Below are 115,343 nucleotides of genomic sequence, written 5' to 3'. Positions count from 1 at the left end.
CTTAAATTAAGACAAGTCTGTTGTGATCCGCGTTTGTTGTCTCTACCTGAGGCGGCAATTGCTCATGGAACATCCAGTAAACTCGAAGCCTTAATGGAATTATTGGATAATCTGGTAGAAGAGGGCAGACGGGTACTGGTGTTTTCTCAATTTACCTCCATGCTTCAATTGATTGAAGAGCAATTAATCGAGAAAAAATACAACTATCTGAAATTAACCGGCCAAACCCAAAACAGACAAGATTTGGTTGATACCTTCCAAAAAGGTGAGACTCCTATTTTTCTGATCAGTCTGAAGGCTGGGGGGACAGGACTGAATTTAACCAGGGCTGATACCGTAATTCATTATGATCCCTGGTGGAATCCAGCCGTGGAAGATCAGGCAACTGACAGAACCCACAGAATAGGCCAGGAAAATCCAGTCTTTGTTTATAAGTTAATTACTGCAGGTACTGTTGAAGAGGCAATTCTTGGCATGCAGGAAAGGAAAAGGCAATTGGTTGATGGAATTTTGTCTTCTGATGGGGGGCGGAGTGTGGCGCTGAGTGAAGAGGATCTGGCCCAATTCTTCCTCCCCCTGGAGGCAACCTCCCAATCTACGTCGTCCTGAGCGCGTCTTTTTGCGCGAAGGATCTCCAAATATTGGCACGCTCAGGACGACGTGGTTCCGGGAATGGCACAGTTTTGTAGCCCGTATTAGGCGTAGCCGTAATACGGGAGTGAGTGCCTGTTCGATCCCGTATTACGGCTACGCCTAATACGGGCTACACACTATTCCTGGCCAATGGCTTTACACCGCCCTTCATAAAAAACTGGCAAAGTATCAATTCATAGCTTATGCTTTTAGTGATTGAAATTATGGAGAAAAGTCATGAGATTATGGAAAGCAGTAATTGGTTTTGCATTTGCTGTTTGTTACTTACCTGTAGCAATGGCGGCATCTGGGTCTCCTGCCGGTACATGGACGACTATTGATGACAAAACTGGTGCTAAAAGAGCAGTAGTCAGCTTAAGCGTATCTGGAGGCACTTTAAACGGAACCATAGTTAAAGTATACCCACAAGCTGGTGACACTGGCATATGCACTAACTGCCCCGGCGCATTCAAAGGCAAAAAAATTCAAGGCCTTGGATTTGTATGGGGACTGAAAGATGAAGGTAATGGCGTATGGAGTGGTGGCCAAATCCTTGATCCTAAAACAGGCAAAATTTACAAAGCTAAAATGACTCTTAAAGGCAACAAGCTTTATGTAAGAGGTTATATTGGCGTATCTGCTCTGGGCCGTACACAAACCTGGGTTAGATAATCCACCTTTGAATTCTGTTCCGCATAAAAAGACACACTAAGGTGTGTCTTTTTTTTTAAAGAAGATTACAATAGACTAATACCTTGGCCTTTTCATTTAAAACCGCGTCATTATGCTTGATATGCAAACACCTAAGAAAACCGTTGATCCCTTAAAACGTCCGCCGCACTCAGCTGAGGCTGAGCAATCCATCATCGGTGGTTTAATGCTGGACAATCAGGTTTGGGATAAAATCAGTACCAAATTGTGTGAGGCAGATTTTTATCGAACCGAACATCGCATTCTATTTCGTACTATTGCTAATCTGGCTAAAAAAGAACAGCCCTTTGATGTGGTGACTTTGCTTGACGCCTTAAAATCACACAATGAACTTGATGATGCTGGCGGCGAGGCCTATTTATTTGAACTGGCGAATAATACCCCCAGCGTGGCTAACGTTACTGCCTATGCCGATATAGTCAGGGAAAAATCCGTACAAAGGCAGCTGATTGCTGTCGCTACTGAAATCGCTGACTCCGCATACAATCCTGTGGGAAGAGAAGTGCCAGAGCTTCTGGATCTTGCCGAATCCAAGGTTTTTGCTATTGGCGAACAAACTGGTGGTGATGGTGGTCCTGAAAACATTAAATCCATTTTAGTCAGGGCGGTCGAAAAAATTGATGCCCTTTATCATAGTGGTGATGCTATCACAGGTCTTGCAACAGGCTTAAGTGATTTGGATGAAATGACCTCCGGCCTGCAACCAGCGGATCTGGTCATTGTTGCCGGTCGTCCTTCCATGGGTAAAACAACCCTTGTAATGAACATGGCAGAACATGCCGCTATCAAAGCAGGCAAACCTGTTTTAGTGTTCTCCATGGAAATGCCTTCAGATTCTCTGGCCATGAGGATGATGTCTTCCCTGGGACGTATTGACCAGCATCGTATCAGAACAGGAAAACTGGATGATGACGATTGGCCGCGAGTTACTTCAGCTGTCCATATGCTTTCTGAAGCGCCTTTGTTCATAGACGATACACCCGCATTAAGCCCCGCGGAAATGAGAGCCCGTGCCAGACGTCTGGCAAAAGAGTATGGCTCCATAGGTCTAATCGTGGTGGACTATTTACAGTTAATGAAAGTTCCAGGTTTTGGAGCAGATAACAGAACCGCAGAAATCTCGGAAATTTCACGCAGCTTAAAGTCTTTGGCAAAAGAAGTGCAAGCGCCAGTAATTGCCTTATCACAGCTCAACCGAAGTCTGGAGCAACGTGCGGATAAACGTCCTGTCATGTCAGACTTGCGTGAATCAGGCGCGATTGAGCAGGACGCGGACTTAATCTGCTTTATTTATCGCGATGAAGTCTATAACGAAGACAGCCCCGACAAAGGGGTTGCAGAAATTATTATTGCCAAGCAAAGGAATGGCCCAATTGGACGCGTGCGTGTGGCATTCATTGGAAAATACACCCGTTTTGAAGATTTGGCCTTTAATGGTTATCAAGGGGTAGATTAGGGTGTCGAGACCTACCAGACTGCAAATAGAGCCAAGCGCTCTATTGCATAATGTTGCCCAGATAAGACGCTTTGCGCCCAATAAAAAAATCATCGCCATGGTCAAAGCCAATGCCTATGGCTGTGGCGTACGTGCTGTGGTTCCTGTATTGGAAGGCCAGGTGGATGCCTTTGGTGTCGCCTGTCTTGAAGAGGCTATGGCTATAAAGGCAATGGGCAGCCAGACCCAATGTATTCTTTTTCAGGGGGTGTTTAGCCCTGATGAGCTTTTAGTTGTGGCGGAACAGCAGTTTGCCTGCGTGCTTCATCATCCCAGACAATTACAATGGCTTTTGAATACCCCTTTGCCCAGAACCATCAAAGTGTGGGTTAAAGTAAATACTGGCATGCATCGTCTGGGCTTTAATGTTGCCGAACTTCAGGATGTAATGAGCGCTCTGCAAAGCTGTTCCTGGATTGATAAAGATATTGGGCTAATGAGTCATATGGCCTGTGCAGACGAGCCAGAGCGAGCTGAGAACCAACAGCAGATTTCTTTATTTGAAGCCATTTCAATCCCGGGCTTTTCCAAGCGTACTATGGCTAATTCTGCCGCAATCATTTCTTTCCCACAAATTCATTTTGATGTAGTCAGACCAGGGATCATGCTTTATGGTGTTTCTCCCTTTGCTCAAAAGACTGCTTTGGATTTGGGTTTAATTCCTGTAATGCGTTTCATGTCAGCGATTAGCGCCATCCGTCGCTACCCTGCAGGAGCACAAGTTGGTTACAGTGGAACATGGAACAGTGAGAAACCTTCAGTCATTGGAATTGTAGCTGCTGGATATGGCGATGGTTATCCAAGGCACATCAGTGCCAATACTCCGGTATGGGTTGGCGGTAAGGAAGTGACTATAGTCGGTCGTATTTCTATGGACATGATGGCGGTAGACTTAACCAATCATCCTGATGTCGAAGCAGGGGATCCTGTTGAACTTTGGGGCGCCCACATTTTGGTTGAGCGAATAGCACAATCTGCAGGTACTTTGGGCTATGAATTATTATGCCAAATTTCTGAAAGGGTACGTCACGATTAAAGTATGGATAATAACTGTCCGTGATGGTAGAATCTGCTCCTGTTTGTAACCCATTAATCAGGTGAACTGAGATGAAAAAATTAACTGTTGCATCATTATCTTTGTCGTTTTTGTTAGTTGGCTGTGCGCCGATCAATAACGAGGGTGTTGGTACCATAGGCGGTGGTGTCGTCGGGGGATTGCTGGGCAGTCAGTTTGGCGGTGGCTCTGGTAAAGTAATGGCAGCAGCTGGCGGCGCATTGTTAGGCGCGTACCTGGGCGGACAAATTGGTAAAACCATGGATAAGGTAGACAGGATGGAAATGCAGCGTGCGTTGGAAACTGCACCTACTGGCAGAGCAGTTGTCTGGTCTAACCCTGATAACGGAAACCGTTATACTGTTCAACCAACCAGAACGTATTATCATGCACAACAACCCTGTCGTGAATACATCACCAAGGCACTCATTGGCGGCAAGAGCCAGCAAATCTACGGTAAAGCATGCCGTCAGGCCGATGGTTCATGGCGAGTAGTTAACTAAGGATTGGGCGCTCCCCGATCTACTTCGTCCTCAGGACGACGTAGATCGGGATCGTCATTCAGGTTTGTTACTATTCAGCGTTCACATGCTGTAATATCAAATCAATAATCGACCCTATATTTTGTAAATCCTGTATTTCAATCAAACTGAATTTAATCTGAAATTCATTTTGAATAGCTACCAGCAGGCTAATATGATGCAATGAGTCCCAAGTGGCCAGATTACTCGAGCTCATTGATTCGTGAATAACCAGAGATTGATCATCAAATACATCTCTGAAAAGTTCCTGTATTCTTTCAGTAACCTGTTCTCTTTTCATTAATTTACCTTAATATGATAATTTTTCTTTTTGTAATTCTTTAGTTGCAACTGCCAGATAGAAACGTGGTTCTTATTTTCTACACATGTAAAGCCCAGATTTTTGTATAAGTCTATTACTAATCCGTTTTTAGAAGTAGGGTTATAGTAGCCTTTAATTGTTTCTATTCCTGATTCTTTGCATTTCTTTGTCAGAGCATCAAACAGGGCATATTCCATGGTACGTTTAAACACGCGACAACTCATTAACCAGGATTCAATATGACATTCCTTGTCGTGAATGTGTCCTATAATGACGCTGATAAGACCATGATCTCCATAAACATCAGCTAAGCGCCCATACAGACCAATATAGTCTGGATCATTGGAAATAGACTCAATTTCATTTGCAGTGTACGTTTTATTAGTCAGATTAAATTGATGTGTCTTATTAATTAATTGCGTGATGCGTGGCACATTCGGGGCAGAAAAGGGTTTGATTTCAGCTGACATGGCCAAACTGTCCAGATAAGCGCCGTAATCCAATCTGTGCTCTGGTTTATCATACATTGCTTTTCTGCTATAAAACTCATGCCGATTCACATCCTCAGCCGTAATGCCACTGGTTTCAAAATAATAATTTTTATCAATAATATTTATAAAATGAGCCGGGTCACTTCCTATATCAGGGACATTGACCTGCGGTAGGGCATCATGGATTAATTGCCGCTCAGCAGGATTATCATCAATAAATACAAAACTATCCAAACCCAGATTAAGTTGATCTGCTATTTTTAACAGATTTTTATCTTTGTCCTCCCAATTGGCTTCAAAAGCCGAAAAATCCTGCTCTGTTAAGACAGTATCCGGATGGGTAAAACCGTTTTTAGCCACTGCCAAATCATTTTTGGAGCAAATGGCCAGGATTATTCCTCGCGATTTAAGCAGTTTCAGGTAATGTTGAAAGTCAGCAAATACTTCGGCAAGAGCTGAGTCTCGGCCTATAGCTATACCTTCAAGACCGTCATCCCCAATTTGGCCACCCCAACAGGTATTATCCAAATCCAGTACCAGGCACTTTTTAGCCATTCCTGATAAAGCCGCTATAACTGCAGACAGGCTTTGTGCCAAATGCGGAATGGCTTCATAACTTACAGCGTATTTGGCTGTATACCACAATGGATAGTCGAACCAACGCTCTAACCCTATACGTGCAGCCAGATAATTTATGTCATGAATATGTAAGTGACTTTGCTTTTGTGCTGATTCGGCCAAAAAGCTATTGAGTTTGTTAATGTAGTTTAAGGCACCATGTGGGTCAGAACTGTCAAGGTTACCAAGAATTCTATATTGAGGCGGATCAAAATTATTTTGAATAATGGGACATTGATATTGGGCCAGAGAAGCCCAGATACGGCTTAGTTTTTCTTGCTCTTGCTGTAACAGATGCTCAATTTGTGCTAATGAGTTGTTTATTTCGGGGAAGGTATTGATGTTTTTATGAGTGAGATGTAAATAAATAATATCCGGTTTGAATGTCTGCAATGCTTTATTCTCAAAGACAGATTCCTCAAAATATCGGTTAAATTCCGACTCATAAAATTCAGGCTTGATGCCCTGATTAAGAAGGAAAAGCTCTAAAATATCTTTAATTTCACTGGTCGTTGATCCGCCTAGTATGGCAATTTTTTTAACGAGTAAAGAATCCTTCAGAAGCAGTTCTCTTTTGATGGCCTGTTTCTTTCTTAAAATCAACCCGCAATCGTAAGGATAGCTCAGCAAGCTATGTTGCCTGGAGGATTTGTTTTTATTATCTTTTTTCAAGGACGTATCCTACATTAATCGTTAAAAGCTGTTTCAGGCACTCTTCAAGTGTTTTATCAACATAAGGCAGTATGCAGCTTTCTTTAATTTTTAATCCGCACTCTAAAAAAAGCGTTTCGATTTCGCCTAAATCGTGAAACTCATAAATATGATCTATTATGGGGGCAAAAAGGCAAGTAGTAACAAAGATATAAGCATCTTTTTTCGCGAGAAGGGCTATTTTCTTTAAAAAATCCTGAGGATTTTCTACATGCTCCAATACTTCTCCCATGACAATGGCATCAAAACTCTGCTCTTGAAAAGGATAGGCGAAAAAGTCACTGCAATATAAATGAATGTTGGATTGTTCAGGATGAGTGATATCAAGCAGGTTTTTTGTTTGCTGAATGCTTGTTTCGCTCAGATCGATACCAAAAAAACGCTGGTAATTGCTTTGCTCTACAGCTGCCTTGAAAAAATACCCATGCCCCGGGCCAATTTCCAGATAATCTCCGGTTTTATTTTTCGGTAGCGTGGTGCAAAAAAAACGATAAAGCTTTAAATGATTTGGCCAGAAAAATAAACTGATCAGCACACCATGCATATATTGAGACATATATTCTTCATTGTAATACACGCTATCAGCTACCTCTGCAAAGCGAGAATACCTGTATTTCTTATGTTCCTGAAAGTACATCGTTTCCATAATAACGCTGGACATAATCGTTTTATAACTTTCTGCCATAAACTCAATGCTTCGCCCTTGCTCCTTGCTGTATACAAGATAATTATCCAATTCTGCGAGTTCTTCTTTCTGCAGCAAGGTCAGTGTTTTTAACAATTCCTTTTTATGAAAAGGAACAATCTGAAGAATAGCCTGCACAAGGGCATCTACATGAGGGGGGAGTAGAAAAGCGGTTAAATCTTCAGGATGATCCATGGTGCACTCATAAGATGACTATACTAATTATATAGACTCTGATAGATATCAACACAAGAGTCAATTGGATATGATAAATATGGGGATGGAGTGATGTCTGTTAATAGTGATACCGTGCAACAATCTGCTTCAATAAACCAGAAAATAGTGGAATACCTGCAACTGCATTGTAAGAATCAGGAAATCCATCTGGGAATGCAACTAAAAGAATTGGGTTTTGAATCAATAGACTATATTCAATTCGCAACTTATCTCTTCAATGAAACTAAGCAATGGCTGGATATTTCAAAACTTGATGAAGAGAAGCCCCTTTCTGCTCTTGGCTCCTGTTTATCCGATACAAATCCATGCGCTGTAAATTTAAAAGAATCGATAAAGCTGGACAGACTGAAGGCACGTGGTTATGCAGCTCAAATTAATGGTGAAGAGAGCAACAGAGTGTCTTATGTCGTCCATTTTTTAGCTCTGCAGGAACATGTAGATCTCAATAGATTGAAGTCAGCAATTATCGACACCTTAAATAATCATTTTATTCTTAACAGTAAACTGACCTGTGTTAATGATGAGTATTATTTAATTGCTGCAGAACGGCAAAGTGACATCTGGTTTAAAGGGTCATTCTTCTTTCCTAAAAAAGATATTAATTCCCTGGCTATTACAGTTCATTCGCCGCGATTGGCCAATATCTATCTACAAAAGAAAAAAGGGCACTCTTTTTTAATTATCAGTTTTCACCACATCATTATGGATGGCTGGAGTCATAAACTGGTGCAGGAAGAAATCTTTAGACGATATGCAGGCTTGCCCGTTGAACAGAATAATATCAGTAAAGATTTTATTTCCCTGAATAACATTTATCCGGTTTCAATGAATGAGCCATCCAATACCAAGGAATTAAAGGCGGTTTTTAATGCCATCAAGCCTGGCCATTATCGCAATTTTGATTGCCTTTTTGAAAAAAAAACGGAAACGAAATACTGCAATCTGGTTATATCCAAAGAAGAAATGGATGATTATGCTGAGAAAAACAATATCCAGGGCTATCCATACAGTACGATTTTTTCTTTTATGATGTATCATATGGTCAGACAGCTATCTGGCCACGATAAACTCTTGCTCTATATTTCCCTATCCAATCGTTTTTTACCTATACCAGGAGTGGTTGAACTGGTAGGTAATATGGTAACAGGCTTACCTCTTTTTCTGGATGAAAATCAAATGAGTTCGCAGGATTTTGCAGCCCATATTGATAAATTATTACAACTGTATTTTAAACACATGAGTTATGGTGCGGTTGTACGTTTGTTGATGGAAGGGGATGCCTTACTCAACAAATACATCTCACCCTTTACTACGCCTTATTATATTTTGCTTACCTTTACTAATAATGTAACAAAAATGGTCTATAAAGAGGACCCCATCACAGGAAACTATGTTTATTGGAATAAATCCAAATGCTACCTTCATGATAAAAATAAACGATTATTTTGTGATGTTCATGATATGGGATCTGAGTTTTATGTCCACTTTCACACTCGCATGAAAAAGGGAATGTATCATTCCATGCTCAGTAATTTTCTGGCAATTCATTTTCCCAAGGCATATGCCTTAATGAAAGAATAAGCCTTTCCCTGGAAGTTAAGCGCAACTCCACCGTACCGCGGAGCTTCTTAACTTACCCTGGATTGTCCTCAACATAAACCCTATCATTTGTGCTATATTTATACAATCAACTACTAATAAAACCAATCGTTATCATGGAGAGTAAAAATGGCACATTTAATTCACAGCGTATTACCTATGCCCCCGCGAAAAATCATTTTTATCCATCCCGAAGACAGTGTGAAAAAAAGTATTGATTTGATGACCGAATTAGATATAGGTGCTTTAGTGGTGGTTGATGAGAATGATGAATTGATTGGTATAGTAAGTGAGCGCGATATAGTCCGATCTTGCCTTCATCAATGTGTGGATTTGAATACAGCCAAAGTTGAGGATGTAGTATTTACCAAAGTCACTATTCTTAGTCCTCATGATTCTGTAGACAAGGCAATGCAGGCAATGACCGATACTAAACGACGACATGTTTTAATTTGTGAAGACGATGAGTTTCTCGCCATCTTGTCCATAGGTGACTTGCTTTATCATTTGCTCGAAGATAAAGCTCGGGAAATTGAACATTTGGAAAATTATATTCATACCTGAAACTCGATGCTATAGTATTCTTTTGACTTCAGGTATAAATACCTATGCATACGGCATTCAGATTCCTGTTATTGTTTTTTATGCTCAGTTCCAATGTATGGGCGAATGATTCCTTATCCTCATGGTATGTCCAGCAAGCAGATAAAAAGATAGTATTAAATGTTGAATTATACCTCTCCACCCAATGCCCTTATTGCCATAAGGCTGATGAGTTTTTCCGCGGAATAGAGGCTAATTCTCCCTGGCTACATATACAACGCTACAACATTAATGAAGATAAAAATGCATTAATCCGTTTTAATCAATTACTCACCGAACAAAAAATGAATGATTTTGCCGTTCCTTCGGTCTTTTTTTGCGGATCCAGATGGGTTGGCTTTGCATCAGCTCAGACAACGGGCAAAGACTTATTGTACGGTTTAAATTATTGCAAACAGCAAATTGAACAGAAGGGGACATTAACACCTGTCACTGTCGAAGTATTAAAGCGTTGGGCGAATGCCAACATGTTTGATTCCAACATCACCGGTAATCCTTCAGCCCTGAAATATATAACTACTGTGGCCTTAATGGATGCGTTTAACCCTTGCGCCCTGTTTTGTCTGGCCGGTTTCTTCGCTCTGCTCTTTGTGCAGAAAAGCCGGAAAAAGCAAATCATCACCGGATTAATCTTTATATTGGTTATAGGTGTAGTCCATTACGTTCAGCAAGTATATGCCAGTACCTTTTTTGAACTGCTTCCCTGGTTGCGAATACCGGCAGCCGCTGTGGGATTATTTGCCTTTTACCTTGCAGGCCAACACTACAGAAACAGGACTATTCATCACTTATTTTTCCTGTTGTCTTTCCTGTTCGCTTTTATGATTCAATTGCACCAACAAACTTGCGTGATGAACTGGTCCTTTATCTTCGGGCAATGGTTGTATAACCAGCATTCAGCTGGGGCACCAACCGGACTTTATCAGTTAATTTATCAGGGCGTGTATCTGATCCCCATACTATTAACCTTGATTCTCTATGTTTTAGTGAGCAGAACTCAATTCTTCATGCGCCTGAACCCCACATTAAACAATATAGGCCTGTTGTTTATTATGGCTATAGCCTTATGTTTGATTATTTATCCTCTGGCTTTATCTAATCTGGCCTTGTCACTGTTTGTAGTGATTAGCCTGATTCTCTGCGGATGGCTATTGACCAAATTCAATAATCGAGAGGTTTAAAATAAAGCGTATTATAAAAAAATAGTTCTTTTTTAACTATTTTTGGATTTATAGAATACAATTAATAGTAATTGAGGGAAAAATGGGGCAATGGATTAATGGACGATGAGTCGGATTATACACATCTGTTTCCAATCAGGCTTGAAGTTGTTCAGGGCAAAGAGTATTTCTGGTGTAGTTGTGGGGAAAGTAATACGCCACCTTTATGCGATAAAACCGAATGTGGCAGTAAAGCCGTCAGATATGTGGCTGATTTGAGTGAAGAGGTCTGTTTTTGTAATTGTAAACAAACAAAGAGCCCACCCTGGTGTGATGGATCGCACGCTAAGGTATTGCTTGAAGCAGTAAGGAAAAGACAGCAAAAAAATGAATTGTGAGAGGGATTTCGCAAATGATAGACCAGGAATTGAAGAAAAAAATTGTTAATACCATCAGCCGCTATGAATTAAAATGCGACAAAATGCAATTACAAATCAATGCATTAAAAAATGTTATTAACCAACTGATCATCACTCCCATAGGCATCAACTATGAAATGGATGAACATTTTTCTCAATTGCGAGCCCAACTGGATAATGAGATTGACCCTGTCACTATAGAAAAAAAAGTAGAACATTTAGTCCTCATCCTTTCACAGCTGCAAAAGAAGAAAGCTGAAGCGTCACGAATGATACCAAACCTGCTGAAACAAAGTACTGATTCCATAGGTCGATTGGCAAATAAGCCGCAAGATAAAAGGGCTGTAACCAAATTGCAGAAAATGATCAATACGGACGATGTGGAGAGCCAGGCAATTTTGGTGCGCTTTAATGAAGTACTGACCCAATGCGTTTCTTCGGTTATAAAAGAACTGGAAGAACACAGTCATCTGTTAAAACTCAGTACCTCTGTTGACGTAGCAGCAAATATCAGCCTAAAAGTGAATGACAGTTTACAGCAATTGTTGAATCATTTATCCATTCCTCAGGATCTTGATGCCAAACGGGAACAAATCAAAACCGTTTTAGAACATAAAATAAACAGTGATGATTTAAGTAAAATTATCGATGGCTTAACGGAATTAGTCGTTGATGCCTTTAATGTAGAGCAAAATCGATTTAAAGGATTTCTACAGCAACTGACCAACCAGTTACATGATTTTGATGTCTATTTAAAATCTGCGTCAGATACGCGCAGAAAAGCTGCAGATGACAGCCGGGAATTGGAAGATGGAATCCAGGATAATATTAATCAAATCAAAGATCATCTGGATAACTCTACAAGCATTGAAGAGTTATCCAGTAAAATCAGTGAAAACCTGAAAATGATAGGTGAGCGCCTTCAGGAATACCGTGCTAATGAAAAGCAAAGAGAACTTGAATATGAAAAACAAGTACTAAATTTACAGGGAAAACTTTCTGAATCAGAACAAAATGCTGAAGAGATTAAAAACCTCTTATCCTTCCAAAAATACAGAATCAATCACGACAGCCTGACTGGTTTACCCAATCGTGAATCCTATGACGAACACATACTCGATGCCATGCAACGTTGGAAAAGAAGCTCAAAAGTCCTATCCCTCGCTGTTTGTGATATAGACAGGTTTAAGCGTATTAACGACAGTTTTGGCCATTTAGCCGGCGACAAAGTACTCAAAAAAGTAGCCACCATCTTCAAGTCATCCATAAGAACTACTGATTTTATCGCCCGTGTGGGCGGTGAAGAATTCGTTTTTATTTTTGAGCTGACATCCAGCAAGGAAGCCAAAGTTATATTAGAAAAGTTGCGTAAACTGGTAGAAGAATGCCAGTTTTATTATCGTGAAAACAAGGTTGATGTCACTGTTTCCTTTGGATTAACCACCGTTGAGAATGGTGATGATATTGAAACATTGTTCATGCGTGCTGACAACGCCATGTATAAAGCAAAAAATGCCGGCCGTAATCGCATTGAAATTTTGTAAACCATCCCACTTTGTTATCATAATATTTTTACCATTCCCCGATCCACGTCGTCCTGAGCGCGTTTTTTTGCGCGAAGCATCTCCTTGATTTGGCATGGTGCTACTCTGATTTTGTAGCCGTAATACGGGATCAGCTCATTACCACTTCGATCCCGGCTGCAAGCAGACCGGGCTACGCACTGAGTAGTTTCAGGGTTCGAAACTCCCACCACCATCGAATCTCCGTCGTCCTGAGCGCGTCTTTTTGCGCGAAGGATCTCCTTGATTTGGCATAGTGTTACTCTGATTTTGTAGTCCTAATACGGGATTAGCTCCTTGCCACTTCGATCCCGGCTGCAAGCAGACTGGGCTACGCACTGAGTAATTTCAGGGTTCGAAACTCCTGCCACTATCGAATCTCCGTCGTCCTGAGCGCGTCTTTTTGCGCGAAGGATCTCCTTGATTTGGCATGGTGCTACTTTGATTTTGTAGCCGTAATACGGGATCAGCTCATTACCACTTCGATCCCGGCTGCAAGCAGACCGGGCTACGTACTGTGCCGGTCTGGCTGTGTATTAAATGATGACGTTTTTGATTAATTCATCTATAATGATTATATCGAACGAAATGATTGAGATAATTATGGAATCCTTGTCAGCCAATGAAGCCAAGACGCATTTTGGCGATCTTTTACTCAAAGTACAACGTGAGCCAGTCCAGATAAACCGCAACGGTAAAGCTGTAGCTGTGGTGTTATCTGTTGAAGATTACTTAAATCTGGAATCTCTCAAAATGCAATATTTAAAAACTCGTGTAGAACAGGCAAGAGAAGAAATGGCTATGGGGCGAACAATTGACGGTAATGCGTTTTTTGATGAATTATTAAATGGCACATTTGATTAATGATCCAATACCAACTTACCTCCAATGCAAAAGAAGACCTGATTCACATTCGACGCTTTACTTTAAATCACTGGGGCGCACAACACTCTGCAAAATATTTGGAAGAGATAAAAAGCCGCATCCAATTGCTAGCTGAAATGCCGCTAATCGAACAAAACTGTTTTGAAGATGTGAGAAAAGACGTTTATCGATTTTTATATGGTGCTCATACTATCTATTATATAGTGACACCTGAGACCATAACTATCATCGCCATCCTTCACCAAAGCATGATACCCGCGTCGCATTTGGGAAATCGGTTATAAAATTAGACTTGATCTTGAACCCTTGATTTGGGATTATCATGGTTCTTGTTTTTTCAGGTGGTACTATGAGTAAACTTATTAATATTCCCGTTGTTGTCGAGAGCGGACAAAAATATAAAACCTCACACGGCGTTACCGCGATTAAAGACGGGGTAAAATCAACAGGACAGGCTCATGAGCGTTTACCCAAGCCTAAATGGTTGCGCATAGTCAATCATACAACACCTGCATACAGCCAAGTGAAAGAACAAGTCCAGAAACACCGCTTAGCCACCGTTTGTGAAGAAGCCAAGTGTCCCAACATTGCAGAATGCTGGTCACACGGCACCGCCACCATTATGCTCATGGGAGCTGTCTGTACCCGAGCTTGCCGATTTTGCTCCGTAGACACAGGCAATCCCCATGGCTGGCTCGATGCCCAGGAACCTGAAAACACCGCCAACACCGTTGCACTAATGAATCTTGATTACGTTGTTTTAACATCAGTCAACAGGGATGACTTACCCGATGGCGGCGCAAACCATTACGCACAGGCAATCAGAGCAATCAAACAACGCTCTCCACGTACAAAAGTCGAAGCGCTGACCCCTGATTTTCAGGGAGTGGAAAAAGACGTAGCCACACTACTGGATAGCGGAGTTGATGTATTTGCCCAAAATGTAGAGACAGTCGAACGCCTGACTCATCCAGTACGCGACAACAGGGCAGGCTACCATCAAACTCTAAACGTTCTGGCCTTTGCAAAACGCTACAGACCCGATGTACTCACCAAAACCAGCCTGATGCTAGGCCTTGGCGAAACAGATGAAGAAATCATCCAAACCATGGACGACTTACGAGCTCACAACGTAGATATCCTGACCCTCGGACAATATCTGCAACCCACCAAAAACCATCTGCCCATAGAACGATACGTTACGCCCGAAACTTTTGCAGAATTAAGAAAAATAGGCTTACAAAAAGGCTTCTTCGAAGTAGCCTCCGGCCCCTTGGTACGATCCAGTTACAGAGCAGACAGAGTATTTAAACGCGATAATTTGGGATTGGATGAAGTAAACCAATAGTTTACCGCGAGGAGCATTTCCTCTTGAAGCCTATGTTGCGATCGCCAATACAGGGTACCAAAAATGATAATGCTAAGAAAACCGAGCCGCGACCGTAAGGAAGCGGAACAGTTCGATGTATTCCACTGTTGATTATTTACGAGGTGCACATCCAAAATTTCCGCTCCCTTACGGTCGCGGCTCGGTTTTCTTTAGGTAATGATTAAGAAGAGCAGCCAGCGCTACTGCTGCATTAAGACAAACTAAATCAAAGCACAAGACCAGGATCCAACCTGAAGGGTGGCATGGTGGAGCTTTTTAGGCGCGGAGCTTGCGAGCACCTAAAAAGATCTACCATGACAGGCCCCTGAAACACAGGGCAAAAAAGTCACGCCAAAGAGCAGTTCTTTATTTAGAACTGTGAATATGAAAACCTTGATTTCGCTGTCGCTGCATCAAGGCTACAGTATTTAATAACTCTCAAGCCAGCTCAACACCGCGAGCCCGCATAACCCTATGTAAAACCCAGGCCAGAAGATACATCAAAACCCCCAAGCCCAAAGCACAAACCCCCATAATCAGATAATAACCCTTATAATAAGGCAAACTCTCAACAGCAGAAGTAATGTTTTCAGGAATCGCTACCCAACCCGCAACACGACCCGAAATCGCATTCGACATCGAACTGGCTAAATACCAGACCCCCATAGCAAAGGCAATCGCACGACCATCACAATACAAACCTATCATACTTAAACCTATAGCACTGACCCAGAGTTCCGCGATGGTAATTAAAATATAAGTCAAAGCAATATAATTCCCATTAACTATCCCAGAAGTAGCCTGACTCGCAGCAAATGCCATCACCATTAAAGCGACACCAGACAATACGGTTCCAGCAGCAAACTGATAAGGGATAGTAAAACGAGAAAAGAAACGATAAAAACGAGGCAACTGACTGCCTATAATTAAAATAAGCATGGGATTTAACATCTGATATTGAGCAGCAGAAATACTTAATCCCAATAAATTGTGATCTGAATTATTCTCTGCAAATAACACCAGAGTACTGTTCATCTGATTGTAAATAATAAAAAATACTATAGCTTCAATAATCAATAACAAAGCAATCATTTGCTTGCTACGGGTTTCTCCCTGCAACTTAATCGTTTTTGTTAAAAACCAAAGTATCCCCAAAGTACAACCAACGCTGATAATCGTGCTGGCAATATACACATGGGTATAGGCATACAAAGTCAGGACGTAAATGACGCCAATATAAGCAACCAGACGAAGAATGCCTTGCCTGGAAAATCGTGAAGCATCCATACCCCAGACAACACTGTCATAAATAGAATATCTTCTGGCAAAATTTAACGCCGCAATCGATTTACCGACAAAAGTAAGCGTTAAAACAGAAAGAGGGCCATAACGGCTGTCTAATAAAGCCGGAGCAATTAATGTCGCCAAAAGAGCCCCAACATTAATTGCCATATAGTAATAAGTCATGGCTGATTTTGCTCTAATCGCATCATCAGAATAAATATGCGATACCATGCTCGATGCCGTACCCATCAATAAAGAATTCGTGGCTGGAATAAAAGCAAAAGCCGCAATAAACATCAAATCCCCATGAGTGCTGATGGTATAACCACTCAGCATCACCAGCAAATACGCGAAGGCCAGCATAATACTCCCAAGGAGAATCGAGCGCCTGACCCCAACAACAGTATCCGCCATATGCCCGCCCAACATCGGCATCAAATACCCCATAGCCTGCGTCACCCCCATAAAAGCATACGCTTTGCCCTGACTGTAACCCAAACCTTGCATCAATAAAGGACGAGTCAAAAACAAAACCAGGACGGTATTCAGAGCATAGACAGAAAACTGACTCCAAAAGGTGATGAATATAATATTGTTGGTTTGCTTCTGGCGGAGATTTAATTCAGGAAGATAGTTTTTTACTGCTTCAGAAATCACGTGTACACCTCATCCGTAAAGTTTTTTTAAATGCTCAATTGCGTCTGACATATGCCACCCGAAGCACCACTACAGCTCCGCCGTCCCGCGGCTTGACCGCGGGATCCAGGGATCTAAGCTCAAAGTGAGATTTCTGGATCCCGAAGACAAGCCGCGGGACGGCGGAGTAGTGGCACTCGGCATGAAGCATAATCGTGAACCCAGATTATCATTTCTTGGCAAGGACTACATCAATTATATGAGTATCATGATAAGGAAAAGTGAAGATTTTGCTAAATAAACGCTTCAGCCGCTGGATTAAAAAATATTTAGGCAACATACGTATGGATAAAGTATTGAGAAACCAGGTGCCCTCAATCCCAAAAAGCGCCAACTCATCAATATTATTCAGGGTAATAGGTATTTCCAGACGCTGATGAGCAACAATCTCAAACTGATGTTGTTTAAAGGCTAATATCAATTCATCCTGATTTGCAGCAACAGTAGTGTTTTTGACTATGGACTTATAATAATGGCCAACCATGCTACTTAAGATAGTGTCCTGAGCAATAAATTCAGCCAATTGCTGCTGTGCCACAGGAAAGGAATCATAGGTAGTTGTAATCATTGAAAAATGGCCATTGGCTCTGGTAAGCAATTTCGCTTCATCAAATAAAGAGCTGATGGGGATATACGCGTTAATAAAATGAGCAAGAACCAAATCCTGGCTGTGCGGAGGCAAAAAGCGACTGGCATCAGCAGCACTGCACTCTATAGTCTTTAACGGGAGCGTCTCACTGGCTTTTTTCAACATTTCAGATGAAACATCAATACCAGTAAATTCCGCCCGCGGCATCACGTGTTGCAGCTTTTGTAAAAATGCCCCATCACCTACACCGAGATCAAGAACCTTATAATGAGGTTTTAAGCCCAGATAAGCTTTCTTCATCTGTTCAATAGCGACATGATGACTCTCACTAATCGCACCAAAACGATTAGCAGTGGCGTAGTTCTCAGCGATTTGGTTATACATGGCCTTCAAGGACATGCAAAATTCCTGTTTAATACGGTTTTGTCAGTATATCGCTAAATAAAAGTGTTTGCGACAGCTGTTTGAGGAAAATTGTCATTTTCAACAAACAGGGAAGTATTTAAAATTATCAGGTCTTGTTTGACGCTAATTCGCAAGATTGATACCATTGCTTCTAATATTATCTCGTCCATAGATAAAGGATCATTTGTGCAATTCATTGACTTAAAGACTCAGACCCAAAGAATAGAAGCATCATTGTATGCGCGAATTAAAAAAATAATTGATCAGAGTGACTTTATTATGGGTTCTGATCTGCATGAGTTAGAGTCAGTATTGGCAGAATATGTTGGTGTATCTCATGCCCTGGCCGTTTCTAGCGGAACGGATGCGCTTCTGATTGCTTTAATGGCACTTGGTGTTAGCGCTGGTGATGAAGTAATTACCTCACCATTTAGTTTCTTTGCAACGGCCGAAGTGATTGCATTACTCGGTGCAAAACCAGTTTTTGTTGATATAGATAAAGATACTTATAACCTTGATCCATTAAAACTTGAAGTGGCTATTACTTCCAAAACGAAAGCAATTATCCCCGTCAGTTTATACGGTCAATGTGCTGATTACGATTCGATTAATGAAATAGCGGAGCGTTACAAGCTTCCAGTGATTGAAGATGCTGCCCAAAGCTTTGGTTCTACCTATAAGAAAAGAAAATCTTGCGCTTTGACAACTATTGCCTGTACGAGTTTCTTTCCATCCAAACCACTAGGGTGCTTTGGTGATGGAGGCGCTTGTTTTACGAATGATGCAGATTTAGCTGCTCGCATGAAAGAAATCAGAATTCATGGTCAAAGTAAGCGATACTACCATACCCGTATAGGAATTAATGGTCGTCTTGATACTCTTCAGGCCGCTATTTTGCTCGAAAAAATGACTATTTTTCCAGATGAAATTTTATTACGTAACGAGGTTGCAGCGAGATATAATCGCTTATTACCTGGAAATGTGAAGAAACCGGTAGTGTCGCCACACAACATGAGTGTTTATGCTCAGTATACTATACAAGTAGAAAGCAGAGAGGAACTGCGCGCCGCACTTCAGGAAAAAAATATTCCTACAGCTGTACATTATCCAATAGGTATTCATGAGCAACCTGCTTTCAAAGAGCTCTACCCTGGAGAGCAGAAACGATTTCCAATTACAGAAAAAGCAGCTAGCCAGGTATTAAGTTTACCCATGCATCCGTATTTGACGTTGGTAGAACAGGAAGAAATATGTGACGCAATCACCAGTTTTTTAAATCACAGTATTGCTGTCTGATGCTTGTCAACTTTATTTCGAAAATGAAATATAGAGTGAATCGAGGATAGTGGATAACTCAATGTGTATTTGAGTATTTAGTTTTAGAAATGTGATCCGTTATGATAAGATGCCTTGGTTTATACGATAATTTAAAGTGATGGTTATTCAATGACAATACTTGTTACTGGTTGCGCCGGTTTTATTGGCTTTCATCTTGCTTTGCAACGTCTGGCTTCCGGAGACACCGTATATGGTGTTGACAATTTAAATGATTATTACGATGTTGGGTTAAAGCAAGCACGCCTGGATATTCTGAAAAAACATAAGAATTTTAATTTTTCTCCTATAGATATCTCTGATAGAGAAGCTACTACTGCGCTTTTTAATGAGAATCCTTTTGATAAAGTGGTTAATCTGGCAGCACAGGCAGGGGTGAGATACTCCCTGGTTAATCCTCATGCTTATATTGACTCTAATGTTATTGGTTTTATGAATATTCTGGAAGGATGCAGACATAGTCAGGTAAAGCATCTGGTGTATGCATCATCAAGCTCAGTATATGGTGCCAATACCAAACAGCCATTCGCTGAGGATGAATCTGTAGATCACCCCATTGCATTGTATGCGGCTACTAAAAAAGCAAACGAATTAATGGCTCATTCTTATTCACATCTTTATAATCTCCCCACTACCGGACTACGCTTTTTTACAGCCTATGGTCCTTGGGGAAGACCTGATATGGCCTTGTTTTTGTTTACAAAAAACATATTAGAAGGTAAACCCATTAAAGTGTTTAATTACGGGCAAATGGTTCGTGATTTTACTTATATTGATGACATAGTAGCTGGCATTTCTCTTGCTATCGATAAAATTGCGGAACCGGATCCTTCCTGGGATGGTAATTTACCCAATCCAGCAACAAGCAAAGCCCCTTATCGTATTTATAATATAGGAAACAATAATCCCAGAACGGTGATGCAATATATAGCAGCCATTGAAGAGTCGTTAGGGAAAAAGGCTATTATTGAATTCGAACCGATACAACCAGGTGATGTTCCTAAAACTGAAGCGAACATAAATAGAATCAAGCATGATTTAGGTTATCAACCCACCGTTGATGTGACTACTGGTGTTGACTTATTCGTTAATTGGTATTTAAGTTATTATTGCTAAAAGAGGTGGAGATGACGCATCAAAGGACAGTTTCAATTATTGGCTTGGGTTATGTTGGCCTGCCAGTAGCAGTTGCATTCGGTAAACAAAAGGAAGTGATTGCATTTGATATTTCTGAAGAACGTATTTGGCAATTAAAAGATGGAATTGATACAACAGAGGAAGTCAGTTCTGATGAATTGAGAGAGTCTGATTTATTTTTGACTTCTAATGTCGAGGATTTAAAGAAAGCGGACTTTCATATTGTAGCAGTTCCAACTCCTATTGATGATTCAAACCAACCGGATTTAAGCCCTCTTGTTAGTGTGTCCACTATGATTGGCGGCATTATTAAAAGGGGAGACATTGTTGTATATGAATCAACAGTGTATCCAGGCGTAACTGAAGAAGTGTGTTTGCCAATTATAGAGCAACATTCAGGTCTTAAGGGTGGTGTGGATTTTTTTGTAGGTTATTCTCCTGAAAGAATTAATCCCGGTGATAAACTGCATTCTTTTACGAAAATTAAAAAAGTAGTGTCAGGACAAACGCCAGAAATCAGGAAGATAGTGTCTGCTGTATACTCTAGTGTGGTAGAGGCTGGTGTTTATGAGGCGAGTTCAATCAAAGTCGCTGAAGCTGCAAAAGTAATTGAAAATACTCAACGTGATATTAACATTGCATTTGTTAATGAACTGTCCATTATATTCCATAAAATGGGTATCCAGATACATGAAGTTTTAGAAGCAGCAAAAACAAAGTGGAATTTTTTACCTTTCGAACCCGGTTTGGTTGGCGGGCATTGTATAGGCGTAGATCCCTACTATTTAACCCATAAAGCCCAGCAATTAGGTTTTCATCCTGAAGTCATTCTGTCTGGACGCCGTACTAACGATAACATGGGAAAATATATTGCTGAGCGTGTTATCAAAACCATGATTCAAAAAGATTTACCTATCAGGGGCAGTAAAGTCGGAATTTTAGGGTTTACATTTAAAGAAAATTGTCCTGATGTTCGTAATACTAAAGTTTTTGATATTATCAATGAACTTAAAACGTATCATATTGAATCTGTTGTTTATGATCCAGTTGCCGATCATAAGCTTGCCTTGCACGAGTATGGTGTAGAATTGGCAAGTTGTGATGCGGTAAAAAATCTGGACATTGTTATTATGGCTGTTGCTCATGCTCAGTTCAAACAAATAGAGTTTCAATCACAATTTGTCCAGGCGAAAATTATTTTGGATGTTAAGAACATATTTCCTGCGCAGGATAATGTGGTAAAACTTTAATGATATTGACGTATTGATTGTGATTTAATCCAAAATCTTAAGGAAACAGACGTCAATGCTAAAAATTTTATATGTTATAGGGAGTATGCAGGTTGGCGGGGCAGAGAGACATTTGTATCGAATTGCCTCTGAATTAGCCAAATCTGATTATCAAATTCAAATTTTTGCTTTGGATCCTGAGGGACCTTTAAAGCAATTATTTGAAGAAAATGGCATTCGCGTGCGAGGGGTTCGTTTTCCTGCGTGGATAAAAAAATTCATGAAAACGAATCGCATTTTAGCATGGATTTCTCTTGTTATTTCATCCCTTTATTTATTTTTAACCCTGCTGACTTATCGTCCTAAAGTCGCTCATTTCTTTCTTCCCGCAGCTTATATCATTGGTGGGTCCATTTCTTTATTGTTTCCCAATATCAAACGAGTGATGAGTCGACGCAGTATGAACTACTATCAAGACAAGCATACTCGTTTCGCTAAAATCGAGCGATGGCTGCATCCTAAAATGGATGTCATTACTGGAAATTCGCAGGCAGTAATCGAGCAGTTGCAGGAAGAAGGAGTAGCCAAGTCTAATTTACGTCTGATTTACAATGGCATTAATACAAACGAATTCAAAGCAGTTAAAACACGCAGCCATATGAGGCAAGAATTAGGTTGCGATGAAAATACTTTAATATTCACCATGGTTGCTAATCTTATAGCATATAAGGGACATTCAGACTTGATAGATGCCTTCCATTGCATAAAAGATAAAATGCCCAAGGATTGGCTTGTTTTATTAGCAGGGCGTGATGATGGAATACAAGCTGATTTATACAATCAGGCCTTAGCCTTGGGTATAGAAAAGCATTTTCACTTTTTGGGCTCAAGAAAAGACATTCCTGACTTATTGCATGCCAGTGATGTTGGCATATTATGTTCTCATGAAGAAGGGTTCTCCAATGCAGTACTGGAAGGAATGGTATCTGGTTTACCCATGGTAGTTACTGATGTGGGTGGAAATGCCGAAGCCGTAATCGATGGTGAGGTAGGTTTGGTAGTACCGGCAAAGCAACCTGAACAATTAGCTACAGCTTTATTGGTCATGATTGATAATAATGCTAGAACTGAAATAGGGCAAAAAGCAAAAAACAGAGTTGAAACAACCTTCAGCATGCAAGCGTGTTTAGATGAGTATGAAAACATGTACAGCCAGCTTCTGGAACATAGTGGTAAAAGGTCAGTACCCATCAGGGATCGGTTGTAGTTCTGCTTTGTAGCCCGGTCTGCTTGCAGCCGGGGAGGCGACTTGTTTTATCCCGGCTGCAAGCAGACCGGGCTACGGCCGTTCCCTAATAGAGGGGCATTATCCTTGATTTGTTAATGGTGTTATTAGTTGGCTTAGTTTTTTCCTAAAATGCTCTATCAATAATAGTGAACCTACCTTTGATAAATGCGACCCATCACTATAGATAGGCTCACGATTGTCAGTGAGATTGCGACAATTTTTCTCATCACAAAAGGCCTCATAAGGGTCGAGATAATAAGTATTCTTGTGATTATTCGCATAGTCTTTTAATACTTGGTTTAAATGAATTGCATTCTGATTAGCTTGTGCAGACACGTCCTGTTTGCAAGATGCTGATTCATGAAACGGCTGTGTTAAACAGGAAAAAATATCTTGTCCTCCACTAGTAGGTACATCACCAAAAAGAATTAATTTATGCTGACCTATTAAACTCCTCAATTCATCCAGTTTATTTATTAAATCAGGATAATCCTCAGGACGTGTACTGCTTAGATTGTATGTCAATTTTTTCTTGTCGGGTAACAACCCTGCAATAGTCAATTGGCTTACCCAACTTTCAGATAATACTAATACGGAATCCTCATTTTTTTTCAACTCAACCAATGCATGTTTTAATACATCTGGACATACTGTATCCCAATCCATTTCATTGGTTAGCCTCGTAACACCAGGCAAAATCAAACAACTGCTTCCTGCCATATATATGGAAAAATTAAGTGATTTTGCAATAAGTTCGTGGAGTCCATGCTGTAGCATTTGTGCGTGGCTATCGCCCATAAGAATGATTTTAGCTGGTTGTTCATCAGAGTTTTGATACGTATAACCAAATGGGTAAGGATAGCCACTTCCTCCAAAAAATTTAATATGATACTCTTTCGGGTTGCCGGCACTGGAAGCAATCATGCGATTTTCTTCAGGCAAACGCCACAACCAACCATCTTGAAAATAAATATTGAGACTCAATACACTAATAACAGCAGCGCTGATGGTTGAACCAGCAAGATAGATTATTTTTCGCTTATTTTCATGATTTATTTTTCTGAAAGGTTGTTCAACAAAATAATATACCATAGTCGCCAGAACAAAACTGATTGAAATCAAAAGATAAGCTTTTGCAGTAGATAAGGGAGTTCCTGCAAGATAATTCCAAAATACGATTAATGGCCAATGAACAAGATAAAGAGAGTAACTAATCAGTCCAATAAATCGCGAATAGGGATTAGCCAAGATAATACTCATTCGAGAAAAGTTGCCTGCATATATTAAAAAAGCCGCTCCTAAAGCTGGCGCAACTGCATTGTATGAAGGAAACAATGTAGTGCTTGTGTAAAAGAATGCGGGTATAAAAATTAATCCGAATCCAGAAATAAACATAAGATCAAAGAAAACAGGCTGTAGAATTTTTTTGAAAGTAACATGTGAAAGTATTACGCCAAATCCAAATTCAAAAGCTCTGAATGGCATCCCGTAAAATAATAAAGAGATATTGTGTTTTTGTAATACTATATTTGCAATAAGACTGAGAGCAGACAAGCTGAGCACCAGCTTTTGAAAAGAAATCCGTCGCTTAAGGCAAAAAATTAAAAGTACAGGCCAGAACAGATAAAATTGCTCCTCAACCCCTAATGACCAAGTGTGAAGAAGCGGTTTAACGAGGGATGATAAATCAAAGTAACCACTATTGAACCAGAAATATATATTGGAGAAAGAAAGAGTTGCGGCAAAAGAAGAACCTGCTACATCTTGAAAAAGGGCAGGAGGAAAAAAGCAAAACGCGGCTAACAAAGTACAAATTAAAACAAAAAACAAGGCTGGCAATATTCTTTTTACTCTGCGAAAATAAAAATTGGAATACGAAAAGTTCCCTGTGGTATTAAATTCAGTGAGAATAATGCGCGTAATAAGAAAACCACTTATAACGAAAAATACATCAACTCCGACATATCCGCCTGGAAAAAAACCAAACCCCACATGATTAAAAAGAACTAACAGTACAGCAATAGCTCTCAAACCATCAATATGATTTAAATATTTTAAATTTGTCAAAATAGCACCATCATTTATATCACGAGCCAGATCATTTAGAAAAGTATAAAATAGCTAATCAAAATTTGAACCACTTGTTTTGGATTACAATCTTTCTTATGATTGAAAAAACCATATCAGAATCAAAGGATTGATTTGAGATGGATAGCCCTCATAATACTTTTATGTGGTTTTTTTTCTTTTATATTGAATACCTGCGCATTGTTTTATCATCCATCTCTCGATATGCATGCAACTCAAACCATGCCGGCCGGAGTCATCATATCTCAGTTGAATACTCTTTCAAAGCAACATATTAAGGATTATTATGGTTTTTCAAAAAAAGTCACGCATCTCTTTTCTATTGGTATTACCCATGATTGGCGAATATCGGAGAATCATCATTTAGAGCATCCGTTTCTTTTTAATTGGTCTTTATGGAGCTTTTCCCATTTAATACAATATGCTCCTGATTTTAATGCTCGCATCAATGGATTAAAAACATTAAGTCGCATATTAATCCATGGATATGAATATAATAATTATCGTTATGCACTTTACCGTGGAGTTGGTCTTTGTTCTCAGTACTCAATTGCATTGGCTGACTTTTTTAAAAATACCATGCACTTTGAATCAGTAGCTATAGGTTTAAATGGTCATGTTGTCAACCAGACGCGATTTCCTGATGGCTCAGTCTTTATCCTTGATGCAGACTATAATACGATATTGCCTTTTGATCTTGATTTCGCTCATGAGCATCCTGAAATCATCAAATACCATTATGGAAAACAATGGAATGAGGAACTTAAGCTAATTTATAGCCGTGAACCGTTTAATTATGAGATTTATGACACTGGTGAAATTGTAATTAGTGACTTTATAAATAAATTTACAATTTTTAATTGGCTTTTTACCTTTGTTTTGATTTTTACAGGCACTGTAGTCTACTGTTTTAGAACAGCTGACAATATAAAAAATCTATAATTATTAACCTTAAAATACTTCTTTCTGTATCGTGAGTAATCACAAAATCTCTTGATTAAAAACACGCTTTGTTGTATTTTCTGTTCATGAATAATATAGCTTCAAAAGCTATTCTATTAAGGCGGATTGATATTTTATTACATATACTTCTTAACTTTAGTGAGAAAGTTACAGGAGTGTGTTTAGATGTTTTTCTATGACGAGTTACTATATCGAAAGTCAATAGCCTTCAGTAATGATTTGGTGCGGACTTATATTATGCTCATCCGGACTGTAGATGTTATGGAATATTAGGATATTATGTCAACTCCCTCAATCTTATCTGCAATACAAAAACTGAGTTTGTTACTTACTAAAGAAGAAAAACTTAAGTGGTTTGGTATTGTCGCTTTTTCTCTATGCAGTTGCTTCTTGGAGATCGTGACAGCATCAGTAATAGTTGTGTTCGCACAAGTGTTAAATCAGCCTCATGTAGGCCAAAAATATTTAAGTATGATTGGTTTTGGTAATGACTTAGCTCCTGGACGTATTATATTTTTCATAGCTATTTCTGTGGGGATAATATATCTTATTAAAAATCTGGTTGCTGCCGCAGAAGTTCTTTATCAAACCTTTTCTATTCAAAAAATGAGTTATCATTTTAAAAACAAACTTCTTCACCGTTACGCCGAAGTGGATTATGGATCTTATTTAACTCGTAACTCTTCTTTAGGTATACAAGTGGTGGGTGGGGATGCAGAACAGATATTTACAAATGGTATGATTTCCATTGCCAGTATTTTATCGGAAAGCTTAATTTTCTTCTGTCTAATAGGCATGGTTATCTGCTTGAATCCATCTTTAGCGCTGTATATTTTTGGAGTTGGAGCTATTTTGGGAGCAATTGTAACAAAAGGAGTTCTTCCAAAATTTTATCGATTTGGTCAAAAACTGCAAGAGTCGGCTCTTTATAGTAGTCAAAATCTGATTCAGTTCTTTCATGCATTTAAAGAGATTGTTTTACTTGGAAAAAAAGATGCTTTTATTGATGCATATCGCCATCATTCCCTCAAAAGATCGCAAGTACAGGCAATGCAAACAAGCATTAATGCACTACCAAGAATCATTATTGAAATTATATTTGTAGGTTTATTTGTCACTGTAGTTGCCTTACTTAGTTTTAATCTGGAAAGCACTGACCAGATGATAGGAATCCTGGGAGGGTATTTATATGTTGGCTTCCGTTTGATGCCTGGTTTGAATCGCATTATTAACCAGCTCAATATATTTAAATCAACTATTCCATCAATTGAGCGTGTTTATAATGAATATGTTCAAGCTGGAATTAAAGTGCATTATTTAAATTTACCTGAATTGGATTTTAATGAAGATATTAAACTTGAAAATGTTAGTTTTAGTTATTTAAATACTGACAAATATGCTTTGAACTCTATTACACTACAAATAAAAAAAGGCGAATGTATTGGTATTGTAGGTGAAACAGGATCAGGAAAGTCAACTCTTGTCGATCTTATTCTTGGCCTTTTAAAGCCTTCTTCAGGTAACATCATTATCGATACTAAATATCCTGTAAATTCGTTGCAATGGCATAAAAAGATAGGTTATGTGCCGCAAACTATTTATCTGACAGATGATACTATAAAAGCGAATATAGCTTTTGGTGAATCTGATGTTGATGAACCCCGTTTATTGGCTGCAATTGAATCTGCTCAGCTTGGAAGGTTTATCAAACAACTTCCAGATGGCATTAACACAAGAGTTGGTGATAGAGGTGTTCGCCTATCAGGAGGAGAGCGACAGCGCATCGCAATCGCTCGAGCCTTATACAGAGAACCAGAGGTACTCATTTTTGATGAGGCAACTTCGGCTTTAGATAATGAGACCGAAGCAAGACTTATGGACACCATATATGAAGTAATTAAAAGCAGAACAGTTATTATGATTGCCCATAGGCTAACGACTTTAAAAGAATGCGAGCGTATTATTGTGATGGAAAAAGGACATATATCCGAGATTATTCAACAAAAAAATAATAAGCTCGAGAATAAACAAGTAGATTATATTGTATAATGCTGAATTACTAAGAGGCAGAACCCATGTTCCATTCATTTTTTCGCAAATTTTTTAGACTGCTTGACTTTTTTGCAGCGTTAGTTATTGCTTTTATAGGACTTTTAATTTTATTAATCAGAAGATGTTTTGGAAAATTTAAATTAAAACCACAAAAGAATTGCCTTCTTTCTATTTCAAAGGATGGAATTAACCGGATCATAGAATGTAATCCTCCTGGATATCTGGAGTGGTATTTTAAAAGACCACATGCTGAAAAAACTTATGTACTCTATTTAGGTAATGAAAAAAGCAAGGTATTTCGTTTTGGAAAAAAAGTTGTAGGAATCAATATTCTGATGCCTTTAGATAGGTTAAAAAGATTTTTGCCTTTTACTGCAAGGACAATGCAACAATTGTGGGGGTTAGCAATCACGCTTAATGTAGTGAGAAAGATATCACCAAAGGTAGTTGAAGTGATGTTCCCAACCAAATTAGCATTACGTGCTATGCTACTAAAATGGTTAATGCCTATAAAATTAGTGACTCAGGTAAGGGGAAACTTTAATTTAATTTATTACTTTAATCCTTTTCCAACCTTTTTCCCGTTCAAAATTAAGACTCCATTTTTTGAGGTTTTGCTGATTACTTGGGATAATTTAATCAGTTTTCTTTTTTATCGATCCTGCGATCGAGTAATAGGTTATAATTTAAACAATATGTTAAGCGCTATTTCTAGCGGGGCATCTCCTCAAAAAGCGAAATTATCCAGAATAAAAATTGATTTATCTATGTTGAATATCCAAAAGCAAGAACGAAACCAGCTTCAGGAGTTGCCGCAAACAGGAAAAATTATCTCTCTATGGTCCAGATTAGCTCCAGAAAAGCTGGTATTGGAAACTGTACAGGCCTTTGAAAAATTATGCAGTATGACTAAAGAGGAACTTTATTATGTCATTATTGGAGATGGTCCCGAGAAATCAAAAATTCAGTCATATATTTCAAACTCTCCTTTCCAAGAAAGATTTATATTATTGGGCTATAGAAACAGAGCATTTATCGCTCAAACAGCACTTCATTCTTCTCTTGCAATAATTTCATATGGAGGTAGTTCTTTGGTTGAAGCAGTTCTGCTAGAGGTTCCTGTTGTCGCTTTTGATATAGAATGGCACAATGAGCTAATTCGTGATGGGGAAACAGGGTACTTAGCTGATTTTCCAGATACTGCTCATATGGCAGAAAAGATGTTCAAGTCCATTAATGATCCTGCTCGATCAAAAGAAATGGTGTGTTCAGCCAAGAATTTGGCTCAAAGAATGTTTGATGTTAAAGTAATTGATTTGAATGAGTCCCGATATTACCTGCCTCTTTTTGAGTAAAGCATTTATTTAGAGAGTGCCATTTTTACTGTGTAAATGGTCATAATCCGGTATCCTAATCAGCCTTGAGTAAGGATGCCATTTTTAGTGAATAAGGATTTATGACTAGGAATATCAGTGACGAAATGTTGGGGCTTGGTAGGTAATGTGAAGACTCAAGATGATTTATTTTGGCTCTGGCGGGGATAATCAAAGAGTTATCTCGGCGTCTCATGGAACGGATGTTTGAGGCAGAAATGACTCGTCAGCTTGGCTACAAGAAGCACTCGCCTGAGGGACATGGCAGTTGCACTGCACGGAATGGAAAAAAACAGAAGACAGCAAGGACAGGCAATGGTTAGATTACAATTTATGTTCCCCGAGATCGTAATGCTGAGTTTCAACCCATTTTAATTGGCAAACGTCAGACCCGTTTAAATAGCCTCAATGCGCAGGGATTGACTCTGTATGCAAGGGGAATGATCAGGTTCCCGCATTAAAGGTTTGGCAATATAGATAAAAATTGATTATCTTTCGTACGCTGGAAGCAGCGTAAGATTTGTACCAATATTCAGTACCTGGCTAAAGTGATTGGTCAAATTTAGATGCGTTTACCGTGTGTCTCATCAGCATTTACTTGAGCAAGGGTATGAAGTATATTTGCCTTGTTTTAAGAAAATCTGTCGCCATGCACGCAAAACAAAAGAAAATTAGAGCCTTTCTCGTTATCTTTTTTGTGGAAATAGATTTGGATTCAGATTCATGACGTGTAAGGACGGTCGTTATAATTGCTCAATGTTGGCTATTTAGGTGTGGAGGTTGGGGAAAACTTGGCCGGTATTTGGTTTTCTATTTCCGATATATTGAATAATTTGATTGAGATGAAACGTTACGTTGATAAAAACGATACTTTTAATGAGGTGATAATGCACTTAAAAGGAAAAAAGCTGGTTATTATTGGGGGGCAGGTAGCATGATGGAGTTAGCAAAAAGCAATTTTCCTATTGCCCTTACCTTCGATATTGATTGGGCTCCTGACTTTGCTATTCGGAAGATTGTTTCTATTTTAGAAGAACACAATGTCCCTGGGACATTATTTTTAACACACCCTTCAATTTTTGTTGAAAGCTTAAAAGATCATCCTCTTATTGAATTTGGAATCCACCCTAATTTTCTTCCAAGATCTTCACATGGTCAATCTTTAGATGAAGTTTTCGATTATGTATTAAATTTATGTCCGAATACAAAAGCGATACGTACTCATGGACTCTTTCAAAATTCGCATTTGTATTTTCATATTCTAAAGAATTATCCACAAATTCAATATGATTTTTCTTTATATATACCAGACAATCCATATCTTACACCTTTTACGTTTGAAAACGAGGCGAATAATTCTCTTATACGGATCCCTTATCAGTGGGAAGATGATTTATTCCTTTTATCCCAAGCTAATTCCAACAAAAATAAACCTATCTTATTCGATCACGGCTCATATCAAATATTTGATTTCCATCCCATTCATGTTTATTTGAATTCACACAGTCTTTCACAATACGAGAATCTGAAGGTAAAGATCCAGTCATCTTTATCATGTATTGAAGAATTCGAGGCTCAATCATATGTGAGTGAGAGATATGGTGTGTGCTCTCAGTTACAAACTCTAATGACCAACACAACAATGGATCGATTTGTCTTTGCGACACAAATCCCCTATCTTTTGTCCCATAGTATGGATTTGTAGGGGAAAATATGAACATAGGAATTATTGGCAGAACAAGAACACTTTTAAATACAGTAAAAATTCTTGTAGACGAAGGCTATCCAATTAGATTTTTATATACGTGCAGATCTGAGCCTTTTTACGATTGTGAATCTGTTGAATTTGAAAATTTGGCAAATGAAATTGGCGCTGATTTTTATAATGATTTAAATATTAATACAGAAGAAAGAGTTAATACGCTTTCGTCATATCAGTGCGATTTGGCTATTAGTATGAATTGGCTGAATGTACTTCAAGCTCCTATTTGCAAAGCGTTTAAAAATGGTATTTGGAATGCGCATATGGGTGATTTGCCTCGTTATCGTGGAAATGCATGCCCCAATTGGGCTATTTTAAACGGTGAAGAAAAGATTGGCCTTTCAATTCATGAAATGGTTCCAGGAGAACTGGATAGTGGAGATATCATTTTAAAAGAATTTTTTCCTTTAACCGAAAAAACATATATTGGTGATATATATCAGTGGATGAATGTAAAAATTCCTGAACTTTTTCTTGCAGGGATCAAACAACTTCAACAAGGTGTATTGAACAAAACACAACAAAGTTTGATACCAGGAGATGCTTTGCGTTGTTACCCTAGAAAACCCAATGATGGGAAAATCAATTGGTCTGAATCAGTAAAGAATATCTATGCTCTCGTCCGTGCATCTTCTGCCCCATTTTCTGGTGCGTTTTGTTTTCAAGAAGATGGACAATGTATTTTTATATGGGAAGTAGAACCTTTTATCCATAACTCTCCGTTTTGTGCTATTCCAGGTCAAGTAATGATGAGAGATAAAACAGATCCTATTATCGCATGTGGAGATGGAGCTTTGAAAATTACAAAGGCTTCTACACCCAATGGTGAAGATGCAAAACCAACAATATTAAAATCGTTAAGGAATAGATTAATATGATTAGTGATTTAGTAAAAAACCGTGGTAGCGGAACTGAGCACAGAGATGAAGCGCTTGTTCCTGGTGCTACAGCTAATATTTTGTGATGTGAATACGGTGTAACTGCTGAAGCCAAAATTGATACCACCAGCCTCTTTTTGAGTAAAGTATTTATTTAAATTTTCAATAGATTATAATTGATCATCTCGAAATATTAGCGGAAAATTTTGTAAATGATCTTCTTCCTTTGCCCCCTTGTACTGATCTGTTGCATATTTCTTAGACTTATACCCAGAATTATATGGAAAGATTTCAATGGAACAGATATTTATTTTCATCTTTATTACATAGATCTTCTTAAGAAGAATAACAACAGACTCCCAAAACATGAAAAGCGTGTTTATGGAAGTAATGAGTGCACTTATCCTTTCTTTTACCATTGGTTATTGTCTTTTTTTCCAAATTCCTTTATCAGTTTTTGGGATAGGTTTTCTGGCTTTGTATTTGATTTGCTAAATGGTCTTCTTGTAGTTACTGTTTTATATCATATGCATTTGATTTCTTTCAATGATGCCCTTCTTGTACTATCAGCATATATTCTTGCTCCTGGTTTAACATTCTCTTTCATTGGGCCACGCCCATTCTCATTAACACCTCGCAATTTTTCTCAGTTTGTTTTTTTGTTAAGCTGCTTTTTTTTAATTATCAGTCTCTCGAATTCTTTAGAGATTTCTGATTTCAATTATGTAGCATTTTCAGTTGCTTCTATTTTATTTAGCATATTATTACTGTCATCCAAGTTTGGAACTCAAGTTCTGGTTTCTTTATTATTAGCAGGAATTTTTGATTTCAAGATTGCATTATGTATTGTATTGTCAGCCTTTTTTGCTCTATTTTTCCATAGATCATTTTTTATTCATCAAATTAAGGCGCATGTCTTACATTTGGATTGGTATTTAAAATATAACTATCCTTTTGTTAGTCATAGAAGTAACTTCTCTATCTTAATTAATTTTATAAAGAGTAGGAATTTGAGAGGTGTTTTTTATGAAGTGGTTTTTTTTAATCAGCTATTTACTTCTATTTTAAGACATCCCACTTACTTTCTGGCTCTAGTGCTGGGCATTGCTGGATACATGCATGAGACTTTAGAGGGCTATCAGTACTATCTACTAATTATCCTTACAGTGCTATTTGTCCCATTTATTGTTACTAATTTTGGTAAGGCAAGAGTTTTAGGAGAGGCAGAGAGGTATATAGAGTTTGCCTATCCTTTGCAAATAATTTTGTTCTTTTCTGTGATACCTCAAGCTTATACTTCAACCTTGATCTCATTTATTTTAATTTATAATGTCATTTGGTTTTTATATAATTTATATCAGCTCAAACACCAATATGCTGCTCGCTATTCATTTAGTAATTTATTTTCACATTTGGATCGCAAGGATATAAACCTATTTTGTTTAAATAATAATGAGTCCTGGATTTTCCTCAAAAATACTAAGGCCAATATTATTGGCTTTTTGGTCAATGTTTCAATGCAAGGTCAATATCGGATTTTTTTTGAAAAACTATTTGATAAATATCCTATGGTTAATCCTAAATATCTGCCTGAACTTTGTTTGCAGTATAATGTGACTCATATTTTACAAAATAAGCAGTCAAAATCAGGGGATGTATATGAAGGTGCTATTTCAGCATTAGGAAAATATGTAAAAATTTTCGAGGATACACAATATATACTTTATGCGCATAAACCTGAGCTGTAAAATCCGTAATAGGTCAAGGGGAGATCTTGCCCCTTGCTCCGCTGTGTAGCCCGGTCTGCTTGCAGCCAGGATAGAGCAGGCACAGTCCCCGGCTGCAAGCAGACCGGGCTACACAGCCGAGCTACGGCCGTTCTTTGATAGGGGCTGACCTTTTACTAAAAAGCTAAGTAACCGGTCTGCCGGGTACCTAACTTTTTCGTGCAATAATTGTAATCCCAGCAGGTTCAATCACTTGCCTTTCTATGGACAGGGATGCATTTTGGCACCATTGTTCCACTTCACTGATACTATGGCGATGGGCATTTTTAGGTGCATACCAATCATAATTAATGTGATTCATTTCATCCAGGGTCAAATCTTCATGATAAAAAGCTTTAAAGACATGCCAATAGAATAAGCGTTGCAGATTAATTTTTCCCGCAGGGATGTCCAGCAAATCAATAGATTCTTCTATTTCTATATCCAGATTTAATTCGCCTAAGGTTTTTCCTAAACGGGTTAATGGCATTAAAGCATCCCATCCCTGTATGGGTGTCATTGCTTGTAATTTGTCACGTAGATAATCATCAACGAACTCTCTTATTGGTCCCTTTTGATTATATACATAATACATAAAATACCCTTTTGGCTTTAACAGCTTTGCCAAAGACATAAAGGTTTGTTCTGTATTATCAGTATGATGCATGACACCTTCAGAAAAGATGATATCAACGGATGCTGCATTGACAGGTAAATTTGCGATGTCAGCCTGTAAAAATACTGCATTGTTAAGGCCTCTTTCCATAAATCGTTGTTGGCAGACATCTACTGCTGAGGAAATATCTACACCGAGATAGTTTAGTTTGTCACAATGTGAGCCCCAATATTCCAGAGCAGACAAACCAGCCCCGCATCCTGCATCAAGTAAGACGGGTTTATTTTCAAATGAATTTAATATCTTATTTGCATCATCATATCGCTCTACTAACCATTGGCGCATGCGATTCAGGCTTTGAGGGGATTCAAAAGTATCTCTTTTATTCCACTTAAAACCAAAGGTTTCCTTAGTCTGTTGCTGTTGCATCGATACTGAGCGCTCACATCTGATAAGACGTTCATTCTCTTTTATAAATGATTCATCTTTGGCTAAAAGAGGGGATAACCAAGAGGGAAATTCACTACTTTGTGCAGGATTCAATTCAGTAACTGATTCAACAAACATATGTCATCCTTTATTTTTATACTTTCATTTAGCGCTCGAAAAAACATATATTTTGTCTCAAACTAAGGAAATGTCAATAGATTCTTTTTGCTCTTCACTATATTTAATCTTTAGACTTCTTTCAACACTAATGTTAAAAGGAAGTTACTCTCTCTAGTTTCTATAAAAACTTATAGTGAGGCTGAGCTATTACAAATATAATTTATTTCAGAATAAAATTTTGGTCATATTGGATCTAAAATACTTTGATCGTAATCCAGACTTTGCTTCACTTGTAGGGGCGGCTATTCCTATCCAAACAAAACTATCAGGCTAATCGGATTTTTGTCGATGATAAAACTTGTTGAGCTGCGACTAGTTGATTATCTTGGGCTAATATTTTTTCAATTACAATTGCTTTTCCATTACCACAAGATATAACGGGATAACCAGTATGTTCCTCAAATGCTACAAGCTGACCTGGAAGTCCATAAATTATAGTATCATATGGTTTTGCGCGCGTTACCCTAATCTTTTCTTCTTTGTAAAAGAAGTATGCGCACGGATAAGGAAGTGATCTAGCTCTTATCCCCGACAGTATATTTTCTGGTTTATCAGACCAATTAATTTCTCCATCTTCTTCCAATAACTGTGCACAGTAAGTTGCATTCTCATGACATTGATGTGATTTTTCATGTGTGTCGCTTATTATTTCAGGCCAAATTATCCTAAGTTCATTTAAGACTTTTTTCTCCAATTGTTGCCTAGCTTCATCAATGTACAACCCTTTGTTACGAATACTGGTTTGCAATATAATATCACCTGAGTCCATACCCTTATCCAAATAAAATATCGATGTCCCAAGTTCTTCTTCATTGTTTATTATTTGCCATACCAAAGGTGAACCACCACGATATTTGGGCAACAGAGAATGATGTATTCCAATAACACCGAATTTTGGAATCACTAATGTTTCCTCAAGAAGGAGCTGATACCATCCATTTACAAAACATAAGTCTGGTTGGTAATCTTTGACTATTTCATGGGTCACAGATTTAGATTTTGAAACAAATAAATCCAAGTCATATTTTTTTGCATGTGCTATAAATTCATCCATTCGATTTCTTGGATCTTTACTGTCATCACATGTAATAACTCGCGTAATTAAACCTGGAGATAGCTCACTTATAAGTTTTAATGTATCTAAGCCAAATTGCTTACTGCCAATAAATAAAGCTTTCTTAATCAATGATATCTCCGGGTTTTTAAATGCTATTGATACTGTTTTAGATCTTTCTGCTAAGCTATTATTTTTGTTTCAAACACCTCTGATTTTTCTTCTGCTCAGTCGATTAGTGAGCAAAATATTTTCCTATTATAATGTATTTCGATGCATTCAAACATATGATTTTTTCTAAACTGTAGGATTTTTACCATACCTCAGCTTTCCATTGACGTATTGGATATTAAGCGCTATTAATTTGGCGATGACTATCGTTGAGAATTGCAAGATTTAGAATCTAATAGGTTTTTAATTCTTCAATGAAGGGCGCCAAGGCCTTTATCATTTTCAGTGGTATCAACATAAACAAGGACATATCTCCAGAAGGCAACCATACGAGAAACGAAGTCTATTTGTAATTACCTCCTACAAGCTATAGTAAAAATGCCTTCGATTCATTAGCTCAATTTACAGAAGGTTTTTTTATGGAGAAAACTCAGACCACGGATTAACCACAATTAGTTACCAAAAATTTCGATCCAGTAGCTAAAGTTTAATAAAGACCATATTAGCAGGCGTTGATTTTCAATACCACTAAAATGCCTCTCGATTTTAGATGAAACAAAGTCATGATCCAAATAATTATATAAAGCTGCGTTCCGGGGCAATAATCTGTGTTTAACCAAATCGATGCTTTGCCCTTTAAACCAGCTGTTATCCGGTGAAGAAAAGCCTTGCTTTGCTGCGTTCAGATACTCAGACGGCATGTATTTGCTCAATGCTTTTCTCAAAATCAGTTTACCATCTCCACCAGGTTTGATGCTGACTTGGTGTTTTGTACCAACACGGTTCTCATCAACCTGCATTTCTGCAGATGTCTTTTTCACTTTTAGATGAACTGGTATTTTTTGCGCAAAGTCTACCAAATCATTATCTAAAAAGGGGACTCTGGTTTCTAATGAGTGCGCCATTGATAATTTATCTTCTACTAACAAAAGTCCATGCAAGAAGGTTTTGGCTTCGAAGTATAACGCATTATTAATAAAATTATTTTTGCCGGAATCGATATGCTTGTTATAGACGTTATAAAAAGTATTTTTTATCAGGTCGGTATTGACATGTGCAGCCAGAGGGCCAAATGCACTATTTAAATCTGAGATTTTAATGAGGCGTTGCCAAAAATGAAAATACTCATTCACTCGTTTACTTTCATTGCCATGGCGATCACCGAGTTGATAACGCCATGGGTAGCCGGCAAATAATTCATCGCCGCCAGTTCCCGATAGAACCACTTTCACAAATTTGCTGGCGAGTTTTGCGGCATAAAAATTAGGGTAACTTTGTCCTACCCTTGGTTCTTCCATATGCCAGGCAAATTCATTGAGGCATCGCTCCATATCGCCGGATTTTAATACCATTTCATAATGTTCTGTATGATAGAGATAGGATAAGAGCTCCGATTTGGCGCGTTCGTCAAAACTGAGTTCCAACCCAGATACATTATTTAAATCAAAGCCCACGGTAAAGGTTTTCATGTAGGGCAAATGATTGGCAGCTACGGCTGTAATTGACCCGCTATCCATACCACCACTAAGATAACTGCCGATTTCCACATCACTGACAAGCTGTCTTTTTACCGCCTGTTCAAAAAGATAAGCTAGCTCACCGGAGTAATCTTCTTCGGAGCGTATTTCTGTAGATTCGGTGAAGTTAAAATCCCAATGTTGCTTGATGATGTTTTTGGGATCATTGCCAAGATAAACTTCCATATAGTGCCCTGGGGGGAGCAAATAAACATCCTGGGTTAAAGTCTGCTCTGAAATTAAATTTTGAAAAACAAAATATTCTATGATGCCGTTGGGATTTACTTTCGGTTTATCTTCAAGATACGCCAGAATTGATTTGGTTTCACTGGCAAAAACAAGTTCATTTTTTCTTGTTTTATGGTAATACAAAGGCTTTATGCCATAGCGATCGCGAGCTAAAAAAACTTTATTTCGTCTTTTATCCCATAAAGCAAAAGCAAACATGCCATTAAATCGGGTAACACATTCTATTCCCCATTCAATATAGGCATTAACTAAAACCTCAGAATCCGTTGTAGAAAAGAATTCGTAACCAATGCCCTCAAGTTCTTTACGGATTTCCTTGAAATTGTATATTTCTCCATTATAAGTAACCCATACATTTTGAGATATGTCACTTATAGGTTGAAAACCAGAGGGGCTTAAGTCCAGAATAGCTAAACGACGGTGGCCAAAATAGAGATCCCAATGATGTGCATTAAGATAGTTTCTGGCTTGGGGATCATCGATGCTGGGCAACATGCTCATTGTCGATGAATATTTTTTTTCAGTCAGCGCTTGATGGTATTGCTGTTCTCTGGGGTGATGAACCCCCGTTTGCGCAAGAAAATATCCTGCGCCATCAGGGCCGCGATGTTCTATGACATCGCACATGCTTTTAATTCGATCAGTATTTATCTTGCTACCTGATAAAGAAATAACTCCGGTTATACCACACATTCATAAGCCTTATTCATCTCTTGAATAACGTAATCAAATTCAACGGGGGTCATTTCTGCATACAAGGGTAGGGTGATACTCAAGCGATCTGAAATGTAAGAGTTGAGGAATTGTTCATCATGTAAATTGTAGCGGTTTTTGTAATAGGTCAGGGTATGAACTGCATGAGTTCCCTGACGTGTTGCTATACCGCGCTTTTCTAATTCCTGCATAAACAGGTTTCTTTTCACATTGATGGCATCAATTTTATCTTTAGTCAGTTCTGCCAGGTTGTTTCCCAAGGTAAACAGGCAAACGTAGGATTGGTAACCATGTATATAACCTTCAGAAACTGATGGTCTTTTTAGCCAACTGAATTTGCTGAGTGCTTCATCATATTGACTTGCTACTCCACGTCTTTTATTCATGATCCAATTAGCTTTTGACATTTGGCTAACACCTAAAGCACCTTGGAAATCAGTCATGCGATAGTTATAGCCGCGTATCTTGAATTCTGGTAGAAGAGAACCCCCATGCTCCTGATGACGTTGTAGATCTGATTTGGATGCCCCATGATCGCATAATTGAGTCAGTTTTGTATAAAGTTGTTCATCATCAGTCGTTAACATTCCGCCTTCACCAGTAGTGATTGATTTGCGCGGATGGAATGAAAAACAGCCAATATCACCAAAAGTCCCAGAGTGTTTGCCATCGAGCCAGGAATCAAAACCACAGGCAGAATCTTCAACAACGAAAAAATTGTACTTTTGTTTCAGCTCATTAATCTTATTGAGGTCGGCGCATAAGCCAAACAAATTAACTGGCATTACTGCTTTGATTCCCGACTCATTTTGAAGGATCTGTTCCAGTTTAACAGGGTCTATATTGAAGGTATCCAATTCTACATCACAAAATACAACTTCAGCACCTGTATATTCAACGGCATTAGCTGAGGCGACATAAGTAAATGAAGGAACCACAACTTTATCACCAGCGCCAACTCCAAGAGCTTCGAGGGCAAGGTGCAGGGCAGTGGTACAGTTACTTACTGCTTTTGCATACGATGTTTTCGTAAAGTGAACAAAATCTTGTTCGAACTGTTTTACATAGGGGCCTTGGACTACCCAGCCTGTTTTCAGAGGCTGAATAATAGCTTCCATTTCTGTTTCGTCAAATACTGCTTTAGTAATTGGAATATGCATTCTTATCGTCCAAATGTTAAACTAATTCTGCTTCTTCGCGTTTGCTAAAATCAAATTTACCGGTATCACGCCAATAAATGAGCTTTTCTAATCCCTGCGTCAAATCGTAACTATGTTCAAAGCTGATTTCTTTTTGCGCTTTGACTGGTGAGCCAATGCGATTTTTTACCAGTTGTCTGGCATCATCAGCACTGTAAGGCTTGTATATAACATTTAATTTTGAGTGCTTCAACTGTAATATAAGATCACATAAGGTCTTGATATTAGTCTGTATTCCGGTACCCACATTATAGAAGCCGAATTTTACATTTGATTCCAAGGCACAGATATTACTTCTGGCTGTATCTTCGACATAAATAAAATCATAAGCCTGTGAACCATCACCGTTGATAGTTGGCGCTTCATTTTCGTCTATTTTATTTAACATCACGGGGACAACACCGGAATAAGCCGCATGTTGATCCTGACCAGGACCATAAACATTCATGTATCTTAAGCCGACTATTTCCAGACCATAGCGGTCGTTAAAGGCGGTACACATTGCTTCACCTGAAATTTTAGTGGCACCATAAAAATTTTTATTGTTGAAGGGATGTTCTTCTGTCATAGGCACTTGCACTGCATCACCATATACAGATGCACTGGATGAATAGATTAATTTTTTAACTTTATGTTTAACGCAGGCTTCCAGCACATTAAATGTGCCGCCAATGTTTACTTCAAAAGCTGTTCTTGGAAAATCTTTACAGTGCAGAAGCCACATAGCGGCTAAATGAAAAACGTAATCTATTCCTTCAAAAGCTTTGTCAAGAACATCCAAATCACGTATATCCCCACCATATGGAAAAACAGAGCATCTGGGATCGGCAAGGCTGTCTTTAATATTATCCAATTTGCCGCGGGTAAAATTATCATAAATGATTACTTCGCCGACTTTAGATTTTAAAAGTTCTCTGACGACAAACGAACCTATAAATCCTGCGCCGCCAATGACTAATACTCTTGCGCCATTTAATTTACTCATGAATGAATTTCCTTAAATATATGCTCTTTTTATTTGGTACGCATGATATCAGATGTAACAATTAAAGTATAATGAAGGTGCTTTACTATCCATTTTTACCAATTACCAGGTCATTATCCAAAATGTAAGTCCATTCGTTAACTTGTACTGTATCACTTTTGGAAAAATCAAGTTTTTGACCCTCAATAGACACCCAGCCTACTTTGCGCGCTGGATTGCCTACTACCAAGGCAAAATCAGGAACATCTTTAGTTACTACTGCACCAGCTCCCACAAAAGCATATTGACCGATAGTAACACCACAGACAACAGTAGCGTTTGCACCTATAGATGCTCCTTTCCGGATTAAGGTCTTTTTAAATTCATTTTTGCGATTGATAAAACTTCTGGGGTTTATAACATTAGTAAACACCATAGATGGGCCAAGAAATACATCATCTTCGCATATCACGCCTTCATAAATGGAGACATTATTTTGTACTTTTACATTGGAGCCCAAAGTAACTTTGGGGCCGACGACACAGTTTTGTCCCAAAGAGGAATTAGCACCAATTTTTGTTTGTCCCAGAACATGACAAAAATGCCAGACTTTGACTCCTTCGCAGAGTTCAACATGGTCATCAATGTAACTGCTTTCATGAACAAAATACGCTTTATCCATCATAGCTCCAATGGTAAATAAATTGATTTCTTGCTCTGCGCTGAACGGTAACAGGCAATCAATAATTCCAGAGAGAGCAGACCTTCTCTACCATCAGCAATAGCCGTATCAAGATTATCCAATGCGTCTAGAACATTTTTATAATAAGGACTATGGCCATTGCCATAAACGCTGTTTGTTTGGTATCCCGCTTCATTTGCCGCTGCAAGTGAAGGGGCCAGGTTTGTTTCAAAATCCCAGACTTCAAAAGAATTTAATGCTACACCACCTAAGCGTACCGTTCCTTTTTCACCCAGAATGGTGATGGAACCTTCCATATTTTGAGGGTAAGTCAGCATGGATACACACATGGAGCCGATTGCTCCACGCCGCCATTTCATATTGACGACAACAGAATCCTCAACTTCAATATCTCTTGCCTGAGTAGCCATCATAGCCTGAACGCATTCTACAGGGCCACCTAGCCATTCAAGCAGGTCTACATAATGACTGGCCTGATTCATCAGTGCCCCACCATCAAATTCCCAGGTGCCTCTCCATTTGTCCTGATCGTAGTAGCTTTGGGGACGAGTCCAGAAAACATTGGAGTGAATGGTGTATATTTTGCCAAACCAATGCTCATCAATAGCCTTTTTTAAGAGTTGTACTGTTGGATTCAAACGGTTTTGTTTCACTACAAATAGATGTTTTCCTGCGGCATCAAATGATTTAATCATGGCTAAGCCATCTTGCCAGCGCGTTGCCATGGGTTTTTCCGTGATAACGTGTTTTCCATGTTCTGCAAAAAATATGGCTTGGGGTGGGTGAAGACCGCTCGGTGTGCACAGTGAAACCAAATCGAAATCCTGTTCTTTTACTAAAGATTCCAGTGATGTATAAAAAGGTACGTCTATGTTTACACTATCCTTCCTGGTCTGATCGATATCACATAATGCCACCAGTTCCAGTCTGTCTCTGTTTTGATAAATTGCTTCAAGATGTTTGTGTGAAATGCGCCCGCAACCAATAAGAGCAATTCTATGCTTTCTCATTAAAAAGCCTCCTAAAATCTTATAACTGAAGAATCACTTAAAAAAATATTCTCGAGTATAATGATTTCTTGGTGTAGTATTCAACATTTTAATCAATTTAAAAATTTCTTATTACCAGCATGAATAAATGCTTAAATCATTAATAGCCTGCGTTCCATGCCTAATCTGCGGAATTCCTGGTGCTGATACAGAAGGAGTTTCTTGAGTCCGTGGGGCAAGAAGCAGGGAATAGTAGAGGAAAAATTTAAGTAAGTGCCATGTAGGTAAGACGCTAGGCAGTTCCTTAAAGCCTTATACGTATGCAGTTATAACAATGAGATAAATCGTATGTGTGGAATTACAGGATATTTTACCCCATGGTGGGGACTGAATGAAGAAGATATGAGGACTATCCTGACCAGGATGACGCATTCTATCAAATCGCGTGGTCCAGATGATCATGGGCTGTGGGTTGATGCTTCTGCTGGTGTTGCCTTGGGACACAGGCGTCTTGCTATTTTAGATCTTTCTGATGCTGGACATCAGCCTATGGTTTCGTCAACGGGACGTTATGTAACTGTATTTAACGGGGAGATTTACAATCATTTATCACTCCGAAATGAGATAGAAGCATTAAATGCGGGGATTGAGTGGAGAGGACATTCAGATACTGAAACCTTATTAGCCGCAATAGAGCTTTGGGGTTTTGAAGAAACACTGAAGCGTTGTATAGGAATGTTCGCTATTGCTGTATGGGATCGCAAAGAACGTGAATTGTTTTTAGCCCGTGATCGTATGGGAGAGAAGCCCTTATATTTTGGATGGCAAGGAGAGGGTAGCAAGGCAGTATTTTTCTTTGCTTCTGAATTGAAGGCATTAAAACAATTTCCAACTTTTAAAGATACCGTTAATCGAGATGCTTTAACTTTGTTTCTTCGTCATAATTATGTTCCTGCTCCCTATACCATTTATCATGGAATCCATAAACTCATTCCGGGTACTATGCTTTGCCTTTCTGAACGTAAACGTGAGCCGCAGATCAAAGCTTTTTGGTCCATGTCACAAGTAGCCCTCAATGGTGCTGCAAATCGCATGGAGCGTTCAAAAGATACAGTACTTGATGAGCTTGAACATTTATTGAGGTCTGCGGTAAAACAACAAATGGTAGCCGATGTGCCTTTGGGAGCATTTTTGTCTGGAGGGATTGATTCTTCTACTATTGTTGCTTTAATGCAGCAGCAGTCTTCGAGGCCGGTCCGAACTTTTTCTATTGGCTTTCATGAAGAGGCTTTTAATGAAGCCGAACACGCGAAGGCGGTGGCTAATTGTTTAGGAACAGAACATACGGAACTTTATGTGACCCCTAAAGAAGCGATAGACATCATTCCCTATCTTCCTAAATATTATGACGAGCCTTTTGCTGACTCCTCTCAAATACCGACTTTTTTAATATCTCAGATGGCTCGTCAACATGTGACGGTTGCTTTGTCTGGTGATGCAGGGGATGAGCTGTTTTGTGGTTATAATAGATATCTTTTTTCATCTTATGTATGGAAAAAGATATCTCCTGTACCCATGATGATTCGTACAATGGCTGCACGAGGAATTAAATTATTTTCACCAGACTGGTGGAATGCGCTATCAAAATATTTGCCTGTCAATCGACAGCGTGGACGTTTGGGTGATATGCTGCATAAAGGTGCTGATATTTTACCCAGCTCTGATATGAATCAATTATATATGGGATTAATTTCTTATTGTATGGATCCATCCGCATTAGTTCTTAATGGAAAAGAGCCACCAACATTTTTAACGGGTTTTTCTCCGCCATTGGATGCACTTAATCCTATAGAGCGAATGATGGCCTTGGATACTATGGGTTATTTGGCAGATGATATTTTAGTTAAAGTTGATAGGGCTGCTATGGCAGTAAGTCTGGAAGTCAGAGTGCCATTACTTGACCATAGGGTAGTTGAATTTGCATGGGGCATGCCCATGGATTTTAAACTGAGAAATGGTGTTACCAAATGGGCTCTTCGCCAAGTGCTTTATAAATATGTTCCAGAATCTCTGATTAACAGGCCGAAAATGGGCTTTGGTATCCCTTTGGAACAATGGCTTAGAGGTTCTTTGCGCGAGTGGGCTGAAGATTTATTAGATGCTGATAGATTACACCGAGAAGGCTATTTAAAACCCGAACCCATTCGTACTTTGTGGAATGAACATTTGAGCGGGCGTAGAAATTGGGCTCAACATCTTTGGGGTGTGTTAATGTTTCAATCTTGGTTAGAAGAGCAAAAAAATTGAAAAAAAAATTAATATTTGTCGTCAATGTTGACTGGTTTTTTATCTCTCACCGGTTACCTATTGCAGAAGCTGCTCTTCAAATGGGATATGAAGTACACATTGCTGCCAGTCTTACATCACACGCGGAAGCATTGAAAGCAAAAGGTTTTATCGTCCATCCATTAAAAATAGATAGAAGCAGTAAAAATCTTTTTCTTAATTTAAAATTATTGTTTGATCTTGCTGTCCTTTTTCGTAGAGTCAAACCAGATATAGTCCATTTAGTTACAATCAAACCGGTTTTATTAGGGGGAATTGTTGCCAGAATACAACGTGTTCCTGCTGTAGTTGCAGCTATTTCAGGTATGGGATATGTCTTTATCGCCCAGGATAGATTTGCCTGGTTCAGGCGTTTTATTGTAACCGGGCTGTATGGAATGTCCTTGAAACATCCTAATTTTCGAATTATTGTCCAAAATCAAAACGATTGGAGTTTAATTAAAGGAGTGTGTAAGGTTCAGGATAAATTCGTGACCTTAATTCGCGGTTCAGGGGTTGATTTGAATCTGTTTGTCAGCACCCCAATTGCCCATGATGTCCCTCCCGTGGTGATGATGGCCGCGCGTTTGCTGGTAGATAAAGGTGTCCGTGAATTTGCTGCCGCAGCACGAGCCCTGGCTGGATATCATGGTGCACGTTTCATTCTTGTTGGAGATGTTGATCCGGATAATCCAAGCAGCCTTTGCCGTGATGAGATCACAGCTTGGGTTAATAAAGGTATCGTTGAATGGTGGGGGCATAAAAGTGACATGTTTAATGTGTTAACTTCAGCACATATTGTTGTATTACCGTCTTATTCTGAAGGATTGCCTAAAGTATTAGCGGAAGCAGCGGCAACAGGTCGCGCTGTGGTAACTACAGATGTTCCAGGTTGCCGTGATGCAATCATTCCCAATGAGACCGGACTTTTAGTTGCCCCTAAAGATGAATTATCCCTTACAAATGCCATTAAGCTTTTGATTGACGATAAAGATCTTTGTGAAAAGTTTGGTGCAGCCGGGCGTAATCTTGCTGAAACAACTTTTGATATTAAACAGGTAGTAAACCAGCATTTAACAGTGTATGAAGAATTGATGCCCTAAGAGCAACTAGTTTGGGAGTATGGCTTTTTGGATAAGGTGGAATGTGTTGTTGTAGGTGCTGGCGTTATTGGCTTGGCAATAGCGAGATCACTGTCGCAAAGTGGTATGGATTTGATTATTATGGAATCTAATAACGCTATTGGAACTGAAACCAGTTCCCGAAATTCTGAAGTGATCCATGCTGGAATTTACTACTCGCACAATTCGTTGAAGGCCAGAGCTTGTGTGCAAGGGCGTCAAATGTTGTATGAGTTTTGTCAATCCCATAGCGTGCCGTTTAAACAGTGCGGTAAATTGATTGTTGCAAATACCGAGTTGCAAAAGCAAGAGTTAAGTATATTAAGGCAAAAAGCTTTGCGAAATGGAGTATCTGATATTGTAGAGATGACTGCATTAGAAGTAAGTCATCTGGAACCTGACATACACTGTCTTGGTGCTTTGTTTTCACCTTCGACCGGGATTATCGATAGCCATAGCCTGATGTTGGCATACCTTGGCGATGCAGAAGCGGCTGGGGCTATGCTGGCTTTAAATTGTTCCTTAAAAAAGGTGATTTATACGGGGCAAGATTTTGAGTTGTATACGGATCAGATAAAGATTAAGACCAATATTTTAATTAACAGCACAGGATTACATGCCTCGCATGTAGCAGCGATGATTGAAGGCTTTCCCGAAGATAAAATACCCAAGACTTATTTTGCAAAAGGAAACTACTACTCGCTTAGTGGTGCTTCTCCTTTTAAACATCTGATTTATCCTGTTCCTGAGCCAGGAGGGTTAGGAGTGCATCTTACTCTTGATCTTGCCGGACAAGTCCGATTTGGACCTGATGTAGAATGGGTAGACCAGATAAATTATAACGTGGATCCTAAACGTGCTGATTCTTTTTATTCTTCAGTAAGGCATTATTGGCCCAGTTTACCAGATCATGCTCTGCAGCCTTCTTATTCAGGAATCAGGCCTAAATTGTCAGGTCCAAATGGTGCTGCTACTGATTTTATTATTCAGGGAGCCAATGACCATGGCATCCCTGGATTGGTAAATTTATTTGGTATCGAGTCTCCTGGTTTGACGTCTTCATTATACCTCGCAGAAAAGGTTGCTAAATTGGTGTAAAGATCAGCCCATATCAGGGAACGGCAGTAGCACGTCTCGTCTGTGTAGCCCGGTCTGCTTGCAGCCGGGGATTGTGCCTGCTTTATCCTGGCTGCAAGTAGACCGGGCTACGACCGTTCGATCAACCCCTCTGACCTATTACAAGTTGGCTACCTGTCGATAATTAAAGAATTTTTTCTTTTAATAGCCGCAATGAATAGTAAAGGATAAAAATAAAATAATGGTGTTAATACTTGTTTATATCTTACCGCAGAACCTGGGTTAAAAATACCAGCGGGATAATTCACTAATAAGCCTAATAATACAGCCAGACTATACCCCCAAATAATAATTGATGCATATTTGGGTTCTGTTTTTATAAGTCTTATCAATAAACAAAAAGTAACAATTAGCGTAAACAGATTAATGCATCCTTCAATAAATACAGGAAACATAACAAAACGGGCAAGTGCCTCACTCCAGGTAAAACCAACAATGCTGGCTGGTATTCCCCAACCCATGTTATAAAAAAAATGTGCTGCACTATTCCAATAAATATCCCAGCGATTTCCCAGACTATCAGTAATTTTTAAGAATGACTGCTGTTGCGTCCGCATAAAAAGAACTAAATCGCTGTCATATAAAGGCTCTAAACAAAACAGGCATAATGCTATGAGGCTTAAAAACATTAGAACTAAAAACAGGCTAACCTTCACATCAATAAACATCTTTTGCTTTCGTATTAAAATATTTATCAAATAAGAGATACCAAACAAATAGGCATAAGCTAAGGCATAATGAGGCCTAATAAGGGCTGCTATGGAAAAACCAATAATCACGGGGATTATTTTAGTCTTATTCCAAACAGATAAATCAACACATCCTTTGATCACCAAAAGAAAACCAGTAATAGCTAAAACTTCTTTTCCAACCACGCTGGTCCATATCAGGAAATGCGGTGATAACAAGATCAGGGCGAGGTAGAACTTGTCCAAATAAGCGTATTCTTCACGAAGAACATACCAAAAAATGCAACCTGTAAAAAATGAAACAAAAAGATGAACTAAAATGTTATAAATTAAGAGATGTTTCAATAAGTAATAAATTATAATGGTAAACATCGTTCTATTAAAAATCAGTGCGGTAGACCATACATTAATCTCGCTGCTCAAATAATAATTTGCATCGCGGAATGGGGCGAACTTTGCATAAAGATATACAGAGCAAACAGTGACAAGTAGTTTAACAACAAGGATAAACACAAGAAATAAAGCTGAATTTTTAAATAGTTCATTTTCAAAAAGACACGATCTGTTTGTGACATTGAAACGTCTGCTTTTTAATACTAAAGAATCCATGTAAATAAAACCTTATTAATTAATAGAGTTATATTATCTTTTTAAATTTTAATGCACAGAATCCAAATAAAAAGTAAAAAACATAATTAATTGCTTGTGCTATAGGCACCGCCTGCATTCCAAACGTGCTCTCCAACTTGACAACCAGGAGATAGAAGCTAATCGAAAAAAAGACTTCAGAAAATAAGTAAATACGAAACAAGTTCTTGGCCATATATAAGTACATCAATATCCAACTGCATACTTTGACTGTGTCAGCAATCATTTGCCACTTAAACAGCACGGCCATGCCTTTAAATTCGTTAGTAAATAGCCATGTAATAATATGCTCTTTCATAAGATAGATGAAAAATGCACATCCAATCGTAAATGGAAGAATTAATGAATAGGTTTTTATGATTTCCAGTTTAATTTTATTAGCGTCATTTAATTCAGAGAGCTTTGGAATAAAATAAACGGATAAAGTGGCGGTAACTATCATTAAATAAGCAGCGCTAATTCTCCATATAGCTTCTATATATCCGGCTGATGTCCAGTCAATGTGTACCCCAATATGGTTCCGTACTAATATTTGCGTTCCAGGTGCACATACCGCCCCAGCGATAGCCATTAGGGCATATTTAAATAAATTTTTAGCTGTGCTTTTATCTAGTCTTCCCCATAAATGACCAAATTCAAACCACTTTGTTTTTTTGCAAATAATGAGCGTAGCAAAAAACGCAAAAGACTGATAGACAGCAAGAGCAATCAATGCACCAAACAAGTTAAAATAAATGACTAAAATCGAGGTAATTAGCAGTGATAGTATACTGCCAATAATATTGGCTAACACGTATGAAGTAATTTCTTTCTTTCCATTCAAGATAGAAAGTAATATGGAGTTCATGGCTAAAAAGACTAATGCAAAAGCAAACCAGGTGAAGACATTTGCAAGATGAACATCATGCAAAAAAAACAAGGCCAGCGGTTTACGAAAAAAAAGCATGGCAAGTGCTGTGATACAAGAACCAATTAAGGTGATTTTAAAAGCAGTTTGCCATAATTGGTGTTGTTTTTCTTCCGAATAATAATATTCAGCTGTGTATTTGGTGACGCCAGTAGCTATAGCACCATTTGCAAAGGTACTTATTACAGTGATCAAATTTTGATACTGTCCCAAAAAAGCATAACCAATGGGTCCTACATAAACAGAGATTAATTTATTAATACCAAGAAAGGTTAACAACCTTACTGAAACAGCAATAAGGTTGAGAAAACTTGTTTTTATCAGGGTCATAATCCGAAGCTCCTCAATCGTCTCAAGCTATAGCCCTTGCGCGAGAAACTGGTGTCATAATGCAAACTAGAAAAAATCCTGTGACCAATCCAGAAAGAACACCCAGGAGTAATGCTTTCTTGATTTTATCGTCTATTGCAGTGTTGGTTACACTAATATCAAAAGCGAGCTGATATAATTTAAGCGATGAGGCGCTGATTTTCCTTGTGTATGAATTATAGTTTTTCTCATAAATCTGTATTAGATTAGTAAGCTGGTTTTGCTTATCTATAGCTATATTGTTAATATGATTCGTGCTCTCATCAATAATCCGCATTTTATTTAATGCGTTAATCTGCTCTTCCAGGCTCTGCATAATTTTTTTATTTCTTGTAAGCAGTAATTGTTTTAAAGAATCTGTTGCTCTTTTATTGGCTAAAGCTAAATAAGCCTCTAAAAGCATTCTTGCTGTTTCAGGATTATCCGCGTTAAAGCTAATCATAAATTTATATGGTTTTATACGTTGATATGTAGAAAAAATCATTATATCCAAATAGCTTTTATACATTTTTTCCTGTTGGCTCTGATCAAGTTGCTTTAATTTTTTATCAGGTATAACCAACTTATGATAATCTTGAGTATAAAAAATTTGTTTGGTAATAGGCGACAAAAGGTTTCTTACAAAAAGATCGTATACCGTTTCCTGATTTAATTTTTTTTGCTTTGGGGTCGTCAAATAAAAAAATGGATTTAAATTTAATCCTAAGACCTCTAGCTCTAAAGGTGGCCCAATAAGCGCCTGGGCGGTGTATATTGGTTTTTTAAATCCCAGAGCCAGAACCCATACAAGCGTAGTGAATATCATAACGAAGAAAATAACCCATTTTCGAAGCCAGAAAACTCGCATTACTCCCAAAAAGGATAGCTCATCATTTTTCTCATAATGATTCATTCTACTATAAGCTCAACAGAAACATGCGGGCAAGTTTAGCATGTTCCCTAAAAGACGTCTCTATAAAGTTACAAAGCTCGTCCGAAAGATTCATTTTGCCGGGACGGCGGTTAATGGTAGTGAATCGGGGGACTTAAGCACTACTCCACCGTCCCGCGGCTTGTCCGCGGTATCCAGAGATCTAGGTTCGGAGTGAGATTCCTGGATCCCGCGGACAAGCCGCGGGACGGCGGAACTCCTTAACTTAATGACAGTGAATCCGGGGGAATGGGTTTCTATTGTTTTTTAGAGTGTTTTAATATATCTTCGGAGCAAAATAATGTATTGCATAGTAGTGATATACAAGAGCTTGCAATTACTACTGTTGATACAGAATGTACTTTTTATGCAATGATTATTTATTTTATCTTATCGCAAAAGCATTTGCTTTCTTCAAATTACTTCTTGCTGAAAATGCAAGGAATTATTGGATAATATTATGAGTAAATTGTTGCAGAATGTACGTATAGCTCGGGTATCGACAATTCCCTTTTTTGTATTTACTCAGTTACGCACACAGCTCGAAGCATTAAATGAAGCTGGTGCAAAGGTTTCTATTATATCCAGTGATGAGTCAAGTGAAGATCTTCAAAAAATAAAAGGGTGTAAATTTCAACCTTTGTCTATCGCTCGTGAAATACAATTGTTTGCAGACTTTGTTACTTTAATTAAGTTATGGAAATTATTCCGTAAAGAACAATTTCATATCGTTCACTCCACAACGCCTAAAGCTGGTTTGTTGTGTTCTATTGCTGCAAAATTAGCCGGAGTGCCCGTTTGTATTCATACTTATACAGGACAACCCTGGGTGACTATGACCGGGATAAAAAAGCTTATTGTGAAATATAGTGATAAGCTCATTTCGTGGCTAAATCCATATTCTTATACTGATAGTTTCAGTCAGAGAGATTTTTTGATAAAAAGCAATATTGTTTCTTTAAAAAAACTCAAAGTCATTGGTAGTGGTTCCTTAGCTGGAGTGAATATCGAGCGTTTTGATGCACAAAAGTTTTCTGAATTTAATAGAAAAGAATTAAAGAGCACATTGAATATCAGTGAGTCCAGCAAAGTGTTACTTTTTGTGGGAAGAGTTACCAGAGAAAAGGGCATTTTTGAGCTCATTGATTCCATACGTGATCTATTAAAGATGGAGCATGATGTTGTTTTGTTAGTCGTTGGCCCATTTGAAAAAAATAATGAAGAGGAAATTCGGTCTTACAGTAATCACTTGTGTGGCGATAAAATAATTTTTATTGGTTATGATGCAATGCCAGAGCGTTTTATGGCTATCAGCGATTTATTATGCTTGCCAAGCTATAGAGAAGGATTCGGAACTGTTGTAATTGAAGCGGCAGCTATGGGGCTTCCTGCTGTAGGAACAGAAATTTACGGTTTGACAGATTCTATAATCAATAACTCCACTGGGATGTTAGTAGAGCCGAAGAATACCAGGCACCTTACAGAAACTTTAGATAATCTCCTGAAAGATAATGAAAAAATCAAGCACTTGGGATTGCAGGCGAGAAATAGGGCTATTGCTGAGTTTGATAGCAAAAAATGTCATAAATTGTTAATAGATGAATATATCAGTTTATTAGAACATCGAGAGATTAAGCTGTCTTCCCAATAGAGCCATATGCATGCCTCCTTGTTTTTATATTAACATATACTATAATATCCATTATATGCTTTTTTGCAATTTAATGGATATTATGATGTCTTTTTTTATGCAAACACCTCAGGAAATGTTAAAAAAGATAGCTGAAAAAGCCCGAACAAAACGGCTTTCTTTAGATTTAAGCCAGCAGACTTTATCTAAAAAATCCGGGGTGAGCTATAGCGTTATAAAGAAATTTGAACAAACAGGCAAAATATCGTTGGAGTCTTTATTAAAACTGGCCTTGACTCTTGACTCCCTGATTGATTTTGATGCCGTATTTTTGCCTCGTATGCCTGAGCAAGCCATGTCATTAGATGAACTAATGCAAGAAAGTAAAAGAAAAAGAGGAAGGAAATGACCTTTGTTCCTCAGAATCTTGTTTATGTTTATTACCAGGCATCGAATGGTAAGCAGTTGATGGAGCGTCTGCTTCTTAAAACAGATAATGGCAGTGGACTTAATGTACCTGAGGTCAGGTTTTTCCCATCAAGAAGAGGCTCTGGCTTTTTTGGGCTTAAGCGGTTGCTATGGCTTGGTCGCGAAAAAGAAGAATGTTCTGGTGAACGCGCTAAATTCAGAATGGGCTGATTTATATTCTTCGTTGTGTTGATGATGCTACCACACAAGGGAGATCCCTCGCTGCGCTCTGTCTCTTGATTACCTCTTAGTCTATGCCCTACACTAATGCTAAATCAGGCTCTGAGCCTCAACAAAAATTCCGCTTCCTCACGGTCGCGGCTCGGTTTCCGGTGTACGATGAAGCATATACGAACGCACGGAAACCGAGCCGCGACCGTGAGGAAGCGGAACAGTTATACTGGCAGGGGCAGTGTTTCTGCCCTGAACCCATGGATTCCTTGGATAAGCAGAGGGATGTCGGAGTCAATGCCAGATGGTGTTTTCGGAGATGTGTATAAGATTCAGCGCTGCGTTCGGGACGACGTGGGAGTTACGAAAATTATTAAGAGGTTAAACTTATGCCCAAAATATTAGTCACAGGAGCTACAGGTTTTGTCGGGAAAAGTCTTGTACCTGCACTGATTCAGGCTGGGCATGATGTGTTGTGCGCTGTTTCCAGCAACGCAGACTGGCTTTTGGCGAAGCAGGTAGTGATTAACAGGATAGAGCTGCAATCTGACTGGAGTGAGTTACTCCAAGGGGTGGATGTAGTCATCCATTTGGCTGCCAGAGTACATGTTATGAAGGATACTGTAGCTTCACCTTGGGATGAATTTTATAAAATTAATAGCCTGGCGACTAAAAATCTGGCGCAACAGGCAGCTCAACATGGGGTAAAACGTTTTGTCTTTTTAAGCTCTATAAAGGTTAACGGAGAATTTACTCTTGATAAGCAGCCTTTTACTGAGGACAGCATAGCGCAAACAGAAGATCCTTACGGTAAAAGCAAATTACAGGCTGAGCAATATCTAAAGACCATAAGCCAGGAAACAGGAATGGAAGTTGTTATTTTAAGGCCTCCATTAATCTTTGGTCCTGGGGTTAAAGCTAATTTTTTAAAAATGATGGACCTGGTACAAAAAGGTTGGCCTTTGCCTTTCGGTAAGATTAACAATAAAAGAACCTTTATTTATATTGATAACCTGGTATCTGCCATTTGTACCGTTGTTGTCGAACCTGAAGCAGCCAACCAGACGTATTTGTTAGCTGATGATGACTCCTGGTCTTTGTCGGAATTATTAAGCTTTTTAGCAGAACAAATGAATGTCAGGTTAACTTTGTTTAAAGTACCGGGATTAATGTTTCTTTTTAATTTACCCGGCTTAAAAAATATGAAATTAAGATTGCTTGGTTCTTTAGAAGTAAGCAATAACAAGATAAAATCGCAGCTGGGCTGGGTTCCTCCCGTAACTTCGGCGGAGGGATTATCGAAAACTGTACGGTGGTATAAAGATGAATGTAATTCTTAGTCTGATTTTAATCGCTGTTTCAGCAGCCTTGATTCGGCTGTTTTGTGTTTTGGCCCAAAACACCCGACTCATGGATAAGCCCAATGAGCGCTCCTTACATACCAACCCAACCGTGAGGGGAGGGGGGCTTGTTTTTATTGGTTTGTCTCTCATTTCTTTGCCTTTTATCTGTTACTACAATGGTACGTCTTTTGCTCAACAGGCAGTCTTCTTTGTCAGTATTATTTTACTGGCAGCAATCAGCTTTCTGGATGACTTATACCAGTTATCAGCCAAACTGCGCTTTCTTGTTCAGGGGATAGTGGCTTTAGCTGTAGTTTTTTTCATGCGGCCAGAAACTTTGGATTTTGTTGTGTTTTCCTTTAGCAATCCTTTCCTTGTCGGGGTATTTTTATTTTTCGCTACGGTCTGGGCTATTAACCATTTTAATTTCATGGATGGTTTGGATGGATTTTGCGCCTTGCAATCTGTATTTTTGTTGGCTGCTTATGCTTTTTTCTTTAGTGTGCATTCAGGCTTCATTTATCAGGATTTCTGCCTGGTTTTAATGTGTGGTCTGTTAGGATTTCTGATATTTAATTTTCCACCTGCAAAATTGTTTATGGGAGATGTTGGAAGCGCTTCTTTGGGATTTATCACTTTTGCAGTTGCAGTCATAGCGCAACAGAAATATCAAATTCCAATGATGTATTGGTTCTTGCTTAACAGCCTGTTCCTGTTTGATGCAACTCTGACTTTGGTGAGACGTATCCTGAACAAGGAAAAATGGTACACGGCGCACAGGAAACATGCTTATCAGCGTATCAAACAATTTGGGGTAAGCGCACGGACAATTTTATTGGGGCAAACGTTGATTAACGCCTCGTTCTTGCTTTTAATCCTGTTATTGCAACATAATAAACTTAATCTTCTCCTTGTATTATGCATTCAATTAGGGGGGATGGGATTGGTTTATGCCTTAATTGAAAAACGTTTTCCTATGTACGGTAATTGTTAATTTGATTTTAGGATACCTGAAAATATTAATTAATTTTTACTGGCATTTTGTCTGTTTTAGAGATAAATTAACTGTCCTTTTAGATGTATCTGATTGAATACGGTTGTGTATTCATTTGTTTCAGTGGTGTTGTACTGTTCATGGCTTTTCGTGAATGACGTATGGAAATTAAGTAAACCCTGCTGTCTGTAGCTGTAAATTTGTATCTTAATGTAATTTATTTGCAAATAAAAAGTACAATTATTTATGTTTCTTAATACTCTGTTAATAATCAGAGAGTACAATGTGATCCGAACAATAATAATTGTTTAGTTATTAGTCATTTTGTGGCTGCTGAGAACACCATGGAAGCGTTCTATGGAACAGTGAGTAGCTACTTTGTAAGGGAGATTAAGTCATGTTAATTTTGACTCGGCGTATAGGTGAAACACTAATCATTGGTGATGATGTAAACATTACTGTATTAGGTGTAAAGGGTAATCAGGTTCGTTTAGGTATTAACGCGCCCAAAGATGTTTCAGTACATCGTGAAGAAATTTATTTGCGCATACAACAAGAAAAAGAATCTGATGATTCTGAAGAAGCGGTATAGATCGATTTCCTCGCAGTTCATCCAGTTCCGGGCACTTAACACTGCTCGGGACGAACAAAAACTTCTTATCTGTTCCCCAAGTTCAAAGTAGTATCCCCAGACGATAAAAAATGGTTTAAACCATCCTCATCTTTCAGAATTAACAAGCCAGCCTGAGTTATTCCTCTTGCAATACCCGATAGTGAATGTCCCGATTGAGCCACTGTAATCTTTTTTCCCACCAGATAATCAGATTTATTCCATTCAGACATAAACACTGAAAGATCATGAGCCATAAATTTCTTTAAATAACGATCAAGATTAGCTATAAGACTGGCCAAAATCAGATTTCGGTTGTATTTCTGCTGAGTTATCTCATATAAAGAGCACCAGGGTTTATCAAGCAGCGGTTGATTTTCAGTATCACTATTCACATTGATGCCAATACCAATGATGATCTGGGCAGTGCCATTTGATTCAGCAATAATTTCAATCAGGCTGCCGCATAATTTTTTATCCCGCCACAAAATATCATTAGGCCATTTAATTTTTATGTCTGGCTCGGTAGTGAATTCATTTAAAGTACTTAACACCGCCAGGCTGGTTACAAGGCTTAATCCGGATAGTTTGCCTAAATCACAATTCAGACTCCAGCGACTGGAACAATAAATATTTTCACCAAAAGGGGAGTGCCACTGTCTGCCAAAGCGGCCTCTCCCCTGGGTTTGCAGTTCAGCACAACACACATCGAGCATTTGGCTTGGGGGCAGTTCTTTAAGAAAGCGGTTTGTTGAATCAACCGAGGTCAACACATGAAGATTTAGAGCTGATTTAAAATCTATGGCCTGGAGTTGATTTGATATGAGTTGATGGTCTAAAAGAATTAAAGGGGAGGGGAGTTGATACCCTTGATGAGCCAGTCGGGTAACGGGAATTCCAAAGTCAATCAGCTGATTGATCTGCTTCCAAATGGCAGAGCGGCTTATACCTAAAGCCTGTCCCAGTTCGTTACCACTATGACAGGCCCCATCTTTAAGCAAATGCAATAAATTGAGTTGTGGTTCGGTCAACGAAAGCATAAAGTCAAAATCTTAAGCTGGCATTTTGCGATAATTGAATTACACCATGGCGTATTTCCCGTACTGTCGGGTGATAGCACAAGGCGCCGCTGCAATTCACTTCCGGCATGAAGGAGCGCAATTGCCAGGTGGTATTGTGCAAGGGATCTTCCACCAATTGTTTTGTGGGTATAGTCGTTGGCACATGAAATTCCTTTGTCGGGTAGGACAAGCCAAGACCACTGGCTTTAATAAAGGCCTCCTTTTGTGCCCAGACATGGAAAAATACGGCTGCCCTCATTGCTGGAGGTACTTTAATGAATTCAGCAAACTCGGGTTCGGAAAATAAATTTTTGGCGATACCTTCGTAAGGCCTTGGCGAGTATTTTTCAATATCGACACCTAAGGGATATACTTTTCCTACAGCAAGCATGGCCAGATCACCGGTATGGCTGATGTTAAACTGCAGTTTTTGCGTGTTATTCACCGAGGGCTTACCATGAGAATTATAAGTAAATTCCAGACGTTCTGGTGGAATATTCAGATAACGTGCCAGAATAATTCTTAAGGTAGCTCTGGCGGTAGCAAAGCGTCGTTTATGGTGACTGAAATAAAAACGGTCGGCGCGCGCGCGTTCATCGGCATTCAATAATTGATAAGCTATGTTCAGTTCATGCTCTAAAGAGAACTGCCAAAGGTCAATACGGGACTCATTTAAAATGCAATTCTGAGTATTTAATGGGGTAAATCCTGTAATTATCATATGTTATGTTTTGAATCTGGCATCAATTAACGGTTAAGAGTATCATATACCATGATTTTTAATTCACCAAAGAGTAATGAATGAGCCGACAATTTTTGGATTTCGAACAACCCATCGAAGAGTTGAATCAGAAAATTGAAGCACTCCGCATGGTTGGCAGTGATAATGAAGTTAATTTAAGTGAAGAGATAGCCCGACTTGAAGCAAAATGCTCCGAGTTGACGGCTAATGTTTTTGCTAATCTGGAGCCATGGCAAATCGCACAAATGGCCAGGCATCCATTAAGGCCGCAAACCACCGATTATATTGAACACATCTTTACCGATTTTCAGGAGTTGCATGGAGACCGAAGTTATTCTTCAGCTCCTGCGATTATCGGGGGGATGGCACGGTTAAATGGTGAGCCGGTTATGGTGCTGGGACATCAGAAAGGCAAGCGCACTAAAGAAAAGGTGTATCGCAATTTTGGTATGGCGCGTCCTGAAGAGTACAGAAAAGCTCTGCGTTTGATGCGCATGGCAGAAAAATTCAAATTACCTATCTTTACCTTTATTGATACTGCCGGTGCTTATCCTGGAATTGGCGCTGAGGAAAGAAACCAGTCCGAAGCGATTGCGCGTAACCTTTTTGCCATGTCACGGCTTAAAACACCTATTATCTGCACGGTAACAGGTGAAGCAGGTTCTGGCGGTGCTTTGGCCATCGGTGTTGGTGACAGGGTGTTGATGCTGCAATTTGGCATTTACTCTGTAATATCACCAGAGGGCTGTGCATCCATCTTATGGAAAGATGCGGCTAAAGCCAGCGAAGCTGCCCGGGCTATGGGAATTACAGCCGACAGGATTTTAGAAAATCAATTGGTTGATATGGTAGTTCCTGAGCCATTAGGTGGCGCGCACCGTGATTTGGATGATATGACCACTCGATTAAAGAAAGTGTTAACCAATGAATTACAAGCCCTGAAAAAAATACCGGTGGACCAATTAATTGAACAAAGGTATCAAAAATTTATGGCTATGGGGGCCTGTGACTAAAGGTCAGGAAATAATCATGCTGTAGCCCGTATTAGCGTAGCGTAATACGGGAAAAACCTGGTTTCAGTGCACTGAAATCCCGTATTACGCTACGCTAATACGGGCTACGGAGTCTCAGCGATTAAAGACATTTGTGTAGGTACCTGGATTTAGGAGCTTAACTTAGTGTTATTCAATTCAGACTGGGTTTCCCGTTTGGGAAATTTTAATCAACTGATTGTAGGGTTTAGCGGTGGTCTGGACTCTACAGTTTTGTTGCATGCCCTTGCTTCTCATCCATCACTGCATAGTAAGCTTCTTGCAGTACACATTAATCATGGCATAAGCCCCAATGCAGATTTTTGGCAACAACATTGCCAGGAGCTGGCGAATCATTTATCCGTTCCGTTTATCGCACAAAAGGTTGAATTCAATCGGTCAGCAAATATAGAAGAAGAGGCCAGGAGAGCGCGTTATGCCTTTTTTTCTTCTTTATTGACAGAGAATGACTGCTTGCTTTTAGGCCATCATCTTAATGATCAGGCTGAAACGGTGCTTTTACAACTGTTTCGCGGTGCGGGTATTGATGGCTTGTCAGCCATGAAAGTTTCTGGCCATCTGGGAGCAGGACGAGTCGTCCGTCCTTTTTTATCGTATTCTCGTCACCAGTTAGAGTCTTATGCTGCATCCCGGAATTTGAAATGGATAGAAGATGAAAGTAACGAGGATGTAAATTATTCACGCAATTTTTTACGTGAACACGTTATGCCTCTGTTAGAGAGCAAATGGCCCGGGGTTGCAGGAACCATTGCCAGGACTGCTGCCCATTGCCAGCAGGCAAGGATGAATCTGGATGATTTAGCTTTGGAGGATTGTCCGGCATTAGCAACACCTGTGGGATCTTTATATATTACTCCTTTAAAATCCCTTGCTTTAGAGCGTATTACTAATGTTTTGCGGTTTTGGTTAAAGAAAAATAAAGTGCAATTACCTGGCACGGATACCTTTCAACGGCTTATCCATGAAGTAATTTTTGCCCGTCCCGATGCTATGCCTCTGGTTAGTTGGGATACGACTGAAATACGCAGGTATCAGGAGCATCTTTTTATTACGTTCAAACAAACACAACCCTTGCCTGATTGCATTGAATGGAGAGAGTTTCCCAAGTCATTAACTGTACCCGCACATGGGATATTTTTAAGCGTTGAAAAAGCAGGGCAGGGTTTAATGATTCCTGATGATGCCAAGATAACCATTCAATTCAGAACTGGTGGAGAGTCTTTTTCCTGGCGTGGGCAAAGTAAGGAGTTAAAAAAATTATTTCAGGAATGGAATATTCCTCCCTGGCTGAGAGCCAGAGTTCCTTTGCTTTACATCAATGGGAAGCTCGCAGCAGTCATCGGTTATGCTGTGAGTGATGAGTTTTTTACTCGTGATTCTGATATTGCCTTACTTATTGTTAATAAATAGTTAATACATGTTGAATATTAGACCTATTTATTAACTTATCATCAAAAACTATAATGATGATCATACCAGCTCCTCTCCCTGAACTACGTCGTCCTGAGCGCGTCTTTTTGCGCGAAGGATCTCCAAATATTGGCACTATGCCACTTCCAGGAGATCCTTCGCGCAAAAAGACGCGCTCAGGACGACGAGGATCGGAAGGGGTAACAAAGCAATACGGGCTACGAATCTGTTCCATTTGATGTAAGGGGTTAATCATGTCATTTTTCCGAGTGTTCTGGTTATTGAGTTACATATCCATTGCCTCTTTTTCTGCGGCACTCATTACTCCGGCCTTACCAGAAATTCAGCAGAATTTTGCCTTAGTCCAAGGTCAGGTGGAGTGGCTGGTTTCAGCATTTTTAATCGGGTATGTTATAGGTCAGCTCATCTACGGTCCTTTAGCTAATCGTTTCGGCCGTGTCAGTGCCTTGCGCACAGGACTGGTGATTAACCTTTTGGGTATAGCAATTTGTTTTACAGGCCTTTATTTTAATATGTATCTGATATTAATTGCAGGAAGATTCGTTAGCGCGCTGGGGGCAGCCAGCGGACTAGCCTGTACTTTTATGCTAATCAATGAATGGCTGCCGGAGCAGCAAAGAAAAACTGCTTTAGCTTATACCATTCTCTCTTTCACCTTGGGTATAGGTCTCGCTGTTCTGATTGGTGGACTGATTACCGAATACAGCCATTGGGGAAATTGTTTCTACGTGCTGCTGGGGCATGGAACCATCATGCTCTATGGTACTCGAATGTTTAGCGAAACCTTAACCAGTCCTCAAGTTCTTAATTGTAAAAACATCTTAGCGGGTTATGAATCAGCTTTATCATCGCGCACCTTGCTTTGCTATTCCATTGTAGTAGGCTTTTGTTCAGCCATTGGCTATTGCTTTTCAGCGGCAGGTCCTCAGATTGCTCTTGATCTCTTTAAATTAACTCCAGCTGAATACGGTTACTGGAATGGTTTGAATATGATGGGCATGTTGACAGGGGGCTTATTGGCACGCTTCCTGTTACAACGAATTCAGGCTAATGAGGTGGTGCTTCTGGGGTTAATGGGAACAGCCATAGGTTTGGTGGGTGTTATTCTGATTTATTATTCAGATAATGTCACACCTGTATGGTTCTTCTTCAGCACATTAGTAATGTATTTATCAAGCGGCTTATTGTTTGCTGGTGGTTCTTATTTGGCATCCAATGCTGTAGTGGATAAAGCCAGTGGTGCGGCCATGATGAGCTTTATTAATATGGTTACTGCCACTGTAGCGGTTATTGTGATGGGCTATGTCAATAAAAATTCATTAGCTGCTTTTATTGTAGTTTTATTGGCTCTGTGGGTATTGGTTTTATTGCTTTTGATGATGCGACATTCTTTACGAGATGGTAAGGTAATATCATCCTGATAGATCACCTAATCTCCACATAGTCGCCTAACCCCCGATGCTACGTCGTCCTGAGCGCGTTTTTTTGCGCGAAGGATCTCCAAATGTTGGTACTATGCCGGCCTCAGGAGCTCCTTTCAATGATTTTTATTTGACCATTTAATTTTTCCTTAAGTATTGTGCATTAAAATACCAATAATTTTTTTGTAATTGGTGTAGGCACATAGAAATGGGAATCATACATAACATTTGTAATGAAGTTCAAACTGCAGAATTAGCGAAATTACAAGGTTTTATTGCCATTTATCAAGCAGGTTACGAGTTAGTCAAAGCAATGGAAAACTCTCCAGACGCTGCTGAGCGGATCGATGACATTCACTTGCTTAAACGATGTTTGAAGCCTTACCAGGAGATTTATGCAATAGTTGGTGATGATGTCCATAAATATCTTCTTGCCAACGGTGTCCAGTTTACCCCCGAAGACAGCGATGCCGAAATTGCTAAAAAGATGTTGATTTTTGCCTCTTCAGATGCCTTTTTCGCGATTCGGAAGTCTGCAGCAGTAGCTTGCAGCCAATATTCAAAATTGAATGATCTTTATCTGAAGCATGTTGGAGACTTCTCAACGACACTAATGAGTTTTGAGCGTTTTCAATCCAAATTAATCAAGTGCGTACAGATATTTTCGCAGTTCGCTCTTTTAGGGCGTGAGTTGGTTAAGGAAACTGGCGGAAAGGCACATAATGACACTTTTGTTTTGGTGAGCACAATTTTCAAAGATTTGGCCGATTACGCAAATATCTTGCAATCAGGGCAATCCCATTCTGATAAAACAGTTACTTTTGCTTCAACAGCAATGATTCCCGGTTTTGATACAAAAAGAAGAAAAACTGAAGCACAGCTTGATGTTTTAAAACAGGAATTAAAAATATTGGAGGAACAATTAAAGGAAAAGCAGGATCATGCTGAAAAGCTGATGGCATCTCAGGCTATAATAGAACAAAGTCAACTTTTAGATACATGGAATACACTGTGGCCTGCAAGTGCTTTGGGAGCAGTTTTCCCCAAAGACACTGAAAGTATGGCCAAGATGGTTCAGGCTTTAGAGAGTGCCTTTGCACAGCAAAATACTTTAATAAAAGCGAAACAAGATGAAATAAAGAGGACGCTGGATACTTTAAAAACCATTGCAAGTGCAATGGAAAAATTTGACCCATCAACCCTTGCTGCTTTAAGAAAGGTGAATGAGATACAAGTAGATGCTGCAACGCATCTGATGCGTCAATATAATTTACATCCTGTCAGTATTATGGAAAATCCGGATAACATCATAACAGCTAAAGCAAACTTCCTGACAGAATATGATAAACCAGTCGTGGAAGTGCAAACGCCTAAAAGCCCTAAAACTTCTGGCAGTTTGATGGATTTGTTTAGAGGGAGAAGTTCAACAGGAAGAGATATGGTGCTTACCAGAAATTCACCTCCCACTTCACCCAGAGGGGAAGCGTCTGCATCCACATCTTCTTCATCTTCCTCTTCTACTGAAGATTTGCCGGTTGTAAAATCAGAGCCTGCTATCGCACCAACCTTACGATTAAAGTTCTTTGTCGGAACGTCGCGACCTTCACGTTCCGCTTCAGCACCGCCAAAACCAGAAGCAGCGCCTTCTTCACCAAGAATAGAAGTCAGAGCAGCTCCTCCGGCAGCAACTGGTACAGCATCGACTCCTGGATCACCATCAATCAAGGAGCGAATCGATAGCCTGAATGCTGCTGGCGGGATAAAGTTTTCACCACGACCACGTTAAATTAATGTATGGTTTATAAAACCGTAGCCTTGATTTCGCTACGCCGCATCAAGGCTATCCTAAAAATTAATTACTTCCATCTTACGATTTATCAACTACTTTTAAACTTATTTTGATACAAAAGCAAACAAATTGAGAAAAAAATATTATTTTCTACTATCCTTTATAGAACACGGACATTGTTTTTAATTTGGGCGGAATGGTTTAATATGCTGTTTTCTTGTTAAGCGCCCTTGGTTATCCTGACCAAACACCCAAAAAAAGGTTCTTAGATGGTTCATTAAAAGAGAACGATTATTGATGAAAACTGTTGCTGACAATGTACATCAATTAAAACGAGATAATCAGGCTCAAGACGAGCTATTATTATCGAGGGTCAGGTTTGACAGGATAGTGCTGCTTTACGCACAAATTCATATAGGCATTGCAGGTCAGTATATTGTCTCAATGATAATGTTGTATTCACTTTGGGCGGTGATACCCAAAGCGCAGATTATAAGTTGGGGACTTTACATCTCTGCCGCTACTATTATCTGGATGACTTTTACCCTTATTTTCAGATACAAACGTCAGGTATTTGATTCGGAAACGTGGCTGAAATTATTCGCCATGTGCACCTTAATCTCAGGTTGTGCCTGGGGCATTATAGGCTCATTCTTAATGCCCAACGATTTGCTCAGCCAGTCGTTTGTCATTATTATCATTATCGGAATGACTGCTGCTGGCAGTGCCTTTTTCTCTTCATTTATTACGGTTTATACGCTCTATCTTTTCCCCGCATTTATTCCACTGGACATCTGGATGTTTATACAAGGAGGATACTTCGGCCTTATAGGACTATGTGGGCTTATTTATATGGCAGTCATGTTTGGCAGTTGCTTCTATTCCAGCAGATTTTTAGTGTCATCGCTCACCTTACGCTATAAAAATATAGATTTGGATGCCTTGAATCAATTTTTAGAGCGGCGCGTAGCTGAAAAAACCAGTGATTTGGAAAAATCCCTGGCAATTACCCAGTCCACTCTGGAATCTACTGCAGATGGAATATTGGTAGTCGATACTCAGGGAAATATAGAATATTCCAATCAGAAGTTTCTGCAAATGTGGGGTATTACCGAAAATTACCTGTCTTTACGCAATACTGGGTATTATTTGGATAAGGTACTGAATCAACTGAAAAATCCGGAAGAATTTAAAAATAGAATACAGGACTTAAATGAACATAAACAGTGTGAAAGCTTTGATGAACTGTATTTCGTAGACGGTAAAGTGTTTGAAACGTACTCTAAACCTTATCAAATACGCAATAACATTGTTGGCCGTGTCTGGAGTTTCCGTGATATCACCATGCGCAAACAAATGGAACATCAATTGTTTTATCAGGCGAATCATGACTTATTGACTGGATTGCCTAACCGGACTTTGCTTTATGATCGTATCAAACAAAGTATTAATTATGTAACTCGCTATCAAAGCTATCTCAATATGCTTTTCCTCGATATAGATAACTTTAAGTTGATTAATGATAATCTGGGGCATGAATCTGGCGATATCCTGTTAAAAGAAGTGGCTAGTCGTCTGCAAGAGTGCATCAGAGATACAGATACCGTAGCGCGATTTGGAGGTGATGAATTTGTTATTTTATTCATCACTAACCATGCTGATGCTCTGTCTAATCTATCGCAAAAAGTTCTGGAACGTGTCTCTCAACCCATTCAACTGCTTTCTCATGAAATTGTAGTCACTACCAGTATTGGCGTCAGTATTTACCCTAAAGATGGTAATGATGCAGCCACATTAATGAAAAATGCTGATATTGCCATGTACCTGGCTAAAAAGCAGGGTAGAAATAACTTCAAGCTTTATGATAATTCGTATAATCAAAGCTCAAAAGCATTGCAACTTCAAAGTGAATTGCGTAATGCATTGGAAAATAATGAATTTATTCCTATGTATCAACCCATTATTGAACTGGATTCCGGAAAAATAGTAGCAGCAGAAATTTTGGTGCGCTGGCTTCATCCTGAAAGAGGAATGATTATGCCGCAAGAATTTATTTCTATAGCTGAAGAGTCCGGACTTATAGTACCACTAGGGGCATGGATATTTCGCACGGCCTGCTTTCAAAACAAACAATGGCAAAATATGGGGTTAAATCCTATCAGGATGGCCATTAATATTTCAGGTATCCAGTTAAAACGGGATAACTTTATCTCTATGGTAGAAGAATGTTTGCATGATTCAGGACTCGATCCACGTTATCTGGAATTGGAATTGACAGAAAGTGTGATTATGAGCGATTCAACAAAGAATCTGCAGTCGCTAAGATATTGTCACCAATTGGGAATACACCTGACTATTGATGACTTTGGTACAGGCTATTCAAGCCTGAATTATCTCAAACAATTCCCGGTAAGCAAGTTAAAAATTGATCGTGGATTTGTGCAAAATTGTACTAAAGATATTAGTGATTCGTCTATTATTGAAGCAATTATTGCCATGGGGCATCGTTTAAAACTCAGTATTCTGGCTGAGGGTATAGAGAAAATGGCACAGTTATCGTTTTTGGAATCTAATGGATGTAATGAAGGACAGGGATTTTTATTCAGCAAACCTGTATCTGCAGAAGCGTTTGCTGAACTTCTGGCTCAGGAAAAAATGCTGGTACGAAAGAAAAAAGCCAGTTAAATCTATTAATGTCCCAACCGGGTTTGTAGCCTGTATTAGCGAAGCGTAATACAGGATCGAAGTGGCAATTTTCCGTATTACGCTTCGCTAATACGGGCTACGACACTGCATCGAGGCTACAATCAACTAACACTTACTTATAAAGCAATTGGCAGCTACAATTAATATATGAAAAGCAAAGTTGATTAGCAAAATGAATGACTCTGATTGTGTAGAATTGATCATTAACCCTCGCATTGATGATCTTGGACATTTCGAAGTAATGCGTGCTCTTCCGTTCAAAAAGAAACGTATGGTGGGGCCTTTTATCTTTTGGGATCAGATGGGTCCTGGTTCCTTTTCCAGTGGGCAGGGTCTGGATGTGCGTCCGCATCCCCATATTGGGTTGTCTACTGTTACCTATTTGTTTGAGGGATCTATGGATCATAAAGATTCCCTCGGAAATGATGTGCGCATTGTACCCGGAGATATTAATTTGATGACCGCCGGGTCTGGTATTGTCCATTCGGAGCGTACAGGGATGGATATACGCCAACAGCCGTCAAAACTGTCCGGGATTCAAAGCTGGCTTGCCCAACCCAAGAGCCAGGAAGACGGAAAGGCTGCTTTTGAACATACTGATGCTGAAAAATTACCGGTCATTAATGCTCATGATGTTAAAGGGCGAGTGATTTTTGGTGAGTTTGAAGGAATTGTATCTCCTCTGCAAACGCAATGGGAAACCATTTATGTGGATTTGTATCTGCAGCAAGGCGCTCAAATTGAGTTTAGCCGTTTAATTGAAGAGCGTGCTCTTTATGTTTTGAGTGGTTCTATAGAAATCAGAGGAGTCAGGTGTGATGCGCATCAAATGATAGTACTGCGTCCCGGACATTCTGTGAGTGTCAAAGCGCTTGAGCCAGTGCATTTGATGTTATTAGGGGGAGCCACTATGGATGGTCCGCGGTTTATTTACTGGAATTTTGTTTCTTCTTCTAAAGAAAGATTAGATCAGGCAAAAGAAGATTGGCGCATGGGAAGGTTTGCAAAAATACCGGGTGATGACAAAGAGTTTATACCTTTACCTGATTAAGCCGTGAATGTTACCCAGATGCACGTCGTCCTGAGCGCGTCTTTTTGCGCGAAGGATCTCCACAAAACGGCATGGTGCCAATATTAGGAGACGTGCATTCGGGTAACGGTCGCGGCTCGGTTTTCTTTGTATTGTTTAACATTCCGGCAAATTAACTGCCAAACCACCCATAGACGTTTCTTTATAAATACTTTGCATATCCATTCCGGTCTGCTTCATGGTCTTAATGACTTTATCTAAAGAAATATGATGCTGTCCGTCACCAATCAAGGCCATCCGTGTGGCATTAACCGCTTTTACTGAGCCCATTGCATTACGTTCAATACATGGTATTTGCACCAGGCCAAGCACCGGATCGCAGGTCATGCCTAAATGGTGTTCCATTGCGATTTCCGCAGCATTTTCCACTTGCTCGATTGTACCACCCAGTACGGCGGTTAATCCTGCCGCTGCCATGGACGATGCGACTCCAACCTCACCCTGACAACCTACTTCAGCTCCGGAAATAGAGGCTCCCTTTTTATAAAGGATACCTATGGCTGCTGCAGTCAGAAAGTAAGTGAAAATATCTTCCTTGCTCATTCTATCATGTGCTTCCTGGCAGTATTTAAGTACTGCAGGGATGATTCCAGCGGCACCATTAGTCGGTGCTGTCACGATTCTTCCACCAGCGGCGTTTTCTTCATTTACTGCCATGGCGTAAAGATTCAGGTGATTCATGATATCAGACTGTTCAAAAATACTTTTCACCCCTTTTTTCTCTGTGAGCTTTCTATACAGATCGGGGGCGCGTCTTTTGAGGTTCAAGCCACCGGGCAGGGTGCCATCATGTTTGCAGCCATTCATAATGCAATCATCCATTACTTTGGCTATAGCCAGTATGCCTTCATGAATTTCGTCAGCACTACGCCAGGTTAATTCATTAGCGAACATGAGCTCAGCTATGCTTATATTATTCTTCTGGCATAACTTTAATAATTGCTCTGCTGTTGAAAATGGATAGGGAGGGGGATTAGCTTCTTCTGTAGTTTTATCAAAGTCAGCTTCGGTAGTGATAAAACCACCGCCGATAGAATAATAAATTTCGCTGATTAATTCATTACCTTGTCCATCAAAGGCGCTGAAACGCATACCATTAGTATGCCTGGGTAACAATTCTTTTTGTAAAAACAGGAAATCAGTAGCTTCATTAAAAGAGATGTTTTTCTTGCCGGCCAGATGCAGGATATGAGTTTCCAATATTTCATGCATGCGTGGTACCATAGACTCAGGTACTACGGTTTCTGGCGATTTATTTTCAAGTCCGTTGACTATGGCTTTATCTGTACCATGTCCTTTACCTGTAAGCGCCAGTGAGCCATATAATTCTACTTTTACTCTTTCGGTCAGGTCTAAAAGTGATTGTTCTTCCAGCAAATGTAAAAAAGCATTAGCGGACAGCATGGGACCTACAGTATGTGAGCTGGAGGGGCCAATTCCTATAGAAAATAAATCAAATACACTGATATTCATACCGGAAAAATCTCTTGTTCATTTAGTGGCAAGTTTAGAAGGATATTGGCTATTTGTCTATTTGTAATTAAATCATAGCTTATGACTGGTAATTTTATGTGAATTTAGGCAGAATGAGTGGGCATTTTTACAATGTTCTATATCTTTCTAAATTACTTTAGGGAAGATATGTACTTTAAAGAAAGACTATAAAGGGGATTGTTTATGAAGATGAAATTGGTCACTGCGGCCGTCATGGGACTGGCACTGTCAACAGCAATGGCTGCACCCGATGCTACATCATTACCTACAGACAAAGATAAATTGTCTTACAGTATTGGTGCTGATTTAGGAAAAAATTTCAAAACTCAAGGTATTGATATTAATCCAGAAGCATTAGCAAAAGGAATGCAAGATGGTATGAGCGGTACCCAATTGATTTTGACTGAACAACAAATGAAAGATGTCTTAAATAAATTCCAGAAAGATTTAATGGCAAAACGCACTTCTGAATTTAATAAAAAAGCAGATGAAAACAAGTCAAAAGGCGAAGCGTTTTTAGTTGAAAATAAAGGTAAAACAGGCGTGGTGGTATTACCAAGCGGCTTGCAATACAAAATTATCGACGCGGGTACTGGCGCTAAACCAGGAAAATCAGATACGGTAACTGTGGAATACACTGGACGTTTGATTGATGGTACTGTATTTGACAGCACTGATAAAACTGGTAAACCAGCTACATTCCAGGTTTCTCAGGTTATTCCTGGCTGGACTGAAGCCTTGCAATTAATGCCTGCTGGCTCTACCTGGGAAATTTATGTTCCTTCAGCTCTGGCTTATGGTTCACGCAGTGTTGGCGGACCAATCGGACCAAATGAAACTTTAATTTTCAAAATTCATTTGATTTCAGTTAAAAAGACTGAAGCTTAATCACTGAGCTAAGCTGTAACGTCTGAAACTACCTCAAAGCCGTAGCCCGCATTAGGCGATAGCCGTAATGCGGGGATTTGGTACCACACCAACCCGCATTGCGGCTATCGCCTAATGCAGGCTACAAAATAACTTTAAGGCGTGCCGGATTTACAGTTCAGCCTGCTCATTTGTTTTTAAGTGAACTTATAAAAATGAACAAACGTTTATTTATCGTTTTCATTTTGGGCTTTTCTTCCGGCTTGCCCATGTCATTGATCAGCAGTACCTTGCAGGCATGGTATGCGTACAGTGGCATGTCTGTTCTTGCTACGGGCGCTTTAAGCCTTGTCAGTTTGCCTTATGCTTACCGAATTTTCTGGGGGCCTGTACTCGATCGTTATTCCTTGTTCGCGCTTGGCAAAAGACGCAGCTGGATTTTAACGATGCAATTTTTATTGCTTGTCGGTTTCAATTTTATGGCCTGGTTTACTCCAGAGCAATATCCTGGATTTCTAGCCTTTCTTGCTTTGATTCTCGCATGCTTTTCTGCTACCCAGGATGTAGCGATTGATGCCCATAGGGCAGAATATCTTCCCGTCACAGAACACGCCTTAGGCGCTTCTTTAGCTGTATTTGGTTATCGGCTGGCCTTATTGCTGTCTGGCGGCTTTGCCTTGATCATGGCAGAAAAAATGGGCTGGGCTTTTACCTATCGCTTTATGGGGCTAGTGATGGGGATTGGAATGGTAGCAGTGCTATTCAGCCGGGAACCTTCTATAGAAATTAAAGAAAAAAGCAGCTTTGCTTATTCTTTTATTGCTCCAATTAAAGAATTATTTTCACGTCCTAAAATTATTTATCTCTTATTATTCATTTTTTGTTACAAATTAGGTGAGGCCTTTACAACAACAACCAGTGGTATTGTAATGCCTTTCCTTATCCAGGGCATAGGGTTCTCTCTGGACACCATTGGTTATGTCAACAAAATGCTTGGTGTGGGTTCTATACTCTTGGGTGGCTTGACCGCCGGCTTTATTCTGATGCGTTATTCCTTGTACTGCTCACTGTTTTCCTTTGGTTTGTTACAAGCGCTCACTAATGTGCTTTTTGTCGCTTTGGCAATGGTTGGCAAGAATGTGACTTTATTGTCTGTAGCGGTCGTCTCGGATAATTTTGCTGCGGGAATGGGTTCTACGGCTTTGGTCGCTTTGTTCATGCGTCTCGTCAACAAACAATTTACAGGAACCCAATTTTCCATGTTAGTGGCTTTGTCTACATTACCGCGTATCATGTCAGGCCCTGTAGCTGCTACCATCCAGATGAATATTGGTTGGGTCGGCTTATATCAATTATCTATAGTATTTGCTTTGGCTTTTATTCCATTTTTGATATTAATTAAAGATGAGACTAAAGAGAGAAAACAAGAAGAAGTACAACTGGAAAAAGAGGGAACTTTAAACCCTATCAGATAATTGGTACCGAGGGTCGGACTCGAACCGACACGATGTCACCATCACCGGATTTTGAATCCGGCGCGTCTACCAATTCCGCCACCCCGGCACGCGCGACCATTATAACAAACAAATCAATTCAAACAATGGGTTGAGCGAATTATTCTTAAAAATAAATTGAACTGAGTAAAATTAGACCTTTTCAATGCATTGATTTTTTATTTTTCCTTGAGAAAAGAAAAAGAGCAGCATACAATGGTCAAAAATTGTGGTATTAGCGACCTGCAATCCAAAATATTCAAGTTTCAACATCAATGGAGTAAACAATGGAAAAAAAGAATAGTGAGTCTAATAAGACGGAAAGAGGCCTGGTGAAAAAACTTGCTGGTGCCGCTTTAGGTTCTATTGCAGGATCAGCAAGTGGAGTCGTTGAAGGAGGCATTTTGCTTACTAATGGCCCATTGCATGAATGTGAAGATGAGGGAACCAATCTCTTGGCTCACGGTGTAGGTGAACAACTTCTTACTATAGGTGGTACACCTCTTTGGGCACTTATTTTGTTGGGAGCAGCTGTTTATTCTTATCCAAAAAGCTGCGGTAAGGCGGGATGGAAAGAGGGTGTTGACGGCATTAAGGAAAATCTGAGGGTAAGTGAAGTGACTTCCAGTTTTTTCCGTCCCAGTCATATGGGGGAGCGCGCTGATTTTGCCGAGCAACACCGTTTTGTAGAGGATTTGCCTTCACTGAATAATGGTATGAAGAATAACTTCATAGGAAAAGGCTGGGGTTTCTAGCTAATACCGAATGATCATTGTGATGAGTATTTTAGTGGTGAACTAATTTACTCATCCTAATCTGTCCAGGTTGAATCCTTTAAATGTTCATCCAAAGCTTTTCCGGGCGCGCATTCACTGGAAAAATATCTGCCTTTTCGTTTCATGTAATAAAGTTGATAGTAGTCGAGTGCATTTTTTTTGGCTATATAGTATGGTACTCCCAATAATTTTGCCGTCCTGTAGTTTCTTTGCACTGCTTCACATTCAGTTTTGGCTTCATCGTATTCGCCACGTGCGTGCATGCTTTCGTGTGTTAATACATTCAGGCTGATAATTTCCTCTTTACCTGCACGTTCAGGATGAGCTATGTAAGCCCTGAGTATGGAACATCTGGGGTATTGAATAACGATATATCCTGTTTTGGGGTTGGCATGCCCTGCAACGCCAATGTCTTCATCAAAAAGAGTATCAAACAAGGTATTGCAATGTACTTTGGCATAATTATTTTCTGCCAGTTGCTGGGCTATGCTTGTTAAAAAACGTTCGAAATACCAGCTTTTAAGTGGTAACCAGGTAAAAAATATGGCTAGAAACAAGAGGATAATCATATAAGGTTTATGTATTAGTGCGGGTCTTCTGATTTCGCGGTATATGAGCCACCAGAAAAACAAGGCAATTGGTATCCAGAGCATAGTTAGTCCAGTGTAAGTAAGGGGAGATTGATTTGACTTTTAAACTCACTATACTAAATAATGATCGTCAGATAAAGCGTACATAGATGAGTTATTTTTTGATGAGGTGTATATGAGACAATACGGAACTGTTCTTTCAAGCCTGTTTTTACTGTGCTGCAGTATGGCAGCTCAAGCGACAATTTGCCCTGATCCCAATACAACATCACTGCAGTGGGGTGAGCCTCCAGCACCTTGGGCAGAAAATCCCTTTTCACCGAACAAGCCTCAAGGTGAGGAAGGAACTCAATTTGTACGCGCTAATATTTTGGTAGCAAAATACGGCCGGGGTGTTACCTGTACCTATAAAAATTCGATAGGTGAATATTCGATTTGGTGGCAGGTTTTAACCAAGATACCTGCACGTACGGACAATAACTGGATTGATACTTTGGGTGGGTATGTGTGTACCCAGGGTTTGTCAGAATGTCAGTTTTATGTAGCAGCGGCGAAAAATTAAACGATATTGTAGCCCGTATTAGGCGCCAGCCGTAATACGGGATCGAAGTGGCAATGAACTCCATTCCCGTATTACGGCTATGCCTAATACGGGCTACAAGGGCGTCTTCATCCTTCATCATGATTTGTATTATTTTCTTCCAATACTATACTTTATTTAGACTTAAGCTGTGAAAATGGAATGAATTATGGAAGATAAAGCCCCAGAGCAGAATGTAGCAGGTAATCAGGTAAACACGAGAATTCTTCCTCAGGACAAAATAGTTCAGGAGGAAGTGCTGAATCAATTAAAGCTAATCCGTGATGACATCCAAAAACAATTGTACGACACCGCCTCTCCGGCACGGGAAGCTTATGTGCAAAAAGCCAATTTTACTTATGCCTTGATCTACAAGGTAAAAGATGAGTTTCAGTCGCCAAAGGATATCATGAAGTTCATCCATGAACTGGAAAAGAAATATCCTTTAGCTATTGATACCATTGATCAGGTGAAACACTTACCCGGTATGCAGGCTTTTCTCTAAATCCTGTCTTCAGTGATGTTAATCATCATTTGCAAGGATTTTTTTGCATTGTCTATAACCCATTGCTGATCATTTAGAGGCAGTCTGTTCCTGGTGCCTGTAAACTCATTGACTACATCACCTGCTTTGACTTCGTTATAAGCCATGGTTTTACCCTGACGCAGTAAATCGAGTAAAGCAACCAGATGGGGTGGATCATTACGTGACATGGTAGCACAACCACAGCCTACACCTTTTTCATTATCGTTTTGAGGAGCTTCAGCCAGATTGATTACTTCTATGCCTAGCGCCTTGCAATACTGCTTCAGATTGGCAACCATGTGGTTTTCTGTTCCAATCGCATAGTGTTTTGTACCGGCTCGATCATGTACTACATAATCCCAGATAAAAGCAGTAGAGCCCGCATGCTGAGCAACCCGGATTACGTCATTACGGCATTCAGGATGAACAATAGTAGTATAGCCTTTGCTATGCCAGTACTCGCACATTTCCGGTTGATAGACAGTATGTACAGCACATTGACTGGAAAACAGAATCAATTCCGCCTTATCAAATTGATTTAATGTGCTCTGCTCCTGCTCCGCTAAAGAGTAATGCGCACCTGCAGTACCACCAGGCCAATAAGCCAGGTTTTTAATACCTAACCAATAAGCAACGTTTTCGCCCATGTGCTGATCTGGAATGAACAGAATCTTCTTATTTTGCTTCTGTGCCCATTGGAATATCTTCTTCACATTCGAACTGGTACATACGGCACCACCCTGAGAACCAGTCATCGCTTTAACTCGTCCCGAGGTATTCATATAACAAACAGGGATAATGTTTTCCGCGCCATAACGTTCATTTAAATCGATAAAGGCAGGTTCTACCATGAAATCTTTGGCCAGCATTTCCATAGTGCATCCCGATTTGGGATTGGTAATGTAAACCTGTTGGTTTTGATGTGCCAGAATACTGATGGATTCAGCCATAAAGTGTACTGCGGATTCAATGATTACTGACTTTTCAGGATGTTCAGCAGCCATGAGGGCTAATTGATAGGAGTCACCTATTTTACCGCCAAATTGTTCAATCAGGCGTACAATATCTCCACCCATATAATAATGGGCGAGAAGTAATAATTTATCACCGAAATGATCTTGCGCCTTTTTCATATAAGGCTTCATCCACTCAAGAACCGTAGTCAGTTTACGATCGGGCAAAGCCTGATATTCTTCAGCATAAGGAATAAAGTCTTCTTGATACCAGTCAATTGGATAGTCACTCTGACAGATGCTCATGTCATTACGAATGTGCATTAAAGTGGCTTCAGGCTGGTAAATAGTAGAGTTTTTAAACATCAAATCGGCCTCTAAATAAAATCTCAAACAAGCGAAATGTCAACAGGTCCCAGTTTGGCAATACTTTCCTGAGCCTTGGCACTCTTATGGGGAAAATCCTCACGGTAATGACCGCCACGCGATTCTCTTCGTGACAGGGCAGCCCTTACAATCAATTCGGCATTAAGAATAATGTTTCTCAACTCAATAAAATCCCGGGTTATGGAATGCTTCCAATAATATTCTTCAACAATTTTTTTACGTTTCATTATTAATTGTAGTAGATCCTGAAGGCCTGCTTCAGTACGGACAATACCTGCATAGGAAGTCATCTCACCGCGTAAACCGCGCCACTGCGCATTAATCTGGCTGGCACGTCGTGCATTAACTTCACCAGGCGAACTCCAGTTGGGGATTGTATCCAGAGATTTTATTGGGGTGGCTATATCTTTCAGAGTACAACGTGCCGCATTGGCGCCCATTACCAAAGCTTCCAGCAAAGAATTACTTGCCAGTCGATTAGCCCCATGTAAACCGGTAAAGGCCACTTCGCCAATGGCATAAAGGCGTTTTAAATCAGTCCGGCCATCCACATCACTAAGCACTCCACCACATTGGTAGTGGGCTGCAGGCACTACAGGAATCATGTCCTGGCTCATATCAATGCCTATGGACAGCAAAGTAGTATAAATTTGCGGGAATCTCTTTTGCAGGAAGGCTTTGCTCTGGTGAGTGATATCAAGATTGACATAACCCGCCTGACTTTGTTCTATTTCACTGAAAATGGCTCTGGCAACAACATCACGGGTTGCCAGTTCCATTTGTTCGGGAGCGTAACGTTTCATAAACCGTTCGCCTGTTTCGGGATTTTTAAGTATTCCGCCTTCTCCACGCACTGCTTCGGAGATTAAAAAATTGTTTAACGAATGATGATGCAGCAGGGTAGGGTGGAACTGGTAAAATTCCATATTTCCTATTCGTGCACCAGCCCTGTAAGCCATAGCAACGCCATCACCAGTGGCTACCATAGGATTGGTAGTATAACGATAAGTTTTCCCTGCGCCTCCGGTAGCTAAAATCACACAATTAGCCAGGAAGGTATGAATCTTGTTCTGGTTGCAATCAAGGATATAAGCGCCCAGCACTTCACCCTGATTATCCGTGCGATGCGGAAGGTATTGGGTGATAAGATTCACTGCTATATGATGTTCAAACAGTTTGATTTGCTTATGCTGTTGCACCAGATGATTCAGGGTTTGCGTTACGGTCAAGCCGGTTTGATCGCCGCAATTAAAAATCCGGCGATGGGAATGTCCGCCTTCCTGGGCTAAATGAAAGTCACCACTGTTTTCCCGTTTAAACTGTACAGTGTACTCACCCAGTTGCTTGATGATATCAGGGCCTTGGCGCACGATGAACTCTACTGCGGGTTCATAGCACAGGCCATCCCCGGCAATCAGGGTATCAGAAACATGAGATTCCAGAGAGTCTTCCGAAGAATAAGCAGCAGCAATGCCGCCTTGGGCATAGCGGCTGTTACTTTCAATCGATTCTGCCTTGCTGATTAAGGCAATATTTAAATGAGGCTGAATGGCTAAAATCTGCAAACAATAATGCAAACCAGCTAATCCCGTTCCTATAACAAGAACATCGTATTTGAAGGTTTGTCCTTGTTGTGACAGAGTATCATTCATGAAAAAGCCTTAACCAACAGGGTCGCCAGGCCTGTATAAGTTGCTGGAGTCAGATTGATTAATTGAGTTTTTGCCTCTTCAGGAATCGCAAGAGTACTGATGAATTCCTTGAGGCTGTTTGCATCAATTCCCTGGCCGCGGGTCAGTGCTTTTAATTGTTCATAAGCATCGGGCACATTATAGCGTCTCATCACCGTTTGCACGGCTTCTGCCAAAATTTCCCAGTTTGCATCTAAATCTTCTTCTAAAGCCTGTTTATTGATTTGCAGTTTATCATTGCCTTTGGCTATTGAATGATAAGCAATGAGACTATAGGAAAATGCCACGCCCAAATTACGCAGTACAGTTGAGTCCGATAAGTCTCGTTGCAAACGTGATTGGGTTAATTTGTTGGCGAAATGGATAAATAAGGCATTTGCCATACCCAGGTTTCCTTCGGCATTTTCAAAATCAATGGGATTGACTTTGTGGGGCATAGTTGATGAGCCTACTTCAGCAGCTATTGTCTTTTGCTTGAAGTAGCCCAGAGAAATATAACTCCATATATCCTGTGTGTAATCGAGCAGGATATTATTGATTCTCATCATGATTTGCGATACTTCAGCGATGCCATCATGAGGTTCAATTTGAGTGGTATACGGATTAAACGACAAGCCTAGCGAAGTGACAAACCCGGCACAATGCTTACGCCAGTCAACATCAGGATAAGCAATCAGGTGCGCATTATAATTGCCCACAGCGCCATTAAATTTGCCTGGAATTAATACCTCAGCCAATTGTTGTTGCGGCCTTTTGAGACGAGCTACAAAGTTGACCAACTCTTTACCCATGGTAGTAGGTGTTGCCGGTTGACCATGTGTTCTGGACAACATGGCCGCATCGCCGTGTTGTTTGCCCAGAAGAGTTATACCGCCCATAATTTCAGCAAGAGTAGGCTGGATGACCTGAGCAATGGCTTGTTTTACCATTAAGGCATAAGCCAGGTTATTGATGTCTTCTGAAGTACATGCAAAATGAATAAAGCCAACCATCGCCTTAAGCTGGTCATTATGCTGAAATTTGTCTTTGAGATAATATTCAATCGCTTTTACATCATGATTGGTCTGTCTTTCAAATTCCTTGATTGTTTCAGCTTCTGTTTCGTCAAAATTGGCGATGATTTCAGATAAAAACTGTTTCGATTGTTCCGTCAGTTTAGGCACTTCAGGAATAGTCTCATTGGCAGCCAGGGATTCCAGCCAACGAACTTCAACCGTTAAACGGTAAAAAATCAAAGCGAATTCGCTAAAATAGGGACTTAAAGACCTTGTTTTATTGATGTAACGACCATCTATGGGAGATATTGCATTTAAAGCTGTAAGAGTCATTGATAGCTTACCCTGGGTGATAAAGCGTATATGATATTAGAAGCGAGGCAAGATGTGAATTAAAGCGAGAAATTTTCCAGCAAAATTAACATATTTTTGTTCTTTATGTGTATAATAGCTGCAAATATTTAATTAGGTCGACGCATTATCTATGAATATACTCATCGAATCTTACAAAGCTGGATTATTTCAGAAAAAATATTGGTTACAAAACATCATTTCAGGCTTAATTGTCGGAGTGGTTGCTTTACCGCTGGCAATGGCTTTTGCTATTGCCTCGGGAGCCAAGCCGGAACAGGGCTTGTATACTGCAATAGTGGCTGGTTTAATCGTGTCCATGATGGGCGGAAGCCGGTTACAAATTGCGGGTCCAACAGGGGCTTTTATTGTTGTCCTTTCAGGAATCACCGCGCAATACGGCATTTCGGGTTTGCAAATTGCTACTTTAATGGCTGGCTTTATGCTGTTTTTTTTCGGCTTGGCCCGGCTTGGGGGGATCATCAAATTCATACCCACTCCTGTAATTGTCGGTTTTACTTCAGGAATAGCGGTAGTCATCTGGGTTGGACAGTGGCAGTACTTTTTTGGTTTACCAGCAACTGGCGGTGGTCACTTTCATGAAAAACTCTGGCATTTGCTGCAGGCCTTTCCTCAGATGAACCTGACTACGACAGCTCTTGGCTTTGGCGCGTTGTTTCTTGTTCTTTTTTCTAATAAATTTCCCGGTTGCAAACGTATACCAGGTCCGTTGGTTGCTTTGGTGATTGCTACTGTGTTGCAATCTATTTTTCATTTTGAAGGCGTTGCTACCATTGGGAGCATGTTTGGCGGTATTCCTCAGGGTTTGCCCGCTTTTGTTATTCCTGATATTACTGTCAACCGACTTATTGAGCTGATTAGTCCGGCATTCACGATTGCGATGTTAGGAGCAATAGAATCCTTATTGTCTGCAGTGGTTGCTGATGGTATGTCCGGAACGCAGCATAACTCCAATCGGGAATTGATTGGGCAGGGTATCGCTAATATATGTGCACCATTGTTTGGCGGGTTTGCAGCTACTGGAGCAATAGCTCGTACTGCGACCAATATTCGCAATGGCGGTAACAGTCCTTTGGCCGGGATTATTCATGCAGTTACCTTAATTTTAATTATTCTCTTTCTCGCTCCTTTGGCAGTAAATGTCCCGCTGGCCGCTCTGGCCGCAATACTGTTTGTTGTGGCATGGAACATGAGTGAGGTGCACCATTTTATTAAACTGGTAAAAGTTGCCCCTAAAGCGGATGTGTTTGTTTTACTGGTAACCTTCGTGTTGACTGTTTTTGTTGATTTGGTGGTCGCGGTTAATATCGGGGTAATTCTAGCGGTCTTGCAGTTTATTCGCCGCATGTCATCCAGTGTGGAAGTGAAGCATATGTCAGAAGAGCAACTGGCTGAGGAATTACAACAGCAAAATCTGACTGTTTTACCAGAAGGTGTTTTAGTCTACGCCATGGAAGGGCCTTTCTTCTTTGGGGCTGTTGAAATGTTTCAACGAGCTTTGGCAGTGACTCATACCGATCCTAAAACGCTGATTATCAGAATGCGGTGGGTTCCTTTTATGGACATCACCGGAATACAAACTCTTGAGGAAGCAATTTCTGGTTTATTGCATCGTGGTGTGCGGGTAATGATTAGCGGCGCTAATGCACGGGTAACGGCTAAGTTGCGTAAGACGGGGATCATTAAAATGATTAATGAAAATAATTTCTTTAAAGATTTCCCACAAGCGCTCTCGGCATTGTGAGACTTTTAGTACGTCGTCCTGAGCACCACTCAGGACGACGTACCATACAGGCTACAGGCTTGTTCTAACCACGCATAGACTTGAATTGCTCTACCACATTCCCGTAAAAATGCTGATACGCATTGATGGATAAAGGCTCTGACAAAGTATCAAAATTTATATCAGCAAAAGGAATAACCCTGACACTGGCTTCATTCACGCTACGGAAATAAATGGTTTTGGTGGGTATATCAAAAACCATGCTTAATTGTGTAGGCTGTGGAGTGCCTGGTGCCTGAGCTACATCACTCAGCCCGTTAAAGGCGTATGCTATGTGCTCTTCATTGGCTACAAAGCTTGGCAATCTCTTCATATAATGAGCAGCCCTTACAAAGCGAGAGTTTGAATCATAGCCGCCAGGCAGTGCTTTTGAGCCGCCAAAATCACGGTATTCGCTCAACAGTGAAACAGAAGAGTTATAATCTGTGTTAGTCAGAACTGAGGGTTTTAATTCATCCTGGGTATGAATGACCAGTTGCCCATCCAGATATTCCAAGACGGCAGATTTGCCTTCAGCATCGTTAATCACCATATGCAAATTCATAGCTACATCACGATAAGTGCCAGGTAATAGCTGATAATTGGCACTGTCATCGATGACTTCCTGTACGCTTTGGAAATTATCGAGGACATACTGCACCCATTCTGAAGTATTTAAGGTGGGTAACTCATTATTTTGGGGGTAACTGGATGATTTAAGAACCAGAACTGATGCCGTCAGACCTTTTTCGTTCATTCCATCTGCTGCAGGGCCGGCTTTAAAGCGGTTGCCACCGTGAAATATGACGCTGCCATAACGACTTTTCCACATCAGCGGATGGTATTCGGGAGAGTCGATACTGGAAACCATCAGCGTATTACGTGGATGAATGACCACAGTACCTTCCCTGTACTTCCAGTCCAGATTTACTGCTACAGTAGATGGCTTGTTTTTATTAAAAATCAAGGCTGAACAGGCGATACTGGGTAAGGAGATAGTATTTAAAGATAAGGCAACAGATATGAGTGCTATATGTTTAAACATTGTAGCGTCCTTGTAATAAAGTGAGCTCGTCGAACAGATGTCTGGGTTGCATGGTTCGTCTGACTTGATATAGGCAATTTATAAACTAAAACGTTTTTGCGAATGAAAGCAATCCATTAATGAGCTGGATACTTCGCTAAGGCTTACAAAGACTGTTCAAAGTGCGTTTATAAAGGCTAAATCGAGAGACGAATGTCTACAACTTTGTATGTTTCTGTTCATCCTGAAAAACAACAACACTACATCTTAGCGCATAACACACACTTTTGTCATTTTTTGTTTATTATGGGAAAAAATGCCCCTTAATGTCGTAGCTGAGCCACGTCGTCCTGTATTACGGCTACGCCTAATACAGGCTACGAAATCCCACCAAAATTCTGGCAGGGTCTGTAGCCCGGTCTGCTTGCAGCCGGGATCGAAGTGGTACAATTCTCAGCTATAGCAGACCGGGCTACACATCGAGCGAGTTTCAAGTCCAGTGTTTTTCTAAGCTTTGTAATTCTTTTTCAAGTCATGAGCAGTTCTAATTCCAATAGACCAACAATTTAAGTAGAATGTTCATCATTTTATGGATTAGAGGTAGTTATAATGGTCAAGACACATACTATTGATTTAGCGCAATTGGGCATGCGGGACCTGGAGCAGGTGGGTGGTAAAAATGCTTCTCTTGGTGAAATGATCAGTCATTTGTCTTCCGCAGGAGTGTCTGTACCAGGAGGCTTTGCCACTACAGCTGATTCGTTTAAAGAATTTTTATCCCGTGATGGACTGGATAAAAAAATCTACCAGAAACTGGAAACTCTGGACACCGATGATGTCTGTAAATTAGCCATTGTAGGAAAAGAAATCCGGGAATTGATTATCAACACACCCTTCACTCCTGAATTTGAAAATGCCGTACGCAACTCTTATCAGCAACTTTCCCAACAAATAGGACATGATGATTTTAGTGTGGCAGTACGTTCATCAGCTACTGCTGAAGATTTGCCTGACGCTTCTTTTGCCGGACAACAGGAAACCTTTTTAAACATCAAAGGCATTGATTCTGTTCTTTTGGCAATCAAACACGTTTTTGCCTCTTTATTTAATGACCGGGCTATTGCTTATCGTGTTCATCACAATTTTGCGCACAATGATGTGGCTTTATCTGCCGGAATTCAGCAAATGATCCGCAGCGATTTGGCGGTGAGCGGTGTTATGTTCACTATGGATACTGAATCAGGCTTTGATCAGGTTGTCTTTATTACTTCCTCCTACGGTTTAGGGGAAATGGTAGTACAAGGTGCTGTCAATCCAGACGAATTCTATGTCCATAAACCAGGACTTAAGGCAGGTAAGCCTGCTGTAATCAGGAGAAATCTGGGCAGTAAAGCATTGAAAATGGTGTATTGTGATGATCCAGCCCTGGAACGCCGCGTTAAAACCGTCGAGGTTGACGCAGCAGAGCGCTTACTGTTTTCCCTTAATGCCAAAGAAGTGGAACAGTTAGCGCAACAGGCTCTGATTATTGAACAACATTATGGCCGCCCCATGGATATAGAATGGGCTAAAGACGGTTCTAACGGCAAACTCTATATCTTGCAGGCACGTCCTGAAACAGTAAAAAGCAGGGACAACAAACAAGTTCTTGAGCGCTATACCTTGCAACAGCATTCCGAGATTCTGGCTGAAGGCCGAAGCATTGGGCAGCGTATTGGCCAAGGGAAAGCAAGAATAATCAAAGACATTAGTGAAATGCATAAAGTACAGCCAGGTGACGTACTCATTTCCGACATGACTGATCCTGATTGGGAACCGGTTATGAAGCGTGCATCTGCCATCGTGACCAATCGTGGTGGAAGAACCTGTCACGCGGCAATTATTGCCCGTGAGTTAGGGATTCCTGCAGTAGTCGGTTGTGGTGATGCAACGAAAACCATAGTCGATGGAGATGAAGTGACGGTTAGCTGTGCGGAAGGGGATACCGGTTTTGTTTATGCAGGGCTTTTACCTTTTGAACAAATACGCCTCGATGTAGAAACCATGCCTGAATTACCCATGAAAGTGATGCTGAACGTAGGCAATCCTGAACGGGCGTTTGCCTTTCAATCCATACCCAATTCTGGTGTAGGCCTGGCACGTCTGGAGTTTTTGATTTCAAATACCATAGGCATTCACCCGAGGGCCTTACTTGATTTTGATATTTTAAAAGATAAAGAGCTAAAGAAATTCATTAGCGAGAAAACAGCGGCTTACGATTCACCGGTTGAATATTATATTGAACGTCTGAAAGAAGGGATTGCTACTATTGCTGCGGCATTTTATCCCAAGCCCGTAATCGTACGTTTGTCTGATTTTAAATCCAACGAATACGCAAATCTGGTTGGCGGTACTTTGTATGAACCTGAAGAAGAGAATCCAATGCTAGGATTCAGAGGAGCATCACGCTATGTTTCTTCATCATTCGCTGAGTGTTTTGCCCTCGAATGCAAAGCGGTGAGAAGGGTTCGTGAAGACATGGGCCTGACCAATGTAGAGGTCATGATTCCTTTTGTGCGTACTGTTTCCGAAGCCAGTGGTGTTATTGATGTTCTTAAACAACATGGGCTTGAGCGCGGTAAACAGGGGCTGCGTGTTATTATGATGTGCGAACTGCCTTCAAATGCTCTGTTGGCAAGTCAGTTTTTAGAGCATTTTGATGGCTTTTCCATTGGATCTAATGACCTTACCCAGCTAACTCTGGGGCTGGACCGCGATTCAGGTTTGGTTGCTGCTCAGTTCGATGAACGCAATGACGCGGTGAAAGCATTACTCCATATGGCCATTTCTACCTGTAAAAAAGCAGGCAAATACATAGGTATCTGTGGCCAGGGCCCTTCAGACCATCAGGATTTTGCTGAGTGGCTGATGAAAGAGGGAATTGAAAGTGTTTCATTAAACCCTGATTCAGTTCTGGAAACCTGCCTGTTTTTAGCGAAACAATAATGCACGTTATAAAGAAAAGAGTACTTTTCATCGCGTGTTTGTCTCCAGTAATTGCTCATGCAGCAGCTGGAGGCGAACACGCAGATCCTATAGCCTCGGTTCTTCTCGGTGTAACAGCCATTTTTTTCTTCGCCATTCTTGGCCGCTACATAGCAAGACGATTGCATCAGCCAGGAGTTCTTGGTGAATTATTGATGGGTGTTTTGGTAGGAAACATTGCTTATCTTTGTGGCAATGAACTGGTTGTCATCCTCAGAGAAGGCTCATCTATTTTTAATATTATGAAAGAAATGCTTGCCGGTACACCACTAAATCAATCGGTAGCTTCAATTATACCCAATTCTTTTTATGCTCAGCAGGTAACCCAGGCACTTAGTGGTCCAGAAGGCACAGAATATCTGAAAATTGCGTACATTGTTGATATTTTTTCCCGCTATGGCGTTATCTTTTTGCTATTTATGGTGGGGCTGGAGAGTTCCATTGAAGAGTTAAAACATACTGGCCGTGAATCCATGCAGGTGGCAATTATCGGTGTAATAGCACCAATGCTTTTGGGGTTTGGGGCTGCCTATGTTTTAATTCCACACTCATCATTTCAGTCTGATTTATTTATTGCTGCAACCTTGAGTGCAACAAGCATAGGTATCACCGCACGAGTATTGAAAGAAATGAATAAACTCAGAACCAGAGAGGCTAGAACCATACTGGGCGCGGCCATGCTGGACGATATTCTGGGATTGATTATACTGGCTGTGGTCAGCAGTGTTGTTATTGGTGGTATCGTTGATATTACTATGGTAGTGCGCATCATTATTTATTCGCTGCTCTTCTTCATTGGATCGCTGGCTCTGGGACCAATATTGTTACGCAAATCAGTTCATTTTTTCCGTTTTCTGGAGCCTTGGGAATCTAAATTATTTATTTCTTTCCTCTTTGTAATGTCCCTGTCCTGGTTAGCTTCATTCGTTCAGCTTGCTGCTATTATTGGTGCATTTGCTGCTGGAGTAATTCTTCATGATGACTATTTTAAAACAGAGAATAGCAACCATAAAGACAATCGCAGTATTCAACAATTAGTTGCCCCTCTTGAATCAATTTTAGCCCCTATGTTTTTCATGGTTATAGGCATCCAGGTTAAACTGGAAACATTTTATAACTGGAAAGTACTGGTTTTGGCAGGCGGTTTAATTATTGCTGCCATTCTTGGAAAATTGATCAGTGGCTACGGAGCCAACAAAAAAGATGACCGCTTGCTTATTGGAATTGGCATGTTGCCGCGCGGAGAGGTCGGTTTGGTTTTTGCTTCCATAGGGCGAACCTTAGGCGTTATTTCTGATGAATTATTTTCTGCAATTGTTTTAATGGTTATGATTACGACATTTATCGCCCCGCCTTTATTAAAGGCCCGTTATACATATAAAAAGAAGGAAGTTAACGCATGAAAATAGAAGCAGCCCAGGTACGTTCTGATGTTGAGCATGCTTTAGCTGAAGATGTGGGCAGTGGTGATGTAACTGCTGCATTATTACCCTTAAATCTTGTCGTTGAAGCAGAAATTATTTCTCGTGAACCCATGCTGGTTTGTGGTCAGCCCTGGGTGAATGAAGTATTTCATCAGATTGATTCTAAAATTGAAATTGAATGGCATGTAACCGAAGGGGAGTGGCTCAATGCGCCATCGTCCTTATGTACTCTGCATGGTACTGCCAGCAGTATTCTCACCGCAGAGCGTACGGCATTGAATTTTCTGCAAACCCTGTCTGCTACGGCAACACAAACCTGGCATTACGTACAAAAACTCAAAGGTACCCAGACGCGATTGCTGGATACACGCAAGACTTTGCCTGGTTTGAGAATGGCACAGAAGTATGCCGTACGTTGTGGCGGCGGAGTGAACCATCGTATGGGGCTTTACGATGCTTTTTTAATCAAGGAAAACCATATTAAAGCCTGTGGCTCTATTGCCAAAGCCATTAATCTGGCAAGAAAAACAGATAAGTATCTGTTAGTCGAAATTGAAGTTGAAACGCTCGATGAGTTAAGAGAAGCTTTTGATGCCCATCCTGATCGGGTATTGCTGGATAACTTCAGTGTGGACATGTTGGCTCAGGCAGTGAGAATGAATCAGCCCAAATATTGTGAGCTGGAAGCCTCTGGCGGAATTAACAGGGAAAATATCAGCGCGGTTGCTGAGGCTGGAGTTGATTTTATTTCTGTCGGTGCTATCACCAAATCAATCAAAGCCATTGATTTAAGTTTATTGGTTAGGGAAGTCTTATGAGTTTAAGCATTGTTTTTACTGGTGGCGGTACAGCAGGACATGTGACACCTAATATAGCGCTGATTAAAGAATTCAGGCAGGAAGGATGGGCTGTCAATTATGTAGGTTCAGCTGAGGGAATTGAACATGACATGATAAAAAAAATGGATATTCCTTTCCATTCGGTCAGTAGTGGTAAATTACGCCGTTATTTTAGCTTTAAAAACCTGTTGGATCCGTTCAAAATTTTTTGCGGTATCCTGCAATCAACCTGGTTGTTTTTCAGGTTAAAGCCCGATGTGGTTTTTTCTAAAGGAGGCTTTGTCGCTTTTCCTGTGGTTGTTGGTGCCTGGATAAATCGTATTCCTGTTATTGCCCATGAATCAGATATGAGTCCTGGCCTTGCCAATCGCTTGTCATTCCCTTTTGTAAACAAAATTTGCCTTACCTTTGATGCAGGCAAAAAGCATTTTAAGAATCAGGATAAAATCGAAGTGACTGGCACCCCGATTCGTCAGCAATTATTCCAGGGAAACAAGGAAAGGGGACTGGAGCTATGTGGCTTTAATGAATCAAAACCTTGTCTTCTTATTGTGGGAGGAAGTTTGGGGGCAGGTTCAATTAATAGCAGTATAAGAGCTGCTCTGAACGAGTTAACCAGTGAATTTCAGGTTATCCATGTTTGTGGGAAGGGAAAAATAGAACCCTCATTAAATGCCAGAGAGGGCTACAAGCAATTTGAGTACGTCAATGAAGAACTTCCCGATTTGTTTGCCGCGGCCTCCATTGTGATTTCCCGGGCAGGTGCTAATTCTTTATATGAAATCCTTGCTCTGGGGAAACCTCATGTTTTAATTCCTCTCTCGGCACAAGTAAGCCGTGGGGATCAGATTCAAAATGCGCGCTACTTTAAAGGCTTAGGCATAAGCACAGTAATTCAGGATGAATCCTTGAGTAAAGAAACGCTGTTGGCTTCCTTACACGAGGTAGTGACGAATAAAAAGGACATTGATAATAAAATCAAAGCATTAAAAATTGAGTCCGCCACCAATAAGATAGTGGCCATTATCAAGGAGCAGGCACATGTTCAATCCCCAAGGACTGTATGACTATATACGCCAACAGTGGCAGGAAGAAATACTACCCAGTTTATGTGATTACATAAGAATTCCTAATAAATCTCCCCATTTTGATGCCCAATGGCAAGAACATGGTTATATGGAACAGGCTGTTTCACATATTGCAAACTGGTGTAAGGCTCACGCTCCAAAAGGGATGGCTCTGGAAGTGATGCGTCTGGAAAACAGAACGCCATTGATTTATATGGAAGTGCCAGGCCAGATCGATGAAACTGTTTTACTCTATGGCCATTTGGACAAACAGCCAGAAATGTCGGGCTGGAATGACGATTTACATCCCTGGAAGCCTGTATTGAAAGAGGGTCTTTTATATGGACGAGGAGGGGCTGATGATGGTTATTCAGCTTATGCATCCCTGACTGCTATCCGTGCTTTGGAAGAGCAGGGCGTTCCTTATCCGCGTTGTGTCTTGATCATAGAAGCATGCGAAGAAAGCGGCAGCTACGATTTGCCCTTTTATATTGAAGAATTGAAAGATCGAATAGGCAAGCCCTCTTTAGTCATATGCCTGGATTCAGGAGCCGGTAACTATGAACAGCTTTGGATGACCACATCATTACGTGGCAATGTGGTAGGCGAGCTTTCTGTAGAGTTAATTCATGAAGGTGTCCATTCAGGAAATGCCAGTGGCATTGTGGCAGACAGTTTCCGAGTAGCAAGACAATTAATCAGTCGTATTGAAGATGAAGAGACTGGGGAAGTAAAGTTATCACAATTGTATTGTGATATCCCCGAAGAAAGGGTAAAGCAGGCGGAACATTGCGCTCAGACCTTGGGTGATCAGGTTTATACCGAGTTTCCCTGGCATAAAGGAGTAGAACCAGTACAAAAGGATAAGTCACAATTAATTTTAAATCGCACCTGGCGTCCCGCTCTGACTGTCACTGGTGCGGATGGCTTTCCACCTATTGCCAATGCCGGTAATGTCATGCGTCCAGTAACAGCACTGAAATTATCCATGCGCCTCCCGCCTCTGGTTAATCCTAAAGAAGCCGCGTCATTAATGCAGGAGGCCCTGACCCATAACCCACTTTATAATGCCAAAGTGTCTTTCAGAGTGGATGATGGTTCTAAAGGCTGGAATGCACCGCAGCTTTCTGACTGGTTGGCAAAGGCAGCAGACGAGGCATCCATGACTTATTATGGAAAGCCCGCTGCTTACATGGGAGAAGGCGGAACTATTCCCTTTATGGGAATGTTGGGTGAACAGTTTCCTCAAGCCCAATTTATGATTACGGGAGTACTAGGCCCACACTCCAATGCACATGGTCCTAATGAATTCCTTCATTTGGATATGGTTGAAAAACTGACATCATGTGTTTCATATGTTCTTTATAGTTTTTCCCGGCAAAAATAATTAAAAATTTTCTCGACAAGACTACAAAATCTTGGGATACTTTGCGCGGCTCCGGAACGAGCCGCTTAGTCCAACAATTAGGAGAAAATTATGAAAGCAAGATTCCTTGCTGTTTTATTGTCGTTATTCGTTATCACCATTCCTGCTCAGGCAGCCAATAGTCCCAAGACACCACCTATAGTGCATACAAAAATTGATATTAATCATGCTGATTTATCAACTCTTACAGGCTCGTTTAAGGGGATTGGGAAAAAGCGTGCTGAAGCAATTATTGCCTACAGAGAAAGTCATCAGGGCTTTAAGTCCCTGGAAGAGCTGGCTGAGGTAAAAGGTTTTGGCCAGAAATTTGTTGACAAAAACAGAGACCAGTTGAAGGAGGTTTTTGTTCTGAATTAACACGTAGAATGACATTTGAGTCAGTAGCCCGTATTAGCGAAGCGTAATACGGGATCGACGTGGTACTTTCCCGTATTACGCTTCGCTAATACGGGCTACAAATCTGAGGTGTGACTGTGAAATCGTATCCTCAAAATTTACACAATTATTTAAAATTCTTACAATACAACTGTCGATCTTTACCCAAATATAGGATAAAGTAGCACACAAAAAGAAGAACGGAGTAGTACCGCATATGTTCAGAAAATTACGGGGCGTGTTTTCCAACGATTTATCCATCGATTTGGGAACGGCTAACACATTGATTTATGTAAGAGATAAAGGAATTGTTCTCAACGAACCTTCTGTAGTTGCCTTACGCAATGAATCAGGTCAAAAGCGTGTAGCGGCAGTCGGTATCGAAGCCAAACGCATGCTGGGAAGAACTCCTGGTAACATTAATGCAATCAGACCAATGAAAGATGGCGTTATCGCTGACTTCTTTGTTACTGAAAAAATGTTGCAGCATTTCATTCATAAAGTGCATGAAAATAAATTCCTAAGACCCAGTCCACGAGTTCTGGTTTGCGTTCCCTGTGGTTCTACCCAGGTTGAGCGAAGAGCCATTCGTGAGTCAGCAATGGGTGCTGGTGCACGTGAAGTCTTCCTGATTGAAGAACCAATGGCAGCAGCCCTGGGTTCAGGCATGCCAGTTGAAGAAGCAAGCGGTTCCATGGTAGTTGATATTGGTGGCGGAACTACTGAAGTTGCGATTATTTCTTTGAGTGGTATTGTCTATCATCAATCAGTACGTATTGGTGGTGACAAATTCGATGATGCTATTGTTTCTTACGTGCGCCGTAATTACGGTACGCTGATTGGTGAAACTACAGCAGAACGTATTAAACACGAAATTGGTTCTGCATTCCCAAGTCGTGACCTGTTTGAAATAGAAGTACGTGGACGAAATCTTGCTGAAGGTGTGCCACGCAGCTTTACATTGACAAGTGCTGAAATTCTTGAAGCTTTACAAGAACCTTTATCAGGTATCGTTGGTGCGGTAAGAGCTGCACTGGAATTAGCGCCGCCTGAATTGGCTGCTGATATTGCTGAGCGTGGTATGGTATTGACCGGAGGCGGGGCTTTGTTAAAGAACATTGATACCTTACTGATGGAAGAGACTGGATTACCTGTATTAATTGCTGAAGATCCATTAACCTGTGTTGCACGTGGTGGTGGTAAAGCTTTAGAAACCATGGATTTGCGTGGCGGTGATTTCCTCTCAACAGAATAACAAACACAGCAGATTATTTATCAAGGGCGGACACAGCTTCATTGGATTTGTGTTCGCTCTTGTTGTTTCTGTGTTTCTCATGTTTTCCGATTATCATTATCGCTATCTCGATAGTGTGCGTAGCGGTTTTTCTTTAATTGTTTCTCCTTTGCAATATGCCGTAGATTATCCTGTCAGGGTAATTGGCTGGGTTCAGTCTTTGGTGAGCGCCAAGAAAGCCCTGATCGATGAAAACATGCAGTTACGCTATCAGCAAACCATGCTGGAAGCAGAATTACAGAAGTTGCTGGTCATTCAAAGGGAAAATTCCCAGTTAAAAGAATTATTATTAACATCCAGTAAAGCCGATATGCGAGCTATGGCTGCTCAGATTCTTGCTGTAGATACCAGCACGGCACGGCAAATAGTGGTGTTAAACAAAGGCAAACGTGATGGGGTTTACACCGGACAGCCTATCCTTGATGCTAAAGGGGTTATGGGGCAAGTCATTGATGTAGGGCCTATGACAAGCACAGTCTTGCTTATTTCAGACTCCAAAAGTGCTGTACCCGTTCGTAACAATCGTACTGGTGAACGCGCGATACTTGTGGGGAATAACAGTATTGATGAATTGTCATTAATTAATTTACCCAAAACGTCTTCCATACATCCTGGCGACATGCTGGTAACCTCCGGTTTGGGCCGACGTTATCCGGAAGGTTATCCGGTAGGGCGTGTTGAGCAGGTTAACAGTATTCCCGGTGAGGATTTTGTGAAGGTCAAGGTGAGTCCTATTGCATTACTCAACCGTAATCGCCTGGTTTTATTAATCTGGCCTGATCCGGAACAAGAAGAATTAACGGCTCAGATTAATGAGCGTTTGAATGCTGAGGAGAGTGCCTGATGACTAATCTTCGCATACGATTGGGAATAGGATTTATTGCCGCGCTGATTTTATCTATATTACCCATGCCCGAATTACTCTCTGCTTTTCGCCCACCCTGGGTTTTATTATTGGTTCTTTATATAGAATATTATTTACCAGGCAACTTTAAATTAACTACTTTATTGTTTGTGGGCCTAACTCTGGATATTTTGCTTTCTACAGTTATCGGCGAACATTCTTTTGCCCTGTTACTGACAACCTGGTTGGCCTCAACCAAATCAAGACGGTTCCAGTTTTTCTCCATTATGCAGCAAATCTGTCTTATCGGCTTTTTCTGCCTTCTGTATCAGGCAACAATTTCTTGCACTGATGCGCTCCTAGGCTTCAATTACAGCCTGTTTATGCCGGTGACCAGCGCTATTCTCGGAATGTTTATCTGGCCCTGGATACGTTTGCTGGGTGATGGTTCTCTCCTAACACGTCTGGCATATCGTTAGGATGTAGATATCATTTCTACGATTTACGTCGTCCTGAGCGCGTCTTTTTGCGCGAAGGATCTCCAAAATACTGGCACCATGCTGCCTTCGGGAGATCCTTCGCGCAAAAAGACGCGCTCAGGACGACGTAGATCCGAGAAATGGCAAAAAGAGGTGTAGATAGCCAACTGCTTGCAGCCGGGATGGTGCCACTTCGATCCCGGCTGCAAGCAGACCGGGCTACGGTTCAAATTTGGTATCAGTGTTGTACAAGCTTAAACTCACCGGGCTTTAAGCCACCCAGCTTCCAATCACCAATTCTATGCCTTACCAATCGTAATGTTGGAAAACCAATAGCCGCGGTCATCTTTCTTATTTGGTGATTTTTACCTTCTTTTAAAATGATTTCTAACCAACTTGTGGGAATACTCTTTCTTTCGCGTATGGGAGGATTGCGTGGCCAGAGGTCAGGTTCCGCAATTAACCGGGCTTGAGCTGGCAGAAAAGTCAGGTCTTTAATCCTTAATCCTGATCTTAGTGGTTGCAGATCCTCTTCTGTTGGTATTCCTTCTACCTGTACCCAGTAATATTTACTCTTTTCGAATTTGGGATGGGTGAGTTTATGCTGTAGTGAACCATCATTTGTCAGCAATAATAAGCCTTCACTATTCTTATCCAGACGGCCTGCTGCATAAAAGCCGGGCATTTTTATAAATGCGGCCAGGGTTTCTTCATGTACTTCTCCAGTGAACTGGGTGACGACCCCATAAGGTTTGTTAAAAAGAATTAATTGAGTCATGAATTATGATAGTAAAAGCTATTGAAGGCATGATGGTAAATTGAATGGCAGGGATGAGCAAAGTATTTTTTCAGATGTAACACTTTCTAGCCCCTATGAATGCATTGTCTTTTGAGTTTTATCGCTATACAATGAGAGAAATTTACTCTTAATGGTGAAAATTGTTCATGAAATGGATGATACTTGGATTGTTGGCTTTAACTCAGGTGGGTTGTGCGGTGAATCATAAAGTAATGGTTGGTGATGAACCCGTTGTAATTCAGCAGTATAAAGGAAAAGGGAAAGCCTATATTCATGTTCATAATAATGAAACAACGGCTCTAAAAGCAGCAAAGGCAGTAATCCATAAAGAAGGCGGGAGCCTTTTAACTCTCGTGCATTCAGGCGGGCGTAACATAGTTTTTCATTTGAACAATCAACGCTATGAATTTGATCCAAATAGAATTTATACCGATAAGGGCATTAAAAAGACTCTGGCACAATTCAGTTATTACACTCCTGAAGCACATCGCGAAGTAAAGAAATTGGCCAGTAAAATAAAAGAGTTATTACCTGAAGGCAAAGTCATAGCGGTACACAATAACTCGTCTTATTCATTAAAGGATTATTTACCCGGGCATGAATTGGCCAAAGATGCAAAGGCATTGCACATGAGTCCTGATAACTATTACCGTAACTTTTATCTGGTAACCCGGCTCAGTGACTTTCTGCGATTAAAACTGGAAGGTTTTAACGGCATCTTACAAAAACCCTCCGCAACCGACGATGGGTCTCTGTCGATTTATCTGGCTAAAAGCGAATACATCAATGTAGAAGCAGGCTATGATCAATTGCCCGAACAGATCAAAATGTTAGAGAGGGCGTAAGATCCACATCGTTCTGAGCGCAGCGTGGTGCCAGTATTTGGAGATCCTTCGCGCAAAAAGACGCGCTCAGGACGACGTGGAGCGGAGAATGGCACAGCGAGTGTAGCCCGTATTAGGCTCCAGCCGTAATACGGGATCGAAGTGGCAATGTACGGCTACGAAATCTGAAGTGCTCAGGACGACGTGGAGCGGAGAATAACAAAGATATATGGAAGAGTCAGTTGCAGGCAACCAGGAAAACTCACTTTAGGCACCAACCTCTTCATTCCCCCCAATCTACGTCGTCCTGAGCGCGTCTTTTTGCGCGAAGGATCTCCTCGGACTGGCATTATCTTTCGCACAAAGAGCCGCGCTCAGGACGACGTGCATCGGGGTAATGAGCCGTTTCGTGAATGTTTGCGTACCCGTCTGCGTGCCCGAATAAAATCTCAAAAACTCAAACAAAAACACAAATGTTCACCTTCGAGAAATACAGAACCCATCTCAAATTTCCTACCTGATATTTATTATCAAATAAATCCAAATTCATATTTGGGATTCCTCATTATGGCATGCTATGATTGATCTCTCTAAAATTTACGGAGTGATCAATGACGTACGATAAAATTAAAGTGCCTGCTCAAGGCGAGGCGATTACAGTTGCTGCTGATCTTTCCCTGAACGTTCCCAATAATCCGATAATTCCATTTATCGAAGGGGATGGTATCGGGGTTGATGTTACACCACCAATGATTCGTGTTGTTGATGCTGCAGTTGAAAAAGCTTACGGTAACAAGAGAAAAATTGCCTGGATGGAAGTTTATGCCGGCGAAAAGGCGACTAAAGTTTATGGTAGCGATCAATGGTTACCTAAAGAAACAATTGATGCTATGAAGAAATTTGTCGTATCAATTAAAGGTCCTTTAACGACTCCAGTTGGCGGTGGTATCCGTTCATTGAACGTGGCAATTCGCCAGGATATGGACTTGTTCACCTGCCTGCGTCCAATCCGTTATTTTAAAGGTGTTCCGAGCCCGGTAAAAGAGCCTTGGAAAACCGATATGGTTATTTTCCGTGAAAACTCGGAAGATATCTATGCAGGTATTGAATGGCAAGCTGATTCTCCTGAAGCAAAAAAAGTAATTCAATTCTTACAGAATGAAATGGGCGTTAAAAAAATCCGTTTTCCTGAGCATTGCGGTATAGGCATTAAACCTGTTTCCAAAGAAGGTACAACACGTTTGGTTAAAGCAGCAATTCAATATGCGATTGATAATGACCGTCAGACAGTCACTTTAGTCCATAAAGGTAACATTATGAAGTTTACCGAAGGCTCCTTCAAAGATTGGGGTTATCAGGTAGCTCGTGACGTATTTGGCGCTAAAGAATATCAGGGCGGCCCATGGATGGAGTTTAAAAATCCTAAAACGGGCAAACAAATCATTATCAATGATGTAATTGCTGATGCCTTCCTGCAACAAATTCTGTTAAGACCAGAAGATTACAGCGTAATTGCTACTCTTAATCTGAACGGAGACTACATTTCTGATGCTCTGGCAGCTCAGGTTGGCGGTATTGGTATTGCTCCAGGGGCAAATATTGGCGATGAAGTTGCCGTTTTTGAAGCAACTCATGGAACAGCGCCAAAATATGCCGGCCAAAATAAGGTAAATCCAGGTTCTATTATCCTGTCTGCTGAAATGATGTTAAGGCATATGGGCTGGACTGAAGCTGCTGATTTGATTATCAAAGGCATGGAAGGTGCTATTGAAGCGAAGACTGTGACTTATGATTTCGAGCGCGGCATGCCAGGCTCTACTTTAGTAAGCAGTTCCGGCTTTGGCGATGCCATGATCAAGCACATGTAAATCAGGTCTGAATCTTGCATCAATAAAAAGGGTTATCTAGTAAAGAAATCCGAGCCGCGACCGTGAGGGAGCGGAACTTTTAAATGCAGTGGAATGCTCTTGTTCAGTTCTCTGCTCTAAAGTTCCGCTTCCTCACGGTCGCGGCTCGGATTAAACCCAAAGTGCCGATATTGGCTGAAGCATTAATTTTTATACGTCCCCGATAAACGAAATTGATTTTTTACCCGAAATAAGAAATGGTTGCGATAAATTTACAATTGAGTGAATGCAATCTAATCAATATGCCATGGATTATTTCAACGGTTAAAAAATTATTGAAAAATAGCTGATTTTACTGGCCAAATGTGTGTAGGGAGTCTATAAAAATAGTAAGAGGTTGTAAGTTATGAGTGGGCAGAATTTAGAGGAATATGTCAGGCATGAGATAGCGGATACTGAAATAAGTACCGAAATCAAGGCGCCCAGAAAATATAAAGTTGTATTGCTCAACGATGACTATACACCAATGGATTTTGTAGTAGAAGTGCTGAAGCATTTTTTTCATTTGAATGAGGAGACTGCAATTCAGGTGATGTTACAGGTTCATATTCAAGGGAAAGGCGTTTGTGGGGTATTTACTCGCGACATAGCAGAAACCAAAGTCGCCCTGGTAAATGAATACGCCAGAATGAATCAACATCCATTGCTATCTAGTATGGAGCCGGAATGACTGGTGATGGGCTGGAAAGGAGCAACGACAATGTTAAATAAAGAACTAGAATTCACCTTGAATCTAGCCTTCAAGGAAGCAAAAGAAAAGCGTCATGAATTTATGACTGTAGAACATTTGCTGTTGTCATTGCTTGATAATCCAGCAGCAGGTAATGTGTTGCAGGCTTGTGACGCCAATATTGAAGCCCTACGCCGTGATCTGATGGAATTCATCGATGAAACAACTCCGAGAATTCCCGAAGATGAACTGGATAGAGAAACTCAACCCACTCTAGGTTTTCAGCGGGTATTACAACGCGCAGTGTTCCATGTGCAATCTGCTGGTAAAACAGAAGTTACCGGAGCCAATGTCCTGGCTGCTATTTTTAGTGAACAGGAAAGCCAGGCTGTCTACTTTTTGCGCCGCGAAAACATTACCCGGCTTGATGTTATTAATTATATTTCTCATGGTGTGTCCAAATACCAAAATAATGACATGCATGAAAACATGAATGCCTCTATGGATGAAGACATGATGTCTCCTGAAGGCAATGAATCACCACTGGATAGTTATTGCACTAACCTGAACCGACGTGCCAAACAAGGCAAAATCGATCCTCTGATTGGTCGCCATGAAGAAATTCAACGTACCATCCAGGTATTATGCCGACGCCGTAAAAACAACCCTTTACTGGTTGGTGAGGCAGGGGTTGGCAAAACTGCTATAGCAGAAGGTCTGGCAAGACGTATCGTTGATGGCGAAATTCCTGAAGCCATTCGTGGCTGTGTTGTCTATTCACTCGATTTGGGAGCCTTATTAGCAGGAACCAAATATCGCGGTGATTTTGAGAAACGATTAAAAGCGGTACTAAAACAATTAGGCCAGCAAGAAGGTGCCGTTTTATTCATTGATGAAATTCATACCATCATCGGTGCAGGAGCCGCTTCTGGCGGTGTGATGGATGCATCAAACCTGATTAAACCCCTGTTGGCAAATGGTGAACTGAAATGTATAGGTTCTACCACTTATCAGGAATACCGAGGCATTTTTGAAAAAGACCGTGCTTTAGCGAGACGATTCCAAAAAATCGATATTTCTGAGCCGACTGTTGATGAAACCTATGAAATATTAAAAGGCTTAAAAGGACGACTTGAAGAGCATCATGGCGTTAAATTCTCTATCGCGTCATTAAAAGCTGCTGCTGAGCTGTCAGCAAAATACATTAATGACCGCTTCTTGCCCGATAAGGCAATAGACGTGGTGGATGAGGCAGGTGCTTATCAGAATCTGTTAACTGCTAACAAACGCAAAAAAATTATCAGTGTTACCGAAATTGAGAGTGTGGTAGCAAAAATTGCCCGTATCCCGATTAAGAAAGTATCTGCCCGTGATAAAGATACCTTACGCAATTTGGAACGCGATTTGAAACTGTTGGTTTATGGACAAGATCAGGCTATTACTGCCTTGTCGTCAGCAATTAAACTGGGTAGATCAGGTCTTAGAGAACCGCAAAAACCAGTAGGATGCTTCCTGTTTGCAGGACCTACAGGGGTGGGTAAAACTGAGGTTACTCGCCAATTGGCTAATGTTTTGGGCATAGAACTGCTGCGTTTTGACATGTCTGAATACATGGAAAAACATACTGTTTCCCGCTTGATTGGAGCACCTCCTGGATACGTAGGCTATGACCAGGGTGGCCTGTTAACAGAAGCCGTGACCAAGAACCCTCATTCAGTGTTACTGCTCGATGAAATTGAAAAAGCACATCCTGATGTCTTTAATTTGTTACTGCAGATTATGGATCATGGTACCTTGACTGATACTAACGGCCGTCAGGCAGATTTCAGACATGTTATTCTGGTCATGACCAGTAACGCTGGAGCCAGCGAAATTGTCCGTAATTCAATCGGTTTTTCCAGACAGGATAATTCCAATGACGGTCTGGAAGTAATTAAAAAGCAATTTACCCCTGAGTTCAGGAATCGCCTGGATGCAATAATTAACTTTGCTCCTTTAGATTCTCAGACTATAGGTTTGGTGGTTGATAAATTCATCATGGAACTGGATGAACAGCTCAGTCATAAGGGCGTTACCTTTACTGTTGATAAATCAGCTCGGGAATGGTTAATTGAGCATGGTTATGACAAGGCGATGGGTGCTCGTCCCATGGCCAGATTGATACAGGAAAATGTGAAAAAACCGTTGGCTGATGAGCTGTTGTTCGGTAAGTTAATGCATGGTGGCCATGTTACCCTTAAAGTTAAAGATGGCAAATTGCATTTTGACAGCCACGATCATAGGGAAGGGGTGTGCTAACTGTATGCACATTGTTCAGAACGCCCTCTGATATTAGGACTCTTGAAATTCAGGGTGGGTAATGTATCCACTGCCATTAAGTTAAGGAGTTCCGCCGTCCCGCCGCTTGTCCGCGGGCTCCAGGAATCTAGATCTCTGGATACCGCGGACAAGCCGCGGGACGGTGGAGTATCGCACTCCCACGCTGAATTTTTTATATATTCAACGTAGTTACAATCCTTATTAATTACCGATATACTATTCACTTTTATCTCATTGGCTATTTAAGTTTATGTTATCAGTAATAATAATAACTAAAAATGAAGAGGCAAATATCAGACGATGTCTGGAATCAGTGCGTTTCGCTAATGAAATAATTGTTCTTGATTCAGGCAGTACTGACAATACAGTCGCTATAGCGCAGGAATATACCGAACATGTCTTTTTAACGGATTGGCGCGGTTACGGGGTGCAAAAGCAAAGAGCTTTATTGCGCGCTACCGGTGACTGGGTACTAAATCTTGATGCTGATGAATCATTAAGCAAAGAATTGCAAGAAGAAATAATAGAAGCTATTTCCTCTGATGAAGCTGATGCATACAGGGTTCCTATCAGAATGCTATTTTATAATCAGTTGTTAAAGTATTCAGGAAGCCCCCAAAGGCACATACGGCTGTTCAAGAGGGCTAATGCCTTTTATAGCAAGGACATAGTCCATGAAAAAATAATGATGTCTCCTGAGAGTCGTATTGGCAAATTGGAGCACGCCATTATGCATCATTCATACAAGGATTTAAGCCATGTACTTTACAAATTGAATAAATATTCTTCCTATACTGCAAAGATACGTATTGAATCAAATAAAAAAGCAGGATTTATTCGCACTTTAATCAGCACAGGATGGATGTTTGGTCGTTGTTTTATTCTGCAGCGCGGCTTTTTAGATGGAAGATTGGGACTGTTATTCGCTATTTTTCAAGCCCAGGGTACTTTCTATCGCGGAATGAAACAGATATACAGAGATCGTAATCTGAATCAGTTACCTAACTTAAATATAAATAATGAGGATATATTGTGAGAGCAGCATTAAAAGAAAAGAGTTTTCTGTTAGCTCCTGTTTTATTTGCTTTATTCATTTTTTTTATTCCTATCAGCCCCTCGCTTAAATCAATATTCTTTGGTTGTGTGGTAGCGCTTGTTTTATTTACACCTCAATATAATAAGCATATTTTTTACGCATTTAATGCCTGGTGGGGACGAGCCGCCCTCGCTTTGTTTGCCTTCATTGCCATAGCTTGTTTATGGAGTCCTGCTCCTTATTCCATGCAGTTAATGGTATTAGGCAAATATTGTAAATTAATTTATCTTCCAGTCCTTGCTGCCGGTTTTATTAATCCCAAAGCACGTTCCTGGTGTATTAACAGTTATCTGGCTGCCATGCTGTTTACCTGCGTTGTGTCTATCTTAAAAGCGAATGGGCTGGTACATATAGGAGATCCTGGAGATCCGGGTGATGTATTTTACAATCATATTCTGACTGGGTTTATGATGGCTTTTGCAGCTTATTTGGCAGCCCTTTACGCATTTAAGTATACTGGTTGGCAACGAAATGTTTATGCTGTGTTATTTGCCCTGATGAGCTATCAATTGTTTTTCTGTAATACAGGAAGAACCGGTTATATCATTTATTTTATTTTAATGACTTTGTTGCTCTTGCAAAAACTGGATTTGAAAAAGACATCACTTGGGGTAGTGGTTCTCACCAGTCTGATTTTATTAGCGTATACTCAAAGTCACGTAATGCAAACCAGGATTAATGATTTAGTCAGCGATGTTAAATTCCTGCAACATCATAATCCCAATACGTCTTTAGGCTATAGAATACAGTTTCATGACTATGCTCATTCTCTCTGGGATACTCATCCTTTTATAGGTATAGGTACCGGTGGTTTTAAGTACAGTTTTAAACGTGATAATCCTGTTCCAACCTGGGGGCCAGAGCTGACTGATCCGCATAGCCAATACTGGATGACCTTGGTAGAGCAGGGGGTTATTGGACTATCGCTATTAATTCTATTCTTTGTCAGTTTGTTCATGACCTTGTTCAAACTTACTGAAACACGCCCTGTATTATTAGGTATTTTAGTTTCTTTTTGTGTTGGCTGCATTTCGGATACCATTTTGTGTTATTCAACAGCGGGTTATTTACTTGTAGTGATGAGTGCTTTGTGTTTTGGTGAGTTACTTGAAAAACGCGCTCTCAGGGTTGCGAATGAGAGTAAATTAACTGCAGCAAATGAGCCGATTGATGCTATTCCTGCGTGATGGCGTATAGCCCCGTCATCCTCACGGATGACGGATTAGATTTATTACCAGCTTGCAATGCTTTGTTGAGGATTTACCAGCGAACATTCTTCAGATATAGAACCGTCATTGCAGACTATCAGGCCACCTATTGTAGTTTCTGGCAATACACCACCATGCCACATACAACAGCCTCTGAGCAATTGTAAATCCATAACTGCATGCCGGGTGCAGTAACAGGTTGAATAAAATCCGTTATTACAGACGAGGCGCCCCGCAGAAGAGTCACAATAATTCACTCCGCCCATTTTATTACAGCAGGCGTCTGCAAATACCGGAGAGATAGATAGACTTAACATACCAGTTAATATTATTCTTTTTAGTGATAGCATGTTGATTTCTCATGTAGTTTATAATTTTAGAATAGCACAGAGTTTCAAAGAATATTAGAGGCGATTAGCACAGGACATAAAAATTAAAACATTGTAGCCCGGTCTGCTTGCAGCCGGGAAACATCATGACCGCTCCCGGTTGCGAGCAACCGGGCTACGCCTCACTCCGATTCGTGTCCTTGCCAGCATAACTGTTCCGCTCCCTCACGGTCGCGGCTCGGTTTTCGTGCGTTCGTATTGACTTCATCGTGCACCGGAAACCGAGCCGCGACCGTNAGGAAGCGGAATTTTTGTTGCGGCACAGAGCCTGATTTAACATTGGTGTAGAGCATAAGCAGGTGGGTTGGATCATTTTGATTCAACCTACATAAAATTTTGCAGGGAATACATTTCAAAGAGATAGCTTGTTGCTATTCCTGCCAATAAGCCAAATAAATGTCCTTGCCATGAAACGCCTTTTTCACCGGGAAAAATGCCGAGGAAAATACCCGCAAAATAGTAAAGGCTGATGATCCCCAGAATAATCGTTGTCACTGTACCATTCTGATATATATTACAGATTAAAAAGCCCCAATACCCGGTAATCAGTGCACTGGCTCCAATATGCAATCCGGGCTTGGCAAAACACCAGATAGCGAGTCCGCTAAGCAGGGTAATTATTAATGTGACAGCAAGGTAATAGTTAAGGCCATTGATCAGGATAAAATTACTCAACACCAATAACGGAATTGAATTAAAAAATATATGATTAAAGTTGGCGTGAAGCAGGGGAGCGAAGAGAATCCCTGGCAAACCACGTATTTGTCGCGGGATGATACCAAGTAACAGAATCCTGTTACTTATAAAATGACTGACAAAAAAGACACTCCAGGGAATAAGAAGAATAATCCCCAGAATCTTTAAGTTATTTTGTGTTTGGCTAATGATTAAATTAAGGCTGTCCATTAATTCATTAATCATGATTTTACCGCCGTCGGTTGTGGTGTTTTAGCAGCCGGCTTGGGGACTGTTGCAATATTGCGTACAGGCACAAACAATAAAGGCTCAACCAATGTTTGATTCATGATCATGGTCCAGTGAAGATGCGGACCAGTAACTCTGCCTGTCATTCCAACCAAACCCAGTTCCTGGCCTTGCTTTATCGACTCACCAGGTTGCACCATTATTTTGCTTAAATGGGCATAAAGGGAAAATACCCCCATTCCGTGATCAATAATAACTGTATTACCCGTAAAGAAATAATCGCCTGTTTCAGCTACTATACCGTTAGCAATGGCGTGTATCGGCTCACCTACAGGTCCTGCAATATCTAAACCTGAATGAGGATCTCTGGGCTGTTTATTATAAAGTCGTTTTAAACCAAACAAACTGCTTACAGGACCGCGCAGGGGTGCAGTGAATGACTTTTCAAATGGATTAACATTTGAGTAATGGGCGAATATTTTTTTAAGTTTCATGGTTTCGTTATCGATACGAATCATATCTTCAGGCTGGGGATCAACCTTACTTAAATCTTTAATCGTTAACGATTGGGTGTTATAAAATTTTTCACTGACATGAAATGGAATGGATGCTTTATAGGGTTTGGTGACCTCTATGTATTGAATGGGATCGGTAACATTCAGCGGAATAGCAACAATCAACAACCATTGATTGGTTTTGCTGCCAGGCAAGACAGGAATTCTGTTGCCATGGTAATAGGCCTCTGGCTGCTTGTCTACATCAACCGGGATAATGGTCAGACCGCCGTTTACCGCATGATTTTCGGGTAAGGCGAACCCCAAAGTAACATGTGATAAACAGAATAAGGAAAGGAGGGTTATTGTTCTTATTATTTTATTCATAGCTGTTTAATCCTTAATTGCAGTAACTGCGCAAGTCAGAACACCCTGTGCCAAACGGACTTCAACGGGATCTCCTTCTCTAACCTGTTGGGTACTGAACAATATTTTATTTTTACTGGTAGCAATCGCATAGCCTCTATCTAGTGTAGCCAAGGGACTGACAGCATGCAAAGTGGATAAACTGGTATTCATTCGCTGTTTCAGACTGTTGATTTTGAGTACTATTTGCTGCCTCAATTGTTCAACCAGGCGGGTGAGCTGAATTTGTGTTTGCTCAATCTGCATTTTAGGATTTTGAGCCTGCAATTGGGTAATGCTGATGTGAGTCTGATATTTTTTCTGATTAACGATTTGGATCATACTGGACAAGAGTTGACGTTCCAGATAATCCACTGTTTGCCAATAAGAGCGAATGGCCTGTTGTGGAGAAGAGATTTTATCCATTAAATGTTTTAACCGCAGGCGATAATTCTGCATTCTTGCCAAGAGTGCTTTATACAATTGGATCGTGTAATTATTTAATACGGCGGATAATTCCATACAATCAGGCGATACGGCTGCTGCAGCGGCAGTTGGAGTTTCAGCCCTATAATCGGCGACAAAATCAGCTATAGTAAAGTCAGTTTCATGACCCACACCAGATACTACAGGAATCAGGCTGGCAGCTATCTGCCTTGCCAGTTGTTCGTCATTGAATGCCCATAAGTCTTCTATACTGCCGCCGCCTCGAGCCAGAATAAGTACGTCACAACGCTGGTCCGAATTGGCAGATTGCAGAGCCTTTATCAATTGTTGTGGCGCTGTAGTACCTTGAACGTCACTGGGGTAAATAAAAATTGGAGCTAAAGGGTAGCGGCGCGCTAAAGTAGAAAGTATGTCGCGAATCGCAGCACCACTGGTGGAGGTAATAATTCCTATGGACCGAGGAATGGCAGGTAATGATTTTTTCTTTGCTGGATGAAACAATCCTTCGGCGGCCAGCTTGTTTTTTAATTCCTCAAAACGCTGATACAGTTCCCCAAGACCAGCCTCAGTAAGCTGTTCAACGATTAACTGATAATCACCTCGTGCTTCATAGAGGCTTAATCTGCCGCTGACCACAATTTTCTGGCCATCACAGAGTTTTGAACTTAAGGGACGGACATGGCGGTTTTTAAAAAATACGCATTTAATCTGTGCTGCATTATCTTTCAAGGTGAAATAATAATGGCCTGAGGCTGGTTTACTCAAATTTGATACTTCTCCCTCAACATGAATAATACCTATTTCATTTTCAAGATAACTTTTCACTTGTCTGTTCAATTGGCTTACAGACAATATTGAAATTTGAGCAACCATAATGAAAAAAATTCCAGCAAATCAACCAGTTGATAATGGTAACAGATTAAAAAAGAATACAAAATCTATTGAAGCAAGTTGTTATTTGATTTAACTTAAGAGGTTAATATATCATGTTTATGAACTGAGGCTGGAACTTGGCCAAACTTAAAGTTTTGTGGCCAAAAACAGTAAAATGTTACAACTTCTATACACAGTGATGAGGATGTGGAATGAAATACGGGCTAATAATGGCAGCAATATTGACTTCATCGTCTGCGCTTGCAGATACACTATATGAAGCTGTCCAGCACGGTATGATCGCAAACCCTGATGTATTATCTAACACAGCCAAAGGCCTGTCTGCCAAGCAGGCGACCGATAAGGCCAAAGGGGGATATTATCCCAGCATAGATGTTAATACCGGCTTTGGTCGCGAAAGAAGCCTTAACCCCACCACGGCAGCAATTGACGACACACAAGTCGCTATCCTTAATCGTACTGAATCTGCCGTTGAATTGAGACAAAATTTGTTTGCTGGTGGCGGTATAGTCAATGAAGTAAAACGAAACCAGTACATCACTGAGTCTCAACGTTGGAAAACACAAGGGGTTGCTGAAGATCTGGCTCTTGAAATTACAAAAGACTATCTTGCTGTTTTAATGCACCAACGCTTATATGCCTATTCGATTTCCAATCTTCAGGCGCATAAATCCGTATTCAAGATGATTAAAGAACGTTCTGATGCCGGTATTTCCAGGGAAGCAGAACTGGATCAGGCCATTGCACGGCTTGCATTAGCTGAGTCCAATAAGATAAGTGCGCAGGCAAATTTGCAGGAAGCAAAAATTAATTACGCCAAAGTTGTCGGTAAATGGCCTGAGAATTTAACCTGGCCTCGGTTTCCTACCCCTAAAGAATTACCCGATAATCTTGCCAAAGCACTGGAAAAGGGCTTGGATAATCATCCTACAGTTAAATCCAGCTATGCCGATGTGAAACAGGCGAAGGCGCAATATAAAGTCGCACGGGCAGCCTATTACCCAAAAGTTGATTTGGTTTTGAGTAGTTCCAAAAACAGAAACCTTAGTGGTCTGGTAGGTCCAAACAATTCTGATTTGGCAGCAATTCGTATGAACTATAATGCGTTTCGCGGTGGAGCAGACTTGGCTCACATCAAAGAAACAGCCTACCAGGTACAGGAAGCATACGAAATTAAAAACCGTACCTTGCTGCAATTGAAAGAAGCGATTCGTTTGTCCTGGAACGCATACACATCAGCTGCGTTACGTTTGAAACCGCTAAAAACCCACGTTGAGGCATCCAAACGGACACGTCTTGCCTATCAGGATGAGTTTAAGGTCGGTAAAAGAACCTTGCTCGATTTGCTGGATTCGCAAAATGAATATTACCAATCAGAAATTGAATTGGCTCACGGTCAAAATGATGAAATACTTTCCCGCTACCGAATTCTCAACGGCATGGGTAATTTATTATCCTACCTGAAATTAAGATTACCGGTTAATGTGGTCAATAATGATGTGTTTACCTCAGCTCAAACCAATATCTTGCTTAACAAGAGCATGGATGAATTGCCTTATCCTGATGACAGTGATAATGCCATGGCTTTAGCTCATCCAGTTGAAAATATGGAAACAGCTCGCTTAACTAAGGCTATAATAGATAAGAATACCACTTATCCTCAGCAGGTGAATCCAAAGATATGGTATGTATCTGCTGGTACTTTCAAAGATAAAAGCAAAGCTGAAGCTTTGGTGAATCATTTGAGTGGGCTTGGTTTTACAGTCTTTATGACTCCTTATCGTGAGTTGATGACTGTGCTTGTTGGCCCATATGAATATCGTGGACATGCTGGTAATGGAATGGAACGACTGAAGGAACTGGCACATGTTCAAGGGGTACTGGTTACATTTAAAAAGCCGCCTAAAAAAGTCTGCTGCAAAGCCGGTTAAAAAGCCAGGCATGGCGGGGCCCAAATCTTTTGGGTACCTGCTAATATGCCTGGTTTTGTTTTATACCCCATTCTCTCCGAGCCAAGCATCTATTACTTTAAAAACAGAAAAAATTCAACGTATGGCCCAAAATTCCCAGGGCAACATTCAAAAGCGATTTCGAGCATGGGCTAAATTAATTGAGTCTTTAGAACATCAACCTGTAGATGCACAACTGGATAAAGTGAATTCATTTTTTAACCAGTTTGCTTTTCAATCCGATATAAAGTCTCGCGGTGTTGACGATTATTGGAAATCCCCTGAGGAATTCATTATTGATGGGGGAGGGGATTGTGAGGATTATGCCATAATCAAATATTTTACCTTGGTTACATTAGGGATTCCAACAGAAAAACTAAGAATCACTTATGTTACTTCTCTTAAATTAAATCAGGCTCACATGGTTTTATCTTATTATGCGAGCCCAGAAGCTGAGCCATTAATTTTAGATAGTCTTGAAAGTAAAATATTGAAAGCGTCACAACGACAAGACTTGAAACCCGTTTACAGCTTTAATGGAGATGGCTTATGGCTTGCTAAGCAGCGTGGTCAAAATACTTTAATGGGGCAACCCAACAGTTTGGGTAAGTGGGATGAATTAATGAAACGGATGCAATAATAAGGTGAAAACCATGACACTTATAAAGAAAATGGCTCTGGGTGTGCTCGTAATGTTATTTGTGGTTTTTATTGGCACCTATATAATAACCATGAACAATGCACGTAATTTTTTTATTGAGCAAATTGAAAGCAATGCGCAGGACACGGCCACTTCTCTGGGCTTGTCCTTATCGCAGTCATTGTCGACTCATGACATTCCGACAATGAACTCTATGGTTCAGGCTGTTTTTGACAGAGGCTATTTTTCGTCAATCCAGGTTAAAAACATAAAGGGTAAGACACTTGTTTCCAAGAAACTGCCTCCCCAGCAAACGAATATTCCGCAGTGGTTTGTTAATTTGATTGAATGGCCCCCTACGGATAAAACGTCATTGATTATGGACGGATGGATGCAGGCTGGTGAAATTTCTGTTACCAGTGATCCAAGCTATGTCTATGCTTCCTTATGGCGTAATGCGGTAGAGATGGTAAAAGCGTACCTTCTTTTTGGTGTAGTATCCTTGTTATTGGTGTATTGTTTTATCCAATATTTGCTAAGGCCTTTGAAAAGGGTAACTGCCCAGGCACTGGCTATTTCCGAGCATGAGTTTCCTATTGAAACCAAAATACCCAAAACTCCAGAGTTAAAGCAAGTGACTTTAGCGATGAACCAGATGGTTATCAAGATCAAATCATTATTCCAGGAGCAAATGCAGCAAACGGAATTACTCAGAATACAGGTTTATCAGGATCCTTTAACTGGTTTAAGTAACAGACGCTATTTCCTGCAACAATTGTCTTCGATTCTGGATAATGAAGACGAATTCATACCCGGCTATATTTTAATGATAGTAATAGACGGGCTGGATGAATTGAATCAGCAGCAAGGCTACCAGCAGGGGGATAATCTGGTTTTAATTGTTGCCAAGGCATGCAAGGATTTTTGGACTCAGGCTTCGGTAAGTACGGTAGCAAGAATCAATGGCAGTACTTTTGCTATAGTAAATCACGAACGGGACCCTGAGGTTTTTGATGCACAATGCAAAGACTTCGAGCATATTCTTCGCCGAGCGATCAGCGGCATAAAATTATGTAATGCCCATATGGGAGCCTCTGGATATTTTGCTCACCAAACCGTATCCAATTTGTTAACCATGGTTGATTTATCGGTTAAAAAAGCGCGTGAAAATGGTGTTTTCTATTGTCAGAAAGAACATGATACCTTTAAATACCCTCGCTTGATTACTGAAGAGGATATCAGGAATTCTATAGAGCAAAAAACAATAAGCCTGCATGCGCAAGCTGTCACCAATGGGGGGACAGATACCCTGCACAATGAAATATTCGTACGTTTACAGAATTACAGCGGAAATGAGTTGGGTGCTGGTTATTTTATGCCGGTCGCAGAAAAATTGGGGGCTGCTCATCTTATTGACCTTTATGTGATTAATGAATTGGCAGGGAAAAATCTTATTGTTGCCGAGCAGTGCTATGCAGTAAATATTTCTGCTGATACGCTGATTAATGAAGAACACAGTGTAAATTATCTCAATCAACTAAAATCTATTCCACCGGCAATACTAAAAAATCTGGCTTTGGAAATTAATGAATCCATGATTGTTACCCATTTTACCGCGGTTAAAGCATTCGTGAAACAGGCTAAAAAACTGGGTTTAAAAATTGGCGTAGACAGGGTGGGTATACATTTTTCGCCCTTGCACTATTTAAGTGATTTGCATATAGATTATTTAAAACTGCATGGCAGTCTGGTGCAGGATATAGATGAAAATGAAAGCAAACAGTTTTTCATTCATTATTTTAATGAAATGGCCAAAACCCTTGATATTCAGGTAGTTGCAACTCAGGTAGAACATCAGACCCAATGGAAGGCTTTGGAAGTAGTTCATATTCCATGGGGACAGGGACGTTATTTGGCACCTGTAATCTTGTTATCGTCTGGATCCAAAGTAAAAGGAAACTGAGTATTAGGAATTAGCCAGTATTGGCGTTTCCATATCGTCCCCAGATCCCCGTCGACCTGAGCGCGTCTTTTTGCGCGAAGGATCTCCTGAAAGCGGCATGGTGCCACTTTGATCCCGGCTGCAAGCAGACCGGGCTACACACCGTGCCAGGATTCAGCGCGATCTACGTCGTCCTGAGCGCGTTTTTTTTGCGCGAAGGATCTCCTGAAAGCGGCATGGTGCCAGTACTTGGTGCTCCTTCGCGTCAAAAGACGACGTAGATTGGGGGAAAACCACTACATCCCGCTTCGTTAATAGGGCTACAGTTGATATTTCTCTGTAAAATAATCATGGAATACGTTATGATAAAGTTTCGAAAAACTACAATAAAAATATCATGACCCACTATAACAAACAGCCAAAAAGTCTTCTTTTTCCTCTGCCTTTGTTGTTAATGACCTTTACATTGAGTGGATGTATTGATTTATCAGTTACCCGTAGTAATTATCGAAAAGATATTCCAGATTACTCCAAAGAAGAAGTTGCTCCTTCGGATAAAAAGAAAGGAAAACAAATCAAGACCGTTGCTGCCAAGAAAGGTGAGGTCTATACCATGCTCGGAGGTTTGGGCTTGTTCAGTATTGGTATGTATCAGCTCAGGGATTCCGTCATGGATCACTATAAATATGAAGTCCCTGCTCAGAGCACCATGTGGTATAACGCAGGCGCTGAAAGTCGTGAGATTATAAATGCCTATTACAAAGAAAAAGTACACAAGCCTATCATCCTGATGGGACACTCCCTGGGAGCAAATGAACAAATCAAAGTGGCTCGTAATCTGAATGCGGCAGGTGTGCCTGTGGATCTGTTGGTCACTATCGATGCAGTGTCTCAAAGTATTGTTCCCCCTAATGTGAAGCTGGCCGTAAATATGTACAAGCCAGGCTATGTACCCATGTTTAGTGGATTAAAGCTTAAGGCAGTTGATCCGGCTAAAACCAGGATAGAAAACATTAATGTTGAAACACTGAAAAATGTGAATGTAAATCACTTTACTATAGATAAAAATAAAATTGTTCAAGCCATGATCATGGATAAAGTAGAAAAGGTGTTAGCTGATGGAAATAAAAAAGGCGCTTAAGATGCAAGCTTCTCCCCGCATCTGTGTTATTGGCGCTGGCCCTAGTGGTCTTGCTGCAATTAAAAATCTGCAAGAGCAGGGGCTAAGCTCAATTACCGCCTTTGAAAAGAATAATCAGGTTGGCGGTAATTGGGTGTTTGACGAAAATAATGCTCATTCCAGTGTTTATGAAACAACGCATATTATCAGTTCCAGAAGATGGTCTGAGTTTGAAGACTTTCCCATGCCGGTGCATTATACCGATTACCCATCGCATGCTTTGCTGTTAAAGTATTTTCAGAGTTATGCCCAGCATTTCGACTTATATAAATACATTTCATTTAATACTACCGTGCTGAAAGTGACCCGTACAGACGACAATATATGGCAGGTTGTCTATGAAAATGAGCAAGGTATCCATGAAACCTGTTTTGATTATTTACTTGTAGCGAATGGGCACCACTGGGATCCCTTTTTGCCTGAATACGAAGGTGAGTTTTCAGGAGAGCTTCTCCATTCGCATCAGTATAAAAAGGCTTCCGTTTTTACAGGCAAACGTGTACTTGTAGTTGGCGGGGGAAATTCAGCTTGCGATGTAGCCGTTGAGATATCACGGGTTACGCCCCAGACCTCTATCAGTATGCGCCGAGGCTATCATATATTTCCAAAATTCATCATAGGCAAACCTACGGATGTTGCCTTTGCAAAAATTCGCTGGATGCCGGCCTGGCTAAGACAAAAGTGTATTCAGATTGTCATCAGACTGTTACAAGGGAGATATGACAAATACAAGCTGATGAAACCTGATTGCGGACCCTTGGAAATTCATCCGACAATTAATTCTGAATTGCTTTATTCTATTCGTCATGGAAAAGTAGCTCCGCGTCCGGGAATAGACCATTTTGAGGGAAATAAAGTTCATTTCAGTGACGGTAGAACAGAAGAATATGATACAGTCATTTTCGCTACCGGCTATAAAATCAGTTTTCCATTCTTTGATAAAGAATGTATTGATTTCACTAACTCCACAGAAGTTCCTCTTTATCGAAAAATGATGCATGCAGATTTCGATAATCTGTATTTTATTGGTTTATGCCAACCGCAAGGGTGTATCTGGCCTTTGGCAGATTATCAGTCAAAAATTGTCGCACGCATTATTAATGGCACTTTAAACAGGCCTGAAGAATTACATAAGAAAATTGCGAAAGAAATTAAAAAGCCGCATTACCGCTTTAAATCCCATAGACGCCACGCATTGGAAGTGGACTATCATATGTTCCGGCGTGAGTTGTTGCAAATGCTGGGACAAAAGCGTTTTGGTTTTAAGTTGTAATCCTGCTCCGGTTGCAACGAATGGCACTTACTTAAGCAGTTTTTGTAGCCCGGTCTGTTTGCAGCTGAATCTCTACACATCTTCGCCTCTACATATCTTCACCATTCCCCGATCCACGTCGTCCTGAGCGCGTCTTTTTGCGCGAAGGATCTCCAAATATTGGCACCATGCCGCTTTCAGGAGATCCTTCGCGCAAAAAGACGCGCTCAGGACGACGTGGATCGGGGAATGGCGCTAGGAACGCACGAAAACCGAGCCGCGACCGTCAGGAAGCGGAACAGTTATAATGGCACGTACTTTATTTCCTGCACCCATACACAGAGTTCCCAGAGATGTCTGGAATAATCAGTTGCTCTCAACCGGACTACAGAGCTCAAGTTCAGGAAGCCCGCCTCTTTCGCTTCATCAAAGATCCCATCAGTTTTTCAATGCTGTTCACATGAGGATTTTCCTGCAACAGGATCGCTTTAGTACGATCTTCGCAATATCCTTTCACTTCCTTGTCCGGCAAAATATAAAACTTTTTATGCTCTACTTCCTGCACCACATGAAGGGCAACATCCTCAGCAGGTCTTGAATGGGCTAAAAGCGAATTCAAGGTATTCTGAAATGTTGCATCAACCTCGGATGGTTTGGATAATAGTGAAGTATCTGTAAAAGATGGAAAAACGACAGAGACATCAACCCTATGTCCCATACGTTGAATATCAAAATGCAGCGATTCTGACAAGGCCAGAACGGCATGCTTTGACATGGAGTAGGCTGCCATTTGCGACCCTGAGCAAAGGGCATATAAACTCGCCATATTGATAATGTGCGCTGGATTATCCTGTTTGATTAAATAGGGCATAAATACACGAATCATGTGAATCATGCCATATAAATTTACGTCCATAACCTGATGAATGTGCTCTGGTTTTAAATCCCACACCGGAGCCAGATTTCCTATAATTCCCGCATTATTAAAAATCCAGTCCACACGGCCCAATTTTTTATCAACAGCAACAAGTAACTCTTCTATTTCCAGAGGCTTTGTGACATCACAAGGAACACAAAGAATCTGATCAGGGTATTGGGCTGTTAGCCGGGTTGCCTCATTGTCGAGTTTTACACTGTCTTTATCCACCATAACTACTGCCATGTCCCGCTGAAGACAAACAAGGCTTAAAGCCAGCCCTATGCCACTTGCAGCACCAGTGATTACAGCTACCTTCATCTTTATTCCCTCTTCAAATACAGAACACCACAATAGCCCGAAGATTATCATAGAATATTGCCAGTTTTGAAGTGTAACTGGTTCAACTGAGAAGTGATCCTAGTGAGCCTCGCTAATTAATTTGTTCTTTATCTTGCTACTTAGTGTTAATTATTTGATCTTTGTGCTAAAATGATTCTCATTTGTTGTGCCCAGAGTTTTAAGGGCTAGTTAAGAGGAACTATTATGCAAAGCAGAGAAGATCTAACAACAGTCTCCAATGAAGACAATAATAAAGTGATTAGTGAAATGATCACTTCAGAAAACACCTACAATGAAAAATTGGGCGATTTGGGAGTTGCCTTAACTCTCGATGTTAATGTTGGCCAGGATGTGCTTTTACTGCAACTGCGTGAAGTAGTTTTTAAGCTTAAAGGGATTTCTGATACCTTGCTTTTAAATGCAAAAGTAGCCTATGACCCGCAAATTACCAGTTTAGATGCCCATTTATTATTAAGGGTTCAGCGTGTAAGCCTTTTAAAGTCGTTTTATACTGAATACAAAGAATACTTAAAACTTTATGATGGGTTTATGGTAGCAAATAAAGCAGATCCAGAGCGCTTTAAAACAATTAAGGGATATTTTACGTTAAATAGTAAATCCTTTAAAAATCTGTCCCTGGATGATTATCTCATCGAACCGATTCAGAGAGGCTTTCGTTATCAATTATTGATTAATGAAGCTTTGGGAAGGAAAGATGGTTTGACGGAACAGAATTTGAAAGAGTTAAACGAATTGCTGGGTTTGGTTAAAGGCTGTATGCAAGAGGTGAATAGCAGTTCCAATCTTGCCTCGATTAATAAAGGATATCAATTTGGTGACTTACTGTTAAAACCTGTAGGAAAGAGTCTGTATTCCTGGTGGTATGGTTCTTCTGCAGCATCAGACAGCAAAACAACTTTGGAAAAAGAATCGTCTGTGTCTGCTTCTGACTCCGATAATGAGCTCGCCAGCCACTCTCCAGAAAACGTCTGATCTTCCATATTTGTAGCTTGTATTAGCGGAGCGTAATACGGGATCATTACCACTTCGATCCCGTATTACGCTCCGCTAATACGGGCTACATACTAATCCAGAATTTCTCTTGATAACCTCAGATTTTGCTATACTTAAAACATGGATACCTGACAAAAGGATTTTATTATGAACAATGGAGAAGTACCTGATGAGCCTGATGAGTTTCCGATAGAACCTATAGAGTATCCATTCGAGCCACAGCCCTTTGAACCAGAAGATCCTCAGTTACCAGAGCCTGAGCCAAGAGAGACACCTGAGCCATAATGTTTGAGGTAGTTTTGTAGCTCGTATTAGCAAAGCGTAATACAGGAGATCGATGTACACCCGATCCACGTCGTCCTGAGCGTGTCTTTTGGCGCGAAGGACGACGTAGAGAAGAGACCAAAACATCTTAAGTAAGTACCATTCAATTGATTCAACCAGGTAAAAATTTGGAACCTGTCTTTCTTACGTCGGGGTTAATCCACTAATGCTGCTTACGAATCAAAGAATGGATCAGATAAGATTGCCTCCATTTATCAATATCCTCAACGCATATCCAATATCAGGAGCTCTCATTAAACTTTCACCTACAAGAAAAGTATTAATTCCATGCGATTGCATTAATTCAATATCATCATGAGTATTAATACCACTTTCAGTAATAATCAGCCTGTCTTCTGGTACCATGTCTTTCAATTCAATACTAAGCTGTATATCCGTTTTAAAAGTATGAAGGCTGCGGTTGTTAATGCCAATAAGTGGGGTAGGGAGTTTTAAGGCTCTGTTCAATTCTTCTCTGGTATGGCTTTCGACAAGGACTGCCATATGCAACTCTTGCGCCGTCTGACAAAAATCCATCAATTGCACGTCATCGAGCATCGCAACAATAAGTAAAATACAATCAGCACCTAAAGCAAGACTTTCATGAATCTGATAAGGATCAATAATAAAATCCTTACGCAGTACAGGCAATTGGCAATGGTTTTTGGCTGCAAGCAAATAGTCGGGATGTCCCTGGAAAAATTCAATATCAGTAAGAACAGAAAGACATTTAGCGCCATTTTGCTCATAAGTTGCAGCAATTTCAGCAACATCAAACTGCTCTCTGATTAATCCTTTACTGGGAGATGCCTTTTTAATTTCTGCAATAATAGATGGGGTTTTATTATTTTTTAATGCCGCCACAAAATCACGCTGCGGTACTGGTGGGTGCGTGGGCAGACTCTGCAAAGGTTTGTTTTTCTTAGCGATCGAGACTTCTGTCGCTTTATGATCGGCTATACGTTGTAAAATACTATTCATGATGTGATTCTTTATTTAAAGTTTGGGTTAATTGACGCAGTTTGGTAAAACATTCAGAGGCTTTTCCACTATCAATAGCGCTTTTTGCCAGATCAACAGCATCAGCAAAAGTAAGGTTGTCTCTGGCGCAATAAATAGCAGCGGCTGAATTGAGCACCACCATATCTCGTGCCGCCCCTTTTTCACCAGTAAAGACAGACACTATCTTTTCAAGACTTTCCTCGGGTGAGTCTACGGTTATTGCATCCAAAGAAGAATGCGTCACTCCATATTCCTCAGGGACAAGAAGCCACTTTTTAAACGAACCTTGACGATATTCTATAACTGCAGTAGGTGCTACGATACTGATTTCATCCATACCGTCCTGAGAACTGATAACCAAAGCTCTCTCGCTGCCTAAATTAGCCAGAACAGTTGCCAAAGGTCGTTGCCATGTTGTTGAAAACACACCAACAACCTGACGCTTGACCTGTGCCGGATTAACCAGCGGCCCGAGCAAATTAAACAGAGTTCTTATTCCCAATTGTTGGCGTGCAGTCCTTGCATGTTGCATGGCTGGGTGGTAATGCGGTGCGAATAAAAAAGCAAGACCACATTGTTTGATGCATTCATTCATATCTTGGTCTGCAAGATTTAATACAAAACCCGCCTGCTCCAGTAAATCGGCACTGCCACTGCGGCTGGAAACAGAACGATTACCATGTTTGGCAACGGGTACTCCAGCAGCTGCCACCACAAAACTGCAGGCAGTAGATACGTTGAACGTATTTTTACCATCTCCACCAGTACCTACAATATCAACCAGATTATCACCCAAATCAAGATG

Annotated in this window: 99 protein-coding genes, 1 tRNA gene and 1 pseudogene (2 of these 101 cut by a window edge); 68 read left to right on the top strand and 33 right to left on the bottom strand. The window is 40.4% G+C overall.

The window, feature by feature from the left end:
- The 5 genes from B094_RS0109805 to B094_RS0109785 form a co-directional block, all read left to right on the top strand.
- Positions 1-609, top strand: partial view of a DEAD/DEAH box helicase gene (locus tag B094_RS0109805; protein WP_018577637.1) — the 3' portion only. The gene continues 2,703 nt to the left of window position 1, outside the view; the window shows 609 of its 3,312 coding nt (coding positions 2,704-3,312); its start codon lies beyond the left edge, outside the window; it ends in the stop codon at positions 607-609.
- Positions 610-870: 261 nt separating this feature from the next.
- Entirely contained in the window at positions 871-1,305 is a 435-nt protein-coding gene (locus tag B094_RS0109800) for a DUF2147 domain-containing protein (RefSeq protein ID WP_018577636.1), read from the top strand.
- Positions 1,306-1,417: 112 nt separating this feature from the next.
- A complete protein-coding gene (dnaB, locus tag B094_RS0109795) occupies positions 1,418-2,800 on the top strand; it encodes a replicative DNA helicase (RefSeq protein WP_018577635.1) in 1,383 nt (460 codons plus the stop codon).
- A gap of 1 nt (position 2,801) precedes the next feature.
- Complete coding sequence (gene alr / locus B094_RS0109790) at positions 2,802-3,875, top strand: alanine racemase (protein WP_018577634.1); 1,074 nt, start codon at positions 2,802-2,804, stop codon at positions 3,873-3,875.
- Between the two features lie 71 nt (positions 3,876-3,946).
- On the top strand, positions 3,947-4,396 hold the full coding sequence (locus B094_RS0109785; RefSeq protein WP_018577633.1) for an RT0821/Lpp0805 family surface protein: 450 nt from the start codon (positions 3,947-3,949) through the stop codon (positions 4,394-4,396).
- Between the two features lie 70 nt (positions 4,397-4,466).
- Here the strand turns inward: B094_RS0109785 and B094_RS0109780 are convergent, their stop codons facing one another.
- Genes B094_RS0109780 through B094_RS16000 form a run of 3 tightly spaced genes read right to left on the bottom strand, consistent with a single transcriptional unit; the run spans position 4,467 to position 7,436 of the window.
- Entirely contained in the window at positions 4,467-4,715 is a 249-nt protein-coding gene (locus B094_RS0109780; protein WP_018577632.1) for an acyl carrier protein, read from the bottom strand.
- A complete protein-coding gene (locus tag B094_RS0109775; protein WP_018577631.1) occupies positions 4,715-6,517 on the bottom strand; it encodes an HAD-IIIC family phosphatase in 1,803 nt (600 codons plus the stop codon). The genes B094_RS0109780 and B094_RS0109775 overlap by 1 nt, the downstream gene beginning before the upstream one ends.
- Complete coding sequence (locus tag B094_RS16000) at positions 6,504-7,436, bottom strand: class I SAM-dependent methyltransferase (protein WP_018577630.1); 933 nt, start codon at positions 7,434-7,436, stop codon at positions 6,504-6,506. The genes B094_RS0109775 and B094_RS16000 overlap by 14 nt, the downstream gene beginning before the upstream one ends.
- A 93-nt stretch (positions 7,437-7,529) precedes the next feature.
- Between B094_RS16000 and B094_RS0109765 the strand changes: the two genes are divergently transcribed.
- The 8 genes from B094_RS0109765 to lipA all read left to right on the top strand — a co-directional run bounded on the left by B094_RS0109765 (position 7,530) and on the right by lipA (position 15,054).
- A complete protein-coding gene (locus B094_RS0109765) occupies positions 7,530-9,059 on the top strand; it encodes a condensation domain-containing protein (RefSeq protein WP_018577629.1) in 1,530 nt (509 codons plus the stop codon).
- A 147-nt stretch (positions 9,060-9,206) separates the two neighbouring features.
- Entirely contained in the window at positions 9,207-9,641 is a 435-nt protein-coding gene (locus B094_RS0109760; protein ID WP_018577628.1) for a CBS domain-containing protein, read from the top strand.
- Positions 9,642-9,685: 44 nt separating this feature from the next.
- Complete coding sequence (locus B094_RS0109755) at positions 9,686-10,861, top strand: glutaredoxin family protein (protein ID WP_018577627.1); 1,176 nt, start codon at positions 9,686-9,688, stop codon at positions 10,859-10,861.
- Positions 10,862-10,959: 98 nt separating this feature from the next.
- Positions 10,960-11,238, top strand: coding sequence for a CDGSH iron-sulfur domain-containing protein (locus B094_RS0109750; protein WP_018577626.1), 279 nt, complete (start codon positions 10,960-10,962; stop codon positions 11,236-11,238).
- A gap of 14 nt (positions 11,239-11,252) precedes the next feature.
- Positions 11,253-12,803: a GGDEF domain-containing protein gene (locus B094_RS0109745; RefSeq protein WP_018577625.1), complete on the top strand. Its 1,551-nt coding sequence runs from the start codon at positions 11,253-11,255 to the stop codon at positions 12,801-12,803.
- A 621-nt stretch (positions 12,804-13,424) separates the two neighbouring features.
- Complete coding sequence (locus tag B094_RS0109735; protein ID WP_018577623.1) at positions 13,425-13,685, top strand: type II toxin-antitoxin system Phd/YefM family antitoxin; 261 nt, start codon at positions 13,425-13,427, stop codon at positions 13,683-13,685.
- Complete coding sequence (locus B094_RS0109730; RefSeq protein WP_018577622.1) at positions 13,685-13,990, top strand: type II toxin-antitoxin system RelE/ParE family toxin; 306 nt, start codon at positions 13,685-13,687, stop codon at positions 13,988-13,990. Before B094_RS0109735 ends, B094_RS0109730 begins: the two co-directional genes overlap by 1 nt.
- 65 nt (positions 13,991-14,055) lie before the next feature.
- Complete coding sequence (gene lipA / locus B094_RS0109725; protein ID WP_018577621.1) at positions 14,056-15,054, top strand: lipoyl synthase; 999 nt, start codon at positions 14,056-14,058, stop codon at positions 15,052-15,054.
- Positions 15,055-15,513: 459 nt separating this feature from the next.
- On the opposite strand, the gene B094_RS0109720 is transcribed toward lipA, so the two are convergent.
- Both B094_RS0109720 and B094_RS0109715 read right to left on the bottom strand, forming a co-directional pair.
- A complete protein-coding gene (locus B094_RS0109720; protein ID WP_018577620.1) occupies positions 15,514-17,016 on the bottom strand; it encodes a peptide MFS transporter in 1,503 nt (500 codons plus the stop codon).
- Positions 17,017-17,224: 208 nt separating this feature from the next.
- Complete coding sequence (locus tag B094_RS0109715) at positions 17,225-18,043, bottom strand: class I SAM-dependent methyltransferase (protein WP_018577619.1); 819 nt, start codon at positions 18,041-18,043, stop codon at positions 17,225-17,227.
- Between the two features lie 192 nt (positions 18,044-18,235).
- Here B094_RS0109715 and B094_RS0109705 point away from each other — a divergent pair, with 192 nt between their 5' ends.
- The 4 genes from B094_RS0109705 to B094_RS0109690 all read left to right on the top strand — a co-directional run bounded on the left by B094_RS0109705 (position 18,236) and on the right by B094_RS0109690 (position 23,017).
- Positions 18,236-19,345, top strand: coding sequence for a DegT/DnrJ/EryC1/StrS family aminotransferase (locus B094_RS0109705; protein ID WP_018577617.1), 1,110 nt, complete (start codon positions 18,236-18,238; stop codon positions 19,343-19,345).
- 150 nt (positions 19,346-19,495) lie between these two features.
- The gene (locus B094_RS0109700) at positions 19,496-20,500 is read left to right on the top strand and encodes an NAD-dependent epimerase (RefSeq protein WP_018577616.1); all 1,005 of its coding nucleotides are present in this window, start codon (positions 19,496-19,498) and stop codon (positions 20,498-20,500) included.
- A gap of 11 nt (positions 20,501-20,511) precedes the next feature.
- Positions 20,512-21,771, top strand: coding sequence for a nucleotide sugar dehydrogenase (locus tag B094_RS0109695; protein ID WP_018577615.1), 1,260 nt, complete (start codon positions 20,512-20,514; stop codon positions 21,769-21,771).
- Between the two features lie 55 nt (positions 21,772-21,826).
- Positions 21,827-23,017 carry a glycosyltransferase gene (locus B094_RS0109690; protein WP_018577614.1) on the top strand — a complete coding sequence of 397 codons (1,191 nt, stop codon included), beginning with the start codon at positions 21,827-21,829 and terminating at the stop codon, positions 23,015-23,017.
- Between the two features lie 99 nt (positions 23,018-23,116).
- Here the strand turns inward: B094_RS0109690 and B094_RS16505 are convergent, their stop codons facing one another.
- Positions 23,117-25,105 carry an acyltransferase family protein gene (locus tag B094_RS16505; protein WP_018577613.1) on the bottom strand — a complete coding sequence of 663 codons (1,989 nt, stop codon included), beginning with the start codon at positions 25,103-25,105 and terminating at the stop codon, positions 23,117-23,119.
- 135 nt (positions 25,106-25,240) lie between these two features.
- Between B094_RS16505 and B094_RS0109680 the strand changes: the two genes are divergently transcribed.
- The 8 genes and pseudogenes from B094_RS0109680 to B094_RS0109640 all read left to right on the top strand — a co-directional run bounded on the left by B094_RS0109680 (position 25,241) and on the right by B094_RS0109640 (position 33,902).
- A complete protein-coding gene (locus B094_RS0109680) occupies positions 25,241-26,068 on the top strand; it encodes a hypothetical protein (protein WP_018577612.1) in 828 nt (275 codons plus the stop codon).
- Positions 26,069-26,368: 300 nt separating this feature from the next.
- Entirely contained in the window at positions 26,369-28,138 is a 1,770-nt protein-coding gene (locus B094_RS0109675; RefSeq protein ID WP_018577611.1) for an ABC transporter ATP-binding protein, read from the top strand.
- 26 nt (positions 28,139-28,164) lie between these two features.
- Complete coding sequence (locus B094_RS0109670) at positions 28,165-29,496, top strand: glycosyltransferase (RefSeq protein ID WP_018577610.1); 1,332 nt, start codon at positions 28,165-28,167, stop codon at positions 29,494-29,496.
- 170 nt (positions 29,497-29,666) lie between these two features.
- Positions 29,667-29,975: pseudogene (locus B094_RS17705) on the top strand (transposase).
- A gap of 288 nt (positions 29,976-30,263) precedes the next feature.
- A complete protein-coding gene (locus tag B094_RS0109665) occupies positions 30,264-30,452 on the top strand; it encodes a hypothetical protein (protein ID WP_018577609.1) in 189 nt (62 codons plus the stop codon).
- Positions 30,449-31,219 carry a polysaccharide deacetylase WbmS family protein gene (locus B094_RS0109660; RefSeq protein WP_018577608.1) on the top strand — a complete coding sequence of 257 codons (771 nt, stop codon included), beginning with the start codon at positions 30,449-30,451 and terminating at the stop codon, positions 31,217-31,219. Before B094_RS0109665 ends, B094_RS0109660 begins: the two co-directional genes overlap by 4 nt.
- Positions 31,220-31,227: 8 nt before the next feature.
- Positions 31,228-32,154: a methionyl-tRNA formyltransferase gene (locus B094_RS0109655; RefSeq protein ID WP_018577607.1), complete on the top strand. Its 927-nt coding sequence runs from the start codon at positions 31,228-31,230 to the stop codon at positions 32,152-32,154.
- A 527-nt stretch (positions 32,155-32,681) separates the two neighbouring features.
- Positions 32,682-33,902 carry a hypothetical protein gene (locus B094_RS0109640; protein ID WP_155823780.1) on the top strand — a complete coding sequence of 407 codons (1,221 nt, stop codon included), beginning with the start codon at positions 32,682-32,684 and terminating at the stop codon, positions 33,900-33,902.
- Positions 33,903-34,089: 187 nt separating this feature from the next.
- Here the strand turns inward: B094_RS0109640 and B094_RS0109635 are convergent, their stop codons facing one another.
- The 7 genes from B094_RS0109635 to B094_RS0109605 form a co-directional block, all read right to left on the bottom strand.
- On the bottom strand, positions 34,090-35,103 hold the full coding sequence (locus tag B094_RS0109635) for a class I SAM-dependent methyltransferase (protein WP_018577603.1): 1,014 nt from the start codon (positions 35,101-35,103) through the stop codon (positions 34,090-34,092).
- A gap of 307 nt (positions 35,104-35,410) precedes the next feature.
- Complete coding sequence (locus B094_RS0109630; RefSeq protein WP_018577602.1) at positions 35,411-36,331, bottom strand: methionyl-tRNA formyltransferase; 921 nt, start codon at positions 36,329-36,331, stop codon at positions 35,411-35,413.
- 491 nt (positions 36,332-36,822) lie between these two features.
- Positions 36,823-38,829 (bottom strand): asparagine synthase (glutamine-hydrolyzing), encoded by a 2,007-nt coding sequence (gene asnB / locus B094_RS0109625; protein ID WP_018577601.1) that lies wholly within the window; start codon positions 38,827-38,829, stop codon positions 36,823-36,825.
- Positions 38,817-40,010, bottom strand: a complete 1,194-nt coding sequence (locus B094_RS0109620; RefSeq protein ID WP_018577600.1) for a DegT/DnrJ/EryC1/StrS family aminotransferase — start codon at positions 40,008-40,010, stop codon at positions 38,817-38,819. Before B094_RS0109620 ends, asnB (B094_RS0109625) begins: the two co-directional genes overlap by 13 nt.
- A gap of 16 nt (positions 40,011-40,026) precedes the next feature.
- Complete coding sequence (locus B094_RS0109615; protein WP_018577599.1) at positions 40,027-41,034, bottom strand: NAD-dependent epimerase/dehydratase family protein; 1,008 nt, start codon at positions 41,032-41,034, stop codon at positions 40,027-40,029.
- An 85-nt stretch (positions 41,035-41,119) separates the two neighbouring features.
- Entirely contained in the window at positions 41,120-41,698 is a 579-nt protein-coding gene (locus B094_RS0109610; RefSeq protein WP_272946940.1) for an acyltransferase, read from the bottom strand.
- Entirely contained in the window at positions 41,695-42,726 is a 1,032-nt protein-coding gene (locus B094_RS0109605) for a Gfo/Idh/MocA family protein (protein ID WP_018577597.1), read from the bottom strand. The genes B094_RS0109610 and B094_RS0109605 overlap by 4 nt, the downstream gene beginning before the upstream one ends.
- Positions 42,727-43,053: 327 nt before the next feature.
- On the opposite strand from B094_RS0109605, the gene asnB (B094_RS0109600) reads away from it, so the two are divergent.
- Genes asnB (B094_RS0109600) through B094_RS0109590 form a run of 3 tightly spaced genes read left to right on the top strand, consistent with a single transcriptional unit; the run spans position 43,054 to position 47,249 of the window.
- Complete coding sequence (asnB, locus tag B094_RS0109600; protein ID WP_018577596.1) at positions 43,054-45,012, top strand: asparagine synthase (glutamine-hydrolyzing); 1,959 nt, start codon at positions 43,054-43,056, stop codon at positions 45,010-45,012.
- Complete coding sequence (locus tag B094_RS0109595; RefSeq protein ID WP_018577595.1) at positions 45,009-46,133, top strand: glycosyltransferase family 4 protein; 1,125 nt, start codon at positions 45,009-45,011, stop codon at positions 46,131-46,133. Before asnB (B094_RS0109600) ends, B094_RS0109595 begins: the two co-directional genes overlap by 4 nt.
- Positions 46,134-46,169: 36 nt before the next feature.
- On the top strand, positions 46,170-47,249 hold the full coding sequence (locus B094_RS0109590; RefSeq protein WP_237762279.1) for an NAD(P)/FAD-dependent oxidoreductase: 1,080 nt from the start codon (positions 46,170-46,172) through the stop codon (positions 47,247-47,249).
- 149 nt (positions 47,250-47,398) lie between these two features.
- Here B094_RS0109590 and B094_RS0109585 read toward each other — a convergent pair whose 3' ends face one another.
- Genes B094_RS0109585 through B094_RS0109575 form a run of 3 tightly spaced genes read right to left on the bottom strand, consistent with a single transcriptional unit; the run spans position 47,399 to position 50,793 of the window.
- Positions 47,399-48,586: a hypothetical protein gene (locus B094_RS0109585; RefSeq protein ID WP_018577593.1), complete on the bottom strand. Its 1,188-nt coding sequence runs from the start codon at positions 48,584-48,586 to the stop codon at positions 47,399-47,401.
- 28 nt (positions 48,587-48,614) lie between these two features.
- Positions 48,615-49,862, bottom strand: coding sequence for an O-antigen translocase (locus B094_RS0109580; RefSeq protein ID WP_018577592.1), 1,248 nt, complete (start codon positions 49,860-49,862; stop codon positions 48,615-48,617).
- 22 nt (positions 49,863-49,884) lie between these two features.
- A complete protein-coding gene (locus B094_RS0109575; RefSeq protein WP_018577591.1) occupies positions 49,885-50,793 on the bottom strand; it encodes a Wzz/FepE/Etk N-terminal domain-containing protein in 909 nt (302 codons plus the stop codon).
- Positions 50,794-51,271: 478 nt separating this feature from the next.
- Between B094_RS0109575 and B094_RS0109565 the strand changes: the two genes are divergently transcribed.
- The 6 genes from B094_RS0109565 to csrA all read left to right on the top strand — a co-directional run bounded on the left by B094_RS0109565 (position 51,272) and on the right by csrA (position 56,009).
- Positions 51,272-52,462 carry a glycosyltransferase gene (locus B094_RS0109565; RefSeq protein ID WP_018577589.1) on the top strand — a complete coding sequence of 397 codons (1,191 nt, stop codon included), beginning with the start codon at positions 51,272-51,274 and terminating at the stop codon, positions 52,460-52,462.
- Between the two features lie 82 nt (positions 52,463-52,544).
- Positions 52,545-52,850: a helix-turn-helix domain-containing protein gene (locus tag B094_RS0109560; RefSeq protein WP_026253967.1), complete on the top strand. Its 306-nt coding sequence runs from the start codon at positions 52,545-52,547 to the stop codon at positions 52,848-52,850.
- Positions 52,847-53,080 (top strand): hypothetical protein, encoded by a 234-nt coding sequence (locus tag B094_RS0109555; protein WP_018577587.1) that lies wholly within the window; start codon positions 52,847-52,849, stop codon positions 53,078-53,080. Before B094_RS0109560 ends, B094_RS0109555 begins: the two co-directional genes overlap by 4 nt.
- Positions 53,081-53,469: 389 nt before the next feature.
- Positions 53,470-54,420: an NAD-dependent epimerase/dehydratase family protein gene (locus B094_RS0109550; RefSeq protein ID WP_018577586.1), complete on the top strand. Its 951-nt coding sequence runs from the start codon at positions 53,470-53,472 to the stop codon at positions 54,418-54,420.
- Positions 54,404-55,417 (top strand): MraY family glycosyltransferase, encoded by a 1,014-nt coding sequence (locus B094_RS0109545; protein WP_018577585.1) that lies wholly within the window; start codon positions 54,404-54,406, stop codon positions 55,415-55,417. Before B094_RS0109550 ends, B094_RS0109545 begins: the two co-directional genes overlap by 17 nt.
- 397 nt (positions 55,418-55,814) lie before the next feature.
- A complete protein-coding gene (csrA, locus tag B094_RS0109540) occupies positions 55,815-56,009 on the top strand; it encodes a carbon storage regulator CsrA (protein ID WP_018577584.1) in 195 nt (64 codons plus the stop codon).
- Between the two features lie 65 nt (positions 56,010-56,074).
- Here the strand turns inward: csrA and B094_RS0109535 are convergent, their stop codons facing one another.
- Positions 56,075-57,067, bottom strand: coding sequence for a biotin--[acetyl-CoA-carboxylase] ligase (locus B094_RS0109535; RefSeq protein ID WP_018577583.1), 993 nt, complete (start codon positions 57,065-57,067; stop codon positions 56,075-56,077).
- A gap of 4 nt (positions 57,068-57,071) precedes the next feature.
- Positions 57,072-57,809 carry a 4'-phosphopantetheinyl transferase family protein gene (locus B094_RS0109530; protein WP_018577582.1) on the bottom strand — a complete coding sequence of 246 codons (738 nt, stop codon included), beginning with the start codon at positions 57,807-57,809 and terminating at the stop codon, positions 57,072-57,074.
- Between the two features lie 80 nt (positions 57,810-57,889).
- Between B094_RS0109530 and B094_RS0109525 the strand changes: the two genes are divergently transcribed.
- The 6 genes from B094_RS0109525 to B094_RS0109495 all read left to right on the top strand — a co-directional run bounded on the left by B094_RS0109525 (position 57,890) and on the right by B094_RS0109495 (position 67,280).
- Positions 57,890-58,843 (top strand): acetyl-CoA carboxylase carboxyltransferase subunit alpha, encoded by a 954-nt coding sequence (locus B094_RS0109525; RefSeq protein WP_018577581.1) that lies wholly within the window; start codon positions 57,890-57,892, stop codon positions 58,841-58,843.
- Positions 58,844-59,008: 165 nt separating this feature from the next.
- Positions 59,009-60,292, top strand: coding sequence for a tRNA lysidine(34) synthetase TilS (gene tilS, locus B094_RS0109520; RefSeq protein ID WP_018577580.1), 1,284 nt, complete (start codon positions 59,009-59,011; stop codon positions 60,290-60,292).
- Between the two features lie 254 nt (positions 60,293-60,546).
- Positions 60,547-61,734: an MFS transporter gene (locus B094_RS0109510; protein ID WP_018577578.1), complete on the top strand. Its 1,188-nt coding sequence runs from the start codon at positions 60,547-60,549 to the stop codon at positions 61,732-61,734.
- A gap of 208 nt (positions 61,735-61,942) precedes the next feature.
- Positions 61,943-63,520, top strand: a complete 1,578-nt coding sequence (locus tag B094_RS0109505) for a hypothetical protein (protein ID WP_018577577.1) — start codon at positions 61,943-61,945, stop codon at positions 63,518-63,520.
- Between the two features lie 300 nt (positions 63,521-63,820).
- Positions 63,821-66,208, top strand: a complete 2,388-nt coding sequence (locus tag B094_RS15990; protein ID WP_018577576.1) for a putative bifunctional diguanylate cyclase/phosphodiesterase — start codon at positions 63,821-63,823, stop codon at positions 66,206-66,208.
- A gap of 193 nt (positions 66,209-66,401) precedes the next feature.
- Positions 66,402-67,280: a pirin family protein gene (locus B094_RS0109495; protein ID WP_018577575.1), complete on the top strand. Its 879-nt coding sequence runs from the start codon at positions 66,402-66,404 to the stop codon at positions 67,278-67,280.
- Between the two features lie 135 nt (positions 67,281-67,415).
- On the opposite strand, the gene B094_RS0109490 is transcribed toward B094_RS0109495, so the two are convergent.
- Positions 67,416-68,792, bottom strand: a complete 1,377-nt coding sequence (locus B094_RS0109490; protein WP_018577574.1) for an L-serine ammonia-lyase — start codon at positions 68,790-68,792, stop codon at positions 67,416-67,418.
- Positions 68,793-68,996: 204 nt separating this feature from the next.
- Here B094_RS0109490 and bamJ point away from each other — a divergent pair, with 204 nt between their 5' ends.
- Positions 68,997-69,701, top strand: a complete 705-nt coding sequence (gene bamJ, locus B094_RS0109485) for a BamJ family beta-barrel-assembly machinery protein (RefSeq protein WP_018577573.1) — start codon at positions 68,997-68,999, stop codon at positions 69,699-69,701.
- Between the two features lie 194 nt (positions 69,702-69,895).
- The gene (locus B094_RS0109480; RefSeq protein ID WP_026253965.1) at positions 69,896-71,155 is read left to right on the top strand and encodes an AmpG family muropeptide MFS transporter; all 1,260 of its coding nucleotides are present in this window, start codon (positions 69,896-69,898) and stop codon (positions 71,153-71,155) included.
- 1 nt (position 71,156) lies between these two features.
- On the opposite strand, the gene B094_RS0109475 is transcribed toward B094_RS0109480, so the two are convergent.
- Positions 71,157-71,243 (bottom strand) — tRNA-Leu (locus B094_RS0109475).
- Positions 71,244-71,460: 217 nt separating this feature from the next.
- Between B094_RS0109475 and B094_RS0109470 the strand changes: the two genes are divergently transcribed.
- Positions 71,461-71,928 carry a hypothetical protein gene (locus B094_RS0109470; RefSeq protein WP_018577571.1) on the top strand — a complete coding sequence of 156 codons (468 nt, stop codon included), beginning with the start codon at positions 71,461-71,463 and terminating at the stop codon, positions 71,926-71,928.
- 56 nt (positions 71,929-71,984) lie between these two features.
- Here the strand turns inward: B094_RS0109470 and B094_RS0109465 are convergent, their stop codons facing one another.
- Positions 71,985-72,602, bottom strand: a complete 618-nt coding sequence (locus B094_RS0109465; RefSeq protein WP_018577570.1) for a hypothetical protein — start codon at positions 72,600-72,602, stop codon at positions 71,985-71,987.
- A gap of 163 nt (positions 72,603-72,765) precedes the next feature.
- On the opposite strand from B094_RS0109465, the gene B094_RS0109460 reads away from it, so the two are divergent.
- Positions 72,766-73,101, top strand: a complete 336-nt coding sequence (locus tag B094_RS0109460) for a DUF3757 domain-containing protein (RefSeq protein WP_420324230.1) — start codon at positions 72,766-72,768, stop codon at positions 73,099-73,101.
- A gap of 187 nt (positions 73,102-73,288) precedes the next feature.
- Entirely contained in the window at positions 73,289-73,624 is a 336-nt protein-coding gene (locus B094_RS0109455; RefSeq protein WP_018577568.1) for a hypothetical protein, read from the top strand.
- Here B094_RS0109455 and nadA read toward each other — a convergent pair.
- The 3 genes from nadA to purB are packed head-to-tail and all read right to left on the bottom strand — an operon-like array spanning position 73,621 to position 78,004.
- The gene (nadA, locus tag B094_RS0109450; RefSeq protein ID WP_018577567.1) at positions 73,621-74,964 is read right to left on the bottom strand and encodes a quinolinate synthase NadA; all 1,344 of its coding nucleotides are present in this window, start codon (positions 74,962-74,964) and stop codon (positions 73,621-73,623) included. The two genes, B094_RS0109455 and nadA, sit on opposite strands and share 4 nt — an antisense overlap.
- A gap of 23 nt (positions 74,965-74,987) precedes the next feature.
- Positions 74,988-76,637: an L-aspartate oxidase gene (nadB, locus tag B094_RS0109445; protein ID WP_018577566.1), complete on the bottom strand. Its 1,650-nt coding sequence runs from the start codon at positions 76,635-76,637 to the stop codon at positions 74,988-74,990.
- Positions 76,634-78,004: an adenylosuccinate lyase gene (gene purB, locus B094_RS0109440; RefSeq protein ID WP_018577565.1), complete on the bottom strand. Its 1,371-nt coding sequence runs from the start codon at positions 78,002-78,004 to the stop codon at positions 76,634-76,636. The genes nadB and purB overlap by 4 nt, the downstream gene beginning before the upstream one ends.
- Positions 78,005-78,155: 151 nt before the next feature.
- Here purB and B094_RS0109435 point away from each other — a divergent pair, with 151 nt between their 5' ends.
- On the top strand, positions 78,156-79,787 hold the full coding sequence (locus tag B094_RS0109435) for a SulP family inorganic anion transporter (RefSeq protein WP_018577564.1): 1,632 nt from the start codon (positions 78,156-78,158) through the stop codon (positions 79,785-79,787).
- Between the two features lie 64 nt (positions 79,788-79,851).
- On the opposite strand, the gene B094_RS0109430 is transcribed toward B094_RS0109435, so the two are convergent.
- Complete coding sequence (locus tag B094_RS0109430) at positions 79,852-80,850, bottom strand: linear amide C-N hydrolase (protein WP_018577563.1); 999 nt, start codon at positions 80,848-80,850, stop codon at positions 79,852-79,854.
- A 585-nt stretch (positions 80,851-81,435) separates the two neighbouring features.
- Between B094_RS0109430 and ppsA the strand changes: the two genes are divergently transcribed.
- The 9 genes from ppsA to mreD all read left to right on the top strand — a co-directional run bounded on the left by ppsA (position 81,436) and on the right by mreD (position 91,601).
- A complete protein-coding gene (ppsA, locus tag B094_RS0109425; protein ID WP_026253964.1) occupies positions 81,436-83,814 on the top strand; it encodes a phosphoenolpyruvate synthase in 2,379 nt (792 codons plus the stop codon).
- The gene (locus tag B094_RS0109420; protein ID WP_018577561.1) at positions 83,814-85,256 is read left to right on the top strand and encodes a cation:proton antiporter; all 1,443 of its coding nucleotides are present in this window, start codon (positions 83,814-83,816) and stop codon (positions 85,254-85,256) included. The genes ppsA and B094_RS0109420 overlap by 1 nt, the downstream gene beginning before the upstream one ends.
- On the top strand, positions 85,253-86,095 hold the full coding sequence (nadC, locus tag B094_RS0109415; RefSeq protein ID WP_018577560.1) for a carboxylating nicotinate-nucleotide diphosphorylase: 843 nt from the start codon (positions 85,253-85,255) through the stop codon (positions 86,093-86,095). The genes B094_RS0109420 and nadC overlap by 4 nt, the downstream gene beginning before the upstream one ends.
- On the top strand, positions 86,092-87,183 hold the full coding sequence (locus B094_RS0109410) for an undecaprenyldiphospho-muramoylpentapeptide beta-N-acetylglucosaminyltransferase (protein ID WP_018577559.1): 1,092 nt from the start codon (positions 86,092-86,094) through the stop codon (positions 87,181-87,183). Before nadC ends, B094_RS0109410 begins: the two co-directional genes overlap by 4 nt.
- Positions 87,158-88,570 carry a M20 family metallopeptidase gene (locus B094_RS0109405; protein ID WP_018577558.1) on the top strand — a complete coding sequence of 471 codons (1,413 nt, stop codon included), beginning with the start codon at positions 87,158-87,160 and terminating at the stop codon, positions 88,568-88,570. Before B094_RS0109410 ends, B094_RS0109405 begins: the two co-directional genes overlap by 26 nt.
- A 90-nt stretch (positions 88,571-88,660) precedes the next feature.
- Complete coding sequence (locus tag B094_RS0109400; RefSeq protein ID WP_018577557.1) at positions 88,661-88,966, top strand: ComEA family DNA-binding protein; 306 nt, start codon at positions 88,661-88,663, stop codon at positions 88,964-88,966.
- A gap of 235 nt (positions 88,967-89,201) precedes the next feature.
- Positions 89,202-90,239, top strand: a complete 1,038-nt coding sequence (locus tag B094_RS0109395) for a rod shape-determining protein (protein WP_018577556.1) — start codon at positions 89,202-89,204, stop codon at positions 90,237-90,239.
- On the top strand, positions 90,217-91,122 hold the full coding sequence (gene mreC / locus B094_RS0109390; protein ID WP_018577555.1) for a rod shape-determining protein MreC: 906 nt from the start codon (positions 90,217-90,219) through the stop codon (positions 91,120-91,122). The genes B094_RS0109395 and mreC overlap by 23 nt, the downstream gene beginning before the upstream one ends.
- On the top strand, positions 91,122-91,601 hold the full coding sequence (gene mreD / locus B094_RS0109385) for a rod shape-determining protein MreD (RefSeq protein WP_018577554.1): 480 nt from the start codon (positions 91,122-91,124) through the stop codon (positions 91,599-91,601). Before mreC ends, mreD begins: the two co-directional genes overlap by 1 nt.
- A 238-nt stretch (positions 91,602-91,839) precedes the next feature.
- Here the strand turns inward: mreD and B094_RS0109380 are convergent, their stop codons facing one another.
- Positions 91,840-92,379, bottom strand: coding sequence for a pseudouridine synthase (locus tag B094_RS0109380; RefSeq protein WP_018577553.1), 540 nt, complete (start codon positions 92,377-92,379; stop codon positions 91,840-91,842).
- A 176-nt stretch (positions 92,380-92,555) separates the two neighbouring features.
- Here B094_RS0109380 and B094_RS0109375 point away from each other — a divergent pair, with 176 nt between their 5' ends.
- The 6 genes from B094_RS0109375 to B094_RS0109350 all read left to right on the top strand — a co-directional run bounded on the left by B094_RS0109375 (position 92,556) and on the right by B094_RS0109350 (position 100,403).
- Positions 92,556-93,245 (top strand): protein tyrosine phosphatase, encoded by a 690-nt coding sequence (locus B094_RS0109375; RefSeq protein ID WP_420324231.1) that lies wholly within the window; start codon positions 92,556-92,558, stop codon positions 93,243-93,245.
- Positions 93,246-93,835: 590 nt separating this feature from the next.
- Positions 93,836-95,092: an NADP-dependent isocitrate dehydrogenase gene (gene icd / locus B094_RS0109370; RefSeq protein WP_018577551.1), complete on the top strand. Its 1,257-nt coding sequence runs from the start codon at positions 93,836-93,838 to the stop codon at positions 95,090-95,092.
- A gap of 385 nt (positions 95,093-95,477) precedes the next feature.
- Positions 95,478-95,801, top strand: coding sequence for an ATP-dependent Clp protease adapter ClpS (clpS, locus tag B094_RS0109365; RefSeq protein WP_018577550.1), 324 nt, complete (start codon positions 95,478-95,480; stop codon positions 95,799-95,801).
- A 30-nt stretch (positions 95,802-95,831) separates the two neighbouring features.
- Positions 95,832-98,099 (top strand): ATP-dependent Clp protease ATP-binding subunit ClpA, encoded by a 2,268-nt coding sequence (clpA, locus tag B094_RS0109360; RefSeq protein ID WP_018577549.1) that lies wholly within the window; start codon positions 95,832-95,834, stop codon positions 98,097-98,099.
- Positions 98,100-98,370: 271 nt separating this feature from the next.
- Positions 98,371-99,156 carry a glycosyltransferase family 2 protein gene (locus B094_RS0109355; RefSeq protein ID WP_018577548.1) on the top strand — a complete coding sequence of 262 codons (786 nt, stop codon included), beginning with the start codon at positions 98,371-98,373 and terminating at the stop codon, positions 99,154-99,156.
- On the top strand, positions 99,153-100,403 hold the full coding sequence (locus tag B094_RS0109350; protein ID WP_018577547.1) for an O-antigen ligase family protein: 1,251 nt from the start codon (positions 99,153-99,155) through the stop codon (positions 100,401-100,403). Before B094_RS0109355 ends, B094_RS0109350 begins: the two co-directional genes overlap by 4 nt.
- A gap of 44 nt (positions 100,404-100,447) precedes the next feature.
- Here B094_RS0109350 and B094_RS0109345 read toward each other — a convergent pair whose 3' ends face one another.
- The 4 genes from B094_RS0109345 to xseA all read right to left on the bottom strand — a co-directional run bounded on the left by B094_RS0109345 (position 100,448) and on the right by xseA (position 103,956).
- Positions 100,448-100,774 carry a hypothetical protein gene (locus tag B094_RS0109345; protein ID WP_018577546.1) on the bottom strand — a complete coding sequence of 109 codons (327 nt, stop codon included), beginning with the start codon at positions 100,772-100,774 and terminating at the stop codon, positions 100,448-100,450.
- A 363-nt stretch (positions 100,775-101,137) separates the two neighbouring features.
- On the bottom strand, positions 101,138-101,734 hold the full coding sequence (locus B094_RS0109340; protein WP_018577545.1) for a rhomboid family intramembrane serine protease: 597 nt from the start codon (positions 101,732-101,734) through the stop codon (positions 101,138-101,140).
- Positions 101,731-102,618, bottom strand: coding sequence for a peptidoglycan DD-metalloendopeptidase family protein (locus B094_RS0109335; RefSeq protein WP_018577544.1), 888 nt, complete (start codon positions 102,616-102,618; stop codon positions 101,731-101,733). The genes B094_RS0109340 and B094_RS0109335 overlap by 4 nt, the downstream gene beginning before the upstream one ends.
- 6 nt (positions 102,619-102,624) lie before the next feature.
- A complete protein-coding gene (gene xseA, locus B094_RS0109330) occupies positions 102,625-103,956 on the bottom strand; it encodes an exodeoxyribonuclease VII large subunit (protein WP_018577543.1) in 1,332 nt (443 codons plus the stop codon).
- A gap of 212 nt (positions 103,957-104,168) precedes the next feature.
- On the opposite strand from xseA, the gene B094_RS0109320 reads away from it, so the two are divergent.
- The 5 genes from B094_RS0109320 to B094_RS0109300 all read left to right on the top strand — a co-directional run bounded on the left by B094_RS0109320 (position 104,169) and on the right by B094_RS0109300 (position 110,961).
- Entirely contained in the window at positions 104,169-105,908 is a 1,740-nt protein-coding gene (locus B094_RS0109320; protein WP_018577541.1) for a TolC family outer membrane protein, read from the top strand.
- Positions 105,844-106,566 carry a transglutaminase-like cysteine peptidase gene (locus tag B094_RS0109315; protein ID WP_018577540.1) on the top strand — a complete coding sequence of 241 codons (723 nt, stop codon included), beginning with the start codon at positions 105,844-105,846 and terminating at the stop codon, positions 106,564-106,566. The genes B094_RS0109320 and B094_RS0109315 overlap by 65 nt, the downstream gene beginning before the upstream one ends.
- Positions 106,567-106,579: 13 nt before the next feature.
- Positions 106,580-108,529 carry a bifunctional diguanylate cyclase/phosphodiesterase gene (locus B094_RS0109310; protein ID WP_018577539.1) on the top strand — a complete coding sequence of 650 codons (1,950 nt, stop codon included), beginning with the start codon at positions 106,580-106,582 and terminating at the stop codon, positions 108,527-108,529.
- Positions 108,530-108,905: 376 nt separating this feature from the next.
- The gene (locus tag B094_RS0109305) at positions 108,906-109,649 is read left to right on the top strand and encodes a hypothetical protein (protein ID WP_018577538.1); all 744 of its coding nucleotides are present in this window, start codon (positions 108,906-108,908) and stop codon (positions 109,647-109,649) included.
- A complete protein-coding gene (locus tag B094_RS0109300) occupies positions 109,627-110,961 on the top strand; it encodes a flavin-containing monooxygenase (protein WP_018577537.1) in 1,335 nt (444 codons plus the stop codon). Before B094_RS0109305 ends, B094_RS0109300 begins: the two co-directional genes overlap by 23 nt.
- Positions 110,962-111,340: 379 nt before the next feature.
- Here B094_RS0109300 and B094_RS0109295 read toward each other — a convergent pair whose 3' ends face one another.
- The gene (locus tag B094_RS0109295; RefSeq protein ID WP_018577536.1) at positions 111,341-112,177 is read right to left on the bottom strand and encodes an SDR family NAD(P)-dependent oxidoreductase; all 837 of its coding nucleotides are present in this window, start codon (positions 112,175-112,177) and stop codon (positions 111,341-111,343) included.
- A gap of 225 nt (positions 112,178-112,402) precedes the next feature.
- Between B094_RS0109295 and B094_RS0109290 the strand changes: the two genes are divergently transcribed.
- Complete coding sequence (locus B094_RS0109290; protein ID WP_018577535.1) at positions 112,403-113,191, top strand: RhoGEF domain-containing protein; 789 nt, start codon at positions 112,403-112,405, stop codon at positions 113,189-113,191.
- A gap of 168 nt (positions 113,192-113,359) precedes the next feature.
- Positions 113,360-113,497, top strand: a complete 138-nt coding sequence (locus tag B094_RS17460) for a hypothetical protein (protein ID WP_018577534.1) — start codon at positions 113,360-113,362, stop codon at positions 113,495-113,497.
- Positions 113,498-113,728: 231 nt separating this feature from the next.
- On the opposite strand, the gene trpC is transcribed toward B094_RS17460, so the two are convergent.
- Positions 113,729-114,517, bottom strand: a complete 789-nt coding sequence (gene trpC, locus B094_RS0109280; protein WP_018577533.1) for an indole-3-glycerol phosphate synthase TrpC — start codon at positions 114,515-114,517, stop codon at positions 113,729-113,731.
- On the bottom strand, positions 114,510-115,343 hold the 3' portion of the coding sequence (gene trpD / locus B094_RS0109275) for an anthranilate phosphoribosyltransferase (protein ID WP_018577532.1). The gene runs 201 nt beyond the window's last position; only the last 834 of its 1,035 coding nucleotides appear in the window; its start codon lies off the right edge, out of view; the stop codon is at positions 114,510-114,512. Before trpD ends, trpC begins: the two co-directional genes overlap by 8 nt.

This window comes from Legionella shakespearei DSM 23087, from assembly GCF_000373765.1.
Taxonomy (GTDB): Bacteria; Pseudomonadota; Gammaproteobacteria; order Legionellales; family Legionellaceae; genus Legionella; species Legionella shakespearei.
The sequence above is the reverse complement of the archived record's forward strand: the minus strand, read 5'-3'. Positions and strand labels throughout refer to the sequence as shown.

Excerpts from the sequence above, each read along its gene's own strand:
- B094_RS0109800 (WP_018577636.1), top strand. The coding sequence starts at position 871 with ATGAGATTATGGAAAGCAGTAATTGGTTTTGCATTTGCTGTTTGTTAC.
- dnaB (WP_018577635.1), top strand. The coding sequence starts at position 1,418 with ATGCTTGATATGCAAACACCTAAGAAAACCGTTGATCCCTTAAAACGT.
- B094_RS0109785 (WP_018577633.1), top strand. The coding sequence starts at position 3,947 with ATGAAAAAATTAACTGTTGCATCATTATCTTTGTCGTTTTTGTTAGTT.
- B094_RS0109780 (WP_018577632.1), bottom strand. The coding sequence starts at position 4,715 with ATGAAAAGAGAACAGGTTACTGAAAGAATACAGGAACTTTTCAGAGAT.
- B094_RS16000 (WP_018577630.1), bottom strand. The coding sequence starts at position 7,436 with ATGGATCATCCTGAAGATTTAACCGCTTTTCTACTCCCCCCTCATGTA.
- B094_RS0109765 (WP_018577629.1), top strand. The coding sequence starts at position 7,530 with ATGTCTGTTAATAGTGATACCGTGCAACAATCTGCTTCAATAAACCAG.
- B094_RS0109760 (WP_018577628.1), top strand. The coding sequence starts at position 9,207 with ATGGCACATTTAATTCACAGCGTATTACCTATGCCCCCGCGAAAAATC.
- B094_RS0109755 (WP_018577627.1), top strand. The coding sequence starts at position 9,686 with ATGCATACGGCATTCAGATTCCTGTTATTGTTTTTTATGCTCAGTTCC.
- B094_RS0109750 (WP_018577626.1), top strand. The coding sequence starts at position 10,960 with ATGGACGATGAGTCGGATTATACACATCTGTTTCCAATCAGGCTTGAA.
- B094_RS0109745 (WP_018577625.1), top strand. The coding sequence starts at position 11,253 with ATGATAGACCAGGAATTGAAGAAAAAAATTGTTAATACCATCAGCCGC.
- B094_RS0109735 (WP_018577623.1), top strand. The coding sequence starts at position 13,425 with ATGGAATCCTTGTCAGCCAATGAAGCCAAGACGCATTTTGGCGATCTT.
- B094_RS0109730 (WP_018577622.1), top strand. The coding sequence starts at position 13,685 with ATGATCCAATACCAACTTACCTCCAATGCAAAAGAAGACCTGATTCAC.
- lipA (WP_018577621.1), top strand. The coding sequence starts at position 14,056 with ATGAGTAAACTTATTAATATTCCCGTTGTTGTCGAGAGCGGACAAAAA.
- B094_RS0109715 (WP_018577619.1), bottom strand. The coding sequence starts at position 18,043 with ATGTCCTTGAAGGCCATGTATAACCAAATCGCTGAGAACTACGCCACT.
- B094_RS0109700 (WP_018577616.1), top strand. The coding sequence starts at position 19,496 with ATGACAATACTTGTTACTGGTTGCGCCGGTTTTATTGGCTTTCATCTT.
- B094_RS0109695 (WP_018577615.1), top strand. The coding sequence starts at position 20,512 with ATGACGCATCAAAGGACAGTTTCAATTATTGGCTTGGGTTATGTTGGC.
- B094_RS0109690 (WP_018577614.1), top strand. The coding sequence starts at position 21,827 with ATGCTAAAAATTTTATATGTTATAGGGAGTATGCAGGTTGGCGGGGCA.
- B094_RS0109675 (WP_018577611.1), top strand. The coding sequence starts at position 26,369 with ATGTCAACTCCCTCAATCTTATCTGCAATACAAAAACTGAGTTTGTTA.
- B094_RS0109670 (WP_018577610.1), top strand. The coding sequence starts at position 28,165 with ATGTTCCATTCATTTTTTCGCAAATTTTTTAGACTGCTTGACTTTTTT.
- B094_RS0109660 (WP_018577608.1), top strand. The coding sequence starts at position 30,449 with ATGATGGAGTTAGCAAAAAGCAATTTTCCTATTGCCCTTACCTTCGAT.
- B094_RS0109655 (WP_018577607.1), top strand. The coding sequence starts at position 31,228 with ATGAACATAGGAATTATTGGCAGAACAAGAACACTTTTAAATACAGTA.
- B094_RS0109640 (WP_155823780.1), top strand. The coding sequence starts at position 32,682 with ATGCATTTGATTTCTTTCAATGATGCCCTTCTTGTACTATCAGCATAT.
- B094_RS0109635 (WP_018577603.1), bottom strand. The coding sequence starts at position 35,103 with ATGTTTGTTGAATCAGTTACTGAATTGAATCCTGCACAAAGTAGTGAA.
- asnB (WP_018577601.1), bottom strand. The coding sequence starts at position 38,829 with ATGTGTGGTATAACCGGAGTTATTTCTTTATCAGGTAGCAAGATAAAT.
- B094_RS0109620 (WP_018577600.1), bottom strand. The coding sequence starts at position 40,010 with ATGCATATTCCAATTACTAAAGCAGTATTTGACGAAACAGAAATGGAA.
- B094_RS0109615 (WP_018577599.1), bottom strand. The coding sequence starts at position 41,034 with ATGAGTAAATTAAATGGCGCAAGAGTATTAGTCATTGGCGGCGCAGGA.
- B094_RS0109610 (WP_272946940.1), bottom strand. The coding sequence starts at position 41,698 with ATGATGGATAAAGCGTATTTTGTTCATGAAAGCAGTTACATTGATGAC.
- B094_RS0109605 (WP_018577597.1), bottom strand. The coding sequence starts at position 42,726 with ATGAGAAAGCATAGAATTGCTCTTATTGGTTGCGGGCGCATTTCACAC.
- asnB (WP_018577596.1), top strand. The coding sequence starts at position 43,054 with ATGTGTGGAATTACAGGATATTTTACCCCATGGTGGGGACTGAATGAA.
- B094_RS0109585 (WP_018577593.1), bottom strand. The coding sequence starts at position 48,586 with ATGGATTCTTTAGTATTAAAAAGCAGACGTTTCAATGTCACAAACAGA.
- B094_RS0109580 (WP_018577592.1), bottom strand. The coding sequence starts at position 49,862 with ATGACCCTGATAAAAACAAGTTTTCTCAACCTTATTGCTGTTTCAGTA.
- B094_RS0109575 (WP_018577591.1), bottom strand. The coding sequence starts at position 50,793 with ATGAATCATTATGAGAAAAATGATGAGCTATCCTTTTTGGGAGTAATG.
- B094_RS0109565 (WP_018577589.1), top strand. The coding sequence starts at position 51,272 with ATGAGTAAATTGTTGCAGAATGTACGTATAGCTCGGGTATCGACAATT.
- B094_RS0109560 (WP_026253967.1), top strand. The coding sequence starts at position 52,545 with ATGATGTCTTTTTTTATGCAAACACCTCAGGAAATGTTAAAAAAGATA.
- B094_RS0109555 (WP_018577587.1), top strand. The coding sequence starts at position 52,847 with ATGACCTTTGTTCCTCAGAATCTTGTTTATGTTTATTACCAGGCATCG.
- B094_RS0109550 (WP_018577586.1), top strand. The coding sequence starts at position 53,470 with ATGCCCAAAATATTAGTCACAGGAGCTACAGGTTTTGTCGGGAAAAGT.
- B094_RS0109545 (WP_018577585.1), top strand. The coding sequence starts at position 54,404 with ATGAATGTAATTCTTAGTCTGATTTTAATCGCTGTTTCAGCAGCCTTG.
- csrA (WP_018577584.1), top strand. The coding sequence starts at position 55,815 with ATGTTAATTTTGACTCGGCGTATAGGTGAAACACTAATCATTGGTGAT.
- B094_RS0109535 (WP_018577583.1), bottom strand. The coding sequence starts at position 57,067 with ATGCTTTCGTTGACCGAACCACAACTCAATTTATTGCATTTGCTTAAA.
- B094_RS0109530 (WP_018577582.1), bottom strand. The coding sequence starts at position 57,809 with ATGATAATTACAGGATTTACCCCATTAAATACTCAGAATTGCATTTTA.
- B094_RS0109525 (WP_018577581.1), top strand. The coding sequence starts at position 57,890 with ATGAGCCGACAATTTTTGGATTTCGAACAACCCATCGAAGAGTTGAAT.
- B094_RS0109510 (WP_018577578.1), top strand. The coding sequence starts at position 60,547 with ATGTCATTTTTCCGAGTGTTCTGGTTATTGAGTTACATATCCATTGCC.
- B094_RS0109505 (WP_018577577.1), top strand. The coding sequence starts at position 61,943 with ATGGGAATCATACATAACATTTGTAATGAAGTTCAAACTGCAGAATTA.
- B094_RS15990 (WP_018577576.1), top strand. The coding sequence starts at position 63,821 with ATGAAAACTGTTGCTGACAATGTACATCAATTAAAACGAGATAATCAG.
- B094_RS0109495 (WP_018577575.1), top strand. The coding sequence starts at position 66,402 with ATGAATGACTCTGATTGTGTAGAATTGATCATTAACCCTCGCATTGAT.
- B094_RS0109490 (WP_018577574.1), bottom strand. The coding sequence starts at position 68,792 with ATGAATATCAGTGTATTTGATTTATTTTCTATAGGAATTGGCCCCTCC.
- bamJ (WP_018577573.1), top strand. The coding sequence starts at position 68,997 with ATGAAGATGAAATTGGTCACTGCGGCCGTCATGGGACTGGCACTGTCA.
- B094_RS0109480 (WP_026253965.1), top strand. The coding sequence starts at position 69,896 with ATGAACAAACGTTTATTTATCGTTTTCATTTTGGGCTTTTCTTCCGGC.
- B094_RS0109470 (WP_018577571.1), top strand. The coding sequence starts at position 71,461 with ATGGAAAAAAAGAATAGTGAGTCTAATAAGACGGAAAGAGGCCTGGTG.
- B094_RS0109465 (WP_018577570.1), bottom strand. The coding sequence starts at position 72,602 with ATGCTCTGGATACCAATTGCCTTGTTTTTCTGGTGGCTCATATACCGC.
- B094_RS0109460 (WP_420324230.1), top strand. The coding sequence starts at position 72,766 with ATGGCAGCTCAAGCGACAATTTGCCCTGATCCCAATACAACATCACTG.
- B094_RS0109455 (WP_018577568.1), top strand. The coding sequence starts at position 73,289 with ATGGAAGATAAAGCCCCAGAGCAGAATGTAGCAGGTAATCAGGTAAAC.
- nadA (WP_018577567.1), bottom strand. The coding sequence starts at position 74,964 with ATGTTTAAAAACTCTACTATTTACCAGCCTGAAGCCACTTTAATGCAC.
- nadB (WP_018577566.1), bottom strand. The coding sequence starts at position 76,637 with ATGAATGATACTCTGTCACAACAAGGACAAACCTTCAAATACGATGTT.
- purB (WP_018577565.1), bottom strand. The coding sequence starts at position 78,004 with ATGACTCTTACAGCTTTAAATGCAATATCTCCCATAGATGGTCGTTAC.
- B094_RS0109435 (WP_018577564.1), top strand. The coding sequence starts at position 78,156 with ATGAATATACTCATCGAATCTTACAAAGCTGGATTATTTCAGAAAAAA.
- B094_RS0109430 (WP_018577563.1), bottom strand. The coding sequence starts at position 80,850 with ATGTTTAAACATATAGCACTCATATCTGTTGCCTTATCTTTAAATACT.
- B094_RS0109420 (WP_018577561.1), top strand. The coding sequence starts at position 83,814 with ATGCACGTTATAAAGAAAAGAGTACTTTTCATCGCGTGTTTGTCTCCA.
- nadC (WP_018577560.1), top strand. The coding sequence starts at position 85,253 with ATGAAAATAGAAGCAGCCCAGGTACGTTCTGATGTTGAGCATGCTTTA.
- B094_RS0109410 (WP_018577559.1), top strand. The coding sequence starts at position 86,092 with ATGAGTTTAAGCATTGTTTTTACTGGTGGCGGTACAGCAGGACATGTG.
- B094_RS0109405 (WP_018577558.1), top strand. The coding sequence starts at position 87,158 with ATGTTCAATCCCCAAGGACTGTATGACTATATACGCCAACAGTGGCAG.
- B094_RS0109400 (WP_018577557.1), top strand. The coding sequence starts at position 88,661 with ATGAAAGCAAGATTCCTTGCTGTTTTATTGTCGTTATTCGTTATCACC.
- B094_RS0109395 (WP_018577556.1), top strand. The coding sequence starts at position 89,202 with ATGTTCAGAAAATTACGGGGCGTGTTTTCCAACGATTTATCCATCGAT.
- mreD (WP_018577554.1), top strand. The coding sequence starts at position 91,122 with ATGACTAATCTTCGCATACGATTGGGAATAGGATTTATTGCCGCGCTG.
- B094_RS0109380 (WP_018577553.1), bottom strand. The coding sequence starts at position 92,379 with ATGACTCAATTAATTCTTTTTAACAAACCTTATGGGGTCGTCACCCAG.
- B094_RS0109375 (WP_420324231.1), top strand. The coding sequence starts at position 92,556 with ATGATACTTGGATTGTTGGCTTTAACTCAGGTGGGTTGTGCGGTGAAT.
- icd (WP_018577551.1), top strand. The coding sequence starts at position 93,836 with ATGACGTACGATAAAATTAAAGTGCCTGCTCAAGGCGAGGCGATTACA.
- clpS (WP_018577550.1), top strand. The coding sequence starts at position 95,478 with ATGAGTGGGCAGAATTTAGAGGAATATGTCAGGCATGAGATAGCGGAT.
- clpA (WP_018577549.1), top strand. The coding sequence starts at position 95,832 with ATGTTAAATAAAGAACTAGAATTCACCTTGAATCTAGCCTTCAAGGAA.
- B094_RS0109355 (WP_018577548.1), top strand. The coding sequence starts at position 98,371 with ATGTTATCAGTAATAATAATAACTAAAAATGAAGAGGCAAATATCAGA.
- B094_RS0109345 (WP_018577546.1), bottom strand. The coding sequence starts at position 100,774 with ATGCTATCACTAAAAAGAATAATATTAACTGGTATGTTAAGTCTATCT.
- B094_RS0109340 (WP_018577545.1), bottom strand. The coding sequence starts at position 101,734 with ATGATTAATGAATTAATGGACAGCCTTAATTTAATCATTAGCCAAACA.
- B094_RS0109335 (WP_018577544.1), bottom strand. The coding sequence starts at position 102,618 with ATGAATAAAATAATAAGAACAATAACCCTCCTTTCCTTATTCTGTTTA.
- xseA (WP_018577543.1), bottom strand. The coding sequence starts at position 103,956 with ATGGTTGCTCAAATTTCAATATTGTCTGTAAGCCAATTGAACAGACAA.
- B094_RS0109320 (WP_018577541.1), top strand. The coding sequence starts at position 104,169 with ATGAAATACGGGCTAATAATGGCAGCAATATTGACTTCATCGTCTGCG.
- B094_RS0109315 (WP_018577540.1), top strand. The coding sequence starts at position 105,844 with ATGTTCAAGGGGTACTGGTTACATTTAAAAAGCCGCCTAAAAAAGTCT.
- B094_RS0109310 (WP_018577539.1), top strand. The coding sequence starts at position 106,580 with ATGACACTTATAAAGAAAATGGCTCTGGGTGTGCTCGTAATGTTATTT.
- B094_RS0109305 (WP_018577538.1), top strand. The coding sequence starts at position 108,906 with ATGACCCACTATAACAAACAGCCAAAAAGTCTTCTTTTTCCTCTGCCT.
- B094_RS0109300 (WP_018577537.1), top strand. The coding sequence starts at position 109,627 with ATGGAAATAAAAAAGGCGCTTAAGATGCAAGCTTCTCCCCGCATCTGT.
- B094_RS0109295 (WP_018577536.1), bottom strand. The coding sequence starts at position 112,177 with ATGAAGGTAGCTGTAATCACTGGTGCTGCAAGTGGCATAGGGCTGGCT.
- B094_RS0109290 (WP_018577535.1), top strand. The coding sequence starts at position 112,403 with ATGCAAAGCAGAGAAGATCTAACAACAGTCTCCAATGAAGACAATAAT.
- B094_RS17460 (WP_018577534.1), top strand. The coding sequence starts at position 113,360 with ATGAACAATGGAGAAGTACCTGATGAGCCTGATGAGTTTCCGATAGAA.
- trpC (WP_018577533.1), bottom strand. The coding sequence starts at position 114,517 with ATGAATAGTATTTTACAACGTATAGCCGATCATAAAGCGACAGAAGTC.